The 110329-nt window shown below is 42.4% G+C and carries 100 protein-coding genes, 5 tRNA genes and 1 pseudogene (1 of these 106 cut by a window edge); 58 read left to right on the forward strand and 48 right to left on the reverse strand.

The window, feature by feature from the left end; genetic code table 11:
• The 3 genes from ACEZ3G_RS14640 to ACEZ3G_RS14650 form a co-directional block, all read left to right on the forward strand.
• Positions 1-259, forward strand: partial view of a GNAT family N-acetyltransferase gene (locus tag ACEZ3G_RS14640; protein WP_432426261.1) — the 3' portion only. The gene continues 206 nt to the left of window position 1, outside the view; the window shows 259 of its 465 coding nt (coding positions 207-465); the start codon falls outside the window, past its left edge; the stop codon is at positions 257-259.
• A gap of 64 nt (positions 260-323) precedes the next feature.
• Entirely contained in the window at positions 324-1583 is a 1260-nt protein-coding gene (gene kynU / locus ACEZ3G_RS14645) for a kynureninase (RefSeq protein WP_432426262.1), read from the forward strand.
• A gap of 63 nt (positions 1584-1646) precedes the next feature.
• Positions 1647-2795, forward strand: coding sequence for an MFS transporter (locus tag ACEZ3G_RS14650; protein ID WP_432426263.1), 1149 nt, complete (start codon positions 1647-1649; stop codon positions 2793-2795).
• On the opposite strand, the gene ACEZ3G_RS14655 is transcribed toward ACEZ3G_RS14650, so the two are convergent.
• A complete protein-coding gene (locus ACEZ3G_RS14655) occupies positions 2792-3469 on the reverse strand; it encodes a hypothetical protein (protein WP_432426264.1) in 678 nt (225 codons plus the stop codon). The genes ACEZ3G_RS14650 and ACEZ3G_RS14655 overlap by 4 nt on opposite strands.
• A 128-nt stretch (positions 3470-3597) precedes the next feature.
• On the opposite strand from ACEZ3G_RS14655, the gene ACEZ3G_RS14660 reads away from it, so the two are divergent.
• From ACEZ3G_RS14660 to ACEZ3G_RS14675, 4 genes are all read left to right on the forward strand, one after another.
• Positions 3598-4170, forward strand: coding sequence for an RNA polymerase sigma factor (locus ACEZ3G_RS14660; RefSeq protein WP_432426265.1), 573 nt, complete (start codon positions 3598-3600; stop codon positions 4168-4170).
• Positions 4171-4368, forward strand: coding sequence for a hypothetical protein (locus ACEZ3G_RS14665; protein ID WP_432426266.1), 198 nt, complete (start codon positions 4171-4173; stop codon positions 4366-4368).
• Positions 4369-4392: 24 nt separating this feature from the next.
• Positions 4393-5220 (forward strand): mechanosensitive ion channel family protein, encoded by an 828-nt coding sequence (locus ACEZ3G_RS14670; RefSeq protein ID WP_432426267.1) that lies wholly within the window; start codon positions 4393-4395, stop codon positions 5218-5220.
• 104 nt (positions 5221-5324) lie between these two features.
• Entirely contained in the window at positions 5325-5753 is a 429-nt protein-coding gene (locus tag ACEZ3G_RS14675; RefSeq protein WP_432426268.1) for a hypothetical protein, read from the forward strand.
• A gap of 27 nt (positions 5754-5780) precedes the next feature.
• On the opposite strand, the gene ACEZ3G_RS14680 is transcribed toward ACEZ3G_RS14675, so the two are convergent.
• Positions 5781-6686 (reverse strand): PorP/SprF family type IX secretion system membrane protein, encoded by a 906-nt coding sequence (locus ACEZ3G_RS14680; RefSeq protein ID WP_432426269.1) that lies wholly within the window; start codon positions 6684-6686, stop codon positions 5781-5783.
• Between the two features lie 6 nt (positions 6687-6692).
• Entirely contained in the window at positions 6693-9389 is a 2697-nt protein-coding gene (locus ACEZ3G_RS14685) for a T9SS type B sorting domain-containing protein (protein WP_432426270.1), read from the reverse strand.
• Positions 9390-9797: 408 nt separating this feature from the next.
• On the opposite strand from ACEZ3G_RS14685, the gene ACEZ3G_RS14690 reads away from it, so the two are divergent.
• Entirely contained in the window at positions 9798-10346 is a 549-nt protein-coding gene (locus ACEZ3G_RS14690) for a ClpP family protease (protein WP_432426271.1), read from the forward strand.
• 202 nt (positions 10347-10548) lie between these two features.
• Entirely contained in the window at positions 10549-11892 is a 1344-nt protein-coding gene (locus ACEZ3G_RS14695; protein WP_432426272.1) for an FAD-dependent oxidoreductase, read from the forward strand.
• A gap of 48 nt (positions 11893-11940) precedes the next feature.
• On the opposite strand, the gene ACEZ3G_RS14700 is transcribed toward ACEZ3G_RS14695, so the two are convergent.
• Both ACEZ3G_RS14700 and ACEZ3G_RS14705 read right to left on the reverse strand, forming a co-directional pair.
• Positions 11941-12720 (reverse strand): zinc ribbon domain-containing protein, encoded by a 780-nt coding sequence (locus ACEZ3G_RS14700; protein ID WP_432426273.1) that lies wholly within the window; start codon positions 12718-12720, stop codon positions 11941-11943.
• Between the two features lie 2 nt (positions 12721-12722).
• Positions 12723-13817, reverse strand: a complete 1095-nt coding sequence (locus tag ACEZ3G_RS14705) for a Nif3-like dinuclear metal center hexameric protein (RefSeq protein WP_432426274.1) — start codon at positions 13815-13817, stop codon at positions 12723-12725.
• A gap of 49 nt (positions 13818-13866) precedes the next feature.
• Here ACEZ3G_RS14705 and lpxK point away from each other — a divergent pair, with 49 nt between their 5' ends.
• Positions 13867-14871, forward strand: a complete 1005-nt coding sequence (lpxK, locus tag ACEZ3G_RS14710) for a tetraacyldisaccharide 4'-kinase (RefSeq protein WP_432426275.1) — start codon at positions 13867-13869, stop codon at positions 14869-14871.
• On the opposite strand, the gene ACEZ3G_RS14715 is transcribed toward lpxK, so the two are convergent.
• The 8 genes from ACEZ3G_RS14715 to ACEZ3G_RS14750 form a co-directional block, all read right to left on the reverse strand.
• Positions 14858-17077 (reverse strand): ATP-binding protein, encoded by a 2220-nt coding sequence (locus ACEZ3G_RS14715; protein ID WP_432426276.1) that lies wholly within the window; start codon positions 17075-17077, stop codon positions 14858-14860. The genes lpxK and ACEZ3G_RS14715 overlap by 14 nt on opposite strands.
• The gene (gene gap, locus ACEZ3G_RS14720) at positions 17074-18084 is read right to left on the reverse strand and encodes a type I glyceraldehyde-3-phosphate dehydrogenase (protein WP_432426277.1); all 1011 of its coding nucleotides are present in this window, start codon (positions 18082-18084) and stop codon (positions 17074-17076) included. Before gap ends, ACEZ3G_RS14715 begins: the two co-directional genes overlap by 4 nt.
• A gap of 44 nt (positions 18085-18128) precedes the next feature.
• The gene (gene lipA, locus ACEZ3G_RS14725) at positions 18129-19004 is read right to left on the reverse strand and encodes a lipoyl synthase (RefSeq protein WP_432426278.1); all 876 of its coding nucleotides are present in this window, start codon (positions 19002-19004) and stop codon (positions 18129-18131) included.
• A gap of 122 nt (positions 19005-19126) precedes the next feature.
• Positions 19127-19888 (reverse strand): creatininase family protein, encoded by a 762-nt coding sequence (locus ACEZ3G_RS14730; protein ID WP_432426279.1) that lies wholly within the window; start codon positions 19886-19888, stop codon positions 19127-19129.
• A 203-nt stretch (positions 19889-20091) separates the two neighbouring features.
• Positions 20092-20628 (reverse strand): RDD family protein, encoded by a 537-nt coding sequence (locus ACEZ3G_RS14735; RefSeq protein WP_432426280.1) that lies wholly within the window; start codon positions 20626-20628, stop codon positions 20092-20094.
• 186 nt (positions 20629-20814) lie between these two features.
• The gene (locus ACEZ3G_RS14740) at positions 20815-22083 is read right to left on the reverse strand and encodes a sterol desaturase family protein (RefSeq protein ID WP_432426281.1); all 1269 of its coding nucleotides are present in this window, start codon (positions 22081-22083) and stop codon (positions 20815-20817) included.
• A gap of 83 nt (positions 22084-22166) precedes the next feature.
• A complete protein-coding gene (locus ACEZ3G_RS14745) occupies positions 22167-22886 on the reverse strand; it encodes a response regulator transcription factor (RefSeq protein WP_432426282.1) in 720 nt (239 codons plus the stop codon).
• On the reverse strand, positions 22876-24147 hold the full coding sequence (locus tag ACEZ3G_RS14750) for a sensor histidine kinase (protein ID WP_432426283.1): 1272 nt from the start codon (positions 24145-24147) through the stop codon (positions 22876-22878). The genes ACEZ3G_RS14745 and ACEZ3G_RS14750 overlap by 11 nt, the downstream gene beginning before the upstream one ends.
• A gap of 462 nt (positions 24148-24609) precedes the next feature.
• On the opposite strand from ACEZ3G_RS14750, the gene ACEZ3G_RS14755 reads away from it, so the two are divergent.
• On the forward strand, positions 24610-24984 hold the full coding sequence (locus ACEZ3G_RS14755) for a doxx family protein (RefSeq protein WP_432426284.1): 375 nt from the start codon (positions 24610-24612) through the stop codon (positions 24982-24984).
• Between the two features lie 28 nt (positions 24985-25012).
• On the opposite strand, the gene ppk2 (ACEZ3G_RS14760) is transcribed toward ACEZ3G_RS14755, so the two are convergent.
• The 7 genes from ppk2 (ACEZ3G_RS14760) to ACEZ3G_RS14790 form a co-directional block, all read right to left on the reverse strand.
• Positions 25013-25798 carry a polyphosphate kinase 2 gene (gene ppk2, locus ACEZ3G_RS14760; protein ID WP_432426285.1) on the reverse strand — a complete coding sequence of 262 codons (786 nt, stop codon included), beginning with the start codon at positions 25796-25798 and terminating at the stop codon, positions 25013-25015.
• A 1-nt stretch (position 25799) separates the two neighbouring features.
• Positions 25800-26648, reverse strand: coding sequence for a polyphosphate kinase 2 (gene ppk2, locus ACEZ3G_RS14765; RefSeq protein WP_432426286.1), 849 nt, complete (start codon positions 26646-26648; stop codon positions 25800-25802).
• A 117-nt stretch (positions 26649-26765) separates the two neighbouring features.
• Positions 26766-27359, reverse strand: a complete 594-nt coding sequence (locus ACEZ3G_RS14770) for a hypothetical protein (protein ID WP_432426287.1) — start codon at positions 27357-27359, stop codon at positions 26766-26768.
• A 41-nt stretch (positions 27360-27400) separates the two neighbouring features.
• Complete coding sequence (locus ACEZ3G_RS14775) at positions 27401-28597, reverse strand: DUF4440 domain-containing protein (RefSeq protein WP_432426288.1); 1197 nt, start codon at positions 28595-28597, stop codon at positions 27401-27403.
• 121 nt (positions 28598-28718) lie between these two features.
• The gene (locus ACEZ3G_RS14780; RefSeq protein WP_432426289.1) at positions 28719-29042 is read right to left on the reverse strand and encodes a hypothetical protein; all 324 of its coding nucleotides are present in this window, start codon (positions 29040-29042) and stop codon (positions 28719-28721) included.
• Positions 29043-29047: 5 nt separating this feature from the next.
• Entirely contained in the window at positions 29048-30142 is a 1095-nt protein-coding gene (locus ACEZ3G_RS14785) for a Gfo/Idh/MocA family protein (protein ID WP_432426290.1), read from the reverse strand.
• Positions 30143-30276: 134 nt separating this feature from the next.
• Entirely contained in the window at positions 30277-32907 is a 2631-nt protein-coding gene (locus ACEZ3G_RS14790; protein WP_432426291.1) for a valine--tRNA ligase, read from the reverse strand.
• Between the two features lie 195 nt (positions 32908-33102).
• Between ACEZ3G_RS14790 and ACEZ3G_RS14795 the strand changes: the two genes are divergently transcribed.
• Entirely contained in the window at positions 33103-33495 is a 393-nt protein-coding gene (locus tag ACEZ3G_RS14795; RefSeq protein WP_432426292.1) for a DUF1573 domain-containing protein, read from the forward strand.
• Between the two features lie 46 nt (positions 33496-33541).
• Here ACEZ3G_RS14795 and ACEZ3G_RS14800 read toward each other — a convergent pair whose 3' ends face one another.
• Entirely contained in the window at positions 33542-34843 is a 1302-nt protein-coding gene (locus ACEZ3G_RS14800; RefSeq protein WP_432426293.1) for an aspartyl protease family protein, read from the reverse strand.
• A 186-nt stretch (positions 34844-35029) separates the two neighbouring features.
• On the opposite strand from ACEZ3G_RS14800, the gene ACEZ3G_RS14805 reads away from it, so the two are divergent.
• The 6 genes from ACEZ3G_RS14805 (at position 35030) to ACEZ3G_RS14830 (ending at position 39657) form a co-directional block, all read left to right on the forward strand.
• Positions 35030-36220, forward strand: a complete 1191-nt coding sequence (locus ACEZ3G_RS14805; protein WP_432426294.1) for a pyridoxal phosphate-dependent aminotransferase — start codon at positions 35030-35032, stop codon at positions 36218-36220.
• Positions 36220-37236 (forward strand): UDP-N-acetylmuramate dehydrogenase, encoded by a 1017-nt coding sequence (gene murB / locus ACEZ3G_RS14810; protein ID WP_432426295.1) that lies wholly within the window; start codon positions 36220-36222, stop codon positions 37234-37236. The genes ACEZ3G_RS14805 and murB overlap by 1 nt, the downstream gene beginning before the upstream one ends.
• A gap of 205 nt (positions 37237-37441) precedes the next feature.
• Positions 37442-38005, forward strand: a complete 564-nt coding sequence (locus tag ACEZ3G_RS14815; RefSeq protein ID WP_432426296.1) for an RNA polymerase sigma factor — start codon at positions 37442-37444, stop codon at positions 38003-38005.
• Complete coding sequence (locus tag ACEZ3G_RS14820; RefSeq protein ID WP_432426297.1) at positions 38005-38763, forward strand: anti-sigma factor; 759 nt, start codon at positions 38005-38007, stop codon at positions 38761-38763. Before ACEZ3G_RS14815 ends, ACEZ3G_RS14820 begins: the two co-directional genes overlap by 1 nt.
• Before the next feature lie 81 nt (positions 38764-38844).
• Entirely contained in the window at positions 38845-39054 is a 210-nt protein-coding gene (locus tag ACEZ3G_RS14825; RefSeq protein WP_432426298.1) for a membrane or secreted protein, read from the forward strand.
• Between the two features lie 42 nt (positions 39055-39096).
• On the forward strand, positions 39097-39657 hold the full coding sequence (locus tag ACEZ3G_RS14830) for an RNA polymerase sigma factor (RefSeq protein WP_432426299.1): 561 nt from the start codon (positions 39097-39099) through the stop codon (positions 39655-39657).
• A gap of 34 nt (positions 39658-39691) precedes the next feature.
• On the opposite strand, the gene ACEZ3G_RS14835 is transcribed toward ACEZ3G_RS14830, so the two are convergent.
• Genes ACEZ3G_RS14835 through rsfS form a run of 6 tightly spaced genes read right to left on the reverse strand, consistent with a single transcriptional unit; the run spans position 39692 to position 44530 of the window.
• Entirely contained in the window at positions 39692-39952 is a 261-nt protein-coding gene (locus tag ACEZ3G_RS14835) for an acyl-CoA-binding protein (protein WP_432426300.1), read from the reverse strand.
• Positions 39942-40616, reverse strand: coding sequence for a phosphatidylserine decarboxylase family protein (locus ACEZ3G_RS14840; RefSeq protein WP_432426301.1), 675 nt, complete (start codon positions 40614-40616; stop codon positions 39942-39944). Before ACEZ3G_RS14840 ends, ACEZ3G_RS14835 begins: the two co-directional genes overlap by 11 nt.
• Complete coding sequence (locus tag ACEZ3G_RS14845) at positions 40606-41409, reverse strand: phosphatidate cytidylyltransferase (protein ID WP_432426302.1); 804 nt, start codon at positions 41407-41409, stop codon at positions 40606-40608. The genes ACEZ3G_RS14840 and ACEZ3G_RS14845 overlap by 11 nt, the downstream gene beginning before the upstream one ends.
• A gap of 1 nt (position 41410) precedes the next feature.
• Positions 41411-42016: an LUD domain-containing protein gene (locus ACEZ3G_RS14850; RefSeq protein ID WP_432426303.1), complete on the reverse strand. Its 606-nt coding sequence runs from the start codon at positions 42014-42016 to the stop codon at positions 41411-41413.
• Positions 42017-42075: 59 nt separating this feature from the next.
• Positions 42076-44091 carry an ATP-dependent zinc metalloprotease FtsH gene (gene ftsH, locus ACEZ3G_RS14855; protein WP_432426304.1) on the reverse strand — a complete coding sequence of 672 codons (2016 nt, stop codon included), beginning with the start codon at positions 44089-44091 and terminating at the stop codon, positions 42076-42078.
• A 52-nt stretch (positions 44092-44143) separates the two neighbouring features.
• A complete protein-coding gene (gene rsfS / locus ACEZ3G_RS14860; RefSeq protein WP_432426305.1) occupies positions 44144-44530 on the reverse strand; it encodes a ribosome silencing factor in 387 nt (128 codons plus the stop codon).
• Between the two features lie 94 nt (positions 44531-44624).
• On the opposite strand from rsfS, the gene ACEZ3G_RS14865 reads away from it, so the two are divergent.
• Complete coding sequence (locus tag ACEZ3G_RS14865) at positions 44625-45356, forward strand: biotin--[acetyl-CoA-carboxylase] ligase (RefSeq protein WP_432426306.1); 732 nt, start codon at positions 44625-44627, stop codon at positions 45354-45356.
• On the opposite strand, the gene ACEZ3G_RS14870 is transcribed toward ACEZ3G_RS14865, so the two are convergent.
• On the reverse strand, positions 45353-45745 hold the full coding sequence (locus tag ACEZ3G_RS14870; protein ID WP_432426307.1) for an SRPBCC family protein: 393 nt from the start codon (positions 45743-45745) through the stop codon (positions 45353-45355). The genes ACEZ3G_RS14865 and ACEZ3G_RS14870 overlap by 4 nt on opposite strands.
• A gap of 4 nt (positions 45746-45749) precedes the next feature.
• A complete protein-coding gene (gene pyrE, locus ACEZ3G_RS14875) occupies positions 45750-46391 on the reverse strand; it encodes an orotate phosphoribosyltransferase (protein ID WP_432426308.1) in 642 nt (213 codons plus the stop codon).
• 7 nt (positions 46392-46398) lie between these two features.
• On the opposite strand from pyrE, the gene ACEZ3G_RS14880 reads away from it, so the two are divergent.
• On the forward strand, positions 46399-46980 hold the full coding sequence (locus ACEZ3G_RS14880) for an NUDIX hydrolase (protein WP_432426309.1): 582 nt from the start codon (positions 46399-46401) through the stop codon (positions 46978-46980).
• Positions 46981-47019: 39 nt separating this feature from the next.
• Here ACEZ3G_RS14880 and ACEZ3G_RS14885 read toward each other — a convergent pair whose 3' ends face one another.
• The 5 genes from ACEZ3G_RS14885 to ACEZ3G_RS14905 all read right to left on the reverse strand — a co-directional run bounded on the left by ACEZ3G_RS14885 (position 47020) and on the right by ACEZ3G_RS14905 (position 52817).
• Entirely contained in the window at positions 47020-48708 is a 1689-nt protein-coding gene (locus tag ACEZ3G_RS14885; protein ID WP_432426310.1) for a M14 family metallopeptidase, read from the reverse strand.
• 126 nt (positions 48709-48834) lie between these two features.
• The gene (locus ACEZ3G_RS14890; RefSeq protein WP_432426311.1) at positions 48835-49239 is read right to left on the reverse strand and encodes a response regulator; all 405 of its coding nucleotides are present in this window, start codon (positions 49237-49239) and stop codon (positions 48835-48837) included.
• A complete protein-coding gene (locus ACEZ3G_RS14895; protein ID WP_432426312.1) occupies positions 49226-51076 on the reverse strand; it encodes a PAS domain-containing sensor histidine kinase in 1851 nt (616 codons plus the stop codon). The genes ACEZ3G_RS14890 and ACEZ3G_RS14895 overlap by 14 nt, the downstream gene beginning before the upstream one ends.
• A 215-nt stretch (positions 51077-51291) precedes the next feature.
• Positions 51292-51747, reverse strand: a complete 456-nt coding sequence (gene coaD / locus ACEZ3G_RS14900; protein ID WP_432426313.1) for a pantetheine-phosphate adenylyltransferase — start codon at positions 51745-51747, stop codon at positions 51292-51294.
• Between the two features lie 95 nt (positions 51748-51842).
• Positions 51843-52817, reverse strand: coding sequence for a D-alanine--D-alanine ligase (locus tag ACEZ3G_RS14905; protein ID WP_432426314.1), 975 nt, complete (start codon positions 52815-52817; stop codon positions 51843-51845).
• Positions 52818-53021: 204 nt separating this feature from the next.
• Here ACEZ3G_RS14905 and ACEZ3G_RS14910 point away from each other — a divergent pair, with 204 nt between their 5' ends.
• From ACEZ3G_RS14910 to yaaA, 3 genes are all read left to right on the forward strand, one after another.
• Positions 53022-53609 carry a PASTA domain-containing protein gene (locus ACEZ3G_RS14910; RefSeq protein WP_432426315.1) on the forward strand — a complete coding sequence of 196 codons (588 nt, stop codon included), beginning with the start codon at positions 53022-53024 and terminating at the stop codon, positions 53607-53609.
• 3 nt (positions 53610-53612) lie between these two features.
• Positions 53613-54641: an RluA family pseudouridine synthase gene (locus ACEZ3G_RS14915; protein ID WP_432426316.1), complete on the forward strand. Its 1029-nt coding sequence runs from the start codon at positions 53613-53615 to the stop codon at positions 54639-54641.
• Positions 54642-54800: 159 nt separating this feature from the next.
• Positions 54801-55562, forward strand: coding sequence for a peroxide stress protein YaaA (gene yaaA / locus ACEZ3G_RS14920; protein ID WP_432426317.1), 762 nt, complete (start codon positions 54801-54803; stop codon positions 55560-55562).
• A 76-nt stretch (positions 55563-55638) separates the two neighbouring features.
• On the opposite strand, the gene ACEZ3G_RS14925 is transcribed toward yaaA, so the two are convergent.
• Entirely contained in the window at positions 55639-55767 is a 129-nt protein-coding gene (locus ACEZ3G_RS14925; protein WP_432426318.1) for a 30S ribosomal protein THX, read from the reverse strand.
• A gap of 110 nt (positions 55768-55877) precedes the next feature.
• Between ACEZ3G_RS14925 and ACEZ3G_RS14930 the strand changes: the two genes are divergently transcribed.
• The 4 genes from ACEZ3G_RS14930 (at position 55878) to ACEZ3G_RS14945 (ending at position 60147) form a co-directional block, all read left to right on the forward strand.
• On the forward strand, positions 55878-56555 hold the full coding sequence (locus ACEZ3G_RS14930) for a uracil-DNA glycosylase family protein (protein ID WP_432426319.1): 678 nt from the start codon (positions 55878-55880) through the stop codon (positions 56553-56555).
• A 186-nt stretch (positions 56556-56741) separates the two neighbouring features.
• Positions 56742-59285, forward strand: a complete 2544-nt coding sequence (locus tag ACEZ3G_RS14935; RefSeq protein ID WP_432426320.1) for a phosphoenolpyruvate carboxylase — start codon at positions 56742-56744, stop codon at positions 59283-59285.
• Positions 59286-59494: 209 nt separating this feature from the next.
• Entirely contained in the window at positions 59495-59935 is a 441-nt protein-coding gene (locus tag ACEZ3G_RS14940; RefSeq protein ID WP_432426321.1) for a hypothetical protein, read from the forward strand.
• A gap of 20 nt (positions 59936-59955) precedes the next feature.
• The gene (locus ACEZ3G_RS14945) at positions 59956-60147 is read left to right on the forward strand and encodes a TonB-dependent receptor plug domain-containing protein (protein WP_432426365.1); all 192 of its coding nucleotides are present in this window, start codon (positions 59956-59958) and stop codon (positions 60145-60147) included.
• A 5-nt stretch (positions 60148-60152) separates the two neighbouring features.
• On the opposite strand, the gene ACEZ3G_RS14950 is transcribed toward ACEZ3G_RS14945, so the two are convergent.
• The 12 genes from ACEZ3G_RS14950 to ACEZ3G_RS15005 all read right to left on the reverse strand — a co-directional run bounded on the left by ACEZ3G_RS14950 (position 60153) and on the right by ACEZ3G_RS15005 (position 70328).
• The gene (locus ACEZ3G_RS14950) at positions 60153-61646 is read right to left on the reverse strand and encodes a M20/M25/M40 family metallo-hydrolase (RefSeq protein ID WP_432426322.1); all 1494 of its coding nucleotides are present in this window, start codon (positions 61644-61646) and stop codon (positions 60153-60155) included.
• A gap of 80 nt (positions 61647-61726) precedes the next feature.
• Entirely contained in the window at positions 61727-61951 is a 225-nt protein-coding gene (locus ACEZ3G_RS14955; RefSeq protein ID WP_432426323.1) for a hypothetical protein, read from the reverse strand.
• Complete coding sequence (gene trpA, locus ACEZ3G_RS14960) at positions 61948-62712, reverse strand: tryptophan synthase subunit alpha (RefSeq protein WP_432426324.1); 765 nt, start codon at positions 62710-62712, stop codon at positions 61948-61950. Before trpA ends, ACEZ3G_RS14955 begins: the two co-directional genes overlap by 4 nt.
• 77 nt (positions 62713-62789) lie before the next feature.
• Positions 62790-63971 carry a tryptophan synthase subunit beta gene (gene trpB, locus ACEZ3G_RS14965; protein WP_432426325.1) on the reverse strand — a complete coding sequence of 394 codons (1182 nt, stop codon included), beginning with the start codon at positions 63969-63971 and terminating at the stop codon, positions 62790-62792.
• A 34-nt stretch (positions 63972-64005) separates the two neighbouring features.
• A complete protein-coding gene (locus ACEZ3G_RS14970) occupies positions 64006-64686 on the reverse strand; it encodes a phosphoribosylanthranilate isomerase (RefSeq protein ID WP_432426326.1) in 681 nt (226 codons plus the stop codon).
• Positions 64673-65470 (reverse strand): indole-3-glycerol phosphate synthase TrpC, encoded by a 798-nt coding sequence (trpC, locus tag ACEZ3G_RS14975; RefSeq protein ID WP_432426327.1) that lies wholly within the window; start codon positions 65468-65470, stop codon positions 64673-64675. Before trpC ends, ACEZ3G_RS14970 begins: the two co-directional genes overlap by 14 nt.
• A 5-nt stretch (positions 65471-65475) precedes the next feature.
• Entirely contained in the window at positions 65476-66468 is a 993-nt protein-coding gene (trpD, locus tag ACEZ3G_RS14980; protein WP_432426328.1) for an anthranilate phosphoribosyltransferase, read from the reverse strand.
• 27 nt (positions 66469-66495) lie between these two features.
• Positions 66496-66852 (reverse strand): four helix bundle protein, encoded by a 357-nt coding sequence (locus tag ACEZ3G_RS14985; protein ID WP_432426329.1) that lies wholly within the window; start codon positions 66850-66852, stop codon positions 66496-66498.
• 24 nt (positions 66853-66876) lie between these two features.
• Positions 66877-67530 carry an anthranilate synthase component II gene (locus ACEZ3G_RS14990; protein ID WP_432426330.1) on the reverse strand — a complete coding sequence of 218 codons (654 nt, stop codon included), beginning with the start codon at positions 67528-67530 and terminating at the stop codon, positions 66877-66879.
• 66 nt (positions 67531-67596) lie between these two features.
• Positions 67597-68994 (reverse strand): anthranilate synthase component I family protein, encoded by a 1398-nt coding sequence (locus ACEZ3G_RS14995; protein WP_432426331.1) that lies wholly within the window; start codon positions 68992-68994, stop codon positions 67597-67599.
• 247 nt (positions 68995-69241) lie between these two features.
• Complete coding sequence (locus ACEZ3G_RS15000) at positions 69242-69820, reverse strand: YceI family protein (protein WP_432426332.1); 579 nt, start codon at positions 69818-69820, stop codon at positions 69242-69244.
• A 61-nt stretch (positions 69821-69881) separates the two neighbouring features.
• The gene (locus tag ACEZ3G_RS15005; RefSeq protein WP_432426333.1) at positions 69882-70328 is read right to left on the reverse strand and encodes a MarR family winged helix-turn-helix transcriptional regulator; all 447 of its coding nucleotides are present in this window, start codon (positions 70326-70328) and stop codon (positions 69882-69884) included.
• A 195-nt stretch (positions 70329-70523) separates the two neighbouring features.
• Between ACEZ3G_RS15005 and ACEZ3G_RS15010 the strand changes: the two genes are divergently transcribed.
• The 25 genes from ACEZ3G_RS15010 to ACEZ3G_RS15130 all read left to right on the forward strand — a co-directional run bounded on the left by ACEZ3G_RS15010 (position 70524) and on the right by ACEZ3G_RS15130 (position 92914).
• Positions 70524-70835 (forward strand): rhodanese-like domain-containing protein, encoded by a 312-nt coding sequence (locus ACEZ3G_RS15010; protein WP_432426334.1) that lies wholly within the window; start codon positions 70524-70526, stop codon positions 70833-70835.
• Positions 70836-70956: 121 nt separating this feature from the next.
• The gene (locus tag ACEZ3G_RS15015) at positions 70957-72234 is read left to right on the forward strand and encodes a DUF2851 family protein (protein WP_432426335.1); all 1278 of its coding nucleotides are present in this window, start codon (positions 70957-70959) and stop codon (positions 72232-72234) included.
• 142 nt (positions 72235-72376) lie between these two features.
• Entirely contained in the window at positions 72377-72604 is a 228-nt protein-coding gene (locus ACEZ3G_RS15020) for a PspC domain-containing protein (RefSeq protein ID WP_432426336.1), read from the forward strand.
• Between the two features lies 1 nt (position 72605).
• Positions 72606-73613: a potassium channel family protein gene (locus ACEZ3G_RS15025; protein WP_432426337.1), complete on the forward strand. Its 1008-nt coding sequence runs from the start codon at positions 72606-72608 to the stop codon at positions 73611-73613.
• Between the two features lie 98 nt (positions 73614-73711).
• On the forward strand, positions 73712-75343 hold the full coding sequence (locus ACEZ3G_RS15030) for an alanine/glycine:cation symporter family protein (protein WP_432426338.1): 1632 nt from the start codon (positions 73712-73714) through the stop codon (positions 75341-75343).
• 7 nt (positions 75344-75350) lie between these two features.
• The gene (locus tag ACEZ3G_RS15035; protein ID WP_432426339.1) at positions 75351-76268 is read left to right on the forward strand and encodes a ComEA family DNA-binding protein; all 918 of its coding nucleotides are present in this window, start codon (positions 75351-75353) and stop codon (positions 76266-76268) included.
• Between the two features lie 38 nt (positions 76269-76306).
• On the forward strand, positions 76307-77446 hold the full coding sequence (locus ACEZ3G_RS15040) for an acyl-CoA dehydrogenase family protein (RefSeq protein WP_432426366.1): 1140 nt from the start codon (positions 76307-76309) through the stop codon (positions 77444-77446).
• Between the two features lie 67 nt (positions 77447-77513).
• Positions 77514-77708 (forward strand): 30S ribosomal protein S21, encoded by a 195-nt coding sequence (rpsU, locus tag ACEZ3G_RS15045; RefSeq protein WP_432426340.1) that lies wholly within the window; start codon positions 77514-77516, stop codon positions 77706-77708.
• Between the two features lie 101 nt (positions 77709-77809).
• Positions 77810-78700, forward strand: coding sequence for a tyrosine-type recombinase/integrase (locus ACEZ3G_RS15050; RefSeq protein ID WP_432426341.1), 891 nt, complete (start codon positions 77810-77812; stop codon positions 78698-78700).
• A 42-nt stretch (positions 78701-78742) separates the two neighbouring features.
• Positions 78743-79045 carry a ribosome hibernation-promoting factor, HPF/YfiA family gene (gene hpf, locus ACEZ3G_RS15055; protein ID WP_432426342.1) on the forward strand — a complete coding sequence of 101 codons (303 nt, stop codon included), beginning with the start codon at positions 78743-78745 and terminating at the stop codon, positions 79043-79045.
• Positions 79046-79146: 101 nt separating this feature from the next.
• Positions 79147-79220, forward strand: a tRNA-Thr gene (locus tag ACEZ3G_RS15060).
• A gap of 34 nt (positions 79221-79254) precedes the next feature.
• Positions 79255-79336: transfer RNA gene (locus ACEZ3G_RS15065), tRNA-Tyr, on the forward strand.
• Between the two features lie 124 nt (positions 79337-79460).
• A tRNA-Gly gene (locus tag ACEZ3G_RS15070) sits at positions 79461-79533 on the forward strand.
• Positions 79534-79730: 197 nt separating this feature from the next.
• Positions 79731-79802 (forward strand) — tRNA-Thr (locus ACEZ3G_RS15075).
• Positions 79803-79859: 57 nt separating this feature from the next.
• On the forward strand, positions 79860-81047 hold the full coding sequence (gene tuf / locus ACEZ3G_RS15080; RefSeq protein ID WP_432426343.1) for an elongation factor Tu: 1188 nt from the start codon (positions 79860-79862) through the stop codon (positions 81045-81047).
• A 114-nt stretch (positions 81048-81161) separates the two neighbouring features.
• A tRNA-Trp gene (locus tag ACEZ3G_RS15085) sits at positions 81162-81234 on the forward strand.
• 94 nt (positions 81235-81328) lie between these two features.
• Entirely contained in the window at positions 81329-81517 is a 189-nt protein-coding gene (gene secE / locus ACEZ3G_RS15090) for a preprotein translocase subunit SecE (protein WP_432426344.1), read from the forward strand.
• A 10-nt stretch (positions 81518-81527) separates the two neighbouring features.
• Positions 81528-82079 (forward strand): transcription termination/antitermination protein NusG, encoded by a 552-nt coding sequence (gene nusG / locus ACEZ3G_RS15095; protein WP_432426345.1) that lies wholly within the window; start codon positions 81528-81530, stop codon positions 82077-82079.
• A 69-nt stretch (positions 82080-82148) separates the two neighbouring features.
• Positions 82149-82586, forward strand: a complete 438-nt coding sequence (gene rplK, locus ACEZ3G_RS15100) for a 50S ribosomal protein L11 (protein ID WP_432426346.1) — start codon at positions 82149-82151, stop codon at positions 82584-82586.
• A gap of 20 nt (positions 82587-82606) precedes the next feature.
• Positions 82607-83296 carry a 50S ribosomal protein L1 gene (rplA, locus tag ACEZ3G_RS15105; protein WP_432426347.1) on the forward strand — a complete coding sequence of 230 codons (690 nt, stop codon included), beginning with the start codon at positions 82607-82609 and terminating at the stop codon, positions 83294-83296.
• Between the two features lie 21 nt (positions 83297-83317).
• Positions 83318-83833: a 50S ribosomal protein L10 gene (rplJ, locus tag ACEZ3G_RS15110; RefSeq protein ID WP_432426348.1), complete on the forward strand. Its 516-nt coding sequence runs from the start codon at positions 83318-83320 to the stop codon at positions 83831-83833.
• 49 nt (positions 83834-83882) lie between these two features.
• A complete protein-coding gene (gene rplL / locus ACEZ3G_RS15115) occupies positions 83883-84266 on the forward strand; it encodes a 50S ribosomal protein L7/L12 (RefSeq protein ID WP_432426349.1) in 384 nt (127 codons plus the stop codon).
• A gap of 134 nt (positions 84267-84400) precedes the next feature.
• Positions 84401-88210 carry a DNA-directed RNA polymerase subunit beta gene (rpoB, locus tag ACEZ3G_RS15120; protein ID WP_432426350.1) on the forward strand — a complete coding sequence of 1270 codons (3810 nt, stop codon included), beginning with the start codon at positions 84401-84403 and terminating at the stop codon, positions 88208-88210.
• A gap of 39 nt (positions 88211-88249) precedes the next feature.
• Positions 88250-92548: a DNA-directed RNA polymerase subunit beta' gene (gene rpoC / locus ACEZ3G_RS15125; protein ID WP_432426351.1), complete on the forward strand. Its 4299-nt coding sequence runs from the start codon at positions 88250-88252 to the stop codon at positions 92546-92548.
• Between the two features lie 51 nt (positions 92549-92599).
• Positions 92600-92914 (forward strand): DUF3467 domain-containing protein, encoded by a 315-nt coding sequence (locus tag ACEZ3G_RS15130; protein WP_432426352.1) that lies wholly within the window; start codon positions 92600-92602, stop codon positions 92912-92914.
• A 34-nt stretch (positions 92915-92948) separates the two neighbouring features.
• Here ACEZ3G_RS15130 and ACEZ3G_RS15135 read toward each other — a convergent pair whose 3' ends face one another.
• A complete protein-coding gene (locus ACEZ3G_RS15135; RefSeq protein ID WP_432426353.1) occupies positions 92949-94538 on the reverse strand; it encodes a peptide chain release factor 3 in 1590 nt (529 codons plus the stop codon).
• Positions 94539-95094: 556 nt separating this feature from the next.
• On the opposite strand from ACEZ3G_RS15135, the pseudogene ACEZ3G_RS15140 reads away from it, so the two are divergent.
• The 6 genes and pseudogenes from ACEZ3G_RS15140 to ACEZ3G_RS15165 form a co-directional block, all read left to right on the forward strand.
• Positions 95095-97446 (forward strand): annotated as a pseudogene (locus ACEZ3G_RS15140) (T9SS type B sorting domain-containing protein); the annotation flags it as partial.
• A gap of 28 nt (positions 97447-97474) precedes the next feature.
• Positions 97475-98416, forward strand: coding sequence for a PorP/SprF family type IX secretion system membrane protein (locus ACEZ3G_RS15145; RefSeq protein ID WP_432426355.1), 942 nt, complete (start codon positions 97475-97477; stop codon positions 98414-98416).
• 11 nt (positions 98417-98427) lie between these two features.
• Positions 98428-100371 (forward strand): OmpA family protein, encoded by a 1944-nt coding sequence (locus ACEZ3G_RS15150; protein WP_432426356.1) that lies wholly within the window; start codon positions 98428-98430, stop codon positions 100369-100371.
• 277 nt (positions 100372-100648) lie between these two features.
• Positions 100649-103939 (forward strand): beta strand repeat-containing protein, encoded by a 3291-nt coding sequence (locus ACEZ3G_RS15155; protein WP_432426357.1) that lies wholly within the window; start codon positions 100649-100651, stop codon positions 103937-103939.
• 248 nt (positions 103940-104187) lie between these two features.
• Entirely contained in the window at positions 104188-106350 is a 2163-nt protein-coding gene (locus tag ACEZ3G_RS15160) for a DUF7933 domain-containing protein (protein WP_432426358.1), read from the forward strand.
• A 510-nt stretch (positions 106351-106860) separates the two neighbouring features.
• The coding region (locus ACEZ3G_RS15165; protein WP_432426359.1) for a beta strand repeat-containing protein at positions 106861-110329 on the forward strand (3469 nt) is incomplete at its 3' end.

Raw genomic sequence — 110329 nt, forward strand, 5'->3', positions numbered from 1 at the left:
TTGTGGAATCGGTATGGAAAAAGAAGCCCGGCATTATTTAGATCATAAAACCTATGCATATCTGGGCCTAATGTACGTGGATCCCCAATTTAGAGGGCAAGGTGTGAACGCCATTATTATCGAAAGGTTAAAGAATTGGGCTTATGCCAAAGGCTTGAAAGAAATACGCTTGACCGTGTATGAAGATAACCTTTCGGCCATCAAAGCCTATGAAAAAATAGGGTTCAAAAAACATATCAGCGAGATGCGTATTCAATGACCCATACTTCGTGAACCCCTAAAAATATCGCTTTCGAAGTCGTAATTTTAGATAAATTTATTTTATGCAATTTGAAAATAAGTTGTCGTTTGCAAAAAAAATGGACGCGAATGATGAACTCCGCAACTATCGTAACGAATTCCATTTTCCACAGATAAATGGTAAGGATGTCATTTATTTTACAGGAAATTCCCTCGGTCTTCAACCCAAACGTACCCAGAAATATGTCGATGAAATAATGAACGACTGGTCGGCATTGGCCGTTGAAGGTCATTTTCATGCTGAAAAACCTTGGTGGGACTACCATGAAAGGTTGGCCGCACCGTTGGCCAGGGTGGTGGGTGCGGAGCCAAAAGAAGTATCGGCAATGAATACACTTTCGGTGAACCTGCACCTGCTTATGGTCTCGTTTTATCGTCCGACTTCAAAGCGTTACAAAATTATCTGTGAGGAAAAAGCATTTCCGTCGGATCAGTATATGCTTCTTAGTCAGGTCAGGTTCCACGGGCTTGACCCTTCGAATGCCATTGTCGAACTAAAGAAAAGGCCGGGAGAACATTTTTGGCACACAGATGATATACTTGATAAAATCGAAGAGGTGGGCGACGAGCTTGCCTTAGTGCTTATCGGAGGGGTCAATTACTACAATGGCCAAGTCTTCGATATGAAGCGCATAACGAAAGCAGGAAAAAAGGTCGGGGCCATGGTCGGTTGGGATTTGGCACATGCAGTAGGCAATATTGAATTGAAGCTTCACGACTGGAAAGTTGATTTTGCGGCCTGGTGCAGTTATAAATATATGAACAGCGGCCCAGGGAATGCCTCTGGCGTTTTCATTCATGAAGCACATTTGGAAAAAGATGACATTCCAAGATTCGAAGGGTGGTGGGGCACCAAGAAAGAAACCCGTTTTCTCATGAAACCTGAATTTGAGCCCATGCCAACCGCAGACGCGTGGCAAATAAGCAATCCGCCCGTACTATCCTTGGCACCTTATCTGGCATCGTTGCAAATGTTCGAAGAAGTCGGAATGGACGCATTGATCCGAAAGCGTGATACGATCGTCGCTTACCTTGAATACATTCTGCTTGAGGTAGATAAAGAGGTCGAAGGTTCCTTTGAAGTGATTACCCCTAAAGACCGTGGTTGCCAATTATCGGTCCTTCTTCATGGACAAGGCAGAACACTTTTTGATTATTTGATGAAACAAGGGGTAATAACCGATTGGCGTGAGCCTAATACCATTCGTTTGGCTCCGGCACCTTTTTATTGTTCTTATGAGGATATGTACAACTTCGGACAAATTTTAAAGAGGGCATATTGACAAAAAGCAGTTAGTTGATAGCAACCGTTTTGATTAGCTTTGACCCATAATTGGGCTATTTTAATGAAATCACTCCGACTTATTCTTTCGAACCCGCGGTATTTTGCCCCTGCATGGGTGTTTGCCAGCCTTAATATCTGGTTTGGTACCTGGGCCATCTATATCCCTACCGTCAAGGAAAATCTGGGCATTGACAAATCGCAACTGGGCATTGCCATTTTCTTTCTCTCCTTGGGAGTTTTCACGGTGTTTCCCGTTGCGGCCAGGATCATCAATTGGCTCGGTGTAGGCAGGGCGACGTGGTATGGCGTACTGCTCTGTAGTTTTACCGCTTTATTGCCGCTTGTTGCAACGAACTATTATAGTTTGATGGGATCTCTCTTTCTTTTTGGGGCCTCAAACGGTCTTACCGACATATCTATGAACACATTGGTTACCGAACTTGAAAAAGAGGATAAACAGAATTTTATGTCCGCCGCCCATGGTTTTTTCAGTCTTGGAGGTGTGTTGGCCGGCTTGGGCAGTTTTCTGATAGTTTACATAGGAAACCCCGCTTTACATATGGCAATTGTGGTGTTCGCCGTATTGTTGATCAATTATCTGTTGCATAAAAATTACTTCCATATTACAGCGGCTCCCGTTGAAAAAGAACCGTTTAGCCTAAAACTATTCAAACCGCTATTGGTCATAGGCATTGTATCTTTCATGGTTATGGGGGGCGAGGGAGCCATTGTCGATTGGAGCGGACTATTTTTGAAGGAGATCAGTTTGGCACCTGAGGCCCTTTGGGGAACTGGTTTTTTGGCTTTTTCCGTCACCATGACCACCGGACGGTTTTTAGGTGATAGTATCAGCCAAAAAATCGGTTCGGTAAAAATCGTTGCCTTGGGGAGCCTTGTCGCCACTGCTGGTTATATGGCGGTATTGAGCACTTATACCTTCTTGGCCATAATCGGCTTCGGTCTCATAGGTCTTGGCTTTTCGGTTATCATTCCTGAGCTTTTTCGTATCGGGGGCAATGTAAAGGGTATAGAATCGTCGCAAGGGGTCGCTTTTATTGCGGGAACGGGTTACGCCGGTTTTTTGGCGGCACCACCGATCTTGGGCTTCTTGGCCGATAGATACTCGTTGATGACCAGTTTTATGGTGCTATTGGCCTGCGTTATAATCGTGCTCTTGGCGACCCGTATACTGCGAAACAGTCGAGGCTAGTCGGTAACCACCTCGATATTGGTAAAATAGAGTTTGAAGTTTGCTTCTGGCATCTTATGCATTTGGGCAATCTTAAGCCCTCCTTTTTCTACATAATCTTCCCACGATGTCACCATTGAAGGTTCGGCTTGGTTCGCCCTTCTGAATACCCATTCTTGAACAATGTAATCATTGCCGAAATAAAAATCATAGGCATCGCCGGGGGTATAGCCTCCTTCATTTCCATAGACAACGGTCAATTTTTGTAATGGTTTTTTACTGATGGGGGCTTCTGCACCGGACAAATGTTCCTGGGTTATGTTGTTTTCATCCCATAGAATATTGATTGGGGCCAACAGCCAATATTTGTCATTGATAAAACTACTGTTTGCATTTTCTGCAATGCTATCCATTTGTTTCCGATTGTACGAAACGGTATCGGTCGCCGATACCATGATGACATCATTGCTTTTGGGTTTCCAGCTCCATGAACGCTCGAAATGCGATGTATCCCGGTCTACGTTGAATGTGAATTTAAGCTCGCTGACGTTTTTCCAATTTTCATATCCGTTGGCAAAAGCTATTTTTTCCAATAGTGTAAGTTCTTTTTGGGCCGCTGCTGTTTCGTTTTTCTCTTCTTTGCATGCAATAGTTATGCACATAAGTAAAACGATTGTCAATAGGTACTTTTTCATTTCTTTCGGTTTTTATCAAAGATATCGAATATGTCAAGTTTAGCCTACTTTTAAAAAAAATGGAACAGAATAGTGACTTTATTAAAAAATCGGTGTCTAAATATTAAACGACCAAGACTAACACAACCTTGAATACAGCAGACCTTCTTGAATCTCTATCTGACGAAGAGCTTGTCGAAAGAGTGGTAAAAGATAACAATCCCTATTTTTTTGGGGAATTGTACGATAGGTATGCAAGAATAGTATATAATAAATGCTTTGGATTTTCTAAATCTGAGGACGAGGCCAAAGATCTGACCCAAGATATTTTTTTACTGCTTTTCGTTAAACTCAGAACTTTTAAGGGTAAATCTAAGTTTTCTACCTGGCTGTATTCTTTCACCTATAACTTTTGCGCAAACCATGTGAATAGGAACAGGGAGCGTAAAATCCAAGATAAGGCCAAAACGATCGATGAGAGCGAAGATGCTTATTTGATCCATGTGCCCGAAGAAACAATGCTTCGACTAAAAGTTTCTAAATTGAAGAAAGTGTTGGAGATAATTCCTGCCGATGACAAATCACTCTTGCTTTTAAAGTATCAAGATGAAGTACCGGTGAGGGAATTGGCAGCACTTTTCGATGTAAGTGAAAGTGCGGTCAAAATGAGGTTAAAAAGGGCCAAAAGCAAAGTAATAGTAGCATATAATAAAATAGGATAGATGTCGAACACAAAAAGAAATCCTTTTAAAGAATTGGAGGAGTCGATTAGAGAAGTTCCACCAGAAATGAGACAGAAGGTCATGGACGATGTGGCTACTGCCAAACTGATGATGGATATTACTTTTCTCGTAACCAATAATTATCCGTCAACGTTATCGCAATTTTTGAAAACAAAAAACAAAAACAAGTATAATTAGAATAACATTAATCAACTAAAGAGTATGGAAACAATTAGCGAATGGAAAGACCTTGCCACAGAATCAATTAGCACAATGGCCGGTAATATTGGCGCTGCCCTGCCAAGTATTGTCGGGGCGATCCTCATTTTATTGGTAGGCTGGTTGATTACCAAAGTGGTATTATTGGTTCTGAAAAAACTTCTGAAAATAGCAAAGGTCGACCGTCTTACCGAAAAGATCAACGAAACCGATCTGTTCGGTCGCCATGACATAGACTTCAAGGCCTCAAAGGTAATTTTGAGTTTTGCAAAATGGCTAATGTTCCTGGTTTTTTTGATCGTGGCGGCCGATATATTGAACTGGAACATCATTTCATCGGAAATAGGGAATCTGCTTAGGTACCTTCCAAAATTATTCAGTGCCATTGCACTTTTCATGATCGGACTTTACATTGCCAATTTTATGAAGAAGGCCATAAAAGGGGTTTTTGAATCATTTGAATTAAGTGGTTCTAAAATTATCAGCAATATTGTTTTCTATTTAATTCTCGTATTTATCACGGTTACCGCCTTGAACCAGGCCGGTGTCGATACTACTATTATTACGAATAATGTTACGATCATACTCGGTTCGTTTCTCTTGGCATTATCCATTGGTTTTGGTTTGGGTTCGAAAGAGGTAATTGCCGATTTGTTACGAACATTTTATACCCGCAAGACCTATATGCTGGGGGATAAAATTAATGTGAATGGAGTAAAAGGTACCATAGAATCCATTGATAATATCAGCATTACACTGAAGACGAACAATGGTCTGACCATAATCCCCATAAAAGAACTTGTAGATAACAGGGTAGAAATAGAAAAATAATTGGTTGTTGTTTTTGCTGAAAGGGCGGAATCGATGGATAGTCGTTCCGTCCTTTCTTTAAAAAGATTAACATTGGTTTCTTATTTAGAATAAAAGGACTTTAAATGGCAATAGTCAAATCTGTTAAACTCGCCCTGGCCAATAAAAAAGCTTTGCCCCATAGTCTTGACGAACGTCTGACGGCAAAATCGAAATTGGAGTTCGATAAAAAGGAGGTTGAATCGGAATCTCGGTATCGGCTACATTTCTTTACCTATGGGCATATGGGCAGTGGCGGATGCTCGGAAATATCATTTGAAGATTTGGCCGGCACACTTTTTTATAAAGACGCTGCCCAATTAAGACTATTGGCCCACAGTATTGTACATGTGCGTGCAAAAAGTCCCAAAATGTCGGTCGAAGAGCATATTGATATCAAATTTCTCGAAGAGGTTTTTCTTGAGGGCCTTAGGGTTAGGGCAGTTCTTGTTCCAGAGAATGGTGGGGCTTCCAAATGGTCGAACAACTATTTTTTCAATATTCTTTTAAAGTAGGCTCTTTTCGATTTCTTTTGACTTTTCTTAGAAATATCGGGGAGATTTAAGACCGCCCAAACGTCTATTGAACAGTTCGTATATTAATATAACTTCATGGGTACCTCCCGAGTAGGGCCTAAAAGTGGCCGTAGGCAGATCATAGGCATACCCCAATCTAAAGGAATTGGAAATAGCGTAATCCATTACCACACCAAAGCTATCGGCATCGTTAAAGCGATAAGATGCCCCGATCCAAAATTTTTCGAAGAGTAGGAAATTTGCGGATATATCGTATGTGGCAGGAGCCCCGTTTGTGTATTTCATGATTGCTGTGGTCTTGAATTTTGTGGATTTTCCCAAGTCGAAGACGTAGCCTCCAATGGCATAATAACTATTCCGTTCCAGGGCTACGAATTCTCCTTCATTTAGATCCGTATTCAAAATTCTTGGTGAAGATGCACCGATGTACCATTTGTTCGAACTGATATAGACGCCTGCTCCAAAATTCGGACTCCATTCGGTAAATCCACCCGAAAAGAAGGGGTCGTTACCATCAGGGGTTTCCAATCGATAATTCGTGAAACCTCCCTTAAGTCCGAAAGCCATATTGACTTCGCTACTTAAGGGTACCGTATATGAAAAATCGGCATAAATATAATTTGTCTTCTCGAACCCCAGTTGGTCATTGATATAAGAAAGACCTAGACCTACTTGACTGAACCTGATCGGTGTATGCATTGAAAATGTGCTTGTGGTCGGGTTGCCATCAATACCGGCCCATTGATTACGGTGCAGCGCGGTTATGTTCAATGTCTCCCTACTACCCGCATACGCTGGGTTTATTGACATTGTATTGTAAACATATTGTGTGAATTGTGGCAATTGCTGCGCACTTGAACACCATGTACAGATGAAGGCCAATGCAAAAATATGTTTCCTGAAATTTTCCATATATAATTAAATATTGGATCCGATATATATATATCCACTGACCGGTTGAGTTTCTAGATCATTAAAACCTATTATGTAATAATAAGTTCCAGAAGGCAACATGCCTGAATTTCCAAGGGAATTGTCGGGCGCAAAACCTCCCCAATCATTTTTATAATCGTTCGATTCGTAGACTATATTGCCCCAGCGATTGAATATTTTGAGTTTATAAATGTAATTACATGCTTCAAGACCGGTTATTTCGAACAAGTCATTAATACCATCACCATTTGAAGTAATTGTCTTTGAGACTACCAAATCATCTAGATTACAGGGCATATCGGCATTTACAATGATAATTTGGGTATGTGACATTTGATTTCCGGCATCATCGATGGCCGTCCATGTTCTTGTGATTTCATAACCGGTGGTGCAATCACGGTCATTTGTGGCGGTTTCGGTGAAGGTGACATCGGGGTCCATATCACAATTATCGATTGCGGTCAGAATCTCCGCATCTGGAACATTATCACAATCGACCGTAATATCCATGGGAAGTTCTTCGACAAAGACCGGGGCCTCGATATCCATCAGGCATGGGTTCCCATTGACGGTGATAATCTGGGTATGTACAAGGCTGTTGCCACTATCGTCGGTTGCCGTCCAAGTTCTTGTAATTTCATAACCGGTGGCACAATCACGGTTATTGGTCGCTGTTTCAGTGAAGGTTACCTCGGGGTCCATATCACAATTATCGATTGCGGTCAGAATCTCCGCATCTGGAACATTATCACAATCGACCGTAATATCCATGGGAAGTTCTTCGACAAAGACCGGGGCCTCGATATCCATCAGGCATGGGTTTCCATTGACGGTGATAATCTGGGTATGTACAAGGCTGTTGCCACTATCGTCGGTTGCCGTCCAAGTTCTTGTGATTTCATAACCCGTGGTGCAATCACGGTTATTGGTCGCTGTTTCATCAAAGGTAACAATGGGATTCATGTCGCAGTAGTCAGTGGCGGTCAAAACGGCCGGATCGGGCACTTCGTCACATTCGACGGTGATATCAGATGGCAGGCTTCCATCAAAGGTGGGTGCCTGAACGTCGGTAATGCTTATATTGATAATGGTTGCATCTTCATTTCCAACACCACAATCATCGAAGGTGAACGAACTGTAGGCCATCTTTTGAGTTGTATTTATTTCGCCTGAAAATGAGGCCAAAGTTTGGGAACTCGATTCAAAAGTACATGCGGGGAGGCCGGCAAAATATGAATCATCTTGAACGCGCAAGGCATATTGTATGGTATAAGGAGCGCCCGACACATCGGTATATCCATCGGCTACGGTGAAAGTCAACTCTCGTGTATTCGAGTCGAAATTATAGGTAATTTCGGCTGGCAACGGTTCGACGGAAACAAATTCCATTTCTGGAGGGATGGTTGTTGTAAAAGTCAAATCTCGAATGTTATCATTACCTGTATTGGCAACATCCAAATATATTTGAACGGTTTCGCCCGCCCTTGGGTTTTCATTTGAGGCCATCGCATACAATTCCAATTGGTTTAACGAGGGTTCCCAAACTTCTACCGCCATACCCAAAAGATACAGCCCGTATGTTTCTTGGTTCGAAGTCATTCTGACCACGGCAGAGGTTTGATTGTTGGTTATCAATCGATTGCCAGAGTTTTCAAGGTCAAAGAGAGCGGCGTCATACCCAAGAGTATTGGTGCTGGCCGGCATTCTATCCAAAAAATCGGTTCCGTATGTGGTTATCGAGCTATTGAAAAAATTATCGGCAAGACGCATGGGTGTTGAAAGCGGTTCCCAAATACCATTGGTGTTCAAAATCAACAACTGGTCTTGGCTAATACCACGATCTCCTTCAAAAGACCCTATAACCATGTTGGCCTTGACCTGTCCGTTCGGAACAGTCTGAAAACCATTAAATGTCACGTCAAAATTGTTTTGGGCGGCCGTGATGTGCGCGTAGCCATCAAATAAAGTAATATTCTTTTGCGGCAAAGTAGGACTTTGATATACAAAGACGATCTGCCATCCGCCCGATGTTCCAACGTTTCCACCATCATGGCCGAGCAAGCGGCCTTCGGTCGCTTTTACATTTGCTACTTGGTATTTGCCAAACGGGTCGCTCAAGCCCTGTACCCAACTCGTAATATCTTTAACGCATATATAGGGGTCGTTGACAAAATGCTCGTCCCTACCTCGATATATAACCTCATCGGCTGTCAAAGTCGCGTCATAGGTCGTTGAACCAGGAAGCATCATTTTAATTTCATTGTAGTTCCAAGCAGGTTCGATTCCTCCATCTCCGGCAAGCACGTTACCACCTCCATCAACTTCATATTCCTTATCAGCGGCCGACCAATAAAGAAACACACGTTCAATGGTCATACATGTGTTGCCAGGAGCGGGGTTGGCCAAATTGGCACTACTTGAATTGAATGTTGTCGGGTCGCTATCGATATCGACAAAAACATTGTCATCAAAATCATGGTTGCTTTCCGTACCGTTGTAATTATCGGTCGCGTCTCTCGACAGTACGTTGTTGGCGATCATGGTAAAATCACCGTTCAACGTTTCTGAATACCTGGGTGTAAAGTCTTTTTTCAATTGAGCGTTGACGAAGAACGAGGTCAACGCGCAAACAATAAATGAAATCTTGGTGAAGGTATTTTGTTGAAGTAAAAGTTTCTTCATAATTATCACGTTATGGATCTTACCGACCATCGCCCTATAATTAGAAGCTACATTATGTTCTTTACCCGAAATATTATAAATGTGTTGTCAAGGTCAAGTTCAAGCTGTAGCATCTAGATTATTTTGGGGAATAATAAAGTGCTTTTTGTCGTTATTCAAGATTTGGTTAATACTATACAAAGAACTGGTGAAAGCTCGCCAAGACGTAAATAGGCCGATGAACGATAACATTTTTCGACGAAAAAAGTTACTCATGGATAAAGTGCAAACTTTAGCGGTTCACCGTAAACCAGTACTATCGGATGTCATGTAAAAAAAGTCGATTATCGGAAGATATTTTGACTTGATCCTAATGTTCTAGCTGTCGGATAAATTGTTTAATTTTGAAACTTTGTAAAAACAAAGTATATGGGTTCAAAGAAGGGAAAAGTACAAGAAGCAATCGATGAGAAGTTGCTTGAAGAAAGAAAAGTATTTCTGTGGGGTATGGTCGACGATGACTCGGCCAAACATGTAATCGACCGTTTGTTGTACCTAGATATGCAGAACAATAAAGAAATTCAGTTGTTTATTAACAGCCCAGGGGGGTATGTTACCTCTGGTTTCGCAATGTACGATACCATAAAGTCCCTTAAGAGTCCGGTGTCGACTATTTGTACCGGTCTGGCCGCTTCTATGGGCAGTATTTTATTGTCTGTGGGAAAAAAAGGGAGGCGTTTTATTCAGCCCCATGCCCAAGTGATGATCCATCAGCCCAGCGGCGGTGCCAGGGGGCAAGCCTCGAATATTGAAATCCAGGCCAAGGAAATCATCAAGACCAAGGAGTTGAGCGCCAAGATACTTGCGGAAAATTGTGGTCAAAAATATGAAAAGGTCTTAAGGGATTTTGACCGCGATTTTTGGATGAATGCCGAAGAATCGATCGAATATGGAATAGTCGACGGTATTTTAGAATAATTAATAAATAAGATTACATCGAAATCAAAAAGTCCTTCGCAGTTTAAATGTGAAGGACTTTTCTTGGATATATATAGACGCTCTCGCGGAATGTTCAAAATATATACGCAAGTGATAACACCTTTAGATGTTGTTGCGTGTTAAATTACCGTAAAGAAATTCATTACTTTTATCTTTTAATATTTTCATCACTATCCGTATTATGAGCCAAACCCCCAAAGAAATTGCAATTATAGGATCGGGATTGGTTGGTTCTTTATTGGCGATATATCTTAGAAAAGCCGGGCATAAGGTCACAGTCTTTGATCGGCGTCCTGATATACGTACCGTCGATTTTTCTGGCCGTTCCATCAATCTGGCAATGAGCAATAGGGGTTGGCGGGCACTTCGACAGGTAGGTCTTGAGGAAGAAATCAAGAAAATAGCTATTCCACTGTACAAAAGGGCCATGCATGTAATCGGTAAGGAAATGTACTTTCAACCGTATGGAAAGGAGGGAGAAGCGATATGGTCGATATCTAGAGGTGTGTTGAACCGCAGCATGATAGATTTGGCCGAAGGGGCAGGAGCCAAATTCCGCTTTGATGAAAAGGTTTGGGATGTAGATTTGCCAAATGCCAAATTGTATACAGGAGAGACCGAAAAGGGCGAATGGAAGGAGTATGATTACGATATTGTATTTGGCTGTGATGGTGCATTTTCAAGGGTGCGGCATAAAATGCAACGCCGAAGCCACTTCGATTACTGTCAAGATTTCATTGATGTCGGCTATAAAGAACTGACCATTCCGGCGAACGAAGATGGTACCCATAAATTGGACAAACATTCGTTTCATATTTGGCCAAGAGGAAGGTTTATGTTCATTGCCATGCCCAATCTTGACGGAAGCTTTACCTGTACATTGTTCATGCCCTTTGAAGGAGAAGTCTCGTTCGAGAATATTAAGACCAAGACCGATGCGACGGAATTTTTCAAGAAGTATTTTCCTAATGTTAGTAGGGATATTGAAAATTTGATCGGAGATTTTTTCAAAAACCCCACCAGTGCTCTGGTCACGATGAAATGCTACCCATGGACATACTGGAACAAAGTGGCACTTGTAGGGGACTCGGCCCATGCCGTGGTTCCTTTTTATGGACAAGGCATGAATGCCGGTTTTGAAGACATCTTCGTTCTCAATAAATTGATGGATGCCCATGGAGACAATTGGGAACAAATTTTTATAGAGTATCAAGAGACTAGAAAACCGAATGCCGATGCCATTGCAGAATTGAGTTATCGAAATTTCGTCGAAATGAGCAGCAGAACAAGTGACCCCAAGTTTTTGCTTCAAAAAAGGATTGAAAAAAACTTTGCCGAAAAACATCCTGATAAATGGATTCCGGCCTACTCACGGGTCACCTTTTCTGAACGGTCATATGTTGAGGCTTTGGCCATTGGCGATGTTCAGGAGGCAATAATGAAGGAAGTAATGAAAATTCCCGATATTGAATCCAAATGGGATAGTGCCGAGGTCGAACGAAAAATCTTGGATCTATTGAAATAAAAAAGCCGCCCTTAAGGCGGCTTTTTTTATCATCTGACTATTACTTATCTATAATTTGGAGAACAATTTCTCCATTTTCTCCTGTTCTTCTTCAGCCAAAATAGGGTCGACTAGAATTCGCCCGCTATGTTCATCGGTAATGATTTTTTTTCGTGAAGCGATTTCTACCTGCACCTGGGGCGGTATCGTAAAGAAAGAACCTCCCGAAGCACCTCTTTCAATAGGCACTACCGCCAATCCGTTTTTCACGTTGTTCCTGATCCGTACATAGGCCTTTACAAGACGTTCTTCGATTTGCTCTTGGTATTTTTCGGATTTTTCAAGCAGTGCCTTCTCTTCTTTTTCGGTTTCGGCCAAAATGGCGTTCAATTCGTTTTTTTTGTGCTTCAAGTGCTCTTCGCGCTCCGATAGTTTTTCTTTCGTCTCGGCAATGACTTCCTTTTTTTGTTCGATCTGTGCCTTGAATTCTTTGATGTTCTTTTCGGCTAATTGAATCTCAAGTTCTTGAAACTCAAGTTCTTTGGTAATCGAGTTGAATTCACGACTGTTGCGAACATTCTTTTGTTGCTCGGTATATTTTTTGATCAAGGCCTTTGATTCGTCGATCAGGTTCTTTTTGGCCCCGATTTCAAAGTTTATAGTTTCAAGATCGGTCTTTAACTTATCCATTCTTGTTTTAAGTCCCAATACTTCGTCCTCGAGATCCTCCACTTCAAGTGGAAGCTCGCCTCGAACGTTGCGTATTTCGTCAACCCTTGAATCGATTAGCTGCAAATCGTATAATGCCCTTAATTTGTCTTCAACGGTAACTTCTGCTTTTTTTGCCATACTTATAAATACTTGATGGGATTGGTTTTACTTTCCGATAAACGGATTGCAAAATTAGGAATTTTTTCGGTAAGATAATCAACTAAAAGATTTTTTGTAAACTGCTCCGTTTCAAAGTGTCCGATATCTGCGATTATCATCTTTTTCTCGGCCTCAAAGAATTGGTGGTATTTAACATCTGCGGTGATAAAGAGGTCCGCTCCGGCCGATTTTGCCTTAGCGATCGCGAAAGCCCCACTGCCACCTAGAACCGCCACCTTTTTTATCTTTTTGCGAAGCAACTCGGAGTGTCTGATGTTAGAAACCTTCATCTTTTCCTTAACGAACAACAGAAACTCTTTGGCGTCGATCGATTTTGGCAATTCACCGACCATGCCCATGCCAATAGTTTGGTCTGAATTTTCAAGGGTGAAAATTTCGTAGGCCACTTCTTCGTAAGGGTGGTTCTCAAAAAGTGCCCTAAGAACCGATTTTTCTTCCGATTTGGAGAATACGACATTGATCTGGGTCTCTTTCTCATGGTGGGTCGTGCCTATTTCCCCTTTGGCGGGATTGGCATTTTCGCCTGCTTTAAAACTTCCTGATCCGTTCGTAGTGAAACTGCAATTACTATAGTTGCCCATTTTTCCGGCCCCAGCGGCGAACAAAGCATTTAGCAATCGCATCGTATCGGCTTCAGGAACATAAGTGGTCAATTTTTTGACCGTACCTTTTTGCGGAATCAGTATCCTTGGATTGCCGATACCCAAAATTTCACAAATTTTGGCATTGACACCCATATTCGAATTGTCCAAGGCGGTGTGCATACTATAAATCGCGATGTTGTTTTGAATCGCCTTGATGACCACCCGTTCAACATAGGTGGCACCGGTCAATTTTTTTAATCCTGAAAAAATGATGGGATGAAAACTGACAATAAGATTGCATTTTTTGGTAATAGCCTCGTCGATGACATTTTCCAAAGTGTCCAAGGTAACTAAGATACCCGATACCTGCATATTCTTTTCGCCCACTAAGAGTCCCACATTGTCAAAATCTTCAGCATAGCACAGAGGAGCCAATTCTTCAAGTATATCGGTAACTTCTTTTACTGTCATTTTGTTTTTTTACGAGTCGTTCAAAGATAAAATATTATAATTTCGTTGTGTGCAACTCCTTAGAAAAATAGCTTTTCCGATTTCGTTGATATACGCCGCCGTGGTCCACGTTCGAAATCTTCTTTATGATTTAAACATTTTTGAATCGAAATCTTTTAAAACACCGACTATTTGCGTCGGAAATTTGAGTGTCGGTGGTACAGGTAAGACCCCGATGGTCGAATACTTGGTGGCCCTTTTGACTAAAGAATACAAGGTTGCGGTTCTAAGCCGGGGTTATAAAAGAAAATCCAAGGGGTTTGTACTTGCCTCGCCCAATAACACCGTTGAAGATATTGGGGATGAACCTTATCAAATACATTCGAAGTACAATGAAGTGCCTGTTGCCGTTGATGTTGATAGAAGGAACGGAATCTCAAAACTTGAAGAACTGGTCAAACCCGATATCATTATCTTAGATGATGCTTTTCAGCATCGTAAGGTATCGCCCACCATTTCCATTCTTTTGACCTCGTATGGCAGTTTGTACAATGACGATTGGTATTTGCCCACCGGAAATCTTAGGGATAGCAAGCGGGAAGCTCGTCGGGCGCATATCATAATCGTTACTAAATGTCCTCACGACCTTTCCGAGAAGGCCCAAAAGGCGATGATCTCAAAATTAAGGCCCCGCGGCGACCAAATGATCTTGTTCAGTTGTCTGAAATATAGTAATGTTCATTCTGAAAAAGGGGTTCAAACGGAAGTTGATTCTTTGAAGAAAATGAAAATTACCTTGGTTACCGGGATAGCCAATCCGGAACCGTTGGTAGAGTACTTGAAAAACAAAGGGCTTTTATTCGAGCACCTTAGCTTCAAGGACCATTATTTCTTTACTCAAGAGGATATTGAAATATTGAATGCCAAAGATTACGTTTTAACCACTGAAAAAGATTATGTTAGGCTGAAAGGTAGGGTCAGAAACTTACATTATATAAGCGTCGGGCATTCTTTTCTGAATGATGGCGAAGCTGTTCTGAGCGCTGAATTGAAAAAATCGATCAAGCAGTGTTAGTAACCTTCTTATCGAAAATGTTCTCACCGATTTTTTGATAAAAGACCTCTGGTTTAAAAGGTTTTGTAACGACGTCGTTGCACCCGGCTGCGTAGAAGCTCTCCAAGCTATCATCCAATGAGATGGCTGTAAGGGCAATGATAGGGGTCGTCTTATCGAATTTTCTAATTTCAATGGTAGCCTCCTCACCACTGATGCCGGGCATGTGAATATCCATCAAAATGGCATCGTATTCATTGTTTTTGGCCAATTCTATGGCCTCGGTACCGTTGCTGGCAATATCACTGGTGATTTCTTTTTTGGTCAGCATCTTTTTTGTGATGACCTGATTGATCTTATTGTCTTCAACGATCATCAAGTGCAATCCTTTGAAATTGTAATCCCGCTCAGTAATTTCAAAAGGTATATCGTCTATAACACTATCCTTGCTTTTTAATTTCAGTTCGAAAAAGAACGAACTACCCTCTCCTAATTCACTTTCCAATCGAATTTTGCTGTCAAAAAGACCCAAAAGGCTTTTGACTATGGTGAGGCCTAGCCCGGTTCCGCCATATTCGCGATTGATCTGAACTGAGCCTTGTTCAAAACCTTCGAAAATGTTCTCTTGCTGCTCTTTGGAAATTCCGATGCCGTTATCGGCCACTTCAAAATACAACGTTACATCTTCCTCCTCTTTTTTTAGCAAACGTGCGATTACTTTTACCTCACCATTTTTGGTAAATTTTAGGGCATTTCCGACAAGATTCATAAATACCTGGGACAACTTAAGTGGGTCGCTCATCAGATGTCCTGGAATCTCTTCGTCGTATTCCAAAATAATCTTGGTCTTATTCGCCTTGGCACTTTGCTGCAATGAATCGATTACCTCTTTTAGAACTTTTTTAAGGTTGAATTCAATATTCAAAGGTTCCAACTTTTTCGCATCGATTTTATTGATTTGGAGTATGTCGTTAATGAAATTCAGTAGATAGTCTCCAGAAAATTTTAATGCCTTAAGATGCTCTTTTTGACTATCGTTCGGATTTTCCTCCAGTAATAAATGTGTTAGTCCGGTGACGGCATAGAGGGGGGTCCTTAGTTCATGGCTAACTGTGGACAAGAAGTTGGTCTTGGCTTCCATGGCACTCACGGCAGCGTCCCTGGCGGCCTGGAGCTCGTTGTTCTTGGTCTGCAGTAGATCGTTGGTCTTCAACTTGATTTGGTTGTTGCGATACAGCGAAACGGCCAAAAGCGAGATAATCGTCAAAAAAGCCGAAGTCAGAATGGCCGTTATTTCAGATCGGTTCGCCGATTCGCTCAAATCTTCAATGCGCTCATCTTGTCTTTTGATCTCATCGCCCATATTTTCGATTTGGATCTTATCGGCGGTTTTGGCATCGATCTTGGCCTTCTCGACCGTAAAGATTGAATCTTGGATCAACATCAGGTTTCGTGTGCTACCTAAGGCCTGGTCATACTTTCTAAGCCTTTCATAGGTTTGGCTCAACTGATGATTGGCCTCGAGCATTTCATTTTGAAAGCCGTTGGCAACGGCAAGTTTAAGGGCCTTCTCGCCATCGATCGCGCTCTGTTCAAAGTTTTCGGTGGTGTAGTGAAGTTTGGCCAGACCCAAATGGGCCCTTGTCGCCAGATAATCTTTTTCCTTTAAATCGGTATTGATAACCAACGAATTGAAATTCTTGGACGCATCTTCGAACTTTTCCAGCTTCAAGTAAATGTTTCCTTCTGTCAGCAGAATGTTGTTGAAGAAATTTCGGTCGTTGTTAAGTTGTCTGGCTTCTTCCAGGGAAAAAATCGCTAGATAGTTTTTTCCTTCATTGAATAGACGAATGGCCTCTAGATACTTCTGCATTGCATCCCCATAAGGATATGCTACTTCTTCCAACATTCCTTTGGCTCGGTCCGAAAAGAACACTGAGCTTTTCTCATTATCTACTTTTAGGTAAAGCAAGGCCATTTTGTGGTAGCTATCGATCCAAGCCTTGATGTCTTCTTTTTGTTGTGCTAGCTCTGCGGCTTTATCGAGCGCCTCCAAGGCAAGGGTAATTTCATTCTTATTTTGATATTGCAGGGCCCGATCAAAATAGGATTGAATGTCATTTTGTAAGGAATCTATCTGTTGACCCTTGGCACTCTTCAAAAAGATGAAAAGTAAAAGAACCCCTAAAAGGATTCTAATCTTGCTATGTGATAGTTTAATTCTCAAACGTATTGTTTGTTGATCAATAAATCGACCAGATCGATAATTCGGCTACTATAGCCCGTTTCATTGTCGTACCACCCTATTATCTTGACCATCTTGCCAATTACGGATGTCATCTGAGAATCAAACGTACAAGAATGGCAACTATTGTTTATATCCACAGAGACTATAGGATCTTTCGTATATAAAAGTATGTTTTTTAGTTCATTATGGGAAATTCGTTCGAAAGCCGCGTTTATTTCATCAATGCTTGTCTGGCGTTTTACGTTAAAGGTAATATCGGTCAATGAGCCATTGGGCACGGGTACTCGAATACCGCATCCGCCTATTACGGTCGCAAGTTCAGGAAATATTTTCGTAAGGGCTTTCGCGGCCCCGGTCGTAGTGGGTATGATCGATTGCCCAGCGGCCCTGGCCCTTCTAAGGTCATGGTGCGGTCGATCATGAAGACTTTGGTCCGATGTATATGAGTGTATTGTGGTAATATAGGCCTGTTCGATGCCACAGAGGTCCTTGATGACCTTGATCATAGGTGCGGCGTTGTTCGTGGTACACGAGGCATTTGAAATGATATCGTCTTCATTCGATATAATGGATTCATTGATACCTAAGACGACCATTTTGATCGACTCGTCTGACGGGGGAGCACTCAGGATTACTTTTTTGGCACCATTGTCGATATGCGGTTGCAGCATTTCCCTAGTTTTATGCTTTCCCGTGCATTCCAGCACGATATCGGTTTGAAAGGCTGACCAATCTATCTCTTCGGGAAGTCTGTGATTTAAAAGCGGAATGTGTCGATTTTCAATCGAAATACTGTGCGCACCATAGCCTATCTCTTTTTCAAGCGTGCCGTGAATGCTATCGTATTTTAAGAGATGTGACAGGGTTCTGGCATCGGCCAGATCATTGATGGCGACTATATTCAGGTGCGGATGGCGGATTAGAAGGCGGAATAACGTTCTGCCGATCCGACCAAAGCCGTTGATGCCGATATTCGTTTTCTTCATTTCAAGAATTCCGTGGCGGCGGAAGATTTTATTTGACCATGAAATTAATCGATGTGTTTATGGGCCTTATAGGAAGAGCGAACCAAAGCACCACTTTCTACATGCCTAAACCCCATTTCAAGACCGATTTCTTCGTATTTCTTGAATTGCCCGGGTAAGATGAACTCACTTACAGGCAGGTGCTTTTTCGAAGGTTGAAGATATTGGCCTATTGTGACCACATCAACATTTGCATTTTTCAGGTCTTTCATCGTCTGGACCACCTCTTCTTCTTTTTCGCCCAACCCCAGCATAATTCCAGACTTGGTACGCTTGGCCCCATTGGCCTTCAAGTAGCGAAGTACTTCTAGGCTTCTTTCGTACTTGGCCTGTATGCGTACTTCGCGGGTCAGACGCTTAACGGTTTCCATATTGTGCGAAACCACTTCTGGACCTACCTCGATAATACGATCCAAATGCCGTTCGACGCCCTGAAAATCGGGAATCAGGGTTTCCAATGTGGTATTCGGGTTCATTCTGCGTATGGCCTTGACGGTCTCGGCCCAGATAATGGAGCCCAAGTCCTTTAGGTCGTCTCGGTCAACGGAAGTGATAACGGCATGTTTGATGCCCATGATCTTAATGGATCGGGCTACTTTTTCGGGCTCTTCCCAGTCAATATTCTCGGGCCTACCGGTCTTTACCCCACAAAATCCACAAGAACGGGTACAAATGTTGCCCAAAATCATAAAAGTGGCCGTGCCTTCTCCCCAACACTCGCCCATATTCGGACAACTGCCCGAAGTACAGATGGTATGAAGATCATATTTCTCAACCAGACCTCTCAGCTGGGTATATTTTTTACCAGTGGGAAGCTTTACCCGCAACCATTTCGGCTTGCCTTTTGGAGGAATAACATGTTCAATGGTCGTATTGCTCATTGCATTGTTTTAGACCACAAATATACGAAGTATTCAAGGGAAGTCTTACTTTGGATTCCTTATGCCGGATCACTTAAATGTAAACCCTTTGTCGGGTTGCGATTAAGGGCGCTATCAACCCCCTATTCGTATAGATCATTGAGGTCCGCATTACATAATTCGACCAGAAAGTCCCCCATTTTTAGTGTGATGGCCTTAAAAAAGCGTTCACCTTTTTCTTTTGTGGCCTTATGGGGGTTACCTACCCCGGTATCATCGCTGATTTCAGACCATTTACGTTCGGCCCATGCCCATCCCTCATTGAAAGCCTTGATCTTGTATTTTTTATCCTTTCCATCGCCCCATTTTTCATGCGGAAGCACCAGGTCGGGCCGTAAATAAAGCATCAAACTGGTTTCCATTTCATCGGCGTGGTCGCCTGCTTCCTCAAAAAAGGAATATTTGTCAAGCATCTGCGGAAAGAAACAAAAACTAATGAACATCTTCGGAAATTTCAAGCCTAGTTCGCGCACCAGGGGTTTGAAGTTGTTTCCGCCGTGGCCATTGAATATCAGTAGTTTGTGAACGCCTTGTCGATTCAAGACCTCAACAATGTCGGCCAAGATGGCAAGTTGCGTACTCGGATTGAGATTGATATCCAGGTAGATATCCGATTGTCCGGTATTTACTCCAAAAGGAATTGTTGGTAAAATGACGACTTTGGCATCTTTTTCCCATGCCATTCGCGCGGCTTCGGCGACAATGTGGTCGGCCTGAATATTGTCGGTCGCATAAGGCAAGTGATAGTTATGCGCTTCGGTAGCGCCCCATGGCAGTACCGCCAAGTCGAACTTGGCATCCTTAAGTGCGTTCCAGTTTGTTTCGGCAAGTATGTAAGGTCGCATATGTTTCCGTTTGAAACACAAACTTAAGAACCTGTTTCGGTAATACAAGCTATGTGGAAAAATATCCTCTTTAGGAACGTAACGACGGACTTCTGAATTGCACCATCCGTTTTGCACATAGTATGTTCAATATCAACTAACTAACAGTTTCAAGTTTGGGAAATCAGAAGGATATCATTAACCCATGAACGTTGAATATTTGTCTATTCGATTTCGATAACACGTGTTTTCGAAAATTTGTCATGCCAGCCGATGGCATCATGGTTCAAAAATGAAAAATGATTGAAGGGAATATGCCTGCACAACGATCGGATGAAAATGGTGCCAAATCCCGGTTTTTTTCCATCTTCGGTGATAACCTTGGTTTTTGTGAAGAATTTGCCCAGGGATCTTCCGGTGAAACCTTCGAAGAAGCTATAATATATCAGCGCAATTATGAACCCCAAAAGATAGTCGCGAAGCTTGTCGTCTTCGTCCAATAAATACATCTGTGAAGGAAAATAATAGACAAGAACCACGCCTATTACCGTACCTACTATCATGGCCAGGCCCAACACAAAAAATTGATCGATCAAAAAGTTGATAAAACGTTTGCCCTGACTTGCCAGCTTCGTATGCGAGACAAGTGTGTTTTGTTCGTCCATCCGCATTTGTAGCACATTGTCTTTTTCGAAAGTCGGGCATTCATTGTCAAAGTCGGCTATGGCTCCCGTGAAACTACAAACCAATCCAAGGTTCAAATCCTTTTTTTGATGGTTGCAAACCATACAGAATTTCAGATGTTCTTGCCGTGTCATAAATTTTGGTCATCGGGGGTTGACATAGTACAAACGGCTTACTTTGAAAAAGTATATATTTATTCGACCAACTACATGATAATGTTGTAAATGTGTATTTTAGGCCAATACAAACCGCCAATGGAAGACTTATGCGGGTAGTTGGCTCGGCGAGGTGTTCTTCTCAAAAAAAGTAAAATAGATACTTCCCAAAATGGTGATGGCAAAATAGATTGCGACAAGCCAAGCCCCCCATTCGAAATAGGCATTGATACCGAACCAATCCTTTGTCCAAAGTATCATTGCAATACCCAAACCGCCGCGTAAAACCTCTATCCATACGGCGTGTTGTTTACGGTCCATGAGGCTCGTGTAACCATAAATGCCGACAAAAACTAGTGTTCCGAACAATAAAAGTCCGTCAATCCCTATTTGCGAATAATTGAAGAACATGAACCATAATAGGGCAACTGTTATCAACAGTTGAAAAATCACATAAATATCAAATAGTGGGGAAGATGACGTTTCATAACGTGCAAAACCATATACGTCTTCGATAACCTTAATAGGGTACTTTTCTTTTACATCGTTAGGTCGCCACCCGGTCGGCATGAACCAAATACGTAATTTATCCTTGAAGCTTTTTGTTCGCCATGCATCTTGCGTCAAACGCCAAAAATGCTGGAAATTGATAAGTACGGGGTTCCATGTCGATGCAGGTTTCAATACGCCGTATTGAGGTGGGACATCATCAAGCTCTTCTTGAAAGGTGCCGAACCAACGGTCCCAGATACAGAATATGGCGGCCAGGTTTTTATCGATATATTCAGGATTGATGGCATGATGTACCCGGTGCTGCGATGGGGTCACAATGATATATTCCAACCATCCCAATTTGCCGATATGTTGGGTGTGATACCAAAATTGGGCGAACAAATGTATCGGTGCGAGTACCGCGATGATTTCGTTGGGCACCCCTAAAACGGCAGCAGGAATCAACAACAGTGCAAAATACCCAAAAATATTCGAGATTGGTTGTCGCAGGGCACAGGCCAGGTTGAACTCCTCACTACTATGGTGTATTACATGTTGGTTCCAAAATATGTTGACCTTGTGGTTGAGCCTATGGTTCCAATAGCTGGCAAAATCAATGGCAACAAATGCAATCAACCAAACTACCCATGAAGTCTTGATTTCTGTAATCGCCAGATATTTTAATAGGAGAGGGTAGGAGACCAATATAATGCCCAATCCCAGTGTGTCTTTAATGATATTGGTGAAGCCAGAACTGATGCTCGATACCGAATCCATTACCTTATGCTTCTGATCTTTGATGAAAAAACCATACGAAATTTCAAAGATGAGCAGTATCAAAAAAAACGGTATTGCGTAGAGAAGGGCTTGTGCATACGATTCCATATAGTCTAAAGTATGTAATTATGGGCAAAGTTCAAATCAATGAAATCGACCTTTTTCATCCAAATATATCATGTGTCATATATTCAATTCTCGGTTTTCGTATCTGCCACCCTCAGAATAAAACCTTGTCCATGAACGTTTTCCAACTTAATATTAGGGTCTTTCTCCAAATATTTTCTTAGGTGGGTAATGAATACGTTTAGACTCTTTTTGTTAAAATAATCGTTTTTGCCCCAAATAGTGACTAAGATATCCCTATGTCGGCATAATTGGTTCTTGTGTGCCAATAAGAAACTTAGAAGTTGATTCTCACGTGATGTCAGATGGATTACTTGATCTTTAAATACCAATTCTTGATTTAGATCATTGAAGGAATATTGTCCTAAACTGTATATGTTTTTCTTGGTCTTTTCCGCAGCCATCGAATTGGTCAACCGTGACAATAATGAATTGATCCTGATTACCAGTTCCTCTTCGTCAATTGGTTTTTTAAGATAATCTACGGCGCCTAATGAAAAGCCTTTCAAAACATCTATTTTAAGTGATTTTGCCGTCAAAAAAATAAAGGGAAGGTCGCTATATTTTTCCTTGATTTTTGTTGCAAGTGCAAAACCGTCCATTTTCGGCATCATTACGTCTAGAATGGCCAGGTCAAAGGTTTGTTCTTCCATTTCCGTCAAAGCCTCGTGGCCATCTTTTGTCCAAACGATTTCGAAATCCTTCATTTTAAGATATTCCGAAAGTAGATACCCCAGTGAGGCATCATCTTCAACTAACATTAACTTATATTTTCTATCGTTCATTCGTTATCGGAATTAAGATGGAAACTGTTGTACCTTTATTTTTTTCGCTTTCAATAAGTACCTTTCCCCTGTGTTTTTCAACGACGTTCTTGACGTAGCTTAACCCAAGTCCGTACCCTTTTGTCTTGTGCAGATCGCCATTCTGAACTCGGTAGTATTTTTGAAAAATACGACCTTTATCCTTTTCGTCTATTCCTATTCCGTTGTCCGAAATGCCTATAACGAGGTGCTTTTTCGTTTTTTTTGCCTCAAGATGTATTTGGGGGTCGTTCGAATATTTCTTGGCATTGTCCAATAGATTGTTGATCGTATTTTCAAGATGGAATACTTCGGCCATAATGGTGTACGGGCCGGGCTCCAATTCATGACTAAACGAGACGTTTTCTATTGCTGTCAAAGCTTGAAATTCTTCGCAGAGTTTCTGTAAATAGGGTCTAAAATCAACCCTTTCTAAAGAGAACATCTTTTTATTCGCCTCAAGCCTACCGAGTTCAAGTACCTTATCGATGTGGTCGGTCAAACGTCGCACTTGCAATCTTAGAATATTGACCAACGGCTTCTGCTCTTCGGTAGCACTGTTTTCCAATATTTTGGTGGCAAGGCCCATTGAAAAAACCGGCGTCTTCAGCTCATGGGTGAGATTATTAATAAAATTGTTGGTTACCGTAATCAGGTTTCTCTGCCAATAATACGTTCTCAATACCCATAAAACCGCAATTATTATTCCTAAAATAAAGAGTAGACTCGGTAGTGTAAGACTATTTAACTTTGACAACAAATATTTGTTAAGGTCTTGAAACTTAAGTTCGAGGATCAAACGTTTATCAAGAAGGTTGGGGAGGTATCCTTCAAGTTCTATTGGGTATATGGTAGTATTTTCCAACTTTTCAAATGAAGTAGGCGATTTTAGATAGTACAGGGAATCTTTGGTGTGCAACTCATAAGTAAAATCGATGTCTATGCCATGGTAAATAAGCCTTTCCTCGATAATATCATTTAAAAAATTACGCGAGGCATCCTGAACTCTATCTACACCAAGTCCATAGTAACTATCGTCTTTCTCAAGGGCCCTTCCTATTAAAAAAGTGAGTTTGTTCCGATAATTAAGTTCTTGTTTTATTGCTTCATTTGCCTGTCCGATTTTTTTATCGAACTGAATTTTGGCCAGGCTCAAACCTATTTTTAGGTATTGGTATTGTATTATGGCAAGGCCTAGTATCGAAACTATGAATATTGCTATGTAGAATTTTCTTTTCTTCAAAATCGGAACTAAATAACAGAAAATTAGCCATTTCCTAACGTTAATTAATCTTTTGTTAATTCAATTAATACCCGGTTAATCTTTTTTGACCATGGGTTAATTCTTTTCTCAAGGTTATTGGGGTATATTGGCCCCAGTTAGTTTTAAGTTAATTATTTTAATAAATACAATTAAAAAGTTGGCCCCAAAAGGGCTGCTTTTTATTTGTCGGCAAATGACCGAAAGTATTGTCAATGTATCTAGAAAAATATCTATTTAAGATTTAGCTTCAACTATCGATTAATGAAAGGATTGTAAACCGATTTATTGTTCGAATGAAGCATGTAATACGTTTTATAACCAATAAAAACCTCACTTATGGCCAACGGGATGATGAATTCACAAAATACAAGGTCTACTCTAATTTCGATTTCCATAGGATTGGTTTACCTGTGGTTCGGTGGGTTAAAATTTTTTCCGGGGATGAGCCCTGCGGAAGAACTGGCCATAAATACTATAGATCAACTGAGTTTTGGGATTCTGGCACCCCGTATTTCGTTGATCCTTTTGGCAATTTGGGAAACAACCATTGGTCTTTTTTTAGTGTTCAACATCAAGAATCACATCGTACTCAAATTGGCCATACTCCATATCGTTTGTACGTTCATGCCCCTTATTTTCTTTCCAGACAAAGTATTCGGGGAGAACACCCTTTCACTATCATTGTTGGGCCAATATATAATTAAGAACGTTGTAATACTGAGCACGTTACTTGTGCTTTTATCAGAGGTTCAACAAAAAGCATTTAAAAAGGCCAAAAAGAGAAAACTCGAAACATCCGTTGCCCGAACGAACTAAGGATTAAAGAAATAATGGAACCGAAAACCTATATTTTATAGGGAATAGTTTTTAATACGTGATCCATCGCGGCGAGCCTGGCCTCAGGTTTTTTGTTGGCCTCTATTATCACCCATGGGGCGTGCGGGGTATCGGTCTTCTCGAACATCAATTGCTTGTATTTCGTATAATCGTCCCATAGTTCTTGGGCCCTTTCGTCTACGGCGGACATTTTCCATCGTTTCAGGTTGCTTTTTTTGATATCGTCGAACCTTTTCTGTTGTTCTTCCTTGGAAATTGAAAAATAGAACTTTATAAGATAGGTGTTCGACTGCACGATCATTTTTTCAAATTCGTTCACCTGATCCATAAAGATGTCGTATTGGTTCGGGGTGCAAAACCCATTGACAGGTTCGACTACGGCCCTGTTGTACCAACTGCGGTCAAAAAAGACTATTTTTCCTGGAGCGGGCAGCTCGTTCACGTATCGTTGAAAATACCATTGGCCCTGCTCTTCTTCAGTCGGTTTGTTCAAAGCGATTACCCTATAGTATCGAGGATTTATATGTGCGGCTAGACGTCGAATGGCCCCACCTTTGCCGGCTGCGTCGCGACCTTCAAAGACAATCACGATTTTTTTATCGTTCTCGATGGCCCAAGTCTGCAATTTGACCAGCTCTATTTGTCTCTCAAGCAGCTGTTTTTCATACCGTACCTCTCTCAGGGTTTTAGCGACATCTATTTTTTTGTTTGAAAACAAACTGCGCAAGCCCAGCTTTGAATTAAGTAGTTTTACATCTTCTTTCGATAATTTCAGATTGTTCGTCGATTTCATATCAAATATCGATTTGTTTGGCATTGCGATAATAGCGCTCGATTAAATTGGGATCGGGCAAAAGCTTATTGGATAACGACTTATCATCAGAGTAATCAAATCTCGATAATAGGTATCGAATACTTTCTAGGCGTGCAGTTTTCTTATTATTGGCCTTCACGATTACCCATGGGCAAAATGGTGTGTGGGTTTTGGTGAACATCTGTTCTTTGTAAAAGGTATAGGTATCCCAAAGTTCTTGTCCTTTTTTGTCCACCGGGCTGAATTTCCATTCTTTAAGAGGGTTCTTCAGCCTTGATTCGAATCGTTCTTTTTGAACTTTTTTTGAAATTGAGAACCAAAACTTTACGATAATCACACCATCTTCATAAAGCATGTGCTCAAATTCGGGCACCTGTACCATGAACTGTTCGTATTGGTCTTGATTGCAAAAACCCATTACAGGCTCTACCACGGCCCGATTATACCAACTTCTGTCAAAAAAGACTATTTCGCCAGGATTGGGCAATTCTTTGATGTACCTTCTAAAATACCATTGCCCCCTTTCGTTGTCGGTCGGTTTTGAAAGGGCCACGACACGTGACGACCTCGGGTTCAGGTGCTCCATGAAACGTTTTATCGCACCGCCTTTTCCTGCGGCGTCACGACCTTCGAAAATTACCGCCACACGTAGTTTGTTCTTTGTGATCCACTGTTGTAGGTTGACCAGTTCGCCCTGTAACTTGGTCAATTCTATTTCGTATTTCAAATTCTTTACTACATTCTTGACGTCAATTCTCTTAGCCTTGGCGATTTTGATGAGGTCTTTTCGTGTTCTTGCCTGTAAAAAGTCTTCCGAGGTAAAATCCATTGTCCAATTTTTTATGGGAAAATCAAAAGTACGGTTTTGCGAAATGGCAAAATATGACAAATGCCATGGTCTTGGTCAAAATTCGACCAAAAACACCTTTAAAAAATAATATTTTGCTTAAAAGGGCCCGACCATTATATGTGCCCTGAAAGTGCCGGGGTCCATGAGCCAGGGCATGCCTTTTTCATGGGGTTTTATGGGGAGTCCTGTAGATTCAGGCGTGGCAAACGGAGTATAGATTACATAACGATATTGCCCATCGCCAAGTTCACCCGTGGCTTTGTCGTACGCTTCATCACTTCCGTAGTAGACATACATCATGCTGGGTACAATGGGCATTTGCCATTTTCCAGCGGCGACTTCGGCACCTTGTATTTCGCGTTTTTCCTTGGTGTTCTTACCCTCGGCCGTGAGTTCCCTACCCCTTTTCATAAAGGGTTCCAGCTCTTTGGAATAGCAGGCGACGCTAATACCTTCTTTGTTCGGGTCATCGCCGATACAGACCAAATTATTAGTGCCTTCCCTAAGAACCACCATTTGTCCGGTTTCATCGTAGCCATATACCATTGCCGCGTCTTTATCGGCTTCGGGGGCAGGTAAAGTGGCTGTCTTGATTTGGATTTTTGCAGGAAGTATTTCCGGTTTTTTTGCTTCTTGCGAAATTCCCCAAAAAAATGAAAAAGTCAGAAGAAGGAAAGATGCTTTTTTCATGTCGATTAATTTATTGGTTCAATTATTGGTGTTTAACTTGATTATCGAACGGCTTGCCTCGCCAATAGTTTCCAAAATCCATTTTCTTTGATGAAAATATATAAAATTTTGAGCGTGATCGGGTTAGGTTTCCCATCATTGACAAGTTCCGCCTGCATGGTACTACGTACCCAGGCTGCATTCTCCTTTATCGTAATATCGGGATCTGGAAAATCGATCTTTGAAAAATCCGAAGTACCGTTCAAAATGTTTTCGATAAATATTTTTCTATCTTCAATGCTGCCGCCCGAATGGCCATAAGTAAGTTCCTCGGCGGTAAGGTTGTGCAACTGTAGCGAATCTGCAGCGATAATGGCCTTGTGCAGGTTATTCACGGTCAATTCGATTGCTTTGTTGTCGAGATCTAAAGATCTTAGATAGGCCAAGTGCATGGGCAGTTGTTCGGTGGCCCTTGAAGATTCGTCTTCTATAAAATGATATTTAACACCTGTATCCTTAGCGGCCTTCATTACAGCGGCTATGTTCACATCACCGGTGCCGAGTACGACATTACGTTCTTTGTCCTGTCTGCCATTTTGGTTGTCGATAGTCCCCATCATTCTATCCTTCAAATGGGTAACTGGAAATCTACCGGGGTATTTTCGTAAAATCGCTGCGGGATTTTGACCTGCATTTCGCGTCCAGAATACATCCATTTCGATGTTTACGTATCGCGGATCGGTATTTTCCATCATATAATCATACATGGTACCGGGCCCTGAATAGGGGCGAAACTCGTAACCATGCGCATGGTATAACAACGAAATGTCCGCTTCCGCCAGTTGCTTTCCGGCTATGTTGAACACCTCGACCCCTTTCTTCATATCGTCAAAGGTGAAATCATCTCCGTTATGCGGTATCCAATAGCATACGGCATATTTGGCCCCAAAAAATTTGAGGTTTTCGATAATCGAGGCGATACTGTCGCTGTTGGTTAGATCCTCGAATGATACGCCACCCGCAACGACCTGAAATCCATGTTTGTCCAATAACATTTTGTATTCCTCTCTAGACATACTTCTCGAACCGGCACCTTCAATGTATTTGATGCCCATCGCCTTGAGTTTGACGAGAGCGTTTTCGACATCATCTTGCATAAGGCCTCTGGCCGTTCCCATTATGATTCCTACTTGGGGTTCTTGGGCCAGGATTGGATATCCAATTAGGATAAAAAATAAGGCAAGGATAATTTTTTTCATTTTCGTGATCGGATGGTTCTTCTCAAATGTAAATAAAAAAAAGATGAGCATGTTTTGCCAGACCCGCTATAAGTTTGCAAATTCGGTATATGCGGTTTCTTTTCTTTCTAAAATGAAAATTCTATTTGGCAGGAAGCGACATTACGTAATCGTAGCTCATATCAAGTAGTTTTGCCAAGGTATCCAAATCTTGTAACATTTTGTCGGGAACCAATACATACCCCTTCATAACTGCTCCATACGATCTGTAAATCGTTGTAGGCCATTCTTCGATGTATTTTTCTTGTACTTCTTTTGAAAAACGAATGCCGATTTCACAGTCTTTGTTAAAAAGTGAGAACATATAACCGTTTGCGGAGGTATAGGGCATGGTCTTCCCCTTTCTTTCAAATCGCGGGCATTTCGCAACAAGCTGGTCGTAAATCTTGAGTTTTTCCTCGCGCATGGCAGTTATTTCAAATCAATCGTTTTGCCGGTCTGGGCACTTTCGCGGGCCGCTTCCAATATTTCTACGACGATCATGTTGTTCTCAAGAGATGACAGATCACTCGGTTTCAATTCGATTTCACCACGAATTACGGCGGTAAAAAGCCTGAAAGGGTCATCAAAAGGAGCTTTTCTTTCCTCCAGTTTGAATTTTTCTTCGCTAAAACCATCATAGCCTTCCGAAATGCGAATCCGCATATCATGCCGGTTGTCTGCATAAACAACACCCTTTTCTCCATATATTTCCATATCCTTTCTTCCAATGGGCCAATTCCATGAAGGCTCCAAAATGGCCATACTGTTGTCATAAGTCAAAAGAATGGTGCAATCATCATCTACTTTAGGATTGTTTTCTGCTTGTAATTGTTGCGTAACCGCGGTAACCGTATTGGGTCTTTTTCCTTCATGTAGCCAAGTCAGCAAATTGGCGCCATAACAACCAAAATCGATCAATGCGCCCCCACCGTTTTGAACGGGATCCGTAAGCCAATCCAAGAACTCTTTTTGGACTCCTATTTTCTTTGGGCCTTTATGCCCATCACGAACGATAACCTTTCGTACGTCACCGATATCCCCTTTTTTTAGCAGTTCATAGGCCTTATGGTTTGTGGGGTACCAAGTAGTCTCATAATTGGTAAGTAGATGGATTTTGTGTTTTTTGGCCAACGCTTCCATTTTTTTGGCATGTGCCACACTTACGGCCAAAGGCTTTTCGACCATAACATGAATTCCTTTTGGCGCACAGGCCTCAACAACGGCCAAATGCTCATGAATTGAACCGAAGGCGGTTACGGCGACAGGTTTCTTTTTCGTCAGCATTTTTTCCATATTGTCAAAAACCAAATCCATCGAAAGCCCATATTGCTCCATATAGCGTTTCGCCAGATCGGTGTTGGGCTCGACAATACCGACAATTGTAATATCACCGCTTTTCTGGGCGCCGAAAACCCAATTTACGTGTCCGTGGGTCAAGCCTGCCACACCTATGGGCATAGGGTCTTTTTGTGCAGATAATTGCAGGGCGGCAAAGACTAACAAGAGAAATACAGTTTTTTTCATCGAGGATTGATTTTTCTTATGAGAAAGTTTAATCCACAATTTATGAAAACGGATTCAAAAGCGTACTTGTTAGACCAAGTTTTATGCAATCGCCAATTTAAGGGATTGATAATTTAAAGAACCTTGGACTTCGTTTACAATAGACTCGCCAAACTTTTTTCCAAAGTCTCGATTTTGGCCTCGGCATCGGCCTGCTTTTTACGCTCCAGGGCAATAACCTTTTCGGGGGCATTGTTTACAAAACGCTCATTTTGAAGCTTTTTTTGAACCGATTGTAAAAAACCGCGGGTATATTCAAGTTCTTCGCGAATCTTTTTCATTTCGGCGTCAATGTCTATGGTGCCGGCCATAGGAATAAAGTATTCGTTGCTTTTTACCCGAAATGTCAACGCCCCTTCAACGGTCTCATCGACATACGAAATACTCGAGATATTGGTCAATTTTTGAATGACCACATCCCAATCATTCGAAGCGTTTTCACTATTTATGACCGATAGTTCAAGGGCTTCTTTCATGGCGATGTTCTTGTCTTTTCTGATGGTTCGAATGCCCGCAATTACTTCTGAAGCAAAGTCAAACCCCTTGATCAGGCCATTATCGTTTTTGCCTATTTTTGGCCATTCGGCCACGATCAAGGCTTCTTTGGGCGTTCTCGCTGCAATATGTTGCCAAATTTCTTCGGTCAAGAAGGGCATAAAAGGATGCAACAATTTCAAGTTCTGTTCCAAAATATCGATTACGGCATCGAAGGTCGTTCGGTCGATAGGTTTTTGATAGGCCGGTTTTATGATTTCCAAAAGCCAGGAACTGTAATCGTCCCAGACTAACTTATAGGTGGCCATCAGAGCATCTGAAATTCGGTATTTGCTGTAATGGTCTTCTATCTCGACCAAAGTTTGGTCGAACTTTGCATGAAACCATTCAATGGCCAGTTTCGATGCTTGGGGCTGCGGAATGTCGGCGACCTCCCAACCTTTTACAAGCCTAAAGCCGTTCCAGATTTTGTTGGCGAAATTTTTCCCCTGTTGACATAGATCTTCGTCGAACATCAAATCGTTGCCCGCCGCCGAGCTTAACAAAAGGCCTACGCGAACGCCATCGGCCCCATAATCGTCGATCAATTTTAAGGCATCGGGCGAATTGCCCAGAGATTTTGACATTTTACGACGCTGTTTGTCCCTGACAATACCTGTAAAATAGACATTTTTAAAGGGCTTTTCGTTGCGATACTCATATCCTGCGATTATCATGCGCGCTACCCAGAAGAAAATAATATCGGGTCCGGTGACGAGATCGTTGGTCGGATAATAGTATTTGATATCGTCATTGTCAGGCTCCAAAATACCGTTAAAGACGGTCATTGGCCAAAGCCATGATGAAAACCAGGTATCGACTACATCTTCATCTTGTCGAAGATGTTCTATCGCCAATTTAGGGTCGTTTGACTTATCTTGTGCCAATTTTAAAGCCTCATCGATGTTTTCGGCAACTACAAAATCGTCTTGCCCATCGCCATAATAATACGCGGGAATACGTTGGCCCCACCAAAGTTGGCGTGAAATGTTCCAATCACGGATGTTTTCCATCCAATGGCGATATGTGTTTTCGAATTTTTTTGGGAAAAACTTGATATCCTCGGTTTCAAGAACGGCCTTAAGAGCCGGTTTGACCAGCTCTTCCATCTTTAAAAACCACTGATCGGAAAGCCTTGGTTCGATTACCGCTTTCGTACGTTCTGAAGTTCCTACCTTGGTTAGGTATTGCTCCGTTTTGACCAAAAATCCTTTTTCTTCAAGTTCTTGGGCAATCTCTTTTCGAACCGTAAAACGGTCTTTGCCCTCGTAATGCAATCCGAAGGAGTTCAATGTGGCATCGGCATTGAATATATCGATGGTCTCCAAATTGTGCTTTTCGCCCAAAGCCTTATCATTGACATCGTGCGCAGGGGTGACCTTTAAGCAGCCCGTACCGAACTCGATCTCAACATATTCGTCTTCGATAATAGGAATAGACCTTTCGCAAATGGGTACAATGGCTCTTTTGCCCTTTAAATGATGGTGGCGTTCGTCATTGGGATTGATACAAATAGCGGTATCGCCTAATATGGTCTCAGGCCGGGTAGTGGCAATGGTCACTTTTTCGTCGGAACCTTCTATTTGATAGGCAAGATAATATAACAGACCTTGTTTTTCCTCGTAGATGACCTCTTCGTCCGATAGGGTCGTTTGGGCCTGTGGATCCCAGTTCACCATGCGATATCCCCTGTAAATCAATCCTTTATTGAATAAATCGACAAAGACCTTGATAACGGATTCAGACATATTGTCATCCATTGTAAAAGCGGTTCTATCCCAATCGCATGAGCATCCCAATTTTTTCAATTGTTCCAAGATAACACCGCCATATTCTTTCTTCCATTCCCATGCATGCTCCAAGAATTCATCCCTCGAAATACTGTTCTTGGCAATACCCTGTTCTTTGAGCCTGGCCACAACCTTGGCCTCTGTAGCAATCGAGGCATGGTCGGTACCGGGCACCCAACAGGCATTCTTGCCCATAAGGCGGGCCCTTCGCGTCAATACATCTTGCAGGGTATTGTTCAACATATGCCCCATATGCAGCACCCCGGTCACATTTGGCGGTGGGATAACAATGGTGTAGGGTTCACGCTCATCGGGTATTGAATGAAAGTAGTTGTTTTTCATCCAATAGTCGTACCATCGGTTTTCGGCACTGGACGGTTCGTATTTTGAAGGAATCTCCATTTTTTTTGGAACGGTTTTTGTTAATTCCTGTCCGGCAAATATAAACGTCCCAAAAAGATATGTTAAATTATCGATCTAGGACGCCGTTCGCCGAAAAAGGAATACGAAACAAAAATAAGTAACGTTACTATATAACGAAAGGATTTTGAGGTTCATCTGAAAAGATTTACTTTTGAAACCAACCCTAAATTTAATATGATGAAAAGAATAGTACTACTATTATTTATGGGCCTAATGGCTTTTAACCTTACCGCTCAGGATAAGAAGGCAAAAATTGAATTCAAGACCGAAACGGTCGATTATGGCGAAATCGAAAAAGGTGCCGATGGCATACGTGTTTTCGAATTTACCAATACAGGAGATGCTCCTTTGATTATCAGCAAAGTCAGCTCAAGTTGTGGGTGCACAATCCCGAAAAAACCTGAAGCACCTATTCTTCCTGGCAATAAAGGAGAAATTCAAGTAAAATACGATACAAATAGGGTCGGACCGATAAGAAAGGCCATAACGGTCATTTCAAACGCCGATACACCTACCAAAGTTTTGAAGATCAAAGGTGAGATCAAGGCCGCCGAAGGTACCAAATAGACGAGCCTTAATTTCTATAACGGTTATAAAAGCCCTGACGATTTCGTCAGGGCTTTTCTTTGAGCATATTTTTAAGAACGAACGTAAAAAGTAAATCAGAGTTGTACCGTTCGATCAGTACCTTGACTTTTTTACCCTCACGTTCGTTGAGCATATGCATGATTTCCTGAAGTTTGAAACGATGTACGCTTTTTCCGTTGACGGCCAAGATCACATCACCTTCTTGAAGACCTGCGCTTTCGGCCGGACTACCGGCACGTATTCCTGAAACAACGATTTCGGGAACCAAGCTAAGCCTGGTCCTATTTTCGAAAAGTATTTGAACGTCCCCGAACGATTTTTTGTCATTGTTGACCACCCCATTGGCATCAGTAATACGCTCTGAAATATAACGGAGTCCGTCATGCTGAAGTGCGATGCCGCTCATATTGTAATGGAAGGGCTTATTAAAATTGTTGTTTTTTCGCAACGTTATTTTTCCATTGGGATAATCGAAGATAATATTGAACCGTTTCAAAACTTCGCCTCCCATGCTTCCGTTTCGATCCCCAAGGTTTTTAATATCGTTGAAGGCTTTCATATCAGGAAACGCGGCTTTGGCATCATGAAGCATAAAACTTCCGATTTTGATACTCTTGACCATGGTGCGTTTTCCGAAGATATCGCCACTCAGCCCCTTTCCGAGATAGTCTTCGTAGTTTTGCTCGGGCACATCGATCTTTTCGTTTTTAAACAACCAAATTGCATCACTACTACCGGTGTCGAGCAACATTTTGACGGGTACGTTGTCACTGCCTTTTATTTGCACCTCACCGTCTATATAGGCCTTTTTCCGGATGATATGAAGTGGTAGGGTCTCACTTTTTTTATCAGGCCTTAATCGATATCGTTGAGGGTCATGAAACTTTATGACCTTGCTTGAATAGTTGATATCTACTACAAAGTCCCTGAATAGCTCGTAGCCGATTATACCATGTACGGGTATGCCCAGACTCGGTGAAAAATTCATTTCGCTATCGAGAACGACGTACAGTTTTTCGTTTCTATTTCGAATGTTGCCCAATTTAAAATCATTCTCTTTGGAGCTCAAAGCCTTGATAGGTTCTCCATCGCCCAATCCGTTGATGGTAATCTCGGATACATTGTTGATTTGAATCGAATCTTGATCGGTCAAGTTGAAGAGTATCGGCTTGCCCACACCCGAATCAAGTACAAAAGAAAGTTCGGTGCCGTTCACGGTAACCGGAATGATTACTAAATTGTTGATCAGTTTGAATTTCACTTTTTGAAACCGCTGTCCTTCGGGCAAAGAGAATCCTTGTGACAATCCGTAATACGGTGAACACATGAAGATGACAAAAAGAAAAGCGATGACTCGACCCAACCTTCTAATTTTTAACGGATTGACTTTCTTAAAGTTAAGTATTTTTCAATTAAGGGCGATATTTATTAACATAATTTGGGTCAAATAATTAAATGATAAGGATATTGCTTTGTCCGCAGGGTTTTCTCATTTTTGCTTAAAATAAGCAACATGCCAAAGATATCTCAGAAAGGGCTCTTCATGCCGCAGTCACCTATAAGAAAATTGGTTCCTTTCGCGGAACGGGCCAAAAATAATGGGGTAAAGGTAATACACCTGAATATTGGCCAGCCCGATATCAAAACACCGCAGATAGCCCTTGACGCGGTCAAGAACAATACTATCGAAGTGCTCGAGTACAGTAGAACCGAGGGTTCAGAGACGTACCGCAACAAAATAGCAAAGTATTATGAAAAAAATGATATCATGGTCGATGCATCCGATATCATTGTGACCACGGGCGGTTCTGAAGCACTTTCGTTTACGATCGGAAGTATTGCCGATACTGGTGACGAAATAATCATACCTGAACCGTTTTATGCCAATTATAATGGATTTGCAACGGCAATGGGTGTAAAGGTCGTGCCCGTGGTATCAAATATCGACACCAATTTTGCCCTGCCCCCCATAGAAGAATTCGAAAAACTCGTAACACCGCGAACCAAGGCAATTTTGATCTGTAACCCCGGTAACCCCACTGGATATCTTTATAGTAAGGAGGAAATTCAAAAATTGGCGGCCATCGTAAAAAAACATGACCTTTTTTTAGTGGCCGATGAAGTATATCGCGAATTCACATACGACGGAAGGGAACATTATTCTATTTTACGGGAACCGGGATTGGAATCACATGCGATAATCGTGGACTCCGTTTCGAAGCGTTATAGCATGTGCGGCGCCCGTATCGGATGTCTTGTGTCGAAAAATCAAGAAGTCGTCAAAACGGCCCTGAAGTTTGCACAGGCAAGGTTGTCGCCGCCTACATATGCGCAAATTGCCAGCGAGGCGGCGTTGGAAACTCCGCAAAGCTATTTTGACGAGGTCAAAGAAGAATATGTGGCAAGAAGAGATTTATTGATCGAAGAACTGGGTAAGATCGAAGGGATTAAGATTGGCAGACCGCAAGGGGCCTTTTATTGTATCGTAGAGCTGCCCCTGGCCGACGCTGACGATTTCGCACAATGGCTCTTAGAAGATTTCAGGGTGAACAATGAAACCGTAATGGTGGCCCCGGCAGCTGGGTTCTATGCTACAGAAGGTCTGGGCAAAAACCAAGTGAGAATCGCCTACGTACTTGATAAAGAAAGCTTAAAGCGTGCGGTCAACATACTAAAAGAAGCCTTAAAAAGTTATATTGGCTGATGACCCTTGAGAAAAATAAATCGCTCAAACCATACAATACCTTTGGTATCGATGTAAAGGCCCAAGTCTTCTGTGAAATTAATTCATTGGAAGATCTTCGGGCAGTTTACCAGATCGAAGGCCATCCGAAAAAATTCTTCATTAGCGGCGGAAGCAATATGCTCTTGACCAGAGACATAGACGCTTTGGTGCTGCATATCAATTTAAAGGGAATCGAAGTGGTTTCTGAAGATGATGATGAGGTCGTCATTAAGGTCATGGCCGGCGAGAATTGGCATGCAATGGTACTTTGGTCGCTTGAACAGGGTTATGGCGGATTAGAAAACCTGTCATTGATCCCTGGAAATACGGGTACGGCACCGATTCAGAATATAGGTGCCTATGGTGTCGAGTTGAAAGATGTCTTTAGAAGCTGTGAAGCTTTTGATATAAAAGCCCAAGCGATAAGAACGTTTACTAAAGAAGAATGTCAATTCGGATACCGTGACTCGTATTTCAAAAATGAAGGAAAAGGGGAATATGTTATTATTTCCGTTTGTTTAAAACTGACCAAGAAGAACCACCGACTGAATACCTCTTATGGTTCTATCGAGGAAGAATTAAAAAATAACGCTGTTATCCTTCCTACGATAAAAGATGTATCGGAGGCCGTTATTGCGATTCGAAAGCGTAAATTGCCTGATCCGAAAGAATTGGGCAATAGCGGTAGTTTTTTCAAAAATCCCGTCATATCGGCTTCTAAATTCCGTACCTTCATGAAGCATCATCCTGAAGCTCCGCATTACAAGGTTTCCGAGAACGACTATAAGATTCCCGCCGGATGGCTGATCGAACAATGCGGATTCAAGGGAAAGCGGTTCGGTGATGCCGGTGTACACAAGAACCAAGCTTTGGTGCTTGTAAATTACGGCTCTGCAACAGGGCTTGAAATATTGAATTTGGCGACCAAGATCATGAAAACGGTCGAACAGCGATTCGGCATAGAAATTATCCCCGAGGTCAATATAATAAAATAACCCCCGAAGAAGTTCCCCGAGGGTTATACCAAACCAAACTAACCAAAAACTAAATGTGCAGTTACCAAGTGCACATTTATATTAAAATTTTGTGATAACGCTAGCTATAACAATCAATTTCATAAATTAGCGTTTAAGGGATATACGGTTCAAAAAGAAAATTGGATGCTTTGTCCATCAATTTTTTAAAACCCATGAACAAGGTATGAGCACACTTCTTGAAAAGCACATCGTAGAGTTGCTTCAAGAGCGAAATGAAAAAGCCATTTCCCTTTTGTACGACAACTACGGCGATACGTTGTTCGGGGTCGCCAATAAAGTCGTTCGTGATGAAGAATTGGCACAGGATGTTCTGCAGGAAAGTTTCGTGAAAATCTGGAAAAAATCGGACTCTTACGACCCCACCAAGGCAAAATTGTTCACCTGGCTTTTTCGTATTACACGGAATACCGCCATTGACAAATTAAGAAGTGTCAACACGAAAACGGACAAGGAAATCCAAATGGACGTTTCAGACGTATATAATCTAGGTGTTGAGGGCATAAGGCCGGAACTCATGGATGTTCGCGAGAACTTGGACAAGATAGAGTCTAAGTATCAAATAGTACTTGAAGCTCTATTTTTTCAAGGAATGACCCAACAGGAGGCCAGTGAAGAGTTGGATATTCCTTTGGGAACCATAAAATCGAGGTTGAAAATCGGTTTGCGCGAACTCAAAAAAGTATATGGGCCGACGACGATCATGCTCGCACTTCTAATTTTATCGTAATGAAAGAAAAAATTAAAGTATTTCTAGATTCCGACTTGCTTGAAAAGTATCTTTTGGGCACTGCAACGAAGCAAGAAGAGTTTCAATGTGAGCGATACATTGCAATGTATCCTGAAGTAAGGGAAACCTTTGACGAACTTCAAGAGAATTTGGAAGAGTTTGCAAAAATGCATGCTTTGAAATCTCCCGAAGGGCTTAAAGAAAAAATAATCGCAAGAATCAGGGCAGAGAACTCCGGTAGAAAGAAGTTCTTCAAATATGCCATCGCAGCCAGTTTCGCGGCATTGATGTTCGCCGGTGCATCATATTTCTTTTGGGACCAGAATCAAAATCTGCAAGAACAGAATACGATCGTTACCAATGAAATCAAGGACCTTAAAGAGAATATGAAGCAGCAATTGGAAGATGTTCGAAACCAATTTATCGTTTTGAACAACCCCCAAACTAGAAAGCTTAATGTAAAAGGCAACCAAAAGGCCAAAGATTTGAAAGCGGTGGCCTATATCAATCCTGTAAAAAAACTTTCCTATATCAACGTTAGCAAGTTGCCCAATTTACCTGAAAGCCAAGTTTTTCAAATGTGGGCAGAGGTTAACGGAGAGATGGTCAATCTAGGGGTAATTAGTGAGGCCAGCGACAAAGAAAAATTAGTGGCATTGCCTTATGCCGAAAATGCGGTCGGGTATATTACGATCGAGCCACAGGGTGGAAACGAAACTCCGACTGTTGAGAACATCGTTGCCAATATCAAATATTGATTTTTGCCCAATATCGAAAAATAAGGCCCTGGCATTAATGCCAGGGCCTTATTTTTGTAACTTTGCATAAAATTACCGATAATGAAATTGATATTACTGACCATTGGACTTTTGGCCGTTGCGTTTGCAGGAATCGCCATAAAAATATGGTCAAAAAAAGATGGAAAATTCGCGGGCACGTGTGCGAGCCAAAGTCCATTTTTGAATAAAGAAGGAGAAGCCTGTGGTATGTGCGGTAAATTGCCGAACGAACAGGATTGTCGAAGGGAATCATTAACGGAATTACATTGATTCCGCTTCATCTCTGATTGCTTTACGCTACAACAATTGCAATTGAATACACCAGGTATAAAGATCAAAGAGACCATACTGAAGGCCAAACAGGGAAACCAAATCGCTTTTAGTGCACTTTTGGATACCTTTTGGAACGATGTTTACGGTTTTCAGTTAAAGCGTACCGAAAATGAAAATGACGCCGAAGACATCACCATTCAGACCTTTTCCAAGGCTTTTGATAAAATCGACACCTATGATGAGGCTTACGGGTTCAAAACTTGGTTGATTGCTATTTCAAAAAACATACATGTTGACCTAATTCGAAAAAGAAAGCGAAACGTATTAGGTGCCGATGGTAATGATGAGGCAATCAAATCGGTTCTTGATGATGCACCATCTGCTGAAGACCAACTGATCATTAAACAGAATTTGGCGGCCTTATTGCAGCATATTAGAAAATTAAAGCCGCATTATCAAGAGGTTATCAATCTACGGTATTTCAATGAAATGAGCTACGCGGCTATAGCGCAAGAACTCAATGAGCCCATGAACAACGTTAAAGTAAAATTATTGAGGGCCAAAAAATTACTTGCCGAAATGATCAAGAGCAAAGATTAGTACTTATAAGGGGCAATTTTTAGGGTAATAATTATTATCTGGGAATTTCTTTTTTGACCAATGTAATGTATGATTTCATGGCATCTTCTCGTGTGATATTCTTGGCTTGAATAAGGGCATTGGCCTTGAAGGCGTTGATCAGAGGTGTTTCACTGCCCGGATTGTTAAAATTCTTATTCGCGATTTTATAATAGGCATAAAGTTTAAGCAACAAATCAGCCGGGAGTGGTTCGGTATAATTATTTACAAATTCGACCGCCTTGGTAAAATCAGATCGTAACTTATCATCTTTCATCGTCCATTTTATTGATGACCGTTGCGATACAGGTTTTGGCACCTACCACCTTCTGGTCCAATTTAACCGCAATTGCTGCATTCAATGGCAGTAAAAGATCTACCCTGGAGCCGAATTTTATGAACCCGGCATCATCTCCCTGTTGTACGCTTTGGCCTTCTTCGGCATAGTTTACGATTCGTCTTGCCATTGCGCCCGCGATTTGTCTGTATAATATATCGCCGAACTTTGGGGTATTGACCACCACCGTAGTACGTTCGTTTTCCAAACTTGACTTAGGATGCCAAGCGACCAAATATTTACCAGGATGATATTTGGAATACTTAATACTTCCGCTGACCGGATATCTGGTTACATGCACGTTCACCGGTGACATGAAAATGGAGACCTGTATTCTTTTATCCTTGAAATATTCTGGATCTTCAACCTCTTCGATAACCACTACCTTACCGTCTACAGGGGCAAGAACTTCATCAAAACTTTTGACAGGAACCCTTTTCGGATTGCGGAAAAACTGAAGAATTAGCACCAATATAAGAACGGCAATGATCTGGATCGCCCATCTCAACCAAGTGATATCCAAATAGAACTGAGAAACCAATACCGCGGTAATTACAAGAAAAAAAGTCGTCAAAATTATTGTTTGACCCTCCCTATGAAACATATGCAAAAATCGTTAATGTTAAGTATGTAAATGGTGCCGCGAAGACAAGGCTATCCAACCGATCCAACATTCCGCCATGGCCGGGTAAGATAGCCCCACTGTCCTTTACGCCTGCAGAGCGCTTGAGCTTCGATTCCAACAAGTCGCCCAAACTGCCTGATACAACGATCACAGCGGCTAAGATCATCCATTGGCCCGGACTTATCAATGGTTCGTATATGCCCATCAGATATGCCGCACCCATTGCAAATATAAAACCCCCGATCGTTCCTTCAACAGTTTTTTTTGGAGAAATCGAGGGGTAGAGTTTTGTGCGCCCAACACTTTTTCCTACGATGTAGGCAAAAGAATCGTTTACCCATATCAATATAAAGATCCCCATTATGAGAAGTTTGGCAAAGTCATCATCCTTATATGGGATCATGGTCAGAAAAATGCATCCACCCCCGATATAAAGTAGCCCGATTATGAATTTTTGTATCGTATTGAATTGTCTTTCCTTTCTTTGGAACAGGTAGAACAAAAGGGCGATGTCAATAGTTATCGTAATGAACATCAACAGGTTGATCAGTCCCTTGTCGCTGGTCAAATAGATGAAGATCCACCATAAGGCAAGATAGGCTATGAATATATGGTATCCTCTAAGGGCAACAAGCCTTTTGTATTCATAAAGGCATGCAAGGCCAAAGGTCATGAACAAAAAATCGAACGCATCAGAATTCAAGAATACCGCTGATAGCAACAAAACGATATATACGGCACCTGTAAGCGATCGTCTTAAGATTTCCCTCATGCTACAAATCCTCCTGAAGTAATAGATAAAGGTTCTTTGAACTACTTCCGTAGGTCAAGAAATCGTCGGAATTTTCAGTTGTGGGAAGAAAATGTTTGAGTGTGGTAATATTCGCGGGAATGTTATGTCCGTATTTTTTCTTTATGATTTTCAGTCCTTCACCAATAGACTCTACCAATTGACTTGTTGTAGCATAAACAATGACATTGTCGGGAAGCTCATTGAGCTTCTTTTCCCTCAATTGGTTGGAACAAACTAGAATGGAACCGTTTTGGGCAATGAGATGTTCGCAGGTCGTAAAAAACACGTCGCTTTCTTCTGTCTTATCGGTGAACTTGACATCTTTTGCGAATTTTTCTGTCAATCGGGGGTTCATTGCAAAAAACGGATAGTCTTGCCATCCATTTTCTTCGACAATGTTCTTCACGGCCGTTGAGACTTCGGAAAAAGAATCACAGTATAGAAATTTGCCCCCATTTTTTTTGAAATGGATGGTAAACTTCTCATCGACGGGAATATTGAGATCGGGCATATGCATACCTCGGGTTTCCTTAGTTTCTTTCGAAACTTTTTTTCCACCACCAAAAAGTTTGTCAAATAGCCCCATCGACTGTATAATACTTCTTCAATATGTGCCCGCTAATAAAAAAACAACGCTAAATATAGCTATTTATTTTCTTCTTCTTTATCCGGCTCGGCACTGGTTTTTTCTGAGACCAAAGCGTCTTCGACGGCCTCCTTTGGTATTTCTTGCCCCTTCTCGTCAAACTCCTTTTCAAAAGGGCGCTTTCCGAAAATCTTTTCAAGGTCTTCCTTGAATATAACTTCTTTTTCGAGTAGGCGTTCGGCCAAAATGGTCAACTTGTCTTTGTTCTCCTTCAAAACCTCTATGGCCCGAACATATTGTTCTTCAATAAGTTTTGAAATCTCAATATCTATTTTGCGCGCGGTTTCTTCACTATAAGGTTTGGAAAAGCTGTAATCGGTCTGCCCTGAAGAATCATAGTAGGTCAAGTTGCCCAGTTCATCATTAAGCCCATAAACGGTCACCATGGCCCGCGCCTGCTTGGTTACTTTTTCCAAATCGCTCAACGCCCCCGTTGATATTTTATCGAATATTACTTTTTCGGCCGCCCGGCCCCCCAAAGTGGCGCACATTTCATCTTTCATTTGTTCGGGCCTCACGATCAATCGTTCTTCGGGCAGGTACCATGCCGCCCCTAAGGATTGGCCCCTGGGTACAATGGTCACCTTTACCAAAGGAGCCGCGTGTTCCAACATCCAACTTACCGTGGCGTGACCCGCCTCATGATAGGCGATCGTCTTTTTTTCACCAGGAGTAATGATCTTGTTCTTTTTCTCCAATCCACCGACAATACGATCTACGGCATCAAGGAAATCTTGTTTGCTCACCGCTTTCTTCTCTTTTCGAGCAGCGATCAAAGCGGCCTCGTTGCAGACATTTGCAATATCGGCACCAGAAAAGCCCGGGGTCTGTCTAGCTAAAAAGTCAAGATCTAGTTTTTCGGAAGTTTTTATTGGCCTGAGATGTACTTCGAAAATTTCTTTTCGTTCTCGAATATCGGGTAAATCGACATAGATCTGTCTATCAAAGCGGCCTGCCCGCATGAGTGCCTTGTCCAAAACATCGGCACGGTTGGTAGCGGCCAGTACAATGACATTCGTATTGGTGCCGAAACCGTCCATTTCGGTCAACAACTGGTTCAAAGTGTTTTCGCGCTCGTCGTTGGAGCCCGTGAAGTTGTTCTTTCCCCTTGCCCGGCCAATAGCATCTATTTCATCAATAAAAATAATGGCGGGTGATTTGTCTTTGGCCTGTTTGAAGAGGTCACGTACCCTGGAAGCACCAACACCTACGAACATTTCAACGAAATCAGACCCGGAAAGAGAAAAGAAAGGTACCTTGGCTTCACCGGCCACTGCCTTTGCAAGTAATGTTTTACCCGTTCCCGGAGGGCCGACCAATAACGCACCCTTCGGAATTTTACCTCCCAATGAGGTATATTTGTCGGGGTGTTTTAAAAACTCCACGATTTCTTCTACTTCCTCTTTTGCGCCTTCCAATCCGGCAACATCTTTAAATGAAGTTCTGGTATCGGTCTTTTCATCGAAGAGTTTTGCCTTTGATTTTCCTATATTAAATATCTGACCACCGGCTCCGCCACCACCGCCGCCCGACATTCTGCGCATCAAATAAATCCAGATACCTATAATCAATACGAACGGTAAGATGCTCAACAACATCTCCATGAAGAGATTTGATTCTTTATCGAATTCTACAATGGTATCTAGATTGTTTTCTTTCTTGATTTCGGTAATCTCGTTTTGAAATATCTGCAAATCACCATAATCAAGAACGTATTGGGGTACAGCCCCGGTCGAGGGCAGCCAAGGCTTGATGTTCACATCTTGGTGCACATCTTTTTGAAGTGCCTCATCAGAGAGAAAGACTTTCGCCTGATTGGTATTGGTAATGATCAATATTTTACTGATGTCACCATTTCTAAGATACTCCTGAAGTTCAGAAGTAGTGGTTTTCTTTGTATTAGACAGGTTCGAACTGCCAAAAAACTGAAAACCTATAAGGAGTACTATTATCGATCCGTAAATCCACCACGAGCTGAATTTAGGTTTCTTATTTGTGTTATTGTCTTTTGCCATTAATATTTTTTTTACCCGTTTCCAGTTTTAGAACTATCAATAAAAATCTGGATTATTTCAGGGCTTGATTTACATTGCTTTCAAATTCGGTAACCTTTGCATCGCCCCAAAGCCCTTCAATATCATAATAATCACGAATATGTCTTTGGAATACATGAACCACGACGTTTACATAATCCATCAAAACCCATTCGGCATTATCTTGACCTTCAACATGCCAAGGTTTGTCTTTTATAGCTTTGCTGACCGTTTTTTGGATAGATCCGACTATAGCATTTACATGCGTGTTTGAAGTACCATTGCAAATTATAAAGTAGTCACAAACGGTGTTTTCAATTGCCCTAAGATCAAGTAAACTTATCTGCTGACCTTTAACTTCTTCAATACCTTGTAAAATTAATGCAATTAACTCGTCTGTGCTAGCTTTTCCTTTTTGCATTCAAAAATTTTAGTTTATGCAAAGTTATTATTTTTTTGTTCTTTTGACCGTAGTTTTTGACAATAGATTGCTACGTCATAGAACGGCAACATAGATGCAAATAATCAAACTTAGTGCCACGGACTCAACGAATGCCTATTTAAAGTCCTTGGCCAAGTCTGAACCTCTTGAAGACCTTACCGTTGTAGTTGCCCACGAACAGTTTAAGGGCCGTGGACAAATGGGTTCAGAATGGCAATCTGAAGCGGGTAAAAATCTAACATTCAGCATTTTAAAAAGGCATAAAGGCCTAGCTGCCAAAGATCGATTTCAGTTGACCATTTGTGTTTCCATTGCCATAATTAGCGCCTTAAAAGAGTTGGGCCTCGGTAATCTAGCCGTTAAATGGCCTAACGACATTCTGTCAGGAAATTCCAAAATATGCGGAATCTTGATCGAGAATGCCCTATCGGGCGATAAAATCCAATCATCGATAATAGGAATTGGTTTAAACGTAAACCAGTCACTTTTCAATAATCTAAAGAGCGTTTCATCATTAAAATTGCTGCTAGGCAAAACGTTTGATCTGAACGAATTATTGCTAAGAATAGTTTTTCATCTTGAAAGTGAACTCTCTCAATTAACTAAAATATGGGATAAGGAGCGCTGGGTCGATTACGAGAATCTATTGTTCAGAAAAGACAGGCCGTCAACTTTTGAAGATAACCGAGGTCAACGCTTTATGGGCATTATCAGGGGCGTTTCTGGCAAAGGAATGTTGAAAGTCTCTCTTGAGAACGGAACCCTATCGGAATTTGACCTTAAAGAGGTCAAATTGCTTTATTAGATTTTAGAAAGATTTTCCGATAATGTTCCCATGAAATTAGTTATCGGGGTCTTTATCATCATGGCCATCATTGCATTGAACTCGCCATTAAAGCTTAATGAAACTTCGCTCTCGTCGGGCGTAATTTCGACGATGTCCGCGGTAAGGGTGAAGGGTAATTTATCGCTGGCCGCACCAAGAACGATCTGGTCATATTCGCTCTGCTTCTTTCGTTCCAGCACAATTTCTGGCATCCCTTTTAAGGCGAAAAGAAATCTATCGGCATTTATGACTTCGAACTTATCGATAGTTTCGGGCATCAGAACTTCAAAGTTCTTTAAATCGGTCAAAAACCCAAAGACTTCGCGTTTACTTTTGCTAACTGTTTTTTTAGGTGCCTCTATATACATTTTCCTATTGTTTCCATTGTGAAGGGGTTTTGCACCAATCCATTAAGGTGGCCAGCTGATCGTCTTTTAAATAACCGGTTTGAGAAGCTTGGTCTATAAGATGGGCATAATCTGAAAGTGTGTGGAGTTCTACCCCGTTTTTTTCAAAACTATCTTTGGCCACTTCAAAACCGTAGGTAAAGATTGCCAGCATGCCTTTGATGTTGGCTCCTGCTTCATTCAACGCCTGTACGGCATTCAAACTACTCTTGCCGGTACTGATAAGGTCTTCGATGACAACAACGGTCTGATTGCGGTCCAATTGACCTTCTATTTGATTCCGACGGCCATGTGATTTTGCCTCAGGGCGTACATAGATAAACGGTAGCCCCAAATAATCGGCCACCAAAATACCAATTCCTATTGCGCCTGTCGCCACCCCTGCTATGATATCAGGTTTGCCATAGAGCATATCGATTTGTTTGGCCATTTCTTCCCTTATATAATTTCGAATGGCCGGATGGCTTAGTATGATCCGATTGTCGCAATAAATGGGAGATTTCCAACCTGAAGCCCATGTAAACGGATTTTCGGGTTCCAATTTTATTGCATTAATTTGCAGCAAAAGCTCAGCTGTCTTTTTGGCCGTGTTTTTATCTAAAATCATTGCGCAAATGTATAAAGTTTTTGTTAATGAACTGCCCCTCATATTGACAAATAAACTCTCTGAAACAACTGGCCAATACTATCTTCTGAACCAAGACGCGATTCGGCAGGCCATTAAGGCATTGGTAAAGAAAAAAATTCCCGAGGCCTATATTTATCACCCGAATCACGAGGAAATTCTTAAAAAATTCACGAAGAACATCAAACTAGAAGTTGCCGCCGGAGGGGTAGTTACCAACAAGGCGGGCAAGGTGCTTTTTATCTATAGGAATGACAAGTGGGACCTACCCAAGGGAAGGTTGGACAAAGGGGAGACTATCGAAGAATGTGCTCTTAGGGAAGTAAAGGAGGAAACAGGGGTCAAAAACCTCAAGATCGAGAATTTTCTTAAAACAACGTATCATGTCTTCAAACGAAATGGAAAGTATCGCCTAAAAGAAGTCCATTGGTTCGCTATGAAAACCACATACGAAGGAAAACTAGTACCTCAGGAAAATGAAGGTATCGTTAAGGTCAAGTGGAAAGGCCCTAGAAAAATCCAAAAGGCCCTAGAGAATTCATATACCAATATCAAGATTCTTTTCGAATAAATGCCCTGGGGTTTTTAAGTACCTTTTGTTAAGATATGGTCATTTCTGCTTTAAGATACGATAGACAGGGTACTGTAGATGGGCCGTCTCATAATGTTCGGATCGTTTGAACAACCAATCCAATTGGGCGTACCAATTTTGTGCAAAATCTTCTTCGCCCGTTTTTTTTGCTTCGAAGGCTTCCTTGAGCTGAGGGTCGTTTCTCAGCATTTCAAGTGCCTCGTCTTCAAAAACATATGGAGAAAACCCTTCTTTTTGTTGAAGTATAGTGTCAAAATAGTTCCAATTGAAAAAGGAATCCACTGCCTCAGGCTCCAGAGTTTCAAGTACATACCGTATTCCCGGTTGATCTGTCGGAACCAGTATATCGCCCTTTGTAAAATTGATTTCTTGAATTTTTGAAGTTACCGACGTATTATAATGGGGATAATGCCCTTCATAGGCATTGGACATTGTTTCGTATGAATCTATTTTATAGGATTCTACCGCAATTACGGAATCTTTTTCAAGGGTGTTGAACTGAATTTCATTGACTTTGAGCAGTTCAAGGACCTTGTGCCACCCTTTTTTCACGATATAGGCCTCGGGTATTTTTATGGAATCTGAAGGGATAAAATAATTTTGATAGACCACCTCTTTCTCGAAGGGTTTGCTGCGGTCATATTTCAATCTCGACATGCCGGTAACTTCACTGGTAATCATGGTGCCTTCAAAACCTTTGAAATTAAATTTGGTCGTTTGGGTAGTGTCTATGGCCCATTTCACGGGGTAGTATGTCCAATCAACATGTCGTGTACCGGCATGTTTTCTTAGATTCTTTATTTTTTGGACATCTTTTTCAACTATTCCGAGCATTTTGGCCATAAGGGTATAGGTGCCTTCGACCCTTTTTTTATAAGGTTTGAGCATATGGGTCTCGACCATCATCCCTAAGGTGTTCCAAAGGGCCGTATAGCCTGTCGAGTATCTTGGGTGATCCATAAATTGTGAAAATCCTGATTCAGGTACACGATTGAAAACATTGACGTAGGGCGTAATGTCCCAATTGTTTTCGCTAAGCCCCGATTCCAATTCGGGCATCATTTCGGTATTCAGGTATTCACCTAATCTACCTCCAAGTTTATTATGCTGGGTGAACAAATGGGTTAGGGTATATTGATAATCGGCGCCATTGCTAACATGGTTGTCGATAAAAACATCAGGATCGATCGTATGGAAAATCTCTGAAAAAGTACGTGCATTTTTGGTATCAGCCTTTATAAAATCACGGTTCAGGTCATAATTTTGGGCATTGCCCCTAAAACCATAAGATACAGGCCCGTTCTGGTTTGTACGCGAGGCTTTGTTACGGTTCAAGGCCCCGCCGACATTGTAGACCGGAATGGTCGCTACAACGGTTTTTTTTGGAGTAGGCAGTTTGCCAGCGGCCAAATCTCGAAAAAAGAGCATGGTAGCATCGATACCGTCACTTTCTCCGGGATGAATACCGTTGTTGATCAGCATTATGGCTTTTTCTTCCGCTATTTTTGAGAAGTTGAAATTACCGTCGGGGTTATAAGTAACTAAATTTAGCGGATACCCACTATCCGTTTCACCGATAGTCTGAATGTTGATCTCAGGGAATTCTTTCGCCAGTTGAATGTAAAAATCGATTACCTGTAAATACGTAGGTGTTTCATTGCCATTTGAGTTTTCAAAAGGTGTTTGAAAATCAACGGACTTATGCACAGTTTTGGTATCGCACGAAAATAGTATCAACACAATTGTTAACCTAATATACAATCGCCGCACGTCAATGACTTTTCTAGGTTCATATTCGTGCGTAAAATTAGTTAAAATATTAGTTTGTCGTGTTTATGCCGCTCTTGTAATAGTTTCCAATTCTTTCTTTCGAATAGGCTTACTATTGTAAGTAATTGTGTGATGGGTTCTGGTTTTGTATTTTTCCCAATTTTCGTAGTCGAGAGCATCTATTGAGGAAGTAAGTATGTTGATGCGGATCTTTTGTTGTATTGGTAGTCGCAAGAACTCTTCCAAGAATTGCCATCCGTCCATTACTGGCATGTTCAGATCCAAGAAAATCACTTCAGGAACCTGTTCAGTCTCATTATATACTTCTAAAATGCCATCAAGGGCCAGTTTCCCGTTGCCATAATCGATGATTGAATCACAGTCTACCACGGTACTCAACATTTTTTTTATACCGAATACCAAAATAGGATCATCATCAACGACGCATATCGAATTAATCTTTCTCATTGAAATAAATTTTGAACGTGGTTCCCTTACCAACTGCGCTTTCTACTTCTACCTTTCCGTTCATGGCCTCAATTTGATTTTTAGAAATATAGAGGCCTATTCCGCGTGAATCTTTATGGTCGTGAAAAGTTTTATACATGCCGAACAACTTATCGCCATATTTTTTTAAATCAATTCCTGAGCCATTGTCGGCTATACTAAGAACCGTGTAACCATTTTTGTTCTCAGTGGTCAATACGATTACCGGCCTTCTTTCAGGATTACTGTATTTAACCGAATTGGTTATGAAATTCATCAATATACTCTCGAGATAGTCAGGTACCACCTTAATAACTAGTTTTTGAGGTATTTGATTGATTATCAAAGCATTGTTGTTCGTAAGAAATGCTTGTAGGTCACTTTCAACCTGTTCGACCTTTTCTTTTAGGGCGACTTTTTTCTTCTCTTGGTTTACATTTGTATTTATGGCTACTACCTCATTGAGGTTGTCCAAGGTTTCCAATAGGCTATCGGAAGAATCCGTCAGCATTTTCATTATTTTGCTCTTCTCATCTTCGTTTTTTTCGTGTGTCAAAAAGTCAAGTAGCATCGAAAAATTTGCCGTGTGAGATCTTAGATTATGTGATACAATATGTGCAAAATCGATAAGTTTTTTGTTCTGTAAAGAGGTAACGTTGATCAAATCTTTCAATTCCCTCTCTTTTTGCTTTATATCGGTGATGTCTATGGACATTCCTATGATACCGGCTATTTCATTGTTCTCATCGATATAGGGAATTTTGGAAACCGAAAAAATGGTTTCTGTACCATCTTTCTTGATGCATAGATCTTCTTTCGACATAATCGATTTGCGGTTTTTCATGACCCATAAATCTTCATTTCTTCCAATTTTTGCCGTTTTATGGTCATAAACATCAAAATCGTTCTTGCCCAATAATTCTTGACGACTACCGAGACCGACATAGTCGGCTTCCGATTTATTGACAAGAATCTTACGCGATTCAGTATCTTTTATATAGACATTCAATGGAAGGTTATCGATCAGCGTTTGAAGCAACCGTTCATTTTCCTTGGTTCTGGTTTCGATTTCTACAGTTTGACTGATATCTTGAAATGAACCTAAGAGGCCAGTGAACTTTTTGTTTTTAAATGTTGGCGACCCTGTAGTGATTATCCATTTTTCAATTCCTTCAGGGGTAATAATCTGTAATTTTTCATTCCACGAGGCCCCTTTGGTGGCAGCATTTTCTAAAGCCAATGCGAATGAGTTGCGGCTATAACCGGGTTTGTAAAAATCTATGATGTTGTTAAAGGTGGGTACAAAGGCATCGGATACTCCGTGAATGGCCTTTGTTCTCTCGCACCACCACACTTTTTCCTTGATTGGGTCGAACTCCCAAATTCCTATGTTGGCAAATTCCGCCTTTTCCCTTAGCAATGATTCGAGCTTGTGAAACCTTTGGTCGACCTGAACATGTAGCGATATATTTTGCACCTGTACAATTGCCCCTATGATGTTTTCGTTATCGTCGTACCACGGCGTAATGGACCATTCGAACCATTTGGAAAGGTCATCATTTTGTGCACACCATTCGGTATTGAACTGTGTCGACTTACCTTCAAGACAAAGGATCAAAAGATTCTTCAAATCGCTGCTCGCTTCAGTATGGATTTGATCGAATATGTTCTTTCCGAGAATGTCAATACTATCGTTTTCAAATTCATTTGCCCACTGATCGGAAGCGTGAATAATTTCAAATTTTCTATTGAGATAAACTGTCGCCGTCGGCAATTGTTTGACGATGTAGTTATTCCGATGTATCTTCTGTACCTTCAACTTTTGTTGTAATTTCTTACTAAGTTAATAGGATTTGGTAATATTCGTGCAAAAATGTTGTGAACGCATTGAATCTCGTTGTGTCAAAGGTAAAATGATATGTGAGGTGGTCATTCCTTAATAAAACACAGTCTTTCCCTTCTTTTATGGTTTTTTCGAATCACTGTGAATCAATCCGTGTTCTTTGAAAGGACTATTCAAAAAGAAGTTTTTTCTTACTTGGGTTTCACCGTGCCCGGAACAAGGCCCGAATAGTCGCCCCCATTTCTGATAACGTCTCTGACAATTGAAGAACTGATATACGATTTTCCTGAAGAAGTCAGTAGAAATACCGTTTCTATCTCAGAGAGTTTTCGGTTGGTATGCGCTATTGCCTTTTCGAACTCAAAATCCCCCGGGTTGCGTAGTCCGCGAAGTATAAAATTGGCCCCGACCTTTTTGCAGAAATCAACGGTAAGACCTTCGTAGTCCATGACTTTGATTGATGGCTCATCTTTAAAGGCTTCTTTGATAAAGCTCATACGTTCATCCAAAGAAAACATATATTTTTTTTCGGCATTGATTCCAACGGCGATTATCAGCTCATCGAACAGCGTAATGCCCCTCCTAATAATATCATCATGGCCCAACGTGAGAGGGTCAAAAGAACCGGGAAAAATAGCGCGCTTCATCAATACTTTAGATTATTAATTCGGAGGTCATTTAAAAAAATGTCTTAAGACCAGAACTTAAATTAGGCCAATTCGATGCCTAAAGTTACTCAATTTTACTTCAATGCCTCTACGATGGCACTTTCAAAGAGTTGTGAAAGTTCGATACCTGCAATTCTTGCCTGTTGCGGAAGAATACTTTCTGTGGTTAGGCCGGGGGTGGTATTCATCTCCAACATGTATGGTTCGTCATCGATAAAAATGAATTCGCTTCTAGAGTATCCCTTCATTTTGAGAACCTCATAAGCACGCTTGGCGATTTCGACTACATTGCGTTCTTGGATCTTGGAAATTCTAGCGGGAGTTATTTCTTTTGATTTACCCTCATATTTGGCTTCATAGTCGAAAAAATCGTTTTCGGTAATAATCTCTGTTATGGGAAGTACCTTTGTTCGGCCTTCATAGGTAATCACGCCTACAGAGACTTCAGTGCCTTTCAAAAAAGCTTCGATCAGTATTTCACCGTCTTCTTCGAAGGATTTGGCAATGGCCTTGCCAAGATCTTCTTTTTTATAGACTTTGGAGATTCCGAAACTGCTTCCGGCCCTGTTGGCCTTTACAAAACAAGGAAGTCCTACCGAATTGATTATTTCATCTTCATCGATTGGGTCACCCAAATTGAGATAGTATGATTTGGCCGATTTGATGCCATATGGCTTTAAAACGCTGAGAAGATCTCTTTTGTTGAAAGTAAGTGCCCCCTGATAATGGCCACATGAAGTTTGCTGAATACCCAATAGCTCGAAGTAGGCCTGTAGAAGTCCATCTTCCCCCGGTGTTCCGTGAATGGTATTGAAGACACAATCAAAGTTGATGGTTACGTTCTCGACATGTATTGAAAAATCATGCCTGTTCACCGGAAATTCATTGCCGTTATCATCGACATAGACCCATTTTTCCTCTAGAATATGGATTCTATATGGACGGAATTTTTCTTTGTCCAAATATTCATACACGACATTTCCACTTTTAAGTGATATCTTATACTCACTTGAGTATCCGCCCATGATTATGGCAATATTTTTTGGCATACCGCTGTTATGGATTAAAGGCTAATGTTGATAACGAATTCAAAGAAAAGAAAAAAAGATTTGTCTTGCACCAAGGTAGTTTGTTTTTGGAGTATTTTGTAAGTGCCAGTGATTGTTTGGTTTAAGCAGACCATTAATGTTTGGTCGTCTCAAGGGATCGAAGTCCTTGCCCATTTGTTATATTTGCTTGATTAATTTTGAACGATGAGAAATTTTTTCAACTTTTTAAAGAGTAGAACTTTTTTGATCCAATTGGGCCTGGCGATATTGACTATCGCCATACTTGCCTTTTTAGTGTTGAACTGGTTGAAGCGTACTACGAACCATGGTGAGTTTGTCGAGGTGCCCGATTTCTCTAAAATGTCGGTTATGGAAATGCGCGAAGCTGTTGAAAATGCGGGTCTTCGGTACGAAGTACTCGATTCGGCAAATTACAATCCTGATTACCCTAGATTTTCCATTATCGATCAAGACCCGATCGCGGGTGACAAAGTCAAGGAAAATCGAAAAATATATTTTACCGTAAACCCTTCGGGTTATAAAAAGGTAACTGTTCCAAAAATAATCCAAGTGACCCAGCGGAACGCCGCCTCGATGTTGCGGGCGGTGGGTCTTGATGTGCAACGTGTTACCTATGTTGATGAGTTGGGCAAAGACATGGTCTATCAAATAAAACATAAGGGAAAATATGTGAAGCCAGGAGATAAGCTACCTAAGACCTCGAAAATTGAATTGATCTGTGGCAACGGCAAAATTCCTACAAGTGCCCGAATCAAGGCCGATTCAGAATAAGTTATGAAATCTCACGATGACGCCGAGCTACAAGATCAAGACAACGAACTCTTTGAACACCATAGATTTGTTGCCTCAAAAGGGCAAGAACCGTTAAGGGTCGACAAATTTTTGATGAATTTTATCGAGTACGCAACGCGTAACAAGATTCAGCAAGCTGCCAAAAATGGCCATATTTGGGTCAACGATACCATTGTCAAGCAGAATTATAAAGTAAAACCGGGCGATGAGGTAAAAGTGCTCTTTGAACACCCTCCACATGAGTATTTGTTGGTCGCCGAAGATATACCCCTTGACATCGTCTATGAAGACGAAGTGTTCATTGTCGTCAACAAACCGGCGGGCATGGTGGTTCATCCAGGACATGGAAATTATTCAGGTACGCTGATCAATGCTTTACTGCATCATTTTGAAGATCTTCCGGTAAATAGCAATGAACGCCCTGGATTGGTGCATCGCATTGACAAGGATACTTCAGGATTGTTGGTCATCGCCAAGACCGAGACGGCAATGACCCATTTGGCGAAACAGTTTTTCGAGAAGACCTCCGAGCGTGAATATATCGCTCTTGTATGGGGCAATGTCGAGCACGATAGTGGAACCATCGAGGGAAATATTGCCCGCCATCCTAAAAATAGGCTTCAAATGCATGTTTGTGAGGGAGATGAGGGCAAAGAGGCAATAACGCACTACAAGGTTTTGGAACGATTGGGGTATGTGACCTTGGTTTCTTGCCAACTTGAAACTGGTCGAACCCATCAAATACGGGTACATATGAAACACATCGGCCACACCTTGTTCAATGATGAGCGCTATGGCGGCGATAAGATTTTGAAAGGCACCACTTTTACCAAATACAAACAATTCGTTGACAATGCCTTTAAAATTCTGCCACGACAGGCATTGCACGCAAAGACTTTGGGGCTTGTTCACCCTATCAGTGGAAAAACGATGCGTTTCGATTCCGAGATCCCCAAAGACATGGCAGATTGTATCGAAAAATGGCGACAGTATTCGCGACATAACCAATGAGATAAATTTCTTCGATACTTTTATCAAAACTATATCTTTAAGAGAATAGGCCATCCCGTAAATCATTACTATTTTTATTCTTCCAAAATACTGCAAGATGAAGCAAAATGATTATGGCCTCGCCCAACCTTTGCCATAATCTTCAAAAGAAACAAACCAATGAAAATAGTAGTATCGCCAGCCAAATCACTTGATTTTGAAACCAAGTTGCCCACATCGACCTTTACCCAGCCCCAATTTTTGGAACAGTCGGAAAAACTGAACAAGGTGCTGGTCAAGAAAAGACCAGGGGCTTTATCGAAATTGATGGGCATATCTGATAACCTCGCCCAATTGAACTGGGAGCGAAATCAACGGTTTTCAGTGCCTTTTACGCCCGAAAACGCACGCCCGGCTGTCTTTGCCTTTAACGGCGATGTTTATCAAGGTTTGGATGCATATACCATTCCCGAGAAAAAATTAGAACTTCTTCAAGATAGATTACGGATTCTTTCGGGCCTTTACGGAGTATTAAGACCATTGGATTTGATTCAGCCCTATAGGCTTGAAATGGGTACACAGTTAAAGGTAGGCCGTAAAAAAAACCTCTATGAATTTTGGAAAAAAACCTTGACGACCTATTTTAACGATGAATTGGAAGATGATGAACTCTTTGTGAATTTGGCAAGTAACGAATATTTCGGGGCAATCGACCCAAAACAGCTCAAAGTACCGATAGTCACACCTATTTTTAAAGATTGGAAAAATGATAGTTTGAAGGTCATTAGCTTCTTTGCCAAAAGGGCAAGGGGGTCTATGGTACGCTATATAATCGACTCGAACGCCAGAACTTTGGATGACATTCGAGGATTCAATCTAGATGACTACGAGTTTAGCAAAGAGCATACTATCAAAGAAAACGAACCGGTTTTTGTTAGATAGCCCTATGCCATGAACGTTGGTAATGTAGTTGTGAGTAAGGTTGTTTAGCAACATTCTGAATCTCGGAACGATTAGGCTATTTTTTCTTTCCCACATTTATTTTTTCTTCGATGGTAGGCCGTTTTTTTATTTTTCGAGGTCTTCTGGCACCATAAGAATTGTTCGCGATTTTTCCACGTCTCGATTTTTTGTCGCCTTTTCCCATAAGATCGTATTTTCCTTTTTTTCTAAATTTAGTGATTATCCGATTATTTGTCAACCTCATGGCAGTGGTGGTAAATTGTTATTTTTAGCGCTTATTTAAATTTAGACCCCTTGTTTTTACATTATCATCCGTATAAGCCTTTTCTTTTCAAAGAAGCGACCAAGTTGATAGTAGGCACGTTGCCCCCGCCCCGATTTACCTTAAAAGCGTTGAAACCTGATGATGTAGATTTTTGTTATGGCAGTCGTGATGGCCAATTATGGCGAATATTAGATATGATTTTTGATTTGGACCTGAAATATGAGACCACCGAGCGGGCCGTTCAACAGCGCAAAGAGTTTCTAAAAAGTCAAAAAATTGGTATATGCGATATTGTCGAAAGTGCGCAACGCGATAAAATAGACGCATCGGACCTGGGAATGAAACATGTCAAGTTGAGGAATCTTATCGCGTACCTAAGACAATATCCTAATGTAGACACACTGTTGTTTACTGGGGGAAACAGTAAAAACGGCCCCGAGTATTTTTTCCGTAAGCTTTTGAAAGAACATAGGCTGAAGTTGCATGTGGTCTCAGATGAAGTACCTAGAATACATGAGTTCGAACTTTCCGAAAAGGTCGGTGATAAAATGATATCCCGAAAAATCAAGACGGTCTCGTTAACCGCTCCATCAGGTGCCGCCAATAGGGCGGTAGGTAGCCTGAATTCCTATAAAAAACTCAAAGATAAGAATCCTGATTTCACTACCATTGATTTTAGGGTCATGCAATACAGGTCATTCTTTTAACCCTTTTTCCAACATTGAAAACTTAAAAAGTATACCGGGCTGTTGGTTCTGTCGGCAGTAAACCTTATTTTGTTATTTACGTATAATGAGAGACTGCACTGATAATTTTATAACGATATTTGGCAGTCGAAACCGTGGTTTGTAATCATATAAAGATTGACACAATCGAAAATTTAAGGATACTTTATGCAAGAAGAAAGATTACTGGAGTTCAAAAAATCGGTCAACAACAAGTTCAATGTGTACAACAGCCTGTTTCTGAATTTACCCTATCAGAACATTGAAAATGTTGGCATGCTCATACCGTTGTTATTGCACCAATGCCAAAAAGGGCTGCAATCAGGTAAAAACCCACAAGACATTTTGAAGGGTTTTTTTCAGAATTTCGCGAGCCTTGATACCGAGAGGGCACAGATCGATTTCATGTTCCGTATCATTCAGTATGTCGAAAGGCAAGTGGTATTGTTCGATAGTGTTGAAGACGCCGCATTTCCGAAAATGCACGAGCATAGCCTTTCACTATCGATCAAAGATTATTTTGAGTTGGTCGATAAACATAAAAGTTGGGACAAGGTTTCCGAAAAATTGTCCAATTTCAGTGCAAGAATCGTTTTGACCGCGCACCCAACGCAGTTCTATACCCCTGCCGTACTCGATATTATTGATGAACTGCGCGCGTTGATTTTAGAAGACCGAATCGATGATATCGATATAACATTGCAACAGTTGGGACTGACTTCTTTGATCAATGCCAAGAAACCCACTCCGCTCGACGAAGCAAAAAACATTATCTACACCTTACGTAATGTCTATTACAATGCCGTTGGTAGTCTTTACGCCTATATCAAGGAAAATATAAAGAACGATCGGTTCGAAAACCATAATATCATAAAATTGGGGTTTTGGCCTGGTGGCGATAGAGACGGAAATCCGTTCGTGACTGCCGAAATAACTAAAGACGTGGCGGACGAGCTACGGGTAAACCTGATGAAGTGTTATTATAATGATTTGAAAAAGTTACAGCAAAAACTGACTTTCAAAGAGCTGCAAGAGCACATCGGGCAACTGAGAAACAATCTCTATGTGGCCATGTTCGATACAAGAAAACAAGTGGGGTATGTAGACATCATCGAGCCTTTGCGATCAATTAGAACTTTGTTGGTCGAAAAATACCACAGCCTTTATTTAAAAGATTTGGATCATTTCATCGACAAAGTGAAAATATTCAAGACGCATTTCGCAACTTTGGACATTAGACAAGACCACAGTGCCCACACAAAGGTGGTCGAAGCAGTATTGATAAAGCACAAGATTGTTGAAAAGAGCCTTGATGAATTGACCAATGCCAAGCTACGCGATATTCTTTTGACCGAAGACCTGAAATTGTCGGCCAAAGATTATGATGACCCGATCATTAAAGATACTATTCGAAACATTGCCCAGTTAAAGGGGATTCAGCTTAAAAATGGGGAAGAAGGTTGCAACCGTTATATTATTAGCAATTCAGAAGATATTTTTTCAGTGCTTTTTGTTTATGGGCTGTTTCGCTGGTGCGGATGGGAAGAAGATAACATAACATTTGATATCGTGCCCCTTTTCGAGACTATGAAAGGTATGGCGACTTCAGAAGATACCATGCAGGCCCTGTTCAAAATACCAAAATACCGGAAGCATTTAGAACGTCGCGAAAATAAACATACGATTATGCTTGGCTTTTCAGACGGTACGAAAGATGGTGGGTATGTAAAGGCCAATTGGTCGATTTTCAAGACCAAGGAAAATCTTTCGAAAGTCTGTAAAAAGAACGGTATCAAGGCGATTTTCTTTGATGGCAGGGGAGGGCCGCCTGCAAGGGGCGGTGGCAAGACCCATCGTTTCTATGCCGCACAGACCAAAGATATAGCGAACCATGAAATACAATTGACCATACAAGGGCAGACGATTACGAGTACATATGGCACGAAGGAGCAATTTATGCACAATAGCGAGCAGTTATTGACCGCCGGGCTGTCGAATAATATCTTCGGTAAAGAAAATGTGATTTCGAAGGATTCACGCAAGTTGATCGAAGAACTTTCAGAGTTGAGTTTTGAAAAATACGATGCTTTGAAACATCATGAGAAATTCATGCCCTACCTCGAAAACATGAGTACGTTGAAGTATTATTCAAATGCGAATATAGGAAGTAGGCCCGGTAAACGGGGCAACAAGAAAAAGCTTGAACTTTCTGACCTTAGGGCCATTTCTTTTGTAGGCTCATGGAGCCAGTTAAAACAGAATGTGCCAGGCTATTTCGGTATCGGTACTGCGATTCAGGCCTTAAAGGATAAAGGAAAGTTGCGAGACCTGAAAAAGCTGTACAATGAAGTTCCATTGTTCAAGGCGTTGATGTTGAACAGCATGATGTCGCTTTCAAAATGTTATTTCGAGCTTACTTCGTATATGAAGGAAAATGAAGAATATGGTGAATTTTGGAACATACTTTATGAGGAATACCTGCTTTCGAAAAAAATGTTGTTGCTTATTTCCGGTTCTAAAATCCTTATGGAAGACGAACCTATTTCGCGTGAGTCCATAAAGATCCGTGAGAACATCGTATTGCCACTGCTGGTCATTCAACAAAACGCCCTTCAAAAAATCGGACAGAATTCCGAATATCTTGAACTGTACGAAAAGATCGTGACCCGATCGCTATATGGCAATATCAACGCCAGTAGAAATTCGGCTTAAGAAAAGCATAATGGGCTATATGCGATTCTATATGGGAATAGCTTTGAATATTTGTTCAAGAATATCATAATCGGAAGTTTTGATAATTGAAGGTACGTTCTAATTTTGAGAATGATTTTTACGTCTCTTAAAAAAATACTAAATCGAAAGTGACGCCAAGTTTTTGCTCTTTAAAAACTTATCTTTAAATATCATCTAAAAAACGAACTATGAAAATGAAGCTGTTTTTCGGTATTTGTACGGTTTTATTGGCCGCTAACCTTCTGACTGGTCAGGGCAATGCCGCTGATGATATTGCGGTAAAACTTCTGGTCACCGATTTTGAGCGTGTGCCGATAAAGGGGGCCTATATTTACGTTGATTCGGTCAAAACCAGAAAGAAAACGAACAAAAAGGGGCTACTAACCTTTAAGGTTGGCGCTGATACCAAATGGATTACCGTACATTCCCCGGAGCACGGGGCATTGAGTAAAGGCTATACGCAACAAAATGAAATGTTGTTCCAGTTTCCTCAAAAAACGACACCCTTGACCGAGGCTGACATGGTGGCATTGGGCTTTGATACAAAGATCAAGGCAAGGAACAGTCTGAATTATTCTGATTATGCAACAGTCTATGAAATACTTAACGCAAAGTTTAATAATGCATAGTTCAGGGAAGAAGAATAATTATCGGAAAGGGGGCAAATAATTTTAGTGGGAACAAGGACCCCCTTATTTTAGTCAATGGGCAACCCATGACTGATGTTTCATCGATTCCCACCTCGGAAATAAAATTGATCTGGGTCATTAGCAAAGGTTCCGAAACGGCCCAATATGGACTTAGAGGAACAAACGGAGTGATTCTGATCGACCTGAAATAGGTAACTTACAACGAAGAACTCAATATCCCGTAAAAAACCTGAATTCCGTAGGCAATCTGCCCGATTTTGAGATTTTCATTCGGACTGTGTTGATTATTGTCGGGGTTGACCATCGGAACTATAAAAGCGGGAATTTTTAATTCATTGATGAATGGGGCAATGGGCACTGTACCGCCCATGATTCGAACCTGTACCACATCTTCCCCGAATTTCTTTTTCAAAGTATTGACTAGAAAATTGCCATAAGTATTGTCCAGATCGGTTCGAAATGCATCGGTAACACTGCCCTCCTTAACGGTCATGATCTTATCATGCATCATGCGCAGGTCCTTATCTGGAACGGAATCCAAAATATAAAAACCTTGTTGTGCGATATGTTTTTTTACCAAGTTTTTAAGTCGCGTGCCATCGGTTTCGGGTACCAGCCTCAGATCCAATTCGGCCGTTGCGCTCTCAGGAACGATCGTACGCGACTTCTCGCCAATCCAACCCGAACCTAGGCCACGAATGTTCAGCGAAGGGTACTGAAGGGCTTCTTGATAAAAACCACCCACTTTTTCAGGGGTTTTGACGGCTAGATTTTCGTTGATGGTTTCGGCATGGTCCGGTACACTTTTGAGAACCTGCATGGTCGCTTCATCTATTGAAATACCGTCGTAATATCCATCAATCAAAACTTTGCCGCTAGTATCTTTCATGCTTGCCAATACTTGTGCCAATTGAAACCCGGGGTTCGGCGCATAATTTCCATAATGACCACTGTGTTGCGGGTTTATCGGGCCGTAGGTGGTCAACGACAAAGTGGTTATGCCCCTGCAACCATATACTACGGTCGGTTTTTCTGAAACGTGAACGGGGCCGTCATTGATGATCAGAAAATCGGCTTCTAGAAGCTCGCGGTATTCCTTCACCGCTTTTGGTAACGGTTTACTACTTTTTTCTTCCTCGCTATCCAAGATTACCTTGATGTTAAAAGGTATTTCGACACCCTCTTTTTGCAATAGATCAACGGCATTCAAGAACATGATGATCGGGCCTTTGTCATCGGAGGTCGAGCGACCGAACAATCGCCAATCGTAATCGATATTTTCGTTCAGATCTTCGAACGCCTCTTTTTTCCAACCATCACCGTCTTTTGATTTTAAGACCACTTCATAGGGGTTTGGTTGATCCCATTTGGCGGGATCTACGCTTTGTCCATCAAAATGCATATAAAAAAGAATCGTGGGTTTGGCATCGTCCATCGGTAGCGCCGCAAAGAAAAGCGATTCGCCTTCGGTCGGCAGTATCGTGGAATTGAACCCCCTTGCATTGAATTTTTTGGTCAGCCAGTTCAGATTAAGGTTGATATCGGCATGGTCCAATGCATCATTGGGAATGGACACAAAGTCGCGAAGCTCTTCGATAGAATGTCGCACTTGCGACTTTAAATGGATAGTATCTTGGGCTAAACTTGATAACGTAAATAGAGCGAACAGGAGCTGTGCCAGGTTTTTCATAGGGTTCTCATTGTGGGGGCCAAAGTAAGCAATTATTATTCTTTTTTGTAAAATGTTCTCAAAGAGGAATCTTCAAGAATTCAATTCAATTTCCCGGAAATCTTCAGAATCGACAACCTCAGAAGAAGAACAAAAGGAAAGCCATGTAGCAAGACATCGAACCAGTCCATGGCTTTCATGCCCACGGCCCCGCCTGCAATCCATTTTAGCTTGCCCCAAATATGAGGTTCGGGAAAGAAAGGAGCCATGCCCAAGGTCAGGCATAGCAGTATGACAATTTTCCAATTGTCGGCAATATCTCTCATTTTCGAATTGGTTTTATGAAACTTGATATTGAATCGACTCCGTTTTCCGTCAAATGTTTTATAAAAGCGGAGCCTATTATAGCGCCTTTGGCCATTTTCGTTGCCTGTTGAAATGTTTCGGAATTACTAATGCCAAAACCAACGATCTGCGGGTTCGAAAGATTCATCGAAGCGATCCGTTCGAAGTAATCCTGTTGTGTTTGGCCAAAACCTGATTTGGCCCCAGTGACACTTGCCGAGCTGACCATATAGATAAACCCTTTGGAAACCGAATCGATGAATCGAATACGTTCTACGGATGTCTGGGGGGTGATCAAGAAGATATTGAGCAACCCGTATTTTTCGAAAATGGTCTGATACGATTCATGATAGACATCTACCGGTAGATCGGGAATTATCAGTCCGTCGATACCGATATCACTGCATTTTTTACAAAAAGACTCTACTCCGAATTGTAATATCGGATTAAAATACCCCATGATGATCAACGGGATGGAAACCGATTCACGAATTGCTGCCAATTGCCTGAAGAGTATCTCGGTGGTCATGCCGTTTTTCAATGCTGCCGTGGAGCTTTTTTGAATGGTCGGCCCATCGGCCAAAGGGTCACTGAAGGGCAGCCCTATTTCAATCATATCGACGCCGCTCTTCTCCAGTTCTTGAATGATTTTAACCGTGTCGTCCAAATTTGGATAACCGGCCGTAAAATAAATGGAGAGGAGTTTTTTAGGCTCTAATAATTTTTGGTTTATTCTGTTCATTTTAAAAAAGTACGAGATACAAAGTACGAAGTACAAAGCCTTTTAACGATTGCTTTGTACTTAATACTTATTGCTACTCAAAGTTTGAAATATTCTATATACGTGTTTAAATCCTTGTCGCCACGACCCGATAGACTGATAACGACCACATCTTCCGATCGAAATTTCTTATGTTCGAAAACGGCAAGTGCATGACCTGATTCTATGGCCGGAATAATTCCTTCCAATTGTGAAAGTTCCAATCCTGCTTTCATGGCTTCATCGTCGGTCGCAGAATAAAAATCGGCCCTTCCCGATGCATGTAAATGTGAATGCATGGGCCCAACACCTGGATAATCGAGTCCTGCCGAAATGGAATAGGGTTCCGTTATCTGCCCGTCGTTGGTCTGCATCAACATGGTCTTGCAGCCGTGGATGATTCCTATTTTTCCCAATGCCGATGTTGCGGCGCTTTCCCCTGAATTTATTCCTTTTCCGGCGGCTTCTACAGCTATGATTCCAACCTCGGGATTATCGAGAAAATGATAATAGGTACCTGCGGCGTTACTACCTCCTCCAATGCAGGCAACCACATAATCGGGATTTTCGCGCCCTTCCTTTTCTTGCAATTGCCATTTGATTTCTTCCGAAATAACGGATTGAAATCGCGTAACCATGTCGGGATATGGATGCGGGCCAATGGCCGAACCAATGATATAATGGGTATCAACAGGATTGTTGATCCAATCGCGAATGGCTTCGTTCGTGGCATCTTTTAAAGTGCGGCTTCCTGAGAGTGCTGGCCGGACTTCGGCACCCAACATTTTCATGCGGGCCACATTGGGGGCCTGACGTGCAATATCGATTTCGCCCATGTAAACAACGCATTCGATGCCCATAAGGGCGCAAACGGTTGCCGTCGCCACACCGTGCTGTCCGGCCCCGGTCTCGGCAATTATGCGTGTCTTGCCCAGCTTTTTGGCCATTAAGATCTGACCGATGGTGTTGTTCACTTTATGCGCCCCGGTGTGGTTCAGATCTTCTCGCTTTAAATAGATTTTACAACCGTGTTTTTCTGAAAGCCGGCTGGCAAAATACAGCGGGGAAGGCCTGCCGACATAATCTTTGAGCAATTGATGAAACTCTTTTTGAAAAGAGCTTTCATGCATGATTTGCAGGTACTTTTGGCGTAATTCCTCTACGTTGGGATACAACATTTCAGGAATAAAAGCCCCGCCGAACTCCCCGTAATATCCTTTTTCGTCTATATTGTATTTCATTTTTTTTCGTCATTCCGGCGAAGACCGGAATCTTTTAATTATGCTTCAAAATTTCTTTGAACTTTTTCAACGCTTCAATATTTTTTAGCCCAGGTTCGATTTCGAACTTACTGTTTACATCGATGGCATGGCAATATTTTGACTCCGGGCTTTTTAGGAACTTCTTTATTGGTTCGATTTCTTCCAACCCGATGCCGCCACTTAAAAAATAGGGTTTTGTGGAAGGATAATCTTTCAAGACTCCCCAATTGAACATGAAACCATTGCCACCGGGAAGTTCTCCCTTGGTATCGAACAAGTAGTAGTCGCATACATTTTCATAGGGTCTCAACAGACCAAAATCAAAGTTGTCCTTGATGGTGAATACCTTTATAATTTTCAACTTTATCTCCTTGGGCGCCTTTGAGGACCTTTTCAAGGTTTCGATGGTGCTCGACCGAACGGTTGCATGGCGCAAGGCTTCGCAGTATTCGGCAGTTTCATTACCATGCAATTGAACGCCCCATAATTTATATTGTTCGATTTTTGCCAAAACTTCTTTTATCGGGGCATCGACAAAGACACCGATTTTCCTTATGGTTTCGGATGTCTCTGACGGCCTGCCGTCAAAAAAGCGCTTTGACGGTTCCCAGAAAATGAAGCCCAAATAGTCGGGCCGTATCGCAGCGACTTTTTGGGTGTTGTGTTTCATTCCACAGATCTTAAGCTTCATCATTTTCTTTTATCAGTTCGATAAATTCCTTTGCATTTTTTCCGGGATTGTTGGTCGCCATAAAATTCTCCCCTATCAAAAAGCCTTGGTACCCGTATGTTTTGAGGTCACGGATCGCGACCGGACTGCTAATTCCGCTTTCGGAAACTTTCACAAATTCATCAGGTATTAACCTTGAAAGGTTACGGCTTGTGTTCAGGTCGACTTCGAACGTTTTCAGGTTTCGATTGTTGACGCCCAACATATCAATACTTGACATGATCGATTTATGCAGTTCATCTTGATTGTGCACTTCCAACAATACATCCAGATCCAGACTTTTGGCAAATTCTGAAAAGTTCTTGATCGCTTCTCGCGGCAATATTGCCGCAATCAGCAGAATAACATCGGCACCATGGGCTTTCGCTTCCAATATTTGATATTCGTCGATTATGAATTCCTTTCGGAGCAATGGAATACCGACAGTGGCGCGTGCCAACAATAGGTCGTCCAACGAGCCCCCGAAATATTTTCCATCCGTCAACACCGACATGCCGCATACGCCGGCATTTTCATAGCCCGAAGCGACTTCCTGAACATTCAGGTTTTGGTTGATTTCCGATTTTGACGGGGAGCGACGTTTGTGCTCGGCGATAATTCCTGTGGCGCTATTTCTCAAGGCATTGCCCAATGAAACGGTCTCCCGGCGGAAAAGTACAGAACTTTCCAATTGCGAAACAGGGATCAACGATTTTTTCAAATTGACTTCCTTACGCTTATCGGCCACTATTTTATCAAGTATATTCATAAAAATCAACTGCTTACTTCTTGTAACTTCTTCAAAGCTTTCAATCCCCGTCCGCTTAAAAGAGATTCCTTGGCTTTTTCAAAACCTTCTTTCGGGCTCAATCCGTTCACGGTCGCAATGGCGATTCCTGCATTGGCACAAACTACGTTGTTCTGGGCTTTAGTACCCTTTCCTTGGAGTACATCCATAAATATTTGGGCCGATTCGGCGATGTCCTTGCCACCGACGATTTCATCTTGCTCGATGACATTTACACCAAAATCCTCAGGCTTCAACATTCCTTCCGATTTGTTGGAAATCGTCTTTGTGTTTCCGGTCAATGAAATTTCGTCATAGCCGTCCAAGGCGTGTAGAATGGTGAAATTCTTATCCGTGTTTTGATAAAGGTAACCGTACATTCGGGCAAGTTCGAGATTGAAGACCCCGACCATTTGATTTTTCGGGAAGGCCGGGTTTACCATTGGCCCCAGCATATTGAAAAAGGTTTTTACGCCCAATTCCCTACGGATAGGTGCCACGTTTTTCATCGCCGGATGAAATAAAGGTGCGTGCAATACACAAATGCCGGCCTGGTCGATGGATTTTTTTAGAAAGTCGGATTCGTTACTGAATTTGATTCCTAGAAATTCCATCACATTGCTGCTGCCACATTTTGACGAAACACCATAATTGCCATGTTTGGTCACTTTTACATCGGCGCCGGCGGTCACAAACGAAGCCAGGGTCGAAATGTTGAAAGTGTCCTTTCCGTCGCCGCCCGTGCCGCATAGATCGACCGGATTGTATTCCGATAGGTCGATCGCCACACAAAGCTCCAATAATGCATCACGAAAACCTTCGAGTTCTTCAATGGTAATGCTACGCATCATGTAAACGGTCAGAAATGCGGCGATCTGACTGGTGTTGTATTCCCCTTTGGCAATATTGACCAAAATCCGTTTCGCATCTTCTTTCGAGAGAATGTCGTGGTTGATAAGTTTGTTCAGCGTTTCTTTCATGTCGATGTAGATATGAGGTAATAGATTTTAGATTTGAGAAAATTTCTTGATGAGGGTATAAATCATTTTTTGAATTTCGTCACTTTGTTTCAAAATTGACTTAAACTCGATTTCATTTATCAGTCCTAGCCTTTTTGATATTTCCAATTGTGTGTTCATCTCATTTAATGAACCATTCGCCATTCCAAGAAAATTTCTAAATTCCTTTTTAGAATTTCTTCCGGCCCCTTCAGCAATATTCGAAGCAATTGATACAGAACTTCTTCTAATTTGACCCGTCAAACCATATTTTTCTTCATCAGGAAATGATGAGGTTAAGGTATAGACTTTCTCAACGATAGAGATTGATTTTTGCCAAACAATAAGTTCCCGGTAGTTGTTCATTATCTAAAATCTATTGTCTAATATCTATTTTCTACTAAGCCAGTTTTCCAAAATCTTCTTCCCGTGCGGAGTCAATACCGATTCGGGATGGAACTGTACCGCGGAAACGTCATATTGTTTATGGCGGAGCGACATTACCTGTCCGTTTTTATCTACGGAGGTCGCGATCAAGACTTCGGGCATGTCGGGATGCACTACCCATGAATGATATCTACCGACCTCGATTTCTTTCGGAATTCCCTCAAAAATAACATCGTCTTCAATGATATTGATTTTGGTGGCCGTGCCGTGGTACACTTGATCAAGATTGACCAGTGAACCGCCAAAAACCTCGGCAATGGCCTGCTGCCCCAAGCATACGCCAAAAATACTTTTTGTCGCGGCGTATTTTGAAATTATTTCTTTCAACAATCCGGCCTCATCTGGGATTCCCGGCCCAGGGGACAGGACTATTTTTTCAAAGGCGGCGACTTCGTCCAAGGTCAATTGATCGTTTCTTTTAACGGTAACCTCGCAACCCAAATCCTCCAGATAATGGACAAGATTATAGGTAAAGCTGTCGTAATTGTCTATTACCAGAACGGCCCCACCTAACCTCCCCAAAGGGGAGGGATTAAGTTCGTTTGGCTTCCTTAAAGGAGAGGAACTTTTATTGTCGTGATTATTTTGTTTTTTCATTTAATTCGTTTCGATTTACCTAAAACTGCCCGATCAATTGAAGTCAAGTGTTACACCTTTGGGGACTTATATCGTTTCCGCAATTTCCATAGCCTTATTAAGGGCTCCCAATTTGTTATAGGTTTCCTGTAGTTCATCATCGGGATCCGAGGCGGCCACCAAACCTGCACCCGCCTGATAATGCAATTGATGGTTCTTGCTCAAAAATGTGCGTATCATAATGGCATGGTTGAAATTTCCGTCAAAATCCATAAAACCGATGGCACCACCGTAATAACTGCGACTCGTCTTTTCGTATTTCTCGATCAACTGCATGGCCATATGTTTGGGCGCACCGCTCAAAGTACCTGCCGGAAAAGTATCGGCCACGACCTTCATCGTAGGAATGTCCTTTTTCTTTTGACCGACCACTTTTGAAACCAGGTGAATAACGTGGGAGAAAAACTGTACCTCTCTGTAGTTGGCAACTTCGACCATATTTCCGTTTCGGCTCAGATCGTTTCTGGCCAGGTCGACAAGCATAACGTGCTCACTGTTTTCTTTATCGTCTTCGGTCAATTGTTTGGCAAGTACGGCATCTTTTTCATCGTTGCCCGTTCTTTTGAAAGTTCCGGCGATCGGATGGATTTCGGCAGTTCCGTTTTTGACGATCAACTGCGCTTCGGGCGAGCTTCCAAAGATTTTGAAATCCCCGTAATCGAAATAGAACAAATAGGGGGAAGGGTTTATGGATCGCAATGCGCGGTACACATTGAACTCATCGCCCTTGAAACCCTGTGAGAACCTTCTGGACAGTACAAGTTGAAAAACATCCCCACGCTGGCAATGTTTTTTAGCTAGGCGTACATGTTCTTTATATGCTTCGTCGTCAAGGTTCGAGGAAGCCTTTCCTTCCATCGAAAAATTATAGGAAGCAAAATTTCTTGCGTTCAGTATCTGTTCGATTTCGGAAATGTTTTCCCCGTTCTCGAAACAGTGTGCAAAAATATGGGCCTCGTTCTTAAAATGATTGATGGCAATGATATTTTGATAAACCGCATAATAAACATCGGGTATCGCCATCGAGTTCTTTTTTTTCGAAATCGAAATGTCTTCGAAGTAGCGTACGGCATCATAGGCCATATAGCCGAAAAGTCCGTTATTGATGAATTTGAAATCGTTGCTTTCGCCGGTGAAATTTCTACCGAACGCATCGATGGCCGCGACCACATCGATCTGATCGGTAATCTTGGTTTCTTTGAAACTTCGGTCGGGAAAATGTTCGTAAATAATCTCGTTCTCGATTTTGATGAAAGCTATCGGGTTACAACAGATGTACGAGAAACTGTTATCGTTGGCGTGGTAGTCGCTACTTTCCAACAAGAGACTGTTCGGAAAGCGATCACGGATCTTGAGATATACGCTCACCGGTGTAATGGTGTCGGCAAGGATTTTTTTAGAGGTTGTTTTAAGTTGATATATCATGAACCAAAACGTTTTTAAAATATTGAATTAAAAAAGGCCCGTCGTGATGACAGGCCTTATATAGTTTAGCTATAATGATGCTCAGCTCACGATGTTCGTCGAGAGTTGTTCCACCACCAAGTATTTTCCATGTTGTTGATCATTAGGTCAAATATAGAAATCATTTTCATAACCGCAAACCAAATTCAAAATAAAAACCCCGTCTTCTTTCTGGGAAAACGGGGCAAACTTGTGAGGTCAAGTTTATTTAATATGCTAGATCGACCACTAAGTCGAATTCGTCATAAATTGTTTTGTCGCCAAGGTTTTCAAAGAAACTGCCCGACCTGAACTTGATGTCATATTCGGTACGATCTACCTTTAATGTGGCCGTAGCTTTGTTGTCGAAAAGTGAAATTACAAAAGTTATCGGTTTTGTGATTCCTTTTATGGTCAAATTTCCGGTGACGGTAGAAGATCTGTCATTGAACGGTTTGACGCTGGTAATCACCAGTTTCGAGGTTTTGTGGTTCTCAACACTAAAGAAATCATCTGATTTCAAATGCCCCTCCAATTTACCTTTCATGTCCCCTTCAAGATCTGTTGACACCAGCGTAGGCATATCCACGACAAATTCGCCGCCGGTCAACTTATTGCCGTCGAACATCAAATGGCCCGATTTCAAATTTACGGTACCCTCATGACCACCTGCTACCTTGTAGGCTTTCCAAGTGACCTTGCTTTTTTCTACATTGACCGTTTTTTTCTCGCCGTCAATGGGTTCGGTCGCTGTGGCCGCAACTCCAAAGATCATGGCCAACGCCAAACTTAATATTCCTTTTTTCATAATTAATCCGATTTTAGTTTATCCCACGAATGGGAGTTTTGTTAATAATACGTGTTTAAATTTAAAATTTGTCGAACAATAGGTTCAGTTCTTCCAATTCTTCAATTGTAAGATTTTTTAATATTTTGTTTTCGGCCTCCTGCATGGCGGCATCCATTTTTTTTAAATCGTTCTTGCCTTGATCGGTAATGTTTATTTCTACTTTCCTTCTATTGGAGGGGCAAGTAATGCGACTTACATATCCCTTTAGAATTAATTTGTCCACCAAACGGGTGGTATTGCTCATTTTGGTGACCATACGTTCATTAAGCGTCGATAAGTTGGCGGGTTTTCCATTTTGCCCTCTTAAAATGCGTAGAACGTTGAATTGTTGTACCGATACGTCGAAAGGTTTTAATGCGATAGATATCATTTCATTTATCTTGTTGTTCACCAACATAAAGTGAATGACCGTTCTACTTTTAATAGGTATGTTCTTGACCGTTTTTATTTTTTCTTCAACATCCATGCCATCTAACACTTGTATATACAAATGTATATGATCTGCAGTTTAAGACCATGCTTTTATCGTCAAATTTTTGTTAAAAAATTGAGGTGCCGTTTTTGCCATTAAAAATGTACATTTGGAACTTAAATGAACAGGTGCCGGCATTGGCTCCTAATAGAACTAAGACCATAGGTCGGGAACATTGAAAATTTGAACATGGCAGATTTATCGCAAGAAGAGTGGTCCGCACAATTACAGAATGACGAGAATGCATTTATATTGGATGTGCGCACGCCTGAAGAGGTAGAAGAGGGCTATATTCCCAATTCTACCAATATCGATATTTATTTGGGACAGGAGTTTTTGAGCGAACTCGAAAAATTGGACAAGACCAAAAATTATTATGTGTATTGCCGCAGTGGAAATCGTAGTGGTCAGGCTTGTGCCATTATGAACAGTATCGGTTTTGAAAATGCATATAATCTAGAGGGAGGATTTATGAACTGGGAAGGCGAAGTGGCCGAATAAGCTGTTTTGGCCGTTAGTTTCAAAAGTCTAGCGATTGGTATTCGATATTGTGTTGACATGAGGATTCGGTTAACCGTACTTTTGGCTCGAACACCTTGCCATAAACAAACCAACAATACCCATGCGTGAAGATTTGCTCCATTTTATCTGGAAGTATAAAAAGATTCAGCTGGAGCAGTTGGCCACCTCAAAAAAAGAACCGGTCATTATCGAAGATGTAGGTTCCCACAATCTCCATTCCGGTCCTGATTTTTTTAACGCCAAGATTTCCATCGCGGGACAGCTGTGGGCGGGAAATGTCGAGATACATCTCAAATCTTCTGATTGGTATGCCCATAACCACGAACAAGACCCTCATTATAACAACGTAATCTTACACGTGGTATGGGAAGATGATGCCGAAGTATATCGCAGCGACAATACTGAAATTCCCACACTTGAATTGCAACATTACATCCCGCCAAAACTTTTAACGACTTATCAAAACCTATTGGATAAAAGAAGTTATTCTTTTGTCAATTGCGAAAAGAACATTGCGCAGATCGATGGTTTTATTATTGATAGCTGGCTCGAAAGGCTTTATTTTGAACGCTTGGAAAGGAAATCTATCTGGGTCGAACATCTTCTGAAGAAAAGTAAGAACGACTGGGAAAGTGTTCTTTTTTCAATGCTGCTGAAGAATTTCGGGTCCAAAATCAATGCGGAAGCCTTTATGAGTTTGGCCCAGAGCCTTGATTTTTCGATAGTACGGAAAATTCAGAATGATATTTTGCAACTGGAAAGTGTTTTTTTCGGGATGTCACATTTGTTGGATGATGAAAAAATTGTCGATGAATACTGTTTAGAATTGGGGAAGGAATTCAAATACCTAAGTAATAAGTTTGATTTGCAGGCGAATAACGTTCAAAGACCAAATTTTTTTAAGCTGCGGCCTTCGAACTTTCCAACGATTCGTTTATCGCAGTTGGCTCAACTTTACACCATGTATCAAGGTTTGTTCATGAAAATTATGGAAGCTCCCAGACTTGAGGACCTATATTCCATCTTTGAAATTTCGGCGAGCAGTTATTGGAATACACATTATACATTCGGTAGGGAGTCGAAAAAAAGTACCAAAAGGTTGACTCGCAACTTCATTGATCTTTTAATTATCAACACGATTTTACCGCTTAAGTTCTGCTATGCCCGGCATGTGGGCAAAGATTCCAACGATGAGATAATTGCGATAATAACGGCAATCAAAAAAGAGGAAAATGCCATTACCCGAAATTTTACAAAGCACGGCATATCAGTGAAAAACGGAAAGGATGGTCAAGCACTGATTGAATTGTACAATGAATATTGCGTTCAAAACAAATGTTTACAGTGCGCAGTTGGAAATAGTCTCTTGCAGTCTTGACCATGAATTGAATTTATTGAGGCACTTTTTGAGGGTATTTAAAATAAAGGGTAAACATTGAGCATAGGTTTTTGTCGAAAAACGGGACTAAAAGTGAAATTTGAAAATGGCTTTTTGCCAACTTTTTGACTAATTTTAAGGCATGAATTTGTTCTACCGTACGCTCTATTACTTTCAAAAGAGGGGTTTTGAGGTTTGTCGCCGCATCGCCGAACGCCTGGGCATTCGCGCAAGGGTGGTGCGAACTTCGTTCATCTATTTGACTTTTGTGACCCTTGGCTTCGGTTTTGCGCTCTACTTGTTCCTGGCTTTTTGGCTAAAAATAAAAGATTTATTATACACCAAGCGCACTTCGGTTTTCGACCTCTGATATGATCAAATTATTCCGCTCCAAGATTTATTTGTCAATTGCCCTGTTGCTAACGGTTCTAATTATCGGCATTATTGGGTACAGGTACTTTTCAGGGCTTTCATGGGTAGATGCCCTGTATATGACCATTATTACGGTCACAACTGTGGGATTTACCGAAGTTGGACCTATGGACGACCGGGGAAAAATTTTCACCGTGGTTCTGATAGCGTTCAGTGTTTTTATTTTTGCCTATGCCATTTCGGTTATAACAGAGTATATTTTAGGAAAGAATTCGTTACAACTTTTAAAAAAAAAGAAAGTGAAAAATAAAATAGACGGTCTTGACAATCATGTTATTTTATGTGGTTTTGGCCGAAATGGCATGCAGGCGGCCGAGCGCTTGAAGGCTTATAAAAAACCTTTTGTGGTCATTGAGCGTGATCATGAGGTTGTGCTAAAACACGATCCCGATATACTTTTTATTGAAGGCGATGCTAATGAAGACGATGTTCTGAAAGAGGCCGGAATCGAAAGGGCACAATATCTTATTGTTGCCCTGCCTGATGATGCGGCCAATCTTTTTGTGGTTTTGTCGGCCAGGCAGTTGAACAAAGATCTTTTTATAATAAGCAGGGCCTCTCTGGTTACTTCGCAAAAGAAATTGAGGCTTGCGGGGGCCAATAAGGTCATTATGCCCGATAAGATAGGTGGGGACCATATGGCTTCGTTGGTGGTCATGCCCGATTTGATAACTTTTATGGACAAACTTTCAACAGAGGGCGAGAATACGACCAATCTTGAGGAGGTGTCGATAGAGGATTTTGAGGGCCAAGTAGATTGTGGCTCGATCCGGGACTTAGATCTTCGCAATAAGACCGGTTGTACGATTATCGGTTACATCGAACCCAATGGCAATTATATTATTAACCCCGAAGCCGACACAAAGCTTGAGCCAAAAAGTAAGGTTATCGTATTGGGCCGCCCCGAACAGATAAATAAATTGAATGAAATGTTCAATATCGGCTGATTCCACTTCCGATTAATTCGGCGGTTTAATTTGATAGTAAGGCTTATTTTTTCGATATTGGCGGGCAGCAAACTAACGCAATAACAAAAATAAACCTTATGAAGAATCGAAACTTTCTTGCATTACTCGTCCTATTTACACCTTTTTTGAACTTTGCACAAGAGACCGCGGAGAAAGGGTTGGACGAGAAAGTCAATGACGCCTTCATGCCTTTTGCCGTTTGGTGGGAAAATCTGATTCTCACGCCTATTCATGTGGCGGGTTATGACTTGCCCATTGTATTACTTCTATTGATTTTTGGAGCTACCTTTTTTACCGTTTATTTCAAGTTTCCGAATATATTAAGATTTGGATTGGCTATTAATACGGTTCGTGGCAAATATGACGAACTTGAGTTTCCAGAGGGCCACGGGGTTGAAAAATCCGAAGTAAATATTGTCGATGGTGACCTGCCCGATACTATTCGCGACGAAAGTAAAGAAGGCGAAGTAAGTCACTTTCAGGCATTGGCAACCGCCGTGTCCGGAACGGTAGGCCTTGGTAATATTGCCGGGGTCGCTGTAGCGATCGCCCTTGGAGGGCCTGGGGCTACTTTTTGGATGATCGTGTGCGGGTTGATCGGTATGTCAACAAAATTTGTCGAATGTACGCTTGGTGTGAAGTACCGCGATGTTGGACCAGACGGAACCGTTTACGGGGGGCCAATGTATTATTTGTCAAGAGGACTTTCTGAAAAGAACATGAAAGGTTTGGGTAAAGTGCTTGCGGTAGCATTTGCTATACTTTGTGTTGGGGCATCGTTTGGTGGCGGTAACGCGTTTCAGTCGAATCAGGCCGCAGTACAGTTGACGACGATGTTCGGCTTTGAAGGAGGGGCGACCGGTGTTATAATCGGCGTCGTTCTTGCCTTTTTGGTAGGTATCGTAATTATAGGCGGTATCAAAAAGATTGCCAGTGTAACCGAAAAAATAGTGCCTTTTATGGCAGGGGTCTATATATTGGCATCTTTGGTCATTATTTTCGCGAACATCAAATATATAGGTGAAGCCTTCAGTATGATCTTTGCCGGCGCATTTACGCCTGAGGCTGGTCTTGGGGGTATATTGGGCGTCATAATAGTTGGGTTTCAAAGAGCTGCTTTCTCAAATGAGGCAGGTGCAGGTTCTGCGGCTATTGCACACTCTGCGGTCAAGACTAAATATCCTGCAAGTGAAGGTGTGGTGGCGCTATTGGAGCCCTTCATCGATACAGTTGTCATTTGTACAATGACGGCTTTGGTAATCATTTTTTTCAATATGGATGCCGGCGCTTTTGATTACGGCAATGGTGTAGGCAGTACAGTACTTCTTAATGAGACGGGTGCCTATGTCGGGGGCGTAGATTTAACGTCAATGGCGTACGATTCGGTGATACCGGGTTTTAGATATGTACTTACCGTTGCGATTATTCTCTTCGCTTTTTCCACAATGATCTCTTGGTCTTATTATGGGCTGCAGTCATGGAAATATCTCTTCGGAAGGGGTAGAACGGCCGATACGGTCTATAAGGTATTGTTCCTCATATTCGTTGTAATCGGTGCTGCGGCGACGTTGGATGCCGTAATCAAATTTTCCGATGCGATGATATTGGCCTTGGTATTTCCCAATATGATAGGGTTGCTGTTTTTGTTCCCTAGAGTACGAGAAGAACTTGCCAAGTATGTGGATGATATAAAGGCATCTTTTAAATAAGGGGCAATTGAAAAAACTTAAATCCCGCTTCGCTTCCTTTAGCCGGTCAGGTAAATTTACCAAACAGGAACGAAGCGGGATTTTCTTTTTGCTCTTGATAATCATTTTGCTGCAGATCGGATATTTTACTTTCAAAACCGTCGGATTTCGAAATAGTTCTGAATCCTTTGCGGTTGATACGAAAATGCAATCCCAGATAGATGCCTTGAGAGAAAGTGCCCTGAAAAAGGATACCTTCAAGATTTTTCCTTTCAATCCGAATTTTATCACCGATCATAAAGGTTATGCCATAGGCATGTCGGTCGAGCAAATAGATAGATTACATGCTTTTAGAAAACAGGGCAGGTTTGCCAATTCCGCTGAAGAATTCCAAAAAGTAACCAAGGTATCCGATTCATTATTACAAAAGATATCACCCTATTTCAAATTTCCGGATTGGACACAAAATAGGAATTCGTCCGAAGTAACAAATAAGGTACATTCATACGATGTAAAAAAGACTATTTCCGACGCAGTTCCCGGGAGTGGCTATAAAGACCTGAACGAAGCGACGGCCGATGACCTAAAGTCGATAAAGGGCATTGGTGAAAAGCTTTCCGCACGTATTATTAAGTTCAGAAATCGTCTTGGGGGCTTCTTGGTCGATGAGCAATTATATGATGTATACGGACTCGAACCTGACGTAGTCGAAAGTGCATTGAAAAAATTCAAAGTGCTGAATCCTCCCAAAATAGATAAGATCAATATAAACAGTGCGTCGGCCAATGACATCGGTAAATTAGCATATCTGCAAAAAAATGTGGCTCAAGGCATTGTAGATTATAGGAATCATAACGGAACTATCAATTCGTTCGAAGAATTATCAAAAATCGAAGATTTCCCGACAGAAAAGATTGATAGAATTAGGTTATATTTGTCGCTCTAAAAAAGTTACCGTCTATGATTACCGAAACGAGGACGAATTTGAGTTTTGACTACTCTGAAACACAACGTATGGTTGCCGATTCGGCAAGGGAATTCGCCGAGCAGTACATCAGGCCAAATGTTATGGAATGGGATGAATCCCAAACGTTTCCGGTCGAGGTTTTCAAGAAGGCCGGTGAAATGGGCTTTATGGGGGTCTTGGTCCCTGAAAACTATGGTGGTTCAGGATTGGGCTATCACGAATATGTGGCAATAATCGAAGAGATTTCGAAGGTAGATCCATCGATCGGACTATCCCTGGCCGCACACAATTCTTTATGCACGAACCATATTCTTTCCTTTGCCAACGAAGAACAAAAACAAAAATGGATTCCAAAATTGGCAACCGCGGAATGGTTGGGTGCTTGGGGTCTTACCGAGCATAATACGGGATCTGATGCCGGTGGCATGAGCACTACGGCAACAAGAAATGGCGATTCGTGGATTTTGAACGGTGCCAAGAATTTCATTACCCATGGTAAAACTGGCGATGTTGCGGTGGTGGTGGCTAGAACGGGTAAAAAAGGAGATAGCCATGGAATGACAGCTTTTGTGGTCGAAAAAGGCACACCTGGTTTTACCAGTGGTAAGAAAGAGAATAAATTGGGTATGCGTGCCAGTGAAACGGCCGAATTGATTTTTGACAACTGCAAGATTCCCGATGCCAACAGGTTGGGGGAGGTCGGCGACGGTTTTATACAATCCATGAAGGTTTTGGATGGCGGAAGAATATCAATTGGAGCACTGTCATTGGGTATTGCAAAAGGGGCTTATGAGGCGGCCTTAAAATATTCAAAGGAACGTATTCAATTTGGAAAACCGATCAGCCATTTTCAGGGAATATCTTTTAAACTTGCCGATATCGCTACCGAGATAGAGGCGGCCGAACTTTTGTTGCATAAAGCGGCCTTTTTGAAAAATGAGGGCCGCCCGGTTACCACACAAAGTGCCATGGCCAAAATGTATGCCTCTGAAGTATGCGTGAAAGCTGCGAATGAGGCCGTTCAAATACATGGCGGTTATGGGTATACCAAAGATTTTCCCGTCGAAAAATTTTATAGGGATTCGAAGCTTTGTACCATTGGAGAAGGTACGACCGAAATACAGAAAGTCGTAATCGCAAAAAATATTTTAAAATAATTATAGTTTATTTGGTACATCGCTGTATATTTGCAGCCCGAATATTAAAGAAAGGAGGTTGTAGCCAATGTTAATAATACCGATTAAAGAAGGAGAGAACATCGATAGAGCTTTGAAACGCTTCAAGCGAAAGTTCGACAAAACAGGTACTATGCGTCAACTGCGTAAGCGGCAAGCGTTCACAAAACCTTCAGTTGAGCGTAGGGCTCAAATTCAAAAGGCGCAGTATATTCAAGGCCTAAGAGACAAAGAAGAAATTTAGTCTAAAGATTACTTTGAATAACATAATATTGAAAATCCCGTCAATTGACGGGATTTTTTTATTTCAGGATATGACGTATCAACTTTTGTAACTTTGTTAATATGTCGATCAACGAGTTCATAGATTATCTATCCCTGGAAAAAAACTATTCCATCCATACCGTTAGCGCCTATAGAAGGGATCTTGAAACATTTTTTGATTTTTGTCTCGAGAACTATGGTATGGATTCGATAGATGAAATGGAATACCCGGTAATCAGAAGTTGGGTGGTCGATTTGGTGAATTCGGGCATTTCAAATCGAACGATTAATCGAAAAATTGCTTCCCTAAAGGCTTACTATCGTTTTTTGCAACGAATTGATAAAATTCAAACGAACCCCTTGGCCAAGCATAAAGCATTGAAGACCCCGAAGAAAGTCGAAGTGCCATTTTCAGAAGATGAAATTTTGCGATTATTGACCCAAAATCCTTTTGAAAATACTTTTGAAGGAAAAAGGGACAGGTTGATCATCGAACTGCTTTACGTTTCGGGTATGAGAAGATCCGAATTGATCGATCTGAAGATAAACAACGTTGATCTTGAAAAGGGTTCATTAAAAGTTTTGGGCAAAAGAAACAAAGAGCGCATATTGCCGTTACTACCTTCGACAAGACCTTTGTTCAAAGACTATTTTGAAGCCAGAAATTCACTGGCCTTCGTTGCCGAAGATTCTTATGTTTTTTTGACCAAGAGCGGCAATAAAATATATGAAACCCTTGTTTATAGAATTATAAATGGGTATTTTAGTAAGGTGTCGTCCAAGACTAAAAAGAGTCCGCACATATTGCGGCACACCTTTGCGACACATATGCTGAACCACGGGGCGGACCTGAATTCGGTGAAAGAATTATTGGGGCATTCTAGTTTGGCATCGACACAAGTCTATACCCACAATAGTATCGCCGAGCTTAAAAAAATACATGCTTCGGCCCACCCGAGAAACAAGAAGTAGGCTAACGTTCTTTTTTCATTGTCTAACATAAACCTTTAACCTATGAAAGTACATGCACAGTCAGTAAATTTCAATGCGGACGGAAAACTTATGGATTTTATACAAAATCGATTGAATAAGATGGAAACTTTTTACGATAAGGTCATAAGTTCAGACGTATATCTTAAAGTTGAAAACACCAGTGCCAAAGAGAACAAGATCGTAGAGATAAAACTTAACGTGCCCAAAGATAATTTTGTGGTAAAAAAACAGTGTAAATCGTTCGAGGAAGCGGTTGACTCAGCATGTAATTCATTAGAACGGAAACTCATTAAACGCAAGGAGAAACTTCGTGTATATGCATGATTAAAATTTTCTGAAATTTATTTTGATTAAACAAATAAATATCTACATTTGCAGTCCGTTAGAAATAGCGGACTTTTTTATGCATAAAAAAGTGTAAAAAGGCCGATGTAGCTCAGCTGGCTAGAGCAGCTGATTTGTAATCAGCAGGTCGTGGGTTCGAGTCCCTCTATCGGCTCAAACATAAGAAAGTTCTTACAAAATAAGTTTGAGGGGAGATACTCAAGCGGCCAACGAGGGCAGACTGTAAATCTGCTGACTATGTCTTCGCAGGTTCGAATCCTGCTCTCCCCACATAAAATATTGGGGCAATCGCGAAGAAGCTGATTTAAAAGGTGGGGGTTAGGTTTGTTTCGTGGGCCCGAATAAACAACGTTTTGGTTAAGGGTTTGGGTCTTTGAAATAATAAAAAATATTTGCGGGAGTAGCTCAGTTGGTAGAGCGTCAGCCTTCCAAGCTGAATGTCGCCGGTTCGAACCCGGTCTCCCGCTCAAGATAAACGTCTAGCTCTTTAGTTTTGGGGTGAGAAGTTTATATCGAGCGAAGTCGAGGAAAACCCGGCTTGCCCGTCCGAGGTGAAACGAAGGTGGGTCTCCCGCTCAAGATTGGCAAATTTGCCATTCCTGCGAAGGCAGGGATCTCTTCCTTAGGGGTAATGTAATAAGGATGAAGATATTAAACACTTTACGCCGACGTAGCTCAGGGGTAGAGCGTTTCCTTGGTAAGGAAGAGGTCACGGGTTCAATTCCCGTCGTTGGCTCAACTTGATTTAATTCGTACACACTAATATAAACAATAAGATTAAAATTAATTACACATGGCAAAGGAAACTTTTGATCGTTCCAAACCGCACTTGAATATAGGTACTATTGGACACGTAGATCACGGTAAAACAACATTGACTGCCGCTATTACAGAGGTATTGTCTAACGCAGGGTTATCTGAAAAGAGAAGCTTCGATTCTATCGACAATGCTCCTGAAGAAAAAGAAAGAGGTATTACTATCAATACATCTCACGTTGAATACCAAACAGCGAACCGCCACTACGCACACGTTGACTGTCCGGGTCACGCCGACTATGTGAAGAACATGGTTACCGGTGCTGCACAAATGGACGGTGCCATTTTGGTGGTAGCTGCTACCGACGGACCAATGCCACAAACCCGTGAGCACATTCTTTTAGGTCGTCAGGTAGGTATTCCGCGCATCGTTGTTTTTATGAACAAGGTTGATATGGTGGATGACGAGGAGCTATTGGAGCTTGTTGAGATGGAAGTTCGTGAATTGCTTTCGTTCTACGAGTACGATGGTGACAATGGCCCTGTTATTTCAGGTTCTGCCCTTGGTGCCTTGAACGGCGAGCAGAAGTGGGTCGATACCGTAATGGAATTGATGGAAGCGGTCGATAATTGGATCGAATTGCCAAAAAGGGATGTCGATAAAGACTTCTTGATGCCCGTAGAAGATGTATTCACAATTACCGGTCGTGGTACTGTTGCTACCGGTCGTATTGAAACAGGTGTTGCGAACACTGGTGATGCAGTCGATATTATCGGAATGGGAGCTGAGAAATTGGGTTCTACCATTACCGGTGTTGAGATGTTCCGCAAGATTTTGGATCGTGGTGAAGCTGGTGATAACGTAGGTATCTTGTTGAGAGGTATTGAAAAACACCAGATAAAAAGAGGTATGGTAATCTGTAAGCCAGGTTCTGTCAAGCCACATGCCAAGTTCGAGGCCGAGGTTTATATCCTTAAAAAAGAAGAAGGCGGTCGTCATACGCCATTCCACAATAACTATCGTCCGCAGTTCTATGTTAGAACTACCGATGTGACAGGTACGATCAACCTTCCTGCCGGAGTTGAAATGGTAATGCCAGGTGATAACCTTACCATTACAGTTGATTTACTTTCTCCAATCGCATTGAGTGTAGGGCTTCGTTTTGCGATTCGTGAAGGTGGTAGAACCGTTGGTGCCGGTCAGGTGACCAAAATCTTAGATTAAGAATCAAGGATAAAAATTTGCATTAAAGGGTGTCCCGTTAAGACGGGATACCTTTCAATGCAATTATAAAGGGTGTGTTCTTCCGATGGTAATCGGGAATAATCATCAAAGAATACGGGTGTAGCTCAGTTGGTAGAGCACTGGTCTCCAAAACCAGGTGTCGGGAGTTCGAGTCTCTCCTCCCGTGCTGAAATTATGGGATTAAAGTTTCATTGAGACGAGAAGTTTGCCCTAAGCGCAGTCGAAGGGAGTTTTCTCTCGAGCCATAGAAAACAAGAATTATGTTGACTTATATAAAAGAATCGATAGAAGAACTAAGAAACAATGTAACGTTGCCATCAAGAGCTGAATCGTCTAATCTTATGGTCATAGTGGCGGTTTTTAGCATTCTCTTCGCCTTGGCGACCTGGGGTGTCGATACGGTTTTTAGTAAGTTGATTAGCTTGTATTTTGACAACGTTTTAAATTAAGCCGAACCCTATGTCTGAAGTATTGGAGAAAAAATGGTATGTGGTTAGAGCTGTCAGTGGCCAAGAGAATAAAATCAAAGGCTACATCGAAAGCGAGGTAGAGCGGCATGGTTTTTCAGATTATTTGGAAGAAGTACTGGTGCCTACCGAAAAGGTGGTGCAAATTCGAAACGGAAAGAAAATAAACAAAGAGAGGGTTTATTTTCCGGGTTACATTATGATCAAGGCCAATTTAGCTGGCGAGATGGTTCATATTATTCGCTCTATTACCAATGTAATTGGGTTTTTAGGAGAAACCAAGGGTGGTGACCCCGTGCCTTTGCGCAAGGCCGAGGTAAACAGAATGCTTGGCAAAGTTGACGAATTGGCGGTTACCACTGATAGTGTGGCCATACCATTCGTTTTTGGCGAAACGGTCAAGGTAATCGATGGACCCTTTAACGGTTTTAACGGTACTGTCGAAAAAATCAATGAAGAAAAGCGTAAGCTTGAGGTAATGGTCAAGATTTTCGGTAGAAAGACACCATTGGAACTTAGCTATATGCAAGTTGAAAAAATATAAAGAGAATTGTTACATAGTTATAAAGTTGTGTTGCTTCCCATGAACACAATTTGAATTTAAATTAATACAATGGCAAAAGAAGTAGGTAAAGTAGTTAAACTACAAGTTAGGGGAGGTGCAGCGAATCCATCGCCACCGGTCGGACCCGCCTTAGGTGCTGCCGGAGTTAACATTATGGAATTCTGCAAGCAGTTCAATGCGCGAACGCAGGACAAACCGGGCAAAGTATTGCCAGTTGTTATCACCGTCTATAAAGACAAGTCTTTCGACTTTGTCGTAAAAACACCGCCAGCGGCAGTTCAATTAATGGAAGCAGCTAAGATTAAAAAAGGATCTGGCGAACCTAACCGAGTAAAATTAGGTAGTGTAACCTGGGATCAAATCAAGGCGATAGCCGAAGATAAAATGGTCGATCTTAATGCATTTACCGTAGAATCGGCAATGAAAATGGTTGCTGGTACGGCACGGTCAATGGGTATGAAGGTAGCGGGTAAAAGACCTTTTTAAATCTTAAAAAAGTAATTTAAATGGCAAAGTTAACTAAGAAGCAAAAAGAGGCACGCGCCAAAATAGAAAAAGATAAACTCTATTCTATCGATGAAGCCTCCGCTTTGATCAAGGACATAACCAACGCTAATTTTGACGCATCAGTGGACTTGGCGGTTCGTTTAGGCGTTGACCCTAGAAAGGCCAATCAAATGGTTCGTGGTGTAGTGACCCTGCCCCATGGTACCGGTAAAGATGTGAAGGTATTGGCCTTGGTTACTCCTGACAAAGAAGCAGAGGCCAAAGAGGCCGGAGCCGATTTCGTTGGATTGGACGAATATCTTGACAAGATAAAAGGAGGTTGGACCGATGTTGATGTAATCATCACCATGCCCAGCGTAATGGGTAAACTGGGTCCGTTAGGCCGTGTTTTGGGTCCTAGGGGGTTAATGCCCAACCCTAAGACGGGTACCGTGACCATGGATGTCGCAAAGGCGGTATCAGACGTCAAGGCAGGTAAGATAGACTTCAAAGTGGATAAGACAGGTATCGTTCATGCCGCTATTGGTAAGGTATCGTTTTCTGCTGATAAAATTTCGGGTAACGCCAAAGAGCTTTTGGATACCCTGAACAAATTGAAGCCAACTGCCGCCAAGGGGGTATATATGAAGAGTATCTTCATGTCAAGTACTATGAGTCCCAGTGTTCAACTAGACCCTAAGACAGTTTAACTGCGGGCAAAAATATTTAACATGACAAGACAAGAAAAAGCAAACGTTATAGAAAATTTGACTACGCAGTTGGCGGATAGCTCTACCATTTATTTGGCTGATATATCAGGTCTGGACGCCGCAACTACCTCTGATTTAAGAAGGGCGTGCTTTAAGGCGAACATTAAGCTGGCCGTAGTCAAAAATACCTTGCTCAAAAAGGCAATGGAAGCCTCGGATAAGGAATTCGGTGAACTTCCCTCTACACTTAAGGGAAATACTTCATTGATGTTCGCCGAAACGGCGAATGCCCCGGCAAAATTGATCAAGACTTTTCGTAAAAAGTCCGATAGGCCTTTCTTGAAGGGTGCATTTATCGAGGAAGCAATATATATAGGCGATGATAATCTGGACGCTCTTGTGAGCATTAAGTCAAAAGAAGAAATGATAGGCGAGATTATAGGATTATTACAATCTCCTGCCAAAAATGTTATTTCCGGACTTAAATCTGGTGGAGGTAAACTTGCCGGAATCCTTAAGACATTGTCCGAAAAATAAGTACGCAACTAGAACAATTATATTTTAAAATTTATTAAACGATAGAAAAATGGCAGATTTAAAAGATTTCGCAGAACAGTTGGTTAATTTGACCGTAAAAGAGGTTAATGAATTGGCTGATATACTTAAAGAAGAATATGGCATTGAGCCGGCTGCAGCTGCAGTTGCCGTTGCCGCCGCTGGCGGTGGTGGAGCCGATGCTGGTGAGGCCGCTGAGGAAAAATCGGAATTCGATGTAATTTTGAAGGCCGCTGGCGCTTCTAAATTGGCGGTGGTCAAATTGGTAAAAGAATTGACCGGACTTGGTTTGAAAGATGCTAAAGACATCGTTGATAGCGCACCAAAAGCAGTGAAAGAAGGTGTAGCTAAAGACGAAGCCGAAGGAATCAAAAAATCATTGGAAGAAGCAGGAGCAGAAGTTGAGCTTAAATAATAGCAACAACGATAGCGTTTTGGTTTAGGTCTTTTTCCGCCTTCGGTGGAGCAAGACCTAAGCCTTTTTATGTATACCGTATATAAAGTTGTATACGGCCCCATTAGTATTCACGATCAAAATACTGTCCATAGATGTTCACAAATCAGACTGAAAGAATAAATTTCGCATCCGCAGAGAATACGCCAGAATATCCCGATTTTTTGGATATTCAGATTAAGTCGTTCCAAGACTTTTTTCAACTTGAGACCAAATCCGACGAACGGGGCGACGAAGGTCTCTATAATACATTTCAGGAGAACTTTCCGATTACCGATACCAGGAATCAGTTCGTATTGGAATTTCTAGACTACTTTATTGATCCTCCGAGATATTCAATACAAGAATGTATCGAGAGGGGATTGACTTATAGCGTTCCCCTAAAAGCTCGTTTGAAATTGTATTGCACCGATGAGGAGCATGAAGATTTTGAGACGATCGTACAAGATGTGTATTTGGGAACTATTCCTTACATGACGCCTAGCGGCACTTTTGTGATCAATGGGGCAGAGCGTGTTGTTGTTTCTCAATTACACCGTTCTCCAGGAGTTTTCTTTGGCCAATCGTTTCATGCCAACGGAACCAAATTGTACTCTGCCAGAGTAATCCCTTTCAAAGGATCTTGGATAGAATTTGCTACCGATATCAATGGCGTAATGTATGCCTATATCGATAGAAAGAAAAAGTTGCCGGTCACAACTTTGTTCAGGGCCATTGGGTTTGAACGCGACAAGGACATTCTGGAGATTTTTGACCTTTCAGAGGAAATCAAGGTGTCAAATGCCGGATTGAAAAAAGTATTGGGCCGAAAATTGGCAGCTCGCGTATTGAACACATGGCACGAGGATTTTGTTGATGAAGATACCGGTGAGGTCGTTTCCATCGAGCGTAACGAAATTGTCTTAGATCGTGATACGGTCTTGGAAAAAGAGCATATCGAACAGATTTTAGAGACTGATGTGAAGACCATTCTTCTTCACAAAGAGAACAATGCCCAGTCTGATTATGCGATTATCCACAATACATTACAGAAAGACCCGACCAACTCTGAAAAGGAAGCGGTAGAACATATATATCGTCAGCTGCGTAATGCCGAGCCGCCCGATGAAGAGACGGCCCGTGGCATCATAGACAAACTGTTCTTTTCCGATCAACGCTACAATCTGGGTGAAGTCGGTCGTTACAGAATGAATAAAAAATTGGGTCTTGATATCGGAATGGACAAACAGGTCTTGACCAAGGAAGATATCATTACCATTATCAAGTATTTGATCGAGTTGATCAACTCTAAAGCAGAGATCGATGATATCGACCACCTTTCGAACCGTCGTGTTAGAACGGTGGGCGAGCAATTGTCCTCGCAGTTCGGTGTGGGTCTTGCCCGTATGGCAAGAACGATCCGTGAGCGTATGAACGTACGTGATAATGAGGTGTTCACTCCGATAGATTTGATCAATGCCAAGACTTTGTCTTCGGTGATCAACTCGTTTTTTGGTACGAACCAGTTATCTCAGTTTATGGATCAAACGAATCCGTTGGCCGAGATTACGCACAAAAGAAGGTTGTCGGCTCTAGGTCCTGGAGGACTGTCACGTGAAAGAGCTGGTTTCGAGGTGCGCGATGTACATTATACACATTACGGAAGATTGTGTCCGATTGAAACGCCTGAAGGACCGAATATCGGTTTGATTTCGTCATTGGCGGTTTTTGCCAAGGTAAATCCGATGGGCTTTTTGGAGACCCCTTACCGAAAGGTCGACAAATCAAAAGTAGATACTTCGGAGTATACCTATTTGAGTGCCGAGGAAGAAGAAGGTATGAAAATAGCACAGGCGAACATACCTTTAAAAGATAATGGTGTAATAGATAGTGAGAAGGTAATTGCCCGTGAAGAAGGCGATTTTCCGGTCGTTAGTCCAGAAGAGATTAACTACACTGATGTGGCACCGAACCAGATTGCGTCGATTTCGGCGTCCTTGATTCCTTTCTTGGAGCATGATGATGCGAACAGGGCGTTGATGGGATCGAACATGATGCGACAAGCAGTACCCCTGTTAAAACCACAATCGCCTATTGTCGGTACCGGATTGGAACGTCAGGTCGCCTCCGATTCAAGGGTCTTGATCAATGCTGAAGGCGATGGAACCATTGAATATGTCGATGCGCAGAAAATCATTATAAAGTACAAAAGAACTGAAGCGGAACGATTGGTAAGTTTCGAAGAAGATTCCAAGACTTACGAACTGGTCAAGTTCAGAAAGACCAACCAAGGTACGAGTATCAACTTGAAACCTATCGTCAAGAAGGGTGACAAAGTGAAAAAAGGCCAAGTACTTTGTGAGGGTTATGCAACGGAAAAAGGCGAATTGGCATTGGGCCGAAACCTTACGGTAGCATTTATGCCGTGGAAAGGCTACAACTTTGAAGATGCCATCGTTATTTCCGAGAAAGTGGTTCGTGAAGATATTTTCACGTCGATACACGTTGATGAATATGCCTTGGAAGTCAGGGATACCAAATTAGGGGCCGAGGAATTGACCCATGATATTCCTAACGTTTCTGAGGAGGCTACAAAAGATTTGGATGAAAACGGAATGATCCGAATCGGTGCCGAGGTAAAACCTGGCGATATCTTGATCGGTAAGATTACGCCGAAAGGAGAATCAGATCCGACGCCGGAAGAAAAATTACTTCGGGCAATTTTTGGAGACAAGGCCGGTGATGTAAAAGATGCTTCTTTAAAAGCTTCCCCGTCCCTACGAGGCGTGGTAATCGACAAGAAATTGTTCTCTCGATCGGTGAAGGATAAGCGCAAGCGTTCCGAAGACAAGGAAGAGTTGAACAAATTGGAATTGGAGTATGAAGTTAAATTCCAAGAATTGAAAGATATTCTTGTCGAAAAATTGTTCACCTTGATCAACGGCAAGACTTCACAGGGCGTATTGAACGATTTGGGAGAAGAAGTACTGCCTAAGGGTAAAAAGTACACCATGAAGATGTTGAATTCGGTGGATGATTTCGCCCACTTGGTCGGCGGAAGTTGGACCACCGATAAATCGACCAATGCTTCGGTAGCCGATCTTTTACATAACTATAAGATCAAGTTGAACGACCTTCAGGGTAACTTGAGAAGGGACAAGTTTACCATTTCCGTGGGAGATGAACTTCCAGCGGGCATCATGAAGTTGGCCAAAGTCTATATTGCTAAAAAGAGAAAATTGAAGGTGGGCGATAAGATGGCAGGGCGTCATGGTAACAAAGGTATCGTGTCAAGAATCGTACGTCAAGAAGACATGCCGTTCTTAGAAGATGGAACACCCGTAGATATCGTATTGAATCCGTTGGGGGTACCTTCGCGAATGAACATCGGTCAGATTTATGAAACTGTTCTAGGATGGGCCGGTCTGAAGTTGGGAAGAAAATTTGCTACGCCGATCTTTGATGGGGCAACTTTAGATCAGATCAATGAATATACTGACGAAGCCGGTATACCAAGATTCGGCCACACCTATCTTTACGATGGCGGAACCGGACAACGCTTCGATCAACCTGCGACCGTGGGAGTAATCTATATGCTCAAATTAGGTCACATGGTCGATGATAAGATGCACGCACGTTCTATAGGGCCGTACTCATTGATTACGCAGCAGCCATTAGGTGGTAAAGCCCAATTCGGTGGCCAGCGTTTCGGGGAAATGGAAGTTTGGGCACTCGAGGCTTATGGTGCCTCGGCCACGTTGCGTGAGATTTTGACGGTCAAATCCGATGATGTAATCGGTAGGGCAAAAACCTATGAGTCTATCGTAAAAGGCGAGACCATGCCTGAACCCGGTTTACCGGAATCTTTCAATGTATTGATGCACGAACTTAAAGGATTAGGTTTGGACATTAGATTGGAAGAATAGTTTAGAACACACACATTATAATTAGGAGGATAGTATATTATGGCTAGAATACACGATAATACACCACAAAAAAGGTTCAACAAGATTTCAATTGGTCTGGCATCTCCAGAAGCAATTTTGGCCGAATCAAGGGGAGAGGTACTGAAACCTGAAACGATAAACTACAGAACGCATAAGCCGGAACGCGATGGTTTGTTCTGTGAGCGTATATTCGGTCCTGTTAAGGATTATGAATGTGCCTGTGGTAAATACAAGCGCATACGTTACCGAGGTATCGTTTGTGACCGCTGTGGGGTCGAAGTAACCGAAAAGAAGGTACGTAGAGACCGGGTAGGGCATATTAACTTGGTGGTTCCCGTTGCGCATATCTGGTATTTCCGTTCGCTGCCCAACAAAATAGGATACCTTTTGGGATTGCCTTCCAAGAAGTTGGATATGATCATCTACTACGAGCGATATGTGGTTATTCAACCCGGTATCGCCACAGGACCTGAAGGTGAGGAAATTCAAAAGTTGGATTTCTTGACAGAGGAGGAGTATTTGAACATTATTGAATCCATTCCTCAAGAAAACCAATATTTGGAAGATTCAGACCCGAACAAGTTCATCGCAAAAATGGGTGCTGAATGTTTGATCGACCTTTTGGCGCGAATCGATTTGAAGGAACTTTCATACGAATTGCGTCATAAGGCGAACACTGAAACTTCGAAGCAAAGAAAGACAGAGGCCTTAAAACGACTTCAAGTGGTCGAGGCTCTTCGCGAATCACAGGACAACCGGGAAAACAGGCCAGAATGGATGATTATGAAGGTGATTCCGGTGATTCCACCAGAACTTCGTCCTTTGGTTCCGTTGGATGGCGGCCGTTTTGCTACTTCCGATTTGAACGATCTTTATAGAAGAGTCATCATTCGTAACAATCGATTGAAGCGATTGGTCGAAATCAAGGCTCCCGAAGTAATTCTTCGAAATGAGAAGCGTATGCTTCAGGAAGCTGTTGATTCATTGTTCGACAATACAAGAAAAGCATCAGCGGTAAAAACAGAATCGAACAGACCATTGAAGTCGCTTTCAGATTCATTGAAAGGCAAACAAGGCCGTTTCCGTCAAAACCTTTTGGGTAAACGTGTAGATTATTCGGCCCGTTCGGTAATCGTCGTCGGACCAGAAATGAAATTGTACGAATGCGGTCTTCCGAAAGATATGGCGGCCGAACTGTACAAGCCTTTTGTCATCCGAAAACTGATAGAAAGAGGTATAGTTAAAACGGTAAAATCGGCTAAAAAGATCATCGATAAAAAAGAGCCTGTAGTATGGGACATTCTTGAAAATGTATTGAAAGGGCATCCTGTACTTTTGAACCGTGCCCCGACTTTGCACCGTTTGGGTATCCAGGCTTTTCAGCCAAAATTGATAGAAGGTAAGGCAATTCGCCTGCACCCATTGGTTTGTACTGCGTTTAATGCAGATTTTGATGGAGACCAAATGGCGGTGCACCTTCCATTGGGCCCTGAAGCGATTTTAGAGGCTCAACTATTGATGTTGGCGTCGCACAACATCTTGAATCCGGCGAACGGCTCTCCTATTACGGTTCCATCTCAAGATATGGTCTTGGGGCTTTACTACATGACAAAAGAAAGAAAGTCAACCCCAGAGGTGCCAATTTTAGGCGAGGGATTGACCTTCTATTCTGCCGAGGAAGTAGAGATTGCCTTCAATGAAGGTAAGGTCAACCTGAATGCCGGCATCAAGGTACGGGCGAAAGATTTTAATGAGGAGGGTGAACTTGTAAACCAGATAATCCCTACAACAGTTGGTAGGGTCTTGTTCAATATGGAAGTGCCTGAACAGGCCGGATACATTAACGAAGTATTGAACAAAAAATCGTTGCGCGATATAATTGGCAAGATTTTGAGCGTTACCGACGTGCCTACTACGGCCGATTTCTTGGATAAGATCAAAACAATGGGCTATGAATTTGCCTTTAAAGGTGGTCTTTCCTTTAGTTTGGGTGATATTATTATACCTCAGGAGAAACATGAGATGATCGCCGATGCCAATGGACAGGTCGATGGTATTATGGCGAACTATAACATGGGTCTGATTACCAATAATGAGCGATACAATCAGGTCATTGATGTTTGGACCTCAACCAATGCCATGTTGACAGAACTTGCAATGAAACGTATTCGTGAAGACCAGCAAGGTTTCAACTCGGTGTATATGATGCTTGACTCTGGCGCAAGGGGTTCAAAAGAACAGATTCGTCAGTTGACCGGTATGCGTGGACTGATGGCAAAACCAAAAAAATCGACAGCAGGAGGTGGCGAGATTATTGAAAACCCGATTCTTTCGAACTTCAAGGAAGGACTTTCGATTTTGGAATATTTCATCTCAACTCACGGTGCGCGTAAAGGTCTCGCAGATACTGCTTTAAAGACGGCAGACGCTGGTTATTTGACACGTCGATTGGTCGATGTTTCCCAAGATGTAATCATCAATATCGAAGATTGTGAAACATTGAGGGGGGTTGAGGTCGAGGCCCTTAAGAAGAATGAGGAAATCGTAGAATCTCTTGGTGAACGTATCTTGGGCCGTGTTTCGTTGCACGACGTCTATAACCCTTTAACGGAGGAGTTATTACTTAGTGCTGGGCAAGAAATTATGGAGTCCGACATTAAGAAAATTGAGGATTCACCGGTAGAAAAGATCGAAGTACGCTCTGCATTGACGTGTGAAGCATCGAAGGGCATTTGTGCAAAGTGTTATGGTCGAAACCTTTCCACCAATAAAATGGTCCAAAGAGGCGAGGCCGTCGGTGTGGTCGCTGCCCAGTCCATTGGTGAGCCAGGTACACAGTTGACATTGCGTACATTCCACGTGGGAGGTATCGCCGGTAACATTTCAGAAGATAATAAGCTGCAAGTTAAATTTGGCGGTGTGGCTGAAATTGAGGATTTACGTACGGTCAAAGGAGAAGATAGCGAAGGTAAAAAGGCCGACATCGTGATTTCTAGAACCTCTGAGCTTAAAATCGTAGATACCAAAACGGGTATTACTTTGAGTACCAATAACATTCCTTACGGGTCCACAATTTATATTAAGAATGGGGCCAAAGTAAGTAAAGGAGATACTATTTGTACATGGGATCCCTATAATGGTGTGATAGTTTCCGAATTCCCGGGTAAAATTGCTTATGAGAATATTGAGCAGGGAGTTACGTATCAAGTGGAAATTGATGAACAGACCGGTTTTCAAGAAAAAGTTATTTCTGAATCGAGAAATAAGAAATTGATTCCGACCTTATTGATCAAGGACTCAAAAGATGAGGTTTTACGATCGTATAACCTTCCAGTCGGTTCACATATAATGGTCGATGATGGCGACGAGATCAAGGAGGGTAAAATTTTGGTAAAAATTCCGCGTAAATCGGCCAAGGCCGGTGATATTACCGGAGGTCTTCCAAGGGTTACCGAATTGTTCGAGGCGAGAAACCCGTCGAACCCTGCAGTAGTTTCGGAAATTGATGGAGTTGTTTCCTTCGGAAAGATCAAAAGGGGTAATCGTGAGATTATCATCGAATCGAAATTGGGCGAGGTCAAAAAATACTTGGTCAAACTATCCAATCAGATATTGGTTCAAGAAAATGACTACGTACGTGCTGGTATGCCATTGTCAGATGGGTCGATTACACCTGAAGATATCTTGGCTATCAAGGGCCCATCAGCGGTTCAACAGTATTTGGTTAACGAAGTACAAGAGGTTTATCGCCTTCAAGGTGTGAAAATAAATGATAAACATTTTGAGGTCGTTGTACGTCAAATGATGCGAAAGGTACGTATTGAAGATCCGGGAGATACGATTTTCTTGGAGAACCAATTGGTGCACAAAGATGATTTCATTGAGGAGAACGATGAAATATTCGGTAAGAAAGTTGTATTGGATGCGGGAGAATCTGAAAATATCAAAGCTGGAATGATTATTACCGCAAGGGAATTGAGGGATGAGAATTCTATCTTGAAGAGGTCCGATAAGGTTTTGGCTACGGCAAGGGATGCGGTGGCCGCCACGGCGACACCTATACTTCAAGGAATTACACGTGCATCGCTACAAACAAAATCGTTTATTTCGGCAGCTTCTTTCCAAGAAACGACCAAAGTATTGAACGAGGCCGCTGTAAGTGGCAAAGTCGATACCTTGGAAGGATTGAAGGAAAATGTAATCGTAGGCCACAAAATACCGGCGGGTACCGGTATGAGGGACTATGAGAACATTATCGTAGGCTCAAAGGAAGAATATGATGAGATCATGGCACGCAAAGAAGCCTTAAAATTCTAAAACCACTAACCCTCGATATTTTTTATCGGGGGTTATTTTTAAGAGATCGGTATGAGTAATAATAAAGAACAGGGCCAAAAACAGATCAATATCGAACTAGATGAGAAAACGGCGGAGGGAATCTATTCTAACCTCGCTATCATCAACCATTCGGTATCTGAATTTGTGGTCGATTTTATAAGCATGATGCCAGGAGCGCCGAAGGCCAAGGTAAAGAGCCGTATTGTACTTACGCCTCAACATGCGAAGAAATTTCTAAAGGCGTTGAACGATAATGTAAGTCGTTTTGAAAAGGCCCATGGTACGATAAAAGATTATGAACAACCGCCCATACCCATCAATTTTGGGCCTACGGGAGAGGCCTAAACCATTTGATTGGTAATTATTGCTGCTAGCATTGCTATTCAAACTCCGAGACCATATGTAGCTTTACCGAAGGATATTTCTGCTGTGTCATCTGTAACGAAAATTGAGAGTCGGCCAAAAACACCAATTGCCCTCTTTTGTCCTTCGCCAAGAACTTTTGTTTGACACGCCTGAATTCTTTGAACTCTTCATTCTTAAGATCGTCAGGGTCGACCCAACAGGCTTTGTAAATTGGAAAATTCTCGTAACTGCATTTGGCCCCGTACTCGTGCTCAAGCCGGTATTGAATGACCTCAAATTGTAAGGCCCCGACAGTACCGATAACTTTTCGGCCGTTCATTTCTAAGGTGAACAATTGGGCGACACCTTCGTCCATCAATTGGTCGATACCCTTATAGAGCTGTTTTGACTTCATGGGATCGGCATTGTTGATGTACCTAAAATGCTCTGGTGAGAAGCTGGGTATTCCCTTGTAGTGCAATATTTCACCTTCGGTCAAGGTGTCGCCTATTTTAAAGTTTCCGGTATCATGTAATCCAACGATATCCCCCGGATAAGAAATATCGACGATTTCCTTTTTTTCCGCAAAAAAAGCATTCGGACTTGAAAACTTCAGTTTTTTATCTTGCCTTACGTGCAGGTAGGGCTTGTTTCGTTCAAAAGTTCCTGAAACAATTTTGACGAATGCCAGTCGATCCCGGTGTTTGGGATCCATATTGGCATGAATTTTAAAGACAAAACCGGTCATTTGTTTTTCATTTGCATTGACAAGACGCTCCTCTGCATTTTTGGCCCGGGGCGAGGGTGCGATATCCACAAAACAGTCTAACAGTTCACGCACACCAAAATTGTTCAGTGCCGAACCGAAGAATACAGGTTGTTGCTCGCTTTTTGAATAAAGTTCTTTGTCAAAAGCAGGGTATACACCCTTTACCAGTTCTAGGTTTTCCCGTAATTGTTCAGCTGCCCCCGAACCGATTATTTTTTCCAGCTCTGAATTCTCAAGATTGTCGAATGCGATGGTTTCCTCTATGTTTTTCTTACTGTCACCACTAAAAAGATTGATGTTCTTTTCGTATATGTTATAGATACCCTTAAAGTCATATCCCATTCCGATCGGAAAGCTGAGCGGAGTGACCGAAAGTCCCAATTTTTGCTCCACTTCGTCCAAGAGATCGAAGGCATCTTTACCCTCTCGGTCCAACTTATTGATGAATACGATAATGGGGATATTTCGCATACGACAGACTTCCACCAATTTTTCTGTCTGTTCCTCGACGCCTTTTGCAACATCGATGACCACGATTACACTATCTACAGCGGTAAGTGTTCGAAAAGTATCTTCGGCAAAGTCTTTGTGCCCGGGGGTATCGAGTATGTTTATTTTTTTATCCTTGTACAGAAAAGCCAATACGGATGTTGCCACTGAAATTCCCCTTTGCCGTTCGATTTCCATAAAATCGCTAGTGGCAGACTTCTTTATCTTATTGTTTTTTACGGCTCCGGCTTCTTGGATCGCCCCACCGAAAAGCAGCAATTTTTCCGTTAAGGTAGTTTTGCCCGCATCAGGGTGCGAGATGATACCAAACGTTCTTCTTCTCTGAATTTCTTCGGTAAAACTCATGTACTGGTTTTGCGCAAAAATAACGCAAATAAAAGATATTCCTAGTGTTCGGTCGATCATTGCTATCGACTCTATACCCCGATGGTTTCTTTTAATTAACTGGTTGGAATAATGGTCTCATATAATCGTTGAACTACCATAATAATCGGTTTTCCGTAGTTTGTAAAAGTCTTTTTATTACAGAAGACCGTATCTAATTAGGGTTTAATTTACACTTTGTCGAATTATATCGTTTTTAAAAGAGAATACCGCGTTTACGGTCGTTTAGCAGTTTGGAGATTGTTTATTTAGGTATATCTTAGCATTGAATCTAGAGTACTCCCAAATACTTACAAAGGCTTCTTCCTACAGGCCATGGTGATTGGTAACCCCATCTGTCTTACTAAAGACGGGTCTAAAATTGCTGACACTTATGGAATTTTATACATCTACTCACTTTGGTTTCAAAAAATTGAAAAAGAGATACTCAGGTAGGCTGTTTTCGATTCTTTTTGTTGCTTTGACTTTTCAGATAAACGCATTTGGTGCGGCCATTGATGATTTATCATTTAATATGCTTGATTCCGACGGAGATGGAATTTTGGATTCGGTCGAGGACGAGAACATTGATGGTGATAATGATCCCAGTACCAATCCTACAGATACTGATGGTGACGCGATTCCCAATTATTTGGACATTGATTCGGATGACGATGGTATTCTTGATAACGTAGAAGCACAGGGTTGGGCCGATTACATTGCTCCTTCAGGTGTAGATGCAAACGGTAATGGGCTTGATGATGCTTATGAATTTCCAAGCGGCAATGGCTTAACACCAATAGATAGTGATGGTGGGGGTATTCCTGATTATTTGGACATTGATTCGGATATCGATGGTATTCGCGATAATATCGAAGGACAGACTTTTATAGGTTATGTCGCGCCATCAGGGCTTGATGCCAATGCCAATGGACTCGATGATGCTTATGAAGGATCTTATGGTTTTGGTATCGACCCGATAAATACAGATAGTGATTTGTATCCTGACTATCGAGATTTCGACTCCGATGGCGATGGTATTAAGGATAAGGTAGAAGCACAAACTTCCGAGGGATATGTCCCTCCAATTGGCGATTCTAATGAAAATGACATTGATGATGCCTATGAAAACGGTCTAAATCCCATTGATACAGATGGTGACTCCGTTCCGGATTATCGGGATTTGGATGCCGATAATGACGGTATCTTGGATAATCTTGAGTCCCAACCCTATGATTCTTACATAGCTCCAACGGGGTCTGATAATGACCAAAACGGCTTGGATGATATTTATGCCGATGGCATAGACCCCATCGACTCTGATGGTGATACAAAACCTGATTTTAGGGATATCGACTCTGAAAATGATGGTATTCCTGATAACATTGAAGCTCAGACCACAACGGGCTATGTTTCTCCAAGCGGAAATGATGATGATGGTGATGGTCTGGATAATGCCTATGAAGGAACAGGGGATCAAGGTCTTACAGTGGTCAACACTGACGGGGCGGACGAGCCCGACTATCTTGACCGGGATACCGACAACGACACGGTCGCCGACAACAACGAGGGGAACGACTTCGACTACGACGGTGTCCCCGACTGGGCCTTCACGGGCACGGATACCGATGGCGACGGACTTGACGACGGCTACGAGGGCAGCGACGTGGACGACGGCTTCGATGTGAACGACGAGATCGACGACCCTGCGACGGACCTTCCCGATACCGATGGTACGGAGGACGTGAACTATAGGGACATCGACGACGACGGCGACGGCATCGACACGCCCGACGAGGACGCCGACGGCGACGGCGACCCGACCAACGACGACACCGACGGTGACGGCACGCCCGACTACCTAGATCCCGATACGGCTCCCGAGACGGACACGGATGGCGACGGGGTACCCGACACGGTGGACCTCGACGATGACAACGACGGGATATTGGATACGACCGAGGACCCCGACCTCGATGGCGACGGGGATCCATTGACGGATCCGTTGGACAGTGACGGCGACGGCTACCCGAACCATCTTGACATCGATTCTGACAACGACGGCATACCTGATAACGTTGAGGCGCAGACCACCGATGGCTACATCGCCCCGAACGATGACGACGAGGCGACCTATGCCGCGAACGACGGGGTAAACTCGGCATATCCCGATGGTCTGGACCCTGTCAACACTGATGGGGCGGACGAGCCCGACTATCTTGACCGGGATACCGACAACGACACGGTCGCCGACAACAACGAGGGGAACGACTTCGACTACGACGGTGTCCCCGACTGGGCCTTCACGGGCACGGATACCGATGGCGACGGACTTGACGACGGCTACGAGGGCAGCGACGTGGACGACGGCTTCGATGTGAACGACGAGATCGACGACCCTGCGACGGACCTTCCCGATACCGATGGTACGGAGGACGTGAACTATAGGGACATCGACGACGACGGCGACGGCATCGACACGCCCGACGAGGACGCCGACGGCGACGGCGACCCGACCAACGACGACACCGACGGTGACGGCACGCCAGATTACCTAGATCCAATCGATGATACGCCAGAAGAATTCGATATTGAAGTAAATCAGATTGTTAGTCCGAATAGCGATGGTAAAAATGACTTTTTATTCATTCGAGGCTTGGAAAAAATTCAAAGTAGTTCATTGAAAATTTTCAACCGTTGGGGAGTTGCCGTATATGAAGGAGAAAATTATAATAATCAGAACAATGTTTTCGATGGCAGATCAAAAGGAAGGTCTACGGTTAACTCAGATGAGTACCTTCCTGCGGGGGTTTATTTTTATATCTTTGAGTACGTTACGGTTGACGGACAAAATGTAACAGACTCTGAATATCTTTATATAAGTAGATAGATAATACAGATTGACCATGATCATTAAAATGAAGTACCTACTATTGTTAGTGTCTTTACTTGTTATTCCTATGTTGGCCAGTGCACAACAAGATGCACAGTATACCCAATATATGTTCAATACCATGAGCGTGAATCCTGCATATGCAGGTTCAAGGGGACAACTTAGCATAGCGGCACTTTATCGTTCGCAGTGGGCGGGACTGGAAGGTGCCCCAAAATCACAAACTTTGAACCTTCATTCACCTATTAGAAATAGTAAAGTAGGGTATGGGCTTTCCGTTGTAAACGATAATATTGGTGATGGTACGGTACAAGAAACATATTTTGATGCTGTTATTTCGTATACTGTAGATGTTTCCTTGGAAGGAAAACTATCGTTCGGTTTAAAAGTTGGGGGTAATTTGTTGAACCTTGATTTTTCTGGTCTGCGAAACTTTGACGCCGAACCAGTGGCCACGGACAATATCGAAAATAAATTTTCTCCGAACGTAGGTCTTGGTATGTACTATCATACAAATAAATATTATTTAGGGCTATCGGCGCCCAATCTCTTACAGACCGAACATTTCGATAATTCGCAAAGAGATGCCAACAGTGTTCAGTTTTTATCGAAGGAGCGGATCAATTTTTATTTGATAACGGGCTATGTTTTTGACCTGAACAACAATTTTAAGTTTAAGCCGGCACTTTTGACAAAAGTGGTAGGAGGTGCCCCGCTACAAGTCGATGTTTCGGCGAACTTCATGTACGACGATAGATTCACTTTTGGTGCCGCCTATCGGTGGGATGCGGCCTTGAGTGCAATGGCCGGATTCCAAATTTCAGATCAGTTCATGTTGGGCCTTGCATATGATAGGGAGACTACCGAATTAGGGGGTACACAGTTCAATGACGGTTCTTTCGAAGTATTCTTGCGATTTGAATTGGTAAAATCGTTTCAAAGATTGGTATCTCCGCGTTTCTTTTAATTCAGGTGACCATGAAGAAAAAATTACACTTACTTATAATCGTAACGGCGCATTTGATTACGACGGTTGTTGTTGCACAAGAGCGACTGGTTAACAAGGCGAATGAGCAGTATCAGGATTATTCCTTTAGTCCAGCGATCGATATATACAAAAGAGTGCTTGAAAAAGGCTATGTTTCTGCCGACCTGCTCAAGAAACTTGGTAATTCATACTACTTCAATGCCGATTACGATGAAGCTGCCCAAACCTATAAAAGATTGGTCGAGGAATATCCTGCCGATGTGGGTCCAGAATATTATTTCAGGTACTCCCAGACCCTAAAGACTCTTGGAAATTACAAGGACTCTAATGATATGATGGCCAAATTCATGGAAATTACTACCAATGATATGAGGGCTTCCGCGTTTAAAGATGAAAAGGATTATTTGGACGAAATAAGGGAAAATTCGGGGCGATACGATATTGAACAGTTTCAGTATAATTCCCCTTATTCTGATTTCGCGCCGTCATTTTACAAAGAAGGACTGATTTTTTCGTCCGATAGAGACACGGGCAACTTGGCGCGCTACCGGCATACTTGGAATTCAAAAGACTTTCTCGATCTTTACAAAGTTGATGCCGATTCGATATCGACCAATACCGTGGTCAAGATCGGTGAAGAGGTAAATACGCGATTACACGAGTCGACCTCGATTACAACTTTAGACGGGAGCACTTTGTATTTTACCAGAAATAATTTTAAGGATGGAAAATATATCAAAGACGAAAACGGGGTAATAAGGTTAAAGATATTGAGTGCAACGCTTTCCGATGATGGAAAGTGGACAAACGTGAATGAGCTTCCGTTCAACAGTGATTCATATTCCACTGCGCACCCCGCCTTGAGTCCTGACGAAAAAACTTTGTTCTTTGCTTCCGATATGCCCGGTACTTTGGGAGAATCTGATATTTTTAGGGTTGAGATCAATGAAGATGGAACGTTTGGAACTCCTGAAAATCTAGGAAAAACTGTCAATACCGAGGCCCGAGAAACATTTCCCTTTGTAACCGCTGAGGAAATTCTATATTTTTCTTCAGATGGACACCCTGGTTTGGGCGGTTTGGATGTTTTTGCAACGAAAATCAAAGACGAACTTTTCGATAGATCTGTTGTAAATGTTGGTGGGCCGGTCAATAGTCAAATGGATGATTTTACGTTTATCTTCAATGAAGAAACAAGAAAGGGGTATTTCGCTTCCAACCGTTCCGAGGGACTAGGTGCCGACGATATCTATGGTTTTTTGGAGACTACTCCTCTTGAGCTCGACTGTAATCAGGCAATTACAGGTACGGTAAGGGACAAGATTTCAAACGAGGTGTTGGTAGGCGCTACGGTTAAGGTAATCGATGAGGAAAACAAGGAGGTCTCTTCGGCCATTACCGATTCTGAAGGTAATTATGTGCTTTCGATCGATTGTGATAGAGGCAATTTTGTTAGGGCGACCATGCAAGGGTACGTGCCATCTGAGGAGTATTTGACAAAATCTGATGGCAAGCCCAGAATAATCGATTTTTATTTGGAAAGGGACAGGGTCACTGCAGGTTTTGGTGACGATCTGGCCAAACTTTTGCAGTTGAGTACTATATACTTTGACTTTGACAAATATAATATCCGTAAAGATTCTGAGATCGAGGTCGAAAAAGTGATTGCCGCCATGGAAAAGTACCCAAGCCTAAAGATTAAGGTGAATTCACATACCGATAGTCGCGGCCGTGACTCGTACAATCTTTGGCTATCTCAGAAACGTGCTGAATCCACGGTTAATTATATGATTGCCAAGGGTATTTCTGCTAATCGTCTTCAGGGTGAAGGTTTTGGGGAAACCAAATTGGTGAACGGGTGTAAAAACGGGGTTCGGTGTTCCGCAAAAGAACATGAACTGAACAGAAGATCGGAGTTTATTATCATGGAGTAAATGTAATACCGCACACTGTTAAAAAGTGACCATTTAATGGTCACTTTTTTTATGATTCATATAGATGTTTGTTTTTATCCTCAAGCTTTTAAGAATGCCAAACACCATTTTTATGGCGTTTCACTAGTATTTCAGGACACTATACAACAAATTTTAGAGCAGAAATACTTTGAATGCTATCTTGCCTGATCAATAATGGTAAATATCATTTATTAAAACTATTGTAATCTTGATTTCCAAATAGAATAATCCAGCATAGAAGTCCGTAGCATCTATTATGAGGAGTTTTTTCAAATTATTATTCTTTACTTTGTTTCTGGTACCTTCCGTTGCTTGGTCGCAAGTCAATATCACCATCGAAGTGAATTGGCCCAGTTGGTCTTCCGAAAATAGGGTGATTTTTAGAGATCCCTCAAATACACAGATCGGAGCATCCATTTGTAACCCGGCAGCATGTTTTAACGGTGCAGGGAACAATTCATATAATAATATAGGTAGCCCCGCTTCCTATCCGGGGATAGCACTGGGAACAGGCTATTCTTTATTATTGCAAGACACTTGGGGTGATGGCTGGAACGGCACGAACCCTTATGTCAGAGTCTATCAAGACGGAGTTGCTATTGTTGAGACCAGCTTGACAGGCGGTACCAGTGCTGTGGTGACGTTCGACATTGTGGCCAACCCTATCCCTTTCAACCAAAACTTGATCCTTTTTGAAGAGTTTGACGGATATATCGGTTATACTTCAACGGGTAATACCCTTAGGGCGGCCAGCAACACTAGCAATGCCTGCTCTATTTTGACATCTTCCAGTAATACACTCACGTCGGCCATACCGGCCGGAGGAACTATTGACAGAGCTTATTTGTACTGGGCACATTCCGGTGACACTGCGGACACTCAAGTGACTTTTGAGGGCAATACGATTACGGCCGACAGAACTTATGGTTCGGCAATTACCAATCGTAACTTCTTTGGTAGTGTGAGCGACGTGACCGATATTATAGCGGGAATAACGGACCCATCGACAAATGTTTTTGACTTTTCTGGTCTGACGATTGATACTTCCAGTAAATATTGTAATAGTGCTACGGTAATGGGTGGTTGGAGTTTGATTGTCTTCTACACCGATTTAAGTTTACCGGCTTCAACGATTAACCTTTATGAGGGTTTTCATGGTGAGAGCAACTCATCATCGACCTATACCTTGGACGGATTTTTTGCTATTGGTGCTAGTGGTTCAAAAACGACCGCCTTATCCTGGGAGGGAGACCAAACCCTCAGTAACAATGAAGGACTCACCGTAACGACAGGATTGGGAACTTTTCCTTTGGTGGGTGATGGAGACAACACACTTGGCAATGCCAACCCCTTTAACTCGACCATTTTTGACAATACTGGAGCAATGACCGTCAACAATACAAATGCCCATGGCATGGATCTCGACACCTACGATGTTTCGGCATTTATACAGCCAGGGGAAACTTCGGTTACCACGAACATACAATCCGGTCAAGACTTTGTGATTCTCAATGCCGTTGTGCTAAAAGTACCATCTAACTTGATAACCGGTTTCGTTTTTGAAGATGTTGACTATGGTGGCGGGCCAGGTAGAAACTTGACGGCCTCTTCTGGAGTTCCCATTCCCAATACTACAGTTGAAATGTATAATAGTGGAGGCACTTTGATCCAATCGACCACGACCGATGCCACGGGAAGATACGTATTTGCCGGAATGGCCAATGGGCTATATAATGTGAGGGTAGTAAACGAAAGTGTTAGGTCTACAAGAGGGGGTGGCACCGGGTGTACCGACTGCATTCCTGTACAGACCTTTAGAAAGAATTACTTGTTGAGCACTTTGACCGATGTGACCAATGAGGTCGGTGGCGCTAACCCATCAGGATCCGATCCCGCGGCAGGTACACTTGCGGGGGCCCAAACGGTAGCATCGGTAACCATACTCAATGAAGGAGTCGCCGGACTTGATTTTGGATTTAATTTCAATACCATAGTAAACACCAATGAAGACGGTCAGGGCTCTTTGGAACAGTTTATTGTAAATTCAAATGCCTTGGCCGAGACCGGAATGGACATAGAGGCCAACAGTATATTTGATCCAATAGCTGGAACAGATGTTTCGATTTTTATGATACCTCCGACAGGAGATCCATTGGGCAGAACGGCCGATTCAAATTACGCAAGCGGATTTTTTGACATTTCGATTTCAAACGGAAACCCAATGACCGCTATTACCGATAATAATACTTGGATCGATGGAAGAACGCAAACGGCCTATTCGGGAGATACAAATACTGGAACTATCGGAGCTGGTGGTTCGCCGGTCGGAACTTCGGCCGTTTCACTTCCTACGTATGACCTACCTGAAATACAGGTACATCGCGACGGTGGAGACGTGTTCAAGATAAATGCAAATAACGGCATTGTCCGTAATTTGGCCGTTTATGCAAATGACAACTCAGGTATCAGGCTAGAAGGGGGATCAACCAATGTAATTGCAAATCTAATCGGAGTCAATGCATTAGGCAGTAATGCAGGTAACATTAGTTATGGAATCGAGGTCATTGACGGAGAAAATACAATAGAGGGTAACTATATCGCCACAAACTCGGATACGGCCGTTTGGATTGAAGACAGTATATCGACAACAATACAGAATAATCATATAACTTCGAATGGTGATGCCCCTTGTGATGATAATATAACAATAATAGGTGGTACCGGTATCGTTATTCAACATAACCTGATTGAAAATGCAGCGGCATTGGGTATAGATGGTGACGATATATCGGGAAATATAATTATTTCCGAAAATACGATTACTGGCTCGGGTCGGGATGGAGGTAGTTGTTCGGGAAACATTGAAAATGCAGGCATATTGCTAGATGGTGATAATTCATCGATTTCCAACAATATTATAGCCTCCAATGGGGGCCCTGGACTTGTTTTGGCGGGGGGTAACACCTCGGGCAACCTGATTTCCCAAAATTCGTTTTATGCGAATGGTACTTCTAGCCCGGCCTTGGGAATCGATTTGGATCTGTCGGACGGAATCGGTGACGGGGTCACGCTCAATGACAACGGGGATACCGATAATGGACCTAATGGAGCGATGAACTTTCCCATTATTTCAGGGGCATTCGTGAGTGGCACCAACATAGTTATAGAAGGTTGGTCCAGACCGGGGGCGACCATTGAGGTTTTTCATAGCGACATTAATGAGGGTACCGCATCTGTAGGTGACAACCAAATGGGTTTTTCTACCGATTATGGCGAAGGTCAAATATATTTGGCCAGTTTGACAGAAGGTAGTATGGCCGACATGGACTCGGGTACCTCAGGTTATGTTGATGATGATGGCAATACTGACAATACGAACAAATTTAGGTTTACCGTTTCCCTTCCTCCGGGAACCACTCTGGGCGACCTTATAACGGCAACGGCCACGCTCGCCAATTCAACTTCCGAATTCTCTCCGATGAGCGTCATAAAGGCATATACCTTGATTACCAATCGTAGAATTACGTATAGGGTAAAAAAGAATTAGAAAATTCCTACGAAACCAAAAGTTTTTTAAGCTTTATTTGGTCTGTAACATGTGATATATCAATGACTTATGGAGCCTTTTAAACGAGTGACAACAGATTGTTCTATTTTCACAACTTCATACTCTTCGACCCGCAACATTATTTTTTTCACCTAAAACATCAGTACTAGTTTTGTCTTATAGTATGATTTGACCGTTACGATTGGCTTTAACGGCGTTTCGTTCTAAGTATTGGACAATAACTTTAGATGGATTACACTTCAAATTTTGGCACAAAAAGATTAATTGCGTTTATATTTTTAGCGTTCACCACATTCTTTTGTTTCGGCCAGGCTATCATTACTATTGAAGTAAATTGGCCCAATTGGTCATCTGAGAACAGGGTTACGTTTCGCGATCCTTCAAATGCACAGATTGGGGCAAGTATATGTAATCCGGCGGCATGTTTCAATGGGTCGGGAAACAATTCGTACTATAATATAGGTAGCCCGGCGACATATACCGGTATAGCCTATGGTAGCGGATACTCCCTATTACTTCAAGATACCTATGGCGATGGATGGAACGGAGTCGGTTCCTATGTACGTGTTTACCAAGATGGTATCTTGATATTGAATACCGATTTGACCGGAGGTATTTCCTCGACAGTATCTTTCAATATATTGGCACCATCGCCGACCCTTTCAATAAACGACGTATCGGTAAATGAAAATACTGGTGTAGCGACATTTACGGTTACGCACGTTGGAAATCCCACTATTGGCCCGTTCACGGCAACATATACTACCGTCAATGGTACGGCTCTCGCGGGAAGCGATTATACTTCGAGTACCGGCACCCTTAACTTCAATGGAACCGCAGGTGACACGGAGCAAATTACCATTATTATCATCGATGAAACTGTATTGGAACCTGATGAAGACTTTCTCGTTCAGTTCACTGGTGCCTCCGATGGTACGGTAAATATCTCGGATACGGCCACCGGAACGATTTTGAACGATGATAATGACCCAAATTCGACAAGACCCTACCAAGAACGCTATTCAATGAATTTAAAGGGAGATTTTCTTATGCGGGGTAACACTAACTTAAGATGTGTGTCCAATTGCCCTTCAAGTCCTACCTCGAATAACCCATCCGTAGTTATGGGATACATAGATGTAGATTCAGATGGTACTACCGTGAACTCAAGTAGCAGTAATTTTTCCATTCCCGCGGGAGCGACCGTTCAATGGGCCGGACTTTACTGGGGCGGTATGTACAATAGTAGCAATAGTGGTATAACAAACCCGCCAGGAACCCTTAATATAGATCAGGTAAAGTTTAAAACTCCTTCTGCCGGAACATATGCTACCATTGATGCTGAAATTCGAAATATTGAGACCACGCAATTCTCGGGTTGGAGAACTTTCATGTCGTTCGCCGAGGTTACCGATTTAGTGCAATCGGGCGGCAACGGTAATTATTTTGTCGCTGATATCGCATTGACGACCGGAAGCTCTTTTACCGGGCCACATGGAGGATGGACAATGGTCATTGTGTACAATGACCCAACCGATAGTACTAGAAATGTGAGTATTTGGGACGGTTTTGATTTTTTTGGCTTTGGAGCCAATGATACCTTCACTGTTACCGATTTGTTGACCCCTGCAACGGGTGCTTTTGAGACCCATGCCGGTTATTATGGTATGGATGGCGAAGCGAGTCATACAGGCGACTATGTTAGCATTAATGGTACGGCATTGTCAAATGGGCTCAACCCGAATAATAACACATTGAATGGTACAATTACCGAGTACGGGACTGATGTTGGCGGGAGAAACCCAAATTTCGGATACAGTTGGGGGGTAGATATCGATATGTTCGATGCCACCGGTTCGGTGCCGAATGGTGCTACTAGTTTGAATGTTCAATTGGGAAGCAGCAATGAAGGTATTTGGGGCGGTGTTTTCGCCGTTTCAAATGAAATAGCATTTCCGGCCGTGTCAAGCAAGTCTTTCAGCCCATCAACTATCGTGCAAGGAGATGAATCTACGGTAACGATTATTGTCGATAACCCATCTAGGGGAGTGGACCTGACGAATTTTAGTATGACCGATACCTTCCCCGCGGGCATGCTAATGTCCGCTACGCCGAATGCCAGCTCATCATGCGGGGGTATCCTCAGCGCAATACCTGGTTCCGATAGTTTTACGATTTCAGGCATAAATGTTCCGGCCGGAAGTTCTTGCACTTTTACATTTGATGTTGAGACTTTGAACATAGGATCTTACCTCAATACGGTTTATCCTACGGATACCGCAAATGATCAGGGAATTCCGTTTGAAGGTGAATCCTCTGGCACGTTGATAGTAAAGGTAGGAAGTGTGATTACGAACAGAAGAATAACCTATCGAGTAAATAAAAACTAAAGATACAACGGTGAACCAAGAACCAAAAAAGAGATGGATTTTCTTACAGGCGTATGGCCGACAAGTACCGTCTTAATTGGGATAATCGATGAACGAAACTTTAATGAAAACATTAAAATCAAATGATGAAACCTCAAAATTATAGGACTAGACCGTGCATTTTAACACTTACACAACATTTATTTTCATGCGGTGGGCATTAAATTAATTTTGTATGGTGTAGTAAATCCGTTTGTAGAACATAACAGGTTTTAAAACAATTATACGAACCCCAAGTATGAATAACTTAACCGACTTAATGATTTTTTTTAAGAGTAATGTCCAGTTTGGACAAAATGATGTTAACACATCTTTCTTCCCTACTTCTTTTCCCTTTCAGGAAAAAGATCAGCAAAAGTCACAACGTATAAGTTAAAGTAGTTCAATGACAAAGTTCGGTGATTCTTTGAAAGGACACTTGGCAGGTTATTGTGAAAAAAATAGATATAGTAGAAATAAAGACAGGTTGTCATGAAGAAAAATATAGTATTAATCGCTGTTCTCTTGATTTCGGGTTTTGCGTTTTCGCAAACTACCGTTATGCTTGAAGATCAATGTAATTGTGAGGTGCTCAGTGGAACGCAGGTTACTGCTCCTGGTTTGGCAACTCCGGCAGGCGCTGACATTGGAGATATCTATGTCAATACAAATACAGGAACTATATATTTCTGGGACGGTGATACCTGGGAGCTGACCTCTACGGATAGCCAACAAATTCTTGATTTTAGTTTCAACAACCTTACAAACGAACTTACCCTTGAATTGGAAAATGGAGGTCCTCCGATAACGGTAACGCTCCCCGCGGAGACCTTGACGGTACTTGCGCTCGGCGCCGACGGCAACAGTTTGGACTATACCGACGAGAACAACGTTACGACGAACATCCCCCTGGGTGTCGGCTCGGTGGCCATGGGCGCCGACGGCAACTCTATCGACTATACCGACGAGGAAGGTACCACGACCAATGTGCCCTTGGGTGTCGGCAACCTGACGTTCGACAACCTCACCAGGACCTTGACCTATACCGACGAGGAAGGGACCGTCACGAATCTGGTTCTCCCCGCGGAGACGCTGACCGTATTGGCCCTCGGGGCCGACGGCAATTCCTTGGACTACACGGACGAAAACGGTCTGACCACGAACATCGCCTTGGGTGTTGGGAACGTCGCCCTTGGTGCCGATGGCAACTCTATCGACTATACCGACGAGGAAGGTTTGACCACGAACGTACCTTTGGGTGTGGGCACGCTGTCTTTCGACAACCTCACCAGGACCTTGACCTATACCGACGAGGAAGGGACCGTCACGAATCTGGTTCTCCCCGCGGAGACCTTGACGGTACTTGCGCTTGGCGCCGACGGCAACAGTTTGGACTATACCGACGAGAACAACGTTACGACGAACATCCCCCTGGGTGTCGGCTCGGTGGCCTTGGGCGCCAACGGCAACTCTATCGACTATACCGACGAGGAAGGTACCACGACCAATGTGCCCTTGGGTGTCGGCAACCTGACGTTCGACAACCTCACCAGGACCTTGACCTATACCGACGAGGAAGGGACCGTCACGAATCTGGTTCTCCCCGCGGAGACGCTGACCGTATTGGCCCTCGGGGCCGACGGCAATTCCTTGGACTACACGGACGAAAACGGTCTGACCACGAACATCGCCTTGGGTGTTGGGAACGTCGCCCTTGGTGCCGATGGCAACTCTATCGACTATACCGACGAGGAAGGTTTGACCACGAACGTACCTTTGGGTGTGGGCACGCTGTCTTTCGACAACCTCACCAGGACCTTGACCTATACCGACGAGGAAGGGACCGTCACGAATCTGGTTCTCCCCGCGGAGACCTTGACGGTACTTGCGCTTGGCGCCGACGGCAACAGTTTGGACTATACCGACGAGAACAACGTTATGACGAACATCCCCCTGGGTGTCGGCTCGGTGGCCTTGGGCGCCGACGGCAACTCTATCGACTATACCGACGAGGAAGGTACCACGACCAATGTGCCCTTGGGTGTCGGCAACCTTACGTTCGACAACCTCACCAGGACCTTGACCTATACCGACGAGGAAGGGACCGTCACGAATCTGGTTCTCCCCGCCGAAACAATAACCGATATTACAGGTACCCAAGCGGGTAATCCTATTGGTGTATATAACAACGAGAATGGCGATCCATTTACTATTAGTGAAACGATTACTACCATTTCCGACGCTGGAGATGGTAATGTGACCTTTACCAATGAGGCGGGTGCTAGCGTCACCGTCTCAAAATCGGACATTACGGCGAATCCCGATGGCACCTATACGTTCACCAACAACGATGGTTCTGACGTCATCATCGATACGAACGGCCTGACCATCACCAACGTTGTAGCGGGCAACCGTATCGCGACGGTTACCGAGGCCGACGGAACGGCGGTGGACATCAACGAGACCGTTACTGATATTACAGGGACTTCTGTTACGGGCAACGAAATCGGCGTCTATCAAAAGGAGGACGGCACTACGGTATCCATCCAAGAGACCATCGTTTCCATCACCGACAACAATGATGGTAATGTCACCTTGGTAAATGAGAGCGGTACGAGCGTCACCGTCTCAAAATCGGACATTACGGCGAATCCCGATGGCACCTATACGTTCACCAACAACGACGGTTCTGACGTCATCATCGATACGAACGGCCTGACCATCACCAACGTTGTAGCGGGCAACCGCATCGCGACGGTTACCGAGGCCGACGGAACGGCGGTGGACATCAACGAGACCGTTACTGATATTACAGGGACTTCCGTTACGGGCAACGAAATCGGCGTCTATCAAAAGGAGGACGGCACTACGGTATCCATCCAAGAGACCATCGTTTCCATCACCGACAACAATGATGGTAATGTCACCTTGGTAAATGAGAGCGGTACGAGCGTCACCGTCTCAAAATCGGACATTACGGCGAATCCCGATGGCACCTATACGTTCACCAACAACGACGGTTCTGACGTCATCATCGATACGAACGGCCTGACCATCACCAACGTTGTAGCGGGCAACCGTATCGCGACGGTTACCGAGGCAGACGGAACGGCGGTGGACATCAACGAGACTGTTACGACCATTACTGATAATCTAGATGGAACATTTACCTATAATGATGAAGCGGGTAATCCAACGCAAATTAATAAGTCAAACCTTATAGACAATGGCGACGGTACTTATGATTTTGATAATGGAGATGGAACCCCATTAACCTTTGTCGGAACTGACAATCAAAATGCGAGCGAGGTAGCTTTGAGCCCTAGTTTTGATGTTGATGGCGATTTGGTCGACGAAACAAATGTTCAGGAAGCCTTGGAAGATCTGGCAGCAAACAGTAGTGATGATCAACAGATTAGCAGTGCTGTCGTAATTCCAAATCGAACAGTTGATATAAATCTTGAAAGGGGTGGAAGTACTCAAATCGATGTTCGTGATGAGGACTCCGACCCTCTTAATGAAATTGAGATACCGGTAGGAGGTACTAACGGACAGATATTGGCAACTGATGGAACAGGTGTCTATTCATGGGTAGACAATGCTTCAGGCCCGCAGGGCCCAACAGGCCCAACAGGTCCAACAGGTCCAACAGGAGCCACGGGAGCTGACGGAGCCACAGGCGCAACCGGCGCCACGGGAGCCACAGGTCCACAAGGAGATACAGGAGCAACCGGCGCCACGGGAGCCACAGGAGCAACCGGGGCCACAGGAGCAACAGGCGCAACAGGAGCAACAGGCGCAACAGGAGCAACAGGAGCCACCGGAGCAACGGGCGCAACAGGAGCCACCGGAGCAACGGGAGCCACAGGAGCCACAGGTCCACAAGGAGATACAGGAGCAACCGGCGCCACAGGAGCCACAGGTCCACAAGGAGATACAGGAGCAACCGGCGCCACGGGAG

Origin of the sequence: Meishania litoralis (assembly GCF_042611095.1) — a bacterium.
In the GTDB taxonomy this organism is placed as follows: Bacteria; Bacteroidota; Bacteroidia; order Flavobacteriales; family Flavobacteriaceae; genus Meishania; species Meishania litoralis.

What these genes read in the sequence shown, in the direction of transcription:
- ACEZ3G_RS15000 (WP_432426332.1), bottom strand. Translation starts at nt 69,820, where the DNA reads ATGAAAAAAGGAATATTAAGTTTGGCGTTGGCCATGATCTTTGGAGTT.
- rsfS (WP_432426305.1), bottom strand. Translation starts at nt 44,530, where the DNA reads ATGCAAAAAGGAAAAGCTAGCACAGACGAGTTAATTGCATTAATTTTA.
- ACEZ3G_RS14825 (WP_432426298.1), top strand. Translation starts at nt 38,845, where the DNA reads ATGAAATTGATATTACTGACCATTGGACTTTTGGCCGTTGCGTTTGCA.
- ACEZ3G_RS14685 (WP_432426270.1), bottom strand. Translation starts at nt 9,389, where the DNA reads ATGAAGAAACTTTTACTTCAACAAAATACCTTCACCAAGATTTCATTT.
- ACEZ3G_RS15160 (WP_432426358.1), top strand. Translation starts at nt 104,188, where the DNA reads ATGGATTACACTTCAAATTTTGGCACAAAAAGATTAATTGCGTTTATA.
- rpoB (WP_432426350.1), top strand. Translation starts at nt 84,401, where the DNA reads ATGTTCACAAATCAGACTGAAAGAATAAATTTCGCATCCGCAGAGAAT.
- rplJ (WP_432426348.1), top strand. Translation starts at nt 83,318, where the DNA reads ATGACAAGACAAGAAAAAGCAAACGTTATAGAAAATTTGACTACGCAG.
- trpB (WP_432426325.1), bottom strand. Translation starts at nt 63,971, where the DNA reads ATGAAATACAATATAGACGAAAAAGGATATTACGGGGAGTTCGGCGGG.
- ACEZ3G_RS14995 (WP_432426331.1), bottom strand. Translation starts at nt 68,994, where the DNA reads ATGATATATCAACTTAAAACAACCTCTAAAAAAATCCTTGCCGACACC.
- ACEZ3G_RS14880 (WP_432426309.1), top strand. Translation starts at nt 46,399, where the DNA reads ATGTATAAAGTTTTTGTTAATGAACTGCCCCTCATATTGACAAATAAA.
- ACEZ3G_RS14850 (WP_432426303.1), bottom strand. Translation starts at nt 42,016, where the DNA reads ATGGGGCTATTTGACAAACTTTTTGGTGGTGGAAAAAAAGTTTCGAAA.
- ACEZ3G_RS14870 (WP_432426307.1), bottom strand. Translation starts at nt 45,745, where the DNA reads ATGTATATAGAGGCACCTAAAAAAACAGTTAGCAAAAGTAAACGCGAA.
- ACEZ3G_RS14985 (WP_432426329.1), bottom strand. Translation starts at nt 66,852, where the DNA reads ATGAACAACTACCGGGAACTTATTGTTTGGCAAAAATCAATCTCTATC.
- ACEZ3G_RS14745 (WP_432426282.1), bottom strand. Translation starts at nt 22,886, where the DNA reads ATGAACGATAGAAAATATAAGTTAATGTTAGTTGAAGATGATGCCTCA.
- ACEZ3G_RS14950 (WP_432426322.1), bottom strand. Translation starts at nt 61,646, where the DNA reads ATGAAAAACCTGGCACAGCTCCTGTTCGCTCTATTTACGTTATCAAGT.
- ACEZ3G_RS15150 (WP_432426356.1), top strand. Translation starts at nt 98,428, where the DNA reads ATGAAGAAAAAATTACACTTACTTATAATCGTAACGGCGCATTTGATT.
- ACEZ3G_RS14790 (WP_432426291.1), bottom strand. Translation starts at nt 32,907, where the DNA reads ATGGAGATTCCTTCAAAATACGAACCGTCCAGTGCCGAAAACCGATGG.
- secE (WP_432426344.1), top strand. Translation starts at nt 81,329, where the DNA reads ATGTTGACTTATATAAAAGAATCGATAGAAGAACTAAGAAACAATGTA.
- yaaA (WP_432426317.1), top strand. Translation starts at nt 54,801, where the DNA reads ATGAAAATAGTAGTATCGCCAGCCAAATCACTTGATTTTGAAACCAAG.
- gap (WP_432426277.1), bottom strand. Translation starts at nt 18,084, where the DNA reads ATGAAGAAAACGAATATCGGCATCAACGGCTTTGGTCGGATCGGCAGA.
- ACEZ3G_RS14770 (WP_432426287.1), bottom strand. Translation starts at nt 27,359, where the DNA reads ATGAAAAAAGCATCTTTCCTTCTTCTGACTTTTTCATTTTTTTGGGGA.
- rplL (WP_432426349.1), top strand. Translation starts at nt 83,883, where the DNA reads ATGGCAGATTTAAAAGATTTCGCAGAACAGTTGGTTAATTTGACCGTA.
- ACEZ3G_RS14955 (WP_432426323.1), bottom strand. Translation starts at nt 61,951, where the DNA reads ATGAGAGATATTGCCGACAATTGGAAAATTGTCATACTGCTATGCCTG.
- ACEZ3G_RS15015 (WP_432426335.1), top strand. Translation starts at nt 70,957, where the DNA reads ATGCGTGAAGATTTGCTCCATTTTATCTGGAAGTATAAAAAGATTCAG.
- ppk2 (WP_432426285.1), bottom strand. Translation starts at nt 25,798, where the DNA reads ATGAAATCGACGAACAATCTGAAATTATCGAAAGAAGATGTAAAACTA.
- ACEZ3G_RS14690 (WP_432426271.1), top strand. Translation starts at nt 9,798, where the DNA reads ATGGGTTCAAAGAAGGGAAAAGTACAAGAAGCAATCGATGAGAAGTTG.
- lipA (WP_432426278.1), bottom strand. Translation starts at nt 19,004, where the DNA reads ATGAGCAATACGACCATTGAACATGTTATTCCTCCAAAAGGCAAGCCG.
- trpD (WP_432426328.1), bottom strand. Translation starts at nt 66,468, where the DNA reads ATGAAAGAAACGCTGAACAAACTTATCAACCACGACATTCTCTCGAAA.
- nusG (WP_432426345.1), top strand. Translation starts at nt 81,528, where the DNA reads ATGTCTGAAGTATTGGAGAAAAAATGGTATGTGGTTAGAGCTGTCAGT.
- rplK (WP_432426346.1), top strand. Translation starts at nt 82,149, where the DNA reads ATGGCAAAAGAAGTAGGTAAAGTAGTTAAACTACAAGTTAGGGGAGGT.
- kynU (WP_432426262.1), top strand. Translation starts at nt 324, where the DNA reads ATGCAATTTGAAAATAAGTTGTCGTTTGCAAAAAAAATGGACGCGAAT.
- ACEZ3G_RS14695 (WP_432426272.1), top strand. Translation starts at nt 10,549, where the DNA reads ATGAGCCAAACCCCCAAAGAAATTGCAATTATAGGATCGGGATTGGTT.
- ACEZ3G_RS14740 (WP_432426281.1), bottom strand. Translation starts at nt 22,083, where the DNA reads ATGGAATCGTATGCACAAGCCCTTCTCTACGCAATACCGTTTTTTTTG.
- murB (WP_432426295.1), top strand. Translation starts at nt 36,220, where the DNA reads ATGACCCTTGAGAAAAATAAATCGCTCAAACCATACAATACCTTTGGT.
- ACEZ3G_RS14655 (WP_432426264.1), bottom strand. Translation starts at nt 3,469, where the DNA reads ATGAAAAAGTACCTATTGACAATCGTTTTACTTATGTGCATAACTATT.
- ACEZ3G_RS14785 (WP_432426290.1), bottom strand. Translation starts at nt 30,142, where the DNA reads ATGAAAAAAACTGTATTTCTCTTGTTAGTCTTTGCCGCCCTGCAATTA.
- rplA (WP_432426347.1), top strand. Translation starts at nt 82,607, where the DNA reads ATGGCAAAGTTAACTAAGAAGCAAAAAGAGGCACGCGCCAAAATAGAA.
- ACEZ3G_RS15135 (WP_432426353.1), bottom strand. Translation starts at nt 94,538, where the DNA reads ATGAGTTTTACCGAAGAAATTCAGAGAAGAAGAACGTTTGGTATCATC.
- ACEZ3G_RS14815 (WP_432426296.1), top strand. Translation starts at nt 37,442, where the DNA reads ATGAGCACACTTCTTGAAAAGCACATCGTAGAGTTGCTTCAAGAGCGA.
- ACEZ3G_RS15010 (WP_432426334.1), top strand. Translation starts at nt 70,524, where the DNA reads ATGGCAGATTTATCGCAAGAAGAGTGGTCCGCACAATTACAGAATGAC.
- ACEZ3G_RS14700 (WP_432426273.1), bottom strand. Translation starts at nt 12,720, where the DNA reads ATGGCAAAAAAAGCAGAAGTTACCGTTGAAGACAAATTAAGGGCATTA.
- ACEZ3G_RS14800 (WP_432426293.1), bottom strand. Translation starts at nt 34,843, where the DNA reads ATGTGTTCACCGTATTACGGATTGTCACAAGGATTCTCTTTGCCCGAA.
- trpC (WP_432426327.1), bottom strand. Translation starts at nt 65,470, where the DNA reads ATGAATATACTTGATAAAATAGTGGCCGATAAGCGTAAGGAAGTCAAT.
- ACEZ3G_RS15005 (WP_432426333.1), bottom strand. Translation starts at nt 70,328, where the DNA reads ATGGATGTTGAAGAAAAAATAAAAACGGTCAAGAACATACCTATTAAA.
- ACEZ3G_RS14990 (WP_432426330.1), bottom strand. Translation starts at nt 67,530, where the DNA reads ATGAAAAAACAAAATAATCACGACAATAAAAGTTCCTCTCCTTTAAGG.
- ACEZ3G_RS14780 (WP_432426289.1), bottom strand. Translation starts at nt 29,042, where the DNA reads ATGCGCGAGGAAAAACTCAAGATTTACGACCAGCTTGTTGCGAAATGC.
- ACEZ3G_RS14705 (WP_432426274.1), bottom strand. Translation starts at nt 13,817, where the DNA reads ATGACAGTAAAAGAAGTTACCGATATACTTGAAGAATTGGCTCCTCTG.
- ACEZ3G_RS15155 (WP_432426357.1), top strand. Translation starts at nt 100,649, where the DNA reads ATGAGGAGTTTTTTCAAATTATTATTCTTTACTTTGTTTCTGGTACCT.
- ACEZ3G_RS15025 (WP_432426337.1), top strand. Translation starts at nt 72,606, where the DNA reads ATGATCAAATTATTCCGCTCCAAGATTTATTTGTCAATTGCCCTGTTG.
- ACEZ3G_RS15030 (WP_432426338.1), top strand. Translation starts at nt 73,712, where the DNA reads ATGAAGAATCGAAACTTTCTTGCATTACTCGTCCTATTTACACCTTTT.
- ACEZ3G_RS14665 (WP_432426266.1), top strand. Translation starts at nt 4,171, where the DNA reads ATGTCGAACACAAAAAGAAATCCTTTTAAAGAATTGGAGGAGTCGATT.
- tuf (WP_432426343.1), top strand. Translation starts at nt 79,860, where the DNA reads ATGGCAAAGGAAACTTTTGATCGTTCCAAACCGCACTTGAATATAGGT.
- ACEZ3G_RS14835 (WP_432426300.1), bottom strand. Translation starts at nt 39,952, where the DNA reads ATGAAAGATGATAAGTTACGATCTGATTTTACCAAGGCGGTCGAATTT.
- ACEZ3G_RS14840 (WP_432426301.1), bottom strand. Translation starts at nt 40,616, where the DNA reads ATGTTTCATAGGGAGGGTCAAACAATAATTTTGACGACTTTTTTTCTT.
- ACEZ3G_RS14650 (WP_432426263.1), top strand. Translation starts at nt 1,647, where the DNA reads ATGAAATCACTCCGACTTATTCTTTCGAACCCGCGGTATTTTGCCCCT.
- rpsU (WP_432426340.1), top strand. Translation starts at nt 77,514, where the DNA reads ATGTTAATAATACCGATTAAAGAAGGAGAGAACATCGATAGAGCTTTG.
- ACEZ3G_RS14925 (WP_432426318.1), bottom strand. Translation starts at nt 55,767, where the DNA reads ATGGGAAAAGGCGACAAAAAATCGAGACGTGGAAAAATCGCGAACAAT.
- ACEZ3G_RS15145 (WP_432426355.1), top strand. Translation starts at nt 97,475, where the DNA reads ATGAAGTACCTACTATTGTTAGTGTCTTTACTTGTTATTCCTATGTTG.
- ACEZ3G_RS14805 (WP_432426294.1), top strand. Translation starts at nt 35,030, where the DNA reads ATGCCAAAGATATCTCAGAAAGGGCTCTTCATGCCGCAGTCACCTATA.
- ACEZ3G_RS14755 (WP_432426284.1), top strand. Translation starts at nt 24,610, where the DNA reads ATGAGCCCTGCGGAAGAACTGGCCATAAATACTATAGATCAACTGAGT.
- ACEZ3G_RS14940 (WP_432426321.1), top strand. Translation starts at nt 59,495, where the DNA reads ATGAAAATGAAGCTGTTTTTCGGTATTTGTACGGTTTTATTGGCCGCT.
- rpoC (WP_432426351.1), top strand. Translation starts at nt 88,250, where the DNA reads ATGGCTAGAATACACGATAATACACCACAAAAAAGGTTCAACAAGATT.
- trpA (WP_432426324.1), bottom strand. Translation starts at nt 62,712, where the DNA reads ATGAACAGAATAAACCAAAAATTATTAGAGCCTAAAAAACTCCTCTCC.
- ACEZ3G_RS15130 (WP_432426352.1), top strand. Translation starts at nt 92,600, where the DNA reads ATGAGTAATAATAAAGAACAGGGCCAAAAACAGATCAATATCGAACTA.
- coaD (WP_432426313.1), bottom strand. Translation starts at nt 51,747, where the DNA reads ATGAAGCGCGCTATTTTTCCCGGTTCTTTTGACCCTCTCACGTTGGGC.
- ACEZ3G_RS14675 (WP_432426268.1), top strand. Translation starts at nt 5,325, where the DNA reads ATGGCAATAGTCAAATCTGTTAAACTCGCCCTGGCCAATAAAAAAGCT.
- ACEZ3G_RS14680 (WP_432426269.1), bottom strand. Translation starts at nt 6,686, where the DNA reads ATGGAAAATTTCAGGAAACATATTTTTGCATTGGCCTTCATCTGTACA.
- pyrE (WP_432426308.1), bottom strand. Translation starts at nt 46,391, where the DNA reads ATGATTTTAGATAAAAACACGGCCAAAAAGACAGCTGAGCTTTTGCTG.
- ACEZ3G_RS15050 (WP_432426341.1), top strand. Translation starts at nt 77,810, where the DNA reads ATGTCGATCAACGAGTTCATAGATTATCTATCCCTGGAAAAAAACTAT.
- ACEZ3G_RS15020 (WP_432426336.1), top strand. Translation starts at nt 72,377, where the DNA reads ATGAATTTGTTCTACCGTACGCTCTATTACTTTCAAAAGAGGGGTTTT.
- ACEZ3G_RS14820 (WP_432426297.1), top strand. Translation starts at nt 38,005, where the DNA reads ATGAAAGAAAAAATTAAAGTATTTCTAGATTCCGACTTGCTTGAAAAG.
- ACEZ3G_RS14970 (WP_432426326.1), bottom strand. Translation starts at nt 64,686, where the DNA reads ATGATGAAGCTTAAGATCTGTGGAATGAAACACAACACCCAAAAAGTC.
- ftsH (WP_432426304.1), bottom strand. Translation starts at nt 44,091, where the DNA reads ATGGCAAAAGACAATAACACAAATAAGAAACCTAAATTCAGCTCGTGG.
- ACEZ3G_RS14795 (WP_432426292.1), top strand. Translation starts at nt 33,103, where the DNA reads ATGATGAAAAGAATAGTACTACTATTATTTATGGGCCTAATGGCTTTT.
- ACEZ3G_RS14775 (WP_432426288.1), bottom strand. Translation starts at nt 28,597, where the DNA reads ATGAAAAAAATTATCCTTGCCTTATTTTTTATCCTAATTGGATATCCA.
- ACEZ3G_RS14865 (WP_432426306.1), top strand. Translation starts at nt 44,625, where the DNA reads ATGCAAATAATCAAACTTAGTGCCACGGACTCAACGAATGCCTATTTA.
- ACEZ3G_RS14905 (WP_432426314.1), bottom strand. Translation starts at nt 52,817, where the DNA reads ATGCCAAAAAATATTGCCATAATCATGGGCGGATACTCAAGTGAGTAT.
- ACEZ3G_RS14910 (WP_432426315.1), top strand. Translation starts at nt 53,022, where the DNA reads ATGAGAAATTTTTTCAACTTTTTAAAGAGTAGAACTTTTTTGATCCAA.
- ACEZ3G_RS14670 (WP_432426267.1), top strand. Translation starts at nt 4,393, where the DNA reads ATGGAAACAATTAGCGAATGGAAAGACCTTGCCACAGAATCAATTAGC.
- ACEZ3G_RS14730 (WP_432426279.1), bottom strand. Translation starts at nt 19,888, where the DNA reads ATGCGACCTTACATACTTGCCGAAACAAACTGGAACGCACTTAAGGAT.
- ACEZ3G_RS14935 (WP_432426320.1), top strand. Translation starts at nt 56,742, where the DNA reads ATGCAAGAAGAAAGATTACTGGAGTTCAAAAAATCGGTCAACAACAAG.
- hpf (WP_432426342.1), top strand. Translation starts at nt 78,743, where the DNA reads ATGAAAGTACATGCACAGTCAGTAAATTTCAATGCGGACGGAAAACTT.
- ppk2 (WP_432426286.1), bottom strand. Translation starts at nt 26,648, where the DNA reads ATGGATTTTACCTCGGAAGACTTTTTACAGGCAAGAACACGAAAAGAC.
- ACEZ3G_RS14890 (WP_432426311.1), bottom strand. Translation starts at nt 49,239, where the DNA reads ATGAGAAAGATTAATTCGATATGCGTCGTTGATGATGATCCTATTTTG.
- ACEZ3G_RS14845 (WP_432426302.1), bottom strand. Translation starts at nt 41,409, where the DNA reads ATGAGGGAAATCTTAAGACGATCGCTTACAGGTGCCGTATATATCGTT.
- ACEZ3G_RS14915 (WP_432426316.1), top strand. Translation starts at nt 53,613, where the DNA reads ATGAAATCTCACGATGACGCCGAGCTACAAGATCAAGACAACGAACTC.